Here is a 95,953-nt window from a genome sequence, read left to right on the forward strand (position 1 = left end):
GGGCCGCAGCACGGCCTCGGCCACAGCTTCAGCATCGTTGTAATCGTTCTTCTGGCCTTTGACGAAAGGCTTGGTGTATTTGGCGGCGATGATACGGGGATCGAACCCCAGTTTGCGCAATGTTCGGCTAACAAAATGCGCACTCATGCACGCTTCCATGCCCACAATACAGCGCGGCAACTTCTCGAACGTCGCCACGAGGGACAAACGCCTGATCTTTTTCCGAAAAGCGTAGCTACCATCGTCATTGAACCCAACGATGTGCAATGTATCTTTGCCAATGTCGATGCCGACGGAAAGAAGTTCTGTGATCATGGGACTGCTCCGGTTTCATGAGAACAGGATCACTATAGAGCCTGCCCCTTAAGGGAGCAGGCGGTCCATCCCATTACCGGACCTTCGGACGTTTCCATCACGGGTTGAACAAGTTCATCCTAGCGGCTTTGGCAATCACTCTTATGAACGCGCAATTGTCACTTGATTGGTCTATACCCACCATGATTGATGGAGATATGAAGCACAGAACTGCAATTCAGCCTACGACTTATATTAGTCGCTATTCCTGCGTGAGGTCAGGCACAAAGATTTGCTTAAGAGGAACTAAAGCTCTGTATCGTGGAGCAAGATTCGCGTAGTTCTCAAACAAGATCGCTACGAGCTGTTCACCATTGATCAGCCGCAGCTTTGCTCGATTGCGCTCGAGCTCGACCGCACCACGAGCAAAAGAGCCTAGGTTTATGAATAGGCCATATTCTCCATCCCCAAGCGTCCCTAACAGTTGATCAACATCCGGCCTTGGGGTCTGGTTGGTTGTGCGCTTACATTGTACCTTTACAATAGGTGGCTGAAAGCCCAACGGGTCCATGTGGGCAATAACATCGACCCCGCCGTCACCTGATTTTGGCGTTACGCGGGCAGTATAACCCATGCATTCTAAAAGATGCGCAATGAACTCTTCGAACTGATGACCACTAAGCTCATTCATTAGCCGCTTTATTACAAAATCACTCGTGCTGGTCTCGGCCTGTATTGTAGCGGAAACAGTAGCGGTGTCGTCATCAGCAATATCATCTTGTGCATCCGCCTGAGCCGCTGCCGCGTCTGGCGTGGTTCCATCGCCCATGAGGTTTACTTTGCGTAGGAACTCGTTGGCGTGGCGACGCACCCTAAACATAGTCAGGAATGAACCGATTTCGTTTAGGGCAGTCTGGCTGAACTCGTCACGTGGAAAATGGCCTAACCATTCCACCTTTTGGTGTGTCGGGTATTCGTCATGATCATCGGATACGTAAACTGCCTTACCTCTAAAACGCCCGATGTTCACCATACGATCAAATTTGGACGGGTATACTACAATGTCGTCCGCTTTGATTTCATGCAAAAATTTATACATTGAACCTGCATCGACTGGAATAGCCCCGGTTTTCTTGTCTGGATAAGCTGCGACCAACGCCGTTTTGAAGGCTTCACGGCTAGCCCCTATTTTTGTTAAATCGCCCATAGCAGCCCAACCGATACCGACATAACCACCCTCAATAGGCCGGTCAGAGACATGTACACCCATGTGAACGCCCCAGACTGTGAGGTCACTTACCATTCTTCTTGCCCTTTGATTTCGCTTTGGCTTTTGCCACCTTGGTTTTAACGACTTTTGCAGCTTTAGCCTCCGCCTTGGCACGTGTTTGGTTCAGATCAAACAGTCGAGCCAGAATTTCATCCTCGGTCAACAAACCAGCACGCCAATCAGCGCCCCAACCATAAGCCTCTGCCACCGCCTCATCCAGTGCCTCATGCGCATGTTCTAACCATCTAGGACGTGCGTTGTAGAGATTGGTTAGGATGCGTTTCTTCAGCTCCTTGGCAGCAGCTTCATCTTTGGGCAGAATGCGGTCTGGATAACCGGGCACCACTTCCGGTATGCGATCCACCAGATCGTCCGGGTTAAGCCAGTTTTCACGGAGTTTATTCAAACTGGCAGCGGCAACGGCGATTTTAACTGCGCGCTGATCACCGGTATAATCTGCTGCGGGGATGTTTGGGGTCAAACCTTCTGGGAAAGGGAAGGTTTCGAACGTGGTGGAAGGGGTATAGCGAGGGTCGTTTCCCACACCAAGAAAAGTTCCCATACGCAACGACCATATCTCATGGAAACTAGAATGCAAAATGCCAAAGGAGGTATCGTCATCGCGGGCGATAGCTACGGTTGCGGAATCAGGATTTATTGAAGCGTCTACCCAGACAAATAAACGATGTTTTGATACTCTTGGCGAAATAATGTACTTGCTTAAACCAGATAGCCCAGCGCGTAAATCAATTCCTGTGCGACCCGGCCTCCACCAGTACGTACGACGCTTAGGGTCACGATTCTTGGCCCTTATTGGCTTGAGAACTTTACGGGCATATTCAAAAGGCGCTTCGAATAAGGAGGCTTCCCTCTCCTCAAAATCCATGAAATCAATAAGCCATCGGTCGGAAGGCCGTCTAGTCAAGTCCATACCGTTTCGCCAAGGTCGAATAATTTCAGCGTTAGATCTTCCATGTGGATTTCCTGACGCTGAAACCATTTCACGCGCGAGATCTCCTTGAACGTCAAGAGGGCCATCTTTCTGTCGACCAATAAAGCTTCTATTTCTGTTCTCTTCAAGTTCCAACGATTGGGTGATGTCAGTTTGCCCGCTGTGCGCCGTCAAGTCTGAATGAATTTTCTTTACGACAACCCCATCAAGTTTTGGCCTCGAACCGGCTGCGCAATCAAAACTAACAAGGGAAACTCTAACAGAAGCTCCATCAACGGTCCAAGTTTCATCGCTCCAAGCTTCGAAAATACGTCCGAGATCTACGATAGGCTTTAAAACGTCCCGGTTTACTCCTCCGCGAATAGAGTTTGTACATACGAAACCTGCTTTTTCTAGCTTCTGGGAGGACATCTGTTCCCACGCTTTTACAAACCAGTATGCGACAAGGTCTACTCCTCCTGGCGTACCCGCGTAAGCCTTTCGTAGAGTGAAGATGTATTCCTCACCAAGCTCAGAAATCATCTTCTTGTTGCCTAAAAACGGCGGATTCCCGATCACCACATCCGCCGTGGGCCATTCAGCCTTTGTGCCATCTGTGTTCAAAACTGCATCGCGGTTCTCTATCGTGTTGAGCGTCCTCAAAATTGGATTCTTAGCCGCTTCAAACCCGTTGCGGCGCATCCATTGGATTTCGCTAATCCAGACCGAAATACGCGCGAGCTCCGCTGCGTAACTGGATAGTTCAATCCCTAGCACACACTCTGGTCCTAACTGGGGAAAACTGCGTGGTAGGCCTAGAGCCTCCGCCTCCAGATTCACTCGTGTTCAATATTCTTCAGTTCCAGCAGGGAGATGTAGAGAAAGTTTCCCGACCCGCAGGCCGGATCGAGGGCACGAAATGCCTTGAGTCTTTCTAAAAAGCCTAGGTGCAGTTTCTCAGCCTTGCCCAGCGCACGAGTACGGGCTGCGAGTTCCTTACCACGTAGAAGCTTTTCCTTCGTTGCTTTTGGTGCCTTATCTATCAAATTCTAAATTTGAGCCTTTACTTCGGCCCATTCAGACAAAAGCGGTTCCACAATCACCGGCATGACGATCTGCATAATCTTGTCGCGATCAGTGTAGTGTGCGCCAAGTTGGCTGCGTTTGGCTGGATCTAACCCGCGTTCAAACAGTGTGCCCAGAATAGAAGGGTCAATATCAGACCAATCCAGTTTCGCTGCCGAAACTAGATCATCTAAATCATCGCGTTCCAGCGGCAAGACGTCATCACTGTCAAATAGCCCGCCGTTAAACCAGTCAACTTTTTCAAAGCCAACCAGTCCACCGGTCTTCATTGCCCCAAACAAGGATTTTGCATGAATGGCAAATGTATCAGGTTCGGGTAGAGCGGCTTTGATCATACGCTCAAACATCTTATTCGGCAGAAGGTCCACATCTTCTGCAAACATGCAAAACACAAGCGGTTGATGAAATGTGCGACCTCTTGGGGCGCATGGCCACGGCTACGCAGGCGTTGGGCCATGTCGGCAAACCTTTGGGCCGCCTCTTCAGTAACCAACTGCCGTGTCTTGGTTGGTTTCAGTTTCTCTGGATCAAGGAAAGCGTCACGTAATAGATCGCGATTTGCTGCGTCAGTTAGATCTTTTAGCTGGATCGTGTGGACAGTCTGGACAGTGTTAGTCCAGTTTGTGTGCAGCCGGATCACATTCATATCAGATACGATCAACAGCGGAGGGTTTTCCAGTGCGATAGCGTATTGCAATAACTGGTCAAATGCCTTGTCGAGGTTAGCACGCTTGCCTTTGTATTCCCAAGCAAAGCAATCCCTGCGCCAAACGTCAGCCCAGCCTTCGCCACCACTCGTCTTTGATGCACCTTTTTCGAAGGTAAACCAATCACCTTTAGGGTCTTCGGTAATTGGATCGTCAATTCCTAGGAGTTTACATAGGTCAATGAAATGTGATTGGGACGCTGTTCGCTCTTTAAGCTCAACATTGTTCCACTTTTTGATGAAATCAGCAGGCGTCATAGTTGTCCAATAGGCATTATACAATCAACTTTATAGGAACCTAGCTGGGATCGATCGATTTTTCTAGGCGAATGTACTGGGATGAGTTTGAAAAATATAAAGTAATGTCACAACAGTGCATCTGGAATAACTGAAAGCGCGATTCCACTAACCTTATAATTTTGCGACCAGTCATTTACTGAGATCAGCAAACCTGACAGATCTCCGCCTGATGTGGTGACTACAATTGATTTGTCAGAAGTTATAAGCTCACGCTTGGTAGACGTGCTCGAGTTCTGGATTAATGCCCGATACAGTCACTCAGCAACAAGCTAACCAAAATCGACTTATGGTTGAAGTTACGTACTAGCTAGACGTGGCTAGATATAAGTTGAATGGCAGCTCATGGTCAACTGGGAACTTCCCGATCATTGAGCCAATGTGGAATGCCCGTTTAAACCCTCCTAGAAGTGCTCCAATGTCCGGTTATTGTGCCAATTGTCTACACATGCCAGGATCTAAAGTCAGTTTTTCGCTGCCTACCAACCACATAATACCCTCACGACCAACTCACACAAACGCAAACCGGCTGATAGCCTCACGCTTTAGTTCCAGGCTGCCGCCCTCTCCGTATTTCGGCCTGTTATAGGCATGCCCCATCAGTTCCACCCGAAGCCTGTGATCAACGCCCGCTTCCAGCATGCTCTCCTCGAAAGAGTGGCGCAGTGAGTACGGAGTATGGCGTTCTGTTTCTTTCAGTTTGCGCTCAACCATTACCTTGTTGATCAAGGCACCCCAGCGATCCGCCTTCAGGTAGTAAGCCTGCACCCCGCCCATTGCCACAATCCGCTTTGCCGCATCAAGCGAGACGCCGACAAGCGGGACTTCTCGCTCTGACCATTTGGTCTTCAGCTTGCGCTTGATAGCCCCATCACTGTACTCCTCAACGCGGATGTGAGGAACTTCATGCTCAACAACAAAGTGCTCTAACTTCGCACCCAGCAACTCTGAAGGCCGAAGACCTGTGTTGATCAGGATCTTGAACACCAGCACGGCCTCCTCATTGGTCGCACCAAAGGCATCTGGAGCCAGCAGAACGGTCTTGATCCAATCGCGTGAGAATGACGGCCTGTGATCCTGCAAATCATTTTGTGCAAGTCTGAGCTGAAGAAACGGGTTGGCCAACTGCTCCCGCTTCAGATCTCGCCAGGTCGAAAAGATTTTGGAGAGATGCGTGAAATCCTTGTTCGCCGTGCTGGGCTTTTTACCCTCATCGACAACACGGTCCATCCACCACTCACGAAGCTTCAATCCGTCATCACGACTTAGCTCATGGACGTTTTTGTCACCTACAACGGTGATCAGGTTATTGATGGCCTTTTGTCTGGGGTTCTTCCATTTGCGGATTTGGTCGTCACTCTTTCCCAGGAGCAGATCTGGAGTGAGTTCCAGATACTCCTCATAGAGCCTGGACACCTTCAGGATCGGCTTATCCGCACCGCCTAACAATCCATCAGCAACAACAGAAACTGTTTTAGATTGCTCACCCTCAGGGATCACCTCAATACGATTGAGCAGGCCACCTAAAGGCTCTGCAACAACCTCCTCCAATGACAGGTAGGTATACCCCTGCACTTCTGCAAAATTGACTGCAGCTTCATAATGAACTTTTGCTCCCTCATGATCTTCTGCAAGCAAAGCCTCCCAGTACGCGACAAGCCTCTCCTCAATAATGAGAGACTTCTTTTGTGCTACATCAGCGCTTTCGGTTTTAAGGGAGAGCTGGATGCGTGAACGCGGATCGACAGACGCATATCTTTTAGGAACACGCTTCACAAAATAGTACATTCCACGACTGATCGTATGAGCCATATTCTACCCATCCTACATGCAGTGTTATGTAATTTGTTATGTAGAATGTTATGTAGCTCAGTCCGCCAGTGTCAAATCACTTTGCGCAACACGCTTTAACCTATTGATTAAGCGTATCTATTCGTATTTTCAAGAAAGGGAAGATGGCGGACACGGAGGGATTCGAACCCTCGAGACCCTTCCGGGCCTACTCCCTTAGCAGGGGAGCGCCTTCGACCACTCGGCCACGTGTCCATGAGCGGGTAGATACCACGAACCACCTGAAATTCAAGAGCAAGTAGCAACTGTAGCTGTGGAAATAGAAAATACCCTGTGTAGAAACTACAAAAGTCCCAATCTCACCCCCAATTTCCCATCAATACGAATTTCTGGATGCGCACTTTACAAAATTCTGAAACAGGCGTAGGTTTTCAATCAAACGATTGATTGAAAATAGGTGCCATCATGACAAACTCCCCCACCCCAAATGAACTGCGTGAAATTCTGGCATCTGACACCCCATCGGCCAAAACAAAACGCGACCTTATTGAATCTGCGCTCTACCACTTCGGTCATGAGGGATATGCCGGCACGTCCACGCGCTCTATCGCGCAAACAGCGAAGGCCAACATTGCTTCCATTGCCTATCACTTCGATGGCAAGGCCGGGTTGAAGCGGGCATGCATCAACTTCATTGCCATGTCGATTGGCGATGTGATGTCCGTTGTGCTGAACCGAAAGCTCTCTGACATGGAGCATCTGTCGCCTGAAGACGCACGCACTAAGATTCTGGAGATGATCGACCGCATGATCACCTTCACCCAAACAAACAAGCGCGCTGAACTGGTGATTGGTTTTATGCTCAAGGAGGTGTTGCACTCACCAGAGGAAGTGGACACACTGTACCACTTGATCTTTGAGCCGCTGATGGACCGTGTCACCGTGCTCTTCAGCCGCGCAACTGGCCAGCCTGTCGCCTCTGATGAACTGAAGCTCGCAATCTTCGCCATGATCGGCCAGTTGCTTTACATCCGTCTGGCCCGTCCGCTGGTGCTCAAGCGCATGGGCTGGCAAGACGTCGGCCCGGATGAGCTGGCACAGATCAAATCTATCCTCCATCGCTCAATCAACGCCCTGTTGGATGATCTGTCGAAAGGCTCGAGTCATGCTTAATGTCTGCGCCCTTCCTGTTGTGGCAAGCTGGCTTGCCTTTTGCGCACCAGAACAGAACCTGACGGCTGGCTATGTTGAAGGCGAGTACCTCAAGCTGGCGCCAGTGGAGCTCTCCGAAATTACTGATGTACAGGTAGAAGAAGGAGAACGGGTCAAGAAAGGCCAGCTCATTGCCATATTGGAATCCTCCGATGCCAATATGAAGCTGGCTGAAGCCAAGGCTCAACTGCAACAGACACTCGCCTCACTCAATGACCTCAAGCTTGGCAAGCGCCCTGAGGAGATCGATGTTCTGAAGGCTACCCTACGCTCAGCTCAGGCACAGGCCAAACATTCGCAAAACGTCTACGACAGATATCAGGGCCTTCTCGGGCGTAAAGTCATCTCTCAGGCACAGTTTGATGAAGCAGAGACCGCCCTGCTCGTTGCGCAAGCCCGCATAACAGAGCTGCAAGCCCAGCTCTCCGTTGCCAAACTGCCAGCACGTGAAGATCAGATCGCTGCCGCCGAGAGCCAATATGAGATGGCAAAGGCGAAAGTTGATCTGGCCGAGTGGTTGCTGGAGAAGCGAAAGATCTATGCACCTGAAGATGCCAAGGTCACAGACGTGTTCCTACACTCTGGTGAAATGGCAGGCCCAACAGCGCCAGTTGCCAGCCTGTTGCCCGTCAATTCCATCAAGCTTCATTTCTTCGTGCCCGAAGAGCAATACACCCAGCTGGAAGTTGGTACCCGGTTCAACGCCAGATGCTCCGGCTGCGCCACCCTGCAAGCCCTGCAGATCACCCACATTGCAGAAGGCCCGGAATTCACCCCACCAGTCATCTACTCTTTAGAAACACGCGAGAAGCTGGTTTATGAGGTGCAGGCAAAGCCAATCACGAAGCATTCTCCGCTGAGACCCGGTCAGATTTTTGACGTTGATCTGGACAGCTTGCAATGAACGCAATTGAAGTCAAAGGCCTGACCAAACGCTTTGGCGACAAGCTGGTCGTCAGCAATGTCTCGCTTAAAGTCAAACCGGGTGAGATTGTCGGCTTCCTTGGTCCCAATGGCTCGGGCAAAACCACCAGCATCCGGATGATGTGTGGGCTCCTGAAGCCAGACGAAGGCAACGGACAGGTGCTTGGGTACGATCTGATCAAGGACCGTCTGCTGATCAAAAGCCAGGTCGGCTACATGACGCAGAAATTCTCGTTCTACGAAGATCTGACCATCGAGGAAAACCTGAGCTTTGTCGCGCGGCTTTACAACCTCAAACCAGTGAAGCAGCACACAACCGCAACACTGGAAAAGCTCGGCCTGCTCTCCCGCCGCAACCAGTTGGCAGGCGAACTCTCTGGCGGATGGAAACAGCGCCTCGCTCTGGCGGCCTGTACAATGCACAAACCGAAGCTCCTGCTGTTGGATGAACCCACCGCAGGTGTAGACCCAAAGGCCCGTCGCGATTTTTGGGAGGAGATCCACCGCCTTGCAGCTGATGGCATGACTGTTCTTGTCTCCACCCACTACATGGACGAGGCCGAGCGCTGCCATCGCATCACCTACATCTCATATGGCGAACTTTTAGCCGACGGCTCCCTGCATGATGTCATCGCAGATGCAGGACTGTACACATACATACTCACCGGCCCCAACCTTGAACGTTTCATTCCTCGGCTTCAGAAAAACAAAGGCGTGCAGCAGGTCGCACCGTTCGGCAACTCATTGCACGTGACAGGAACAGACCTCCAGGCATTGAAACGCGCGCTCAAACCACTGGAGCAACACGAAGACATCCAGATAGAACAATCAGAAACCAATCTGGAGGATGTCTTCATCAAATTCATGAGTGACAGCACGGACAATATGCAATGAGCAGAGTATTCTCCCTTCAGCGGCTCTTTGCCATGCTCATCAAAGAGTTCATCCAGATGCGCCGCGACCGCATCACCTTCGCCATGATGCTCGGCATTCCCCTGCTTCAGCTCGTTCTGTTTGGCTACGCCATCAACAATGACCCGCGCGGCCTCCCCACGGCTCTGGTCTCAATGGCAAATGACCCATATTCCCGTGCCGCCGTCACAGCCCTTGAAAACTCTCAGTACTTCAAGTTCACTGATGTGAATGTCTCACCGTCAGAAGCCCGCAGCCTGCTCCGGCGTGGTAAAGTCACGTTTGTGGTGACGTTCCCAAGCAACTTCGCCAAGCAGGCAGAAGCGGGAACACCCAACGCGCTGATTGAAGCAGACGCCACAGACCCGGCAGCATCCGGCGCTGCGGTCGCCTCTGCCCCGGCAATCATCGAAAAAGCCGTTGCATCCATCAAACAAAAGAACCCAAGCCTGAAGCAGGATCTTTTGAAGTCCAGCACCATCATTCATCGCAAATACAATCCGGAAGGCATCACTCAGTACAACATCGTCCCCGGCCTGCTGGGCGTCATTCTTCAACTGACACTGGTGATGATGACAAGCATCGCACTGACGCGAGAAACAGAACGTGGCACCATGGAAAACCTTCTGGCCATGCCCGCATCTCCTTTTGAGATCATGTGCGGCAAAGTCCTGCCCTATCTGGGCGTGGGGGCGGTTCAGGTCGCCGTAGTGTTGAGTGCAGGCCGCCTGCTCTTCAACATCCCGTTTGAAGGCGGGCTGCTGCTACTCATCGGTGCCATACTGGTTTTTGTGCTGACATTGGTTCTGCTGGGTTACTTCATCTCAACAGTCGCCCGCACGCAAATGCAGGCCATGCAGATGACGTTCTTCTTCTTCCTGCCATCTCTACTGCTCTCCGGCTTCATGTTCCCCTTCGCGGGCATGCCGGAATGGGCGCAAATGCTGGGCGAGATCTTCCCGCTCACTCATTTCCTGCGCGTTGTTCGCGCGATCTTGCTGAAGGGCGCGGAATGGAGCGAGGTATCTGCAAGCGTTTACACCCTCTTCCTGTTCGTCGGCCTGCTCCTGATGCTGGCCTTGAAGAGGTTCAAGCGGACACTGGACTAGTAACTGCCCGCAAGAAAAGAGGCGCCGTTTTCGCGGCGCCTCTTTCAACTCTTTTAGCTGGCCTCAAAGGCCTCAGCGCTTTGAGAGACACTCGCCTCTTTAGCTCCACTCGAGACGAGATTGGCCATCAGACGGAAAGCCCCCTGCACCAACTTCTCCATTTGGTGATGCAGGATAAGCGAGGTGTGAATGTGTTGCCCCTGCCCAAAGTCACCTGCAAGCAAAATGCCTTGGTGAGGTGCTTCATCAGGGTCCGCCATCTCCAGCAGCGGTTCATAGGCAACATCCCAGCTCTTCGCAAAATAGAGCCCGCGCTCCTTGTGCCAGTTCGCCCAATCGCTCTTGCCAATCTCGTTAGGCTGGTTGAGCAAAACATGCTGCGAGTTCAGATAACGCACCTCGGCGTTCTCATCCGTCACCCGCCAACGCAGGCTCGGTGATCCAATCTCAACTGGCTGAAGCGGAAGCTTTTCTGCATCCCAGCGATCCCATGGACGGTGATAGAGTGTAATCAGGCGCCCGCCTGCTTTCACCCACGCATGAATATCCTCAATCACATCATGCAGGTCCTGTCGGCTACGGAAAGCAAAGATGCCGACGACAAGGCAATCCAGCCCTTGCAGCCGCTTGGCACTCAACTCACCAACAGGCAAATCGATCAGTTCAACGCCAATGTCACCAAGCCATTTGGCAACACGGTCATTACCGCTCCCAACATAACCAACACGCTTTGCGTCAAGACGCGCCTCAACCACACAGATCCGAACCGTCGCCGGAGTAACCCGAACACGCTGGCTCACATGCGGATAAGACACAACATGAACGGTGTAAGCCTGCTCGCCCCCCTGCAGGATCGGTAACTCATAAAGCCCATTGGCAACATCATCCGGCAGAGCAATCTGGAAAACACCATCATCAAACTGTGCCGTCCATCCTTCTGGCACATCAAGGCTCAAGCCCTCGGCATTCCCACCCACCGGAATGCTCAAGGACCGGTTTTCCAGCGTGTTGTTGAGCACGAAGCCCGTGTCATCCAATGTAACCACATGAGAAGGAAGCACAATTGGCTCCACCTCAAACGGCAGCCGCGTTTCAACCGCCACACCATGAGAAGTAAACTGAAGCTTTGCACAGGGCGCCTGAACCGCATCAGGACGGTAAACAGCAGGGTACGGATCACTGGTGTCAGCCTCACCCCCAACTTGGACACAGGCGTCTTGCTGCACCCAGCCCTTCGGCAAATCCAGCTCAAAACTCACGGCCTCACGATTGCATTCAAACGCAACCTCAGCGCTCTCACCACGCTTCAGCTGGTCTTGAGACAACCGCACAGAGGCAACAATGCCCTCTGCCAGCTCAAGCACCTTTGCAAGCTGCAACTCCTTGCGCTCCAAACGGTGCAGAACTTCATCACGGGCTGCCTCAGGGCAGTCATCCATCGCCTTCCGCAACAACTTCAGTGCCAGCGCCGAAGCCGCGCCAATCATCGCACGGTTCGGGAAGGCCTCAATCGCATCCAGACAATGATCATGCGCCTTGTCCAGCAACGCTGAAAGCACCGGAGCTCCTGCAAACGCAGCAAGCTCGGAAAGGTCTTTCGGAAGATTATCGGATAAAGACAGCTCGTCTGTTCCAACCGTGCTTTCCGCCAGATGCAGCGGCCAGACATTGCTTTTGTCGTAAGCCTGCCAGCGCCCCATACCTTGTGTTTTATGGAATGCACGGGACTGCTCCCCAATCTGCGCCCAGCTCCAGCCGGTGACTTCCTCTTCACCGTTGCCATCAAACTCCAGCGTCGCAGGTGGTGGTGGAACCTCATCATCATACGCCCCGCCCGCACCAGACCATGCTGGCAGGTAGAGCTTCTTGACGGTCCAGCACGGCAGATCAACATCAGGAAACTCAGGATTAGCCGCCGCTTTCATCACCTCAAATGCAGCCTGTGTCATGGCGCGGTGGTGACCATGCTGGCCGGGAATATTCAGGAAAGTCGGGCTGATGATGTCTGGCCGCTCTTGCCGGATGATTTCAACAAACCGCTTCAGCGTGCGTTGATGCCCCCACTTGCTAAGTGTCTCAACACCGCTCTTTGAAAACCCGAAGTCAAAAACACTGTCCTCAGCATTTTCCGAGAGCCAGTACATGCGCATGTTCAGCACATCACAGGCTTTTTCCATTTCAGCGGTGCGCAATACACCAAGGTTCTCGGTCGCCTCGGTGCCAATATCATTTTGCCCGCCCTCACCGCGATTGGCGCAGGCATAAGACAAGGCAATGCCATCGCGAAGACCAATAGCTGCCAGCATCTCAGAAATCTCATCATCCGGATGAGCTCCCGTATTCATAAAGGAAACCGTTGACTTGAGTGGCTGCAGCGCCCGCCAAAGGTTCACCATCCGCACACTTTGTTTGTGCTCAGTAATACGTTCTTGTTCTGAAAGTGGCATCGTGTCCCCTCAGGCTACCTTCGAAATACTTGGAATATAGGTGTCGTGTATAATCAGCGCTGCCGCTCCAAGAGCCGCAGTCATCCAACCAGACGCGCCACGCACCACACGCGGCAAAGTCCGGTCAGCGCGAACTGAAACCGTCGCATCAATCAGGTTCAGTTGAGCAATCAACCGCTCAAGCAGCTCCGGCGGCATGGCGCCACCCAGAATAACGGCCTCCGGATCAAACAGGTTCTCAAGCGTTCCAATGGCCTGCGCCAATGGGTCAGCCGCTTCACAGATCCACTCATCCAGATCAGGATCATTCACGGCCAGCAGATCAGAAAGGTCCTTCTGGCTCTCGGCCGACTTGCCGCGCTTTTGCAAAAACTCACTGGCCGCCATACGGCTGGTGTAGGTTTCAAGGCACCCACGATTGCCGCAGGAGCAAAGCCGCCCGCCCCGCTCCACAACAACGTGCCCCAGCTCACCCGCGTTGCCAAACGCACCGCGCAGGATCTCGCCATTGGAGATCACCCCAAGCCCCAGACCTGTACCAAAATAAACAAAACAGAAGGATTGCAGATCCGTAGCAGAGCCAGTTGTCTGCTCTGCAATCGCCGCCGCCGTCGCATCATTTTCCACGCGCACAGGCACCTGAAGCACATCTTCAAACAGCACCCGCGGATCTTTATCGTCCCAGCCAACCAGCTCGGCCTTCCCCGCTCCGGTCAATCCCACACGGCCAAACGGACCTGGCATAACGATTCCCGCACCCAAAACAGGTGGTGCGTTCTTGCCAATGGATGAAAGAGCCTCATCGCAGGCCGCCTTAACGGTTGGCAAAACCACAGCAGGCTCACTGCTCTCGATATGTATGCGCTTGGTGTAAAGCGTATCGCCAAGAAAATTCACCAGTGCGCATAAGATCGCGTTGGGGCGAACCTCCACCCCCAGCGCAACAGCGCCCGCCGGATTTAAAGTGTATTGCACCGCGGGCAAACCACGCCCTTTTGTTTGCCGCTCACCCGCAAGAATCAGAGCCTCGCTCTCCAATTCAGCTATGATGTTACTCATTGCCTGTGTGGACAAACCGGTCAGGCGCGCAAGTTCTGCTCGCCCCAGTTTGCCATGAGAACGTAAGTGCCCGAGAACGACTTTCCTATTGTGAAGTCGAGTTCTTTCGGCGTTGGAGCCAATGATTTTAAGTGGTGTTTTTCGATGCATATCTATCCATTAAATCAAAACACTTGAATACTCAACTCAATTGAATTAAATCTGTTCAGCATTGTGAAATATTAAGAGAAGAACATTTCTTTTCGCAATTTATCAAAAGAAGCCGGGGCGAGGAATAGAGGGCAGCTCCGACTTTAGGACTTAGGAGAGGGTCTTATGAAGCAGTTGAAAAAGTGGATGCTGGGGGCAACCACCGCGGCTTGCGCAATGTATGCAGCAGGCAGCGCACAAGCAGTTGAAATTGAGTACTGGCAATATTTCTTTGAGCCACGTGTGAAAGCAATGGAAACCCTGATCGAAAACTTCGAGAAGGCAAACCCGGACATCACCGTGAAAATGACCCACTTCCCGTATGCGGATTACCGCACGAAAGTGGCAGCAGCGATCCCTGCAGGTCAGGGCCCGGATGTGGTACAGCTGTTTTACGGCTGGTTGAACGACTACGTAAACGCAAAACTCATTCAGCCACTTCCAAACGACGTTTTCCCGCCAGCTGAAATTGAGGCTGAGTTCTTCCCAATGGTTCAGGCCATGAAGCGCGGCGATCAGTACATGGCCCTGCCAACCGCAGTGCGCTCACTGGCTCTGTTCTACAACAAGCGTCTGTTCGACAAAGCTGGCATCGACGGCCCGCCAAAGACACTGGACGAACTGGTTGAAACCGCAAAGAAACTCACCCAGAAAGACGGCGCAGGCAACCTGTCCACCGTGGGCATCACCACAGGCATGAACGCACAGGATCACCACTGGTTCCGCGAAGTGCTCATCCGCCAGTTCGGTGGTGATCCTTACATGGATAACTATAAAAAAGTGAACTACGACACAGACGCCGGTAAAGCCGCTCTGAAGTATTACTCCGATCTTGAGTTCACCCACAAAGTGACCGCAGCAGGCTTCATGGATGAGCCGCAGGCCGCCTTTAAAGCAGGCCGCGCAGGCATGCACATCGACGGCTCCTTCCGCATCGGCGCACTCAACAAAGTGCGCGGTCTCAAATGGGGCGTTGCAGAACTGCCAGCCGCTGTTGATGGCACTCAGTCCAACTACTCGTCTTACTGGGTGAACGGCATCACGTCCAAAGCCACCGATGAGAAGTACGACGCAGCCGTCAAGTTCATGAAATACGTCACCTCCGATGAGGCCATGCAAGTCTGGCTCGACACCGTTGGCGAACTTCCTGCAAAACCATCTGCAGCGATGACAGAAGCCAATGCCAACCACGAAGTTTACGGCCCATTCATCAAAGGCCTTGGCTATGCGAAGACAACAATCTTCGCCAACGAAAGTGGTCAACGTCAGGCTCTGATGGACATGGTTGGACGTATGCGTCTTCAAGATCAGTCTGTAGACGATTCCCTTGCTCAGGCAGCAGACGAAGAGCAGAAAATACTCGACGACTACTATAACTAAGCATCAATCGACAGCGTATCTCCGGAAAGCGGAAGCCGGTTTTCGAAGATACGCAAAACATGGTGTGGGGGCTCCACCTTGCCCCCACACCATCAAGACAGCATGTAGGGCAAAGGCTCCTTTAGCAGAGCCATAAAACACCTTAAAACAAATAGTTAAAGCAGTCTCATGACTCATATTCTGAGCGAACTGCTGCAATTCCGGCTATAACCAGGGGGCGGTTTTGGGGATTTATAAGAGGCTCTCGATCTCGCAAAAGCAGATCGTCTGGGCGTGGGGGCTACTTGCCATCCCAATCGTTTTTTATGTAGTCGTGCGCTTCTATCCAACAGCGAACGCTATTCTGCTCTCTTTTCAGGAATGGAACCTGCTCGGCTCCCGCAATTGGACCGGGTTCGACAATTATGTAAAGCTGTTCAGTGATCCTACATTCTGGAAAGTGTTCGGCAACACCTTCCTCTATTTGATTTTGGGAACACCAAGCTCTCTGCTCCTTGCCTTCGTGATCGCGTTCCATCTCGACAAACTGCGCTTCATGCATGGCACGATCCGGGCATTGTACTTCCTGCCATTCATGACCAGCGCGGTCGCAATGGCGTGGGTCTGGCGCTGGTTCTACCAGCCGGTTCCAATCGGCGTCTTCAACAACACGCTGGCCACTTTCGGTATCCCGCAAATCCCGTTCCTGAACTCAACCACCTTTGCACTGCCATCCATTCTGGCACCGGCCATCTGGGCAGGGCTGGGCTTTCAGGTCATCATCTTCATGGCTGGTCTGCGCGCTATTCCGCAAACCTATTATGAGGCAGCCCGCATTGATGGCATCTCTGCGTGGGAAACGCTGACCGAGATCACCATTCCGCTTCTCAAGCCAACCATCGTCTTTCTGGTTGTCTTTTCCTCCATTGGCTTCCTGCGCATCTTCGATCAGGTCTTCAACATGACCACGAATGATCCCGGCGGCCCGCTCAACTCCACCAAGCCGTTGGTTCTGATGATCTATGACACGGCCTTCAACTCTTTTGACATGGGGTACGCGGCAGCACAAACAGTTGTTCTGTTCACCGTTTTGCTTGTCGTCAGCCTGCTGCAATTGCGCGTCATGAGGGATAAGTAATATGGCTTTCTCAGATACTCTGGACACAAGCAAAAAGGCCACGGCCCTGCGCAATTCTGCCCGCAGAAAACGCAGTCAGGCGCAGTTCATCCGTTGGCTCCTGCTGTTTGCAGGTGGCATCGCCATGATCATGCCAATCGTCTTCATGCTGTCCACCTCCTTCAAATACCCGTTTGAGGTCTACAACCTGAACCTCATCCCGGAAGAACCAACAATCGAGAACTACACCTACGTTCTTGAAGACGGGCGCTTCTTCGGCTGGTTCACCAACTCTTTGTTCATCGCAACCATCACAACCATCTGTAACGTGCTGTTTGACAGCCTCGTCGGTTACGTCCTGTGCAAGTACACCTTCCCGGGCCGTTACATCATCTTCATCGCCATCCTGTCGACCCTGATGATCCCGACTGAAATGCTGGTTATTCCGTGGTACCTGATGAGCTCTGCGTTCGGTTGGCTCGATACCTACTGGGGCATCATGTTCCCCGGTCTCATGACAGCCTTTGGCACCTTCCTCATGAAGCAGTTCTTTGAAACTGTACCAGACGACTTCCTGGAAGCCGCGCGCATTGATGGCCTCAACGAACTGCAGATCTGGTGGACCGTGGCCATGCCGCTGGTGCGCCCTGCTCTGGCAGCGCTGGCAATCTTCGTCTTCCTTGGCAACTGGACAGCCTTCATCTGGCCGCTCATCGTCACCAACAGTCAGGAAATGTACACCCTGCCCGTTGGCCTCACCACCTTCTCCGTAGAAGCGCAGGTGGAGTGGGAACTGATCATGACGGGCGCAGCAATTTCAACCATCCCGACCCTGATCGTATTCCTGGTGTTCCAGCGCTACATCATTCGCGGCGTAGTAATGGCAGGGCTTAAAGGATGATCGACAGCTCCAAGTTCCCCCATCCTGTCTACAAAGACACAGTGCTTGCACCGCTTTTTGAAGGCGTAAAAGCACACCATGTCGCCTCAATCACCCAGATCAATCAGGCCCATCTGGTGATGCTGTGCGAGACTGGCATTGTCTCAGTTGAAACCGGCAAGCAAATCGCCAAGGCACTCCTTGAGATCGAGAAGGATCTGGCAGACGCTGATCCGGAATACACGGGCGAATACGAGGACTACTTCTTCCTCGTTGAAGCTGAGCTAAAAAAACGGCTCGGCCCTGACATCGCTGGCATGCTGCACACAGCGCGCTCGCGCAATGACATGGACCACACCGTCTTCAAGCTGGCCCTGGCAAAACGCTGTGATGCCCTCACCCAGCAGGCTCTGCATCTGTGTGATGTGCTCATCAAGAAAGCTGAGATCGAGAAAGAAACGCTGATTGTTGCCTACACCCACGGGCAACCGGCACAACCATCCACCTTTGGCCATTACCTGTCCGCCGCACTGGAAGTGCTACTGCGTGATCTGGAACGGCTGAATCTGGCACGAGCCGGCATTGACCACTGCCCAATGGGCGCAGCAGCCATCACCACCTCCGGCTTCCCGATCAACAGGGAGCGTATGGCGCAGCTGCTTGGCTTCAGCGAACCGCTGCTCAACTCCTATGGCTGTATCGCCTCAGTAGATTACGTGACTGGCCTGTACTCGGCCATGAAGCTCATGTTCCTACATCTGGGCCGCGTCATTCAGGACATGCAATTCTGGAGCGCGTTCGAAGTTGGACAGCTCTACGTGCCAAACAGCCTGGTGCAGATCTCTTCTATCATGCCACAAAAGCGCAATCCGGTGCCAATTGAGCACCTGCGCCATCTGGCATCAATCACCGTTGGCCGCTGCGATGCAATCGTCGGCACCATGCACAACACCCCGTTCACCGATATGAACGACAGTGAGGGTGAAGTGCAGCAGGCAGGGTATGCGGCCTTTGAAAGCGGCAGCCGCGTGCTGGATCTTTTTGCAGCACTCATCGCAGCAAGCTCAATCAACGAAGCGCGCGTTGCAAAGAACACGGACGCCTCCTGCATCACCATCACAGAGCTGGCAGATACGCTGGTGCGTGAAGAAGGTCTTTCCTTCCGTCAGGCCCATGAGATTGCAGCAGACACAGCCAAAGCAGTGATAGCAGAGCAAAGACCACTCCGTGACGGCTTTGACCCATTTGGCAAGGCCTTTGAGGCACACGCCCAAAAGATATCCAGCATGAGCGAAGACCAGTTCATGCATGCTGTCAGTGCCGAAAACTTCGTTGCAATTCGCACCCGCCCCGGCGGGCCTGCTCCAAGTGCATTGGATGCTGCTTTGGAAACTTACAAGCAGTCCGCCAAAGCCTTGAGAGCCAAAAACAAATCATTTGCAGATCAAAGCGTGCAGGCCACTTTAGTGCGCAGCGCTGCTTTTGCAAAACTAGTGCAGGAGTGATCGATTGACCACCGTATCCCTAAACAATCTCGTTAAGTCCTACGGGGACACTCAGGTCCTGCATGGCATCAATCTGGACATCCAGTCCGGTGAGTTCGTTGTTCTGGTTGGCCCGTCCGGCTGCGGCAAGTCCACCACCCTGCGCATGATCGCAGGGTTGGAGGAAATTTCCGCAGGCGACATCCGCATCGGCGGCGATGTGGTCAACGACATGGAGCCCAAAGAGCGCAACATCGCCATGGTCTTCCAGAACTATGCGATCTACCCTCATATGACGGTGCGCAAAAACATCGGCTTTGGACTGCGCACTTCCAAGCTCTCCAAGGACGAGAAAGACGCGCGCATCGATGAAGTCTCCGGTATTCTGGAACTGACAGACCTGCTCGACAGAAAGCCGAACCAGCTTTCCGGCGGTCAGCGCCAGCGCGTCGCCATTGGGCGCGCCATGGTGCGTGATCCAGCTGCCTTCCTGTTTGACGAACCTCTGTCTAATCTGGACGCGCAGCTGCGCACTCAGATGCGACTGGAGATCAAAAAGCTCCACCAGCGCGTTGGCAACACCATCATCTTCGTGACCCACGATCAGGTCGAGGCCATGACAATGGCAGACCGTATCGTGATCATGAAAGACGGTCACATCCAGCAGGTCGGCACACCGTTCGAAGTGTTCTACGAGCCAGCAAACATCTTTGTGGCTCAGTTCATCGGCGCCCCTTCCATGAACATGCTGATTGGCATTGTGAAGGGAGAAGCGATCGCTCTGGACAATGGCACCTCAGTTCAGGTGCCAACCACCAAGCTCAGTGAAAATCAGCAGGTCGCCGTTGGTCTGCGCCCGGATGCCCTGCTGGTTCAGGAAGGCGAAGGCCTCTTTTCCGGCGAAGTGTCCGTGATCGAACCACTCGGCACAGACACCCTCGCCTACGTTAAAGTGGGCGAAAAGGAAGTCATCGCCAAAGCCTCTGGCAGAACACCGCCTGCCGTTGGCGACACAGTCAACCTGCATGCAGCACCTGAAGCCATTCACTTGTTTGATGCGCACACCGGGGAGGCCATCCGGTGATCTCAAAACAAACCGATGGGGCAATCGTCTGTGCGGGACGGGTTTATTGCGACCTCATCTTTACTGGGCTCACCGAACTGCCAAGACTAGGCGAAGAAACCTACGCCGAAGAACTGGCAGTTGAACCCGGAGGCGGCGGCTTCATCACCGCTGCCAACCTTTCCGCATTGGGCCACAAAACGACCCTTCTGGCATCCATGCCCGGCGGCCCGTTTGGCTCTGCGATTTTAGACAAGATGCAGCGCAGCGGCGTTGACCTGAGCCTGTCGCCATTCAACACCGCAAACGGTGCTCAGGTAACAGCCGTCATCGGTTGTCAGGAAGACCGCGCCTTCCTGACAAAGCGCAACGGTACCGCAGTCCCAAGAGACATGCTGGACGCGTTCAGCACATCAAAAGCCAGACACCTGCACATCGGTGAACTGGCAACACTGCAGGAACTTCCGGAACTGCTGGAGATCGCCAAGGCCGCAGGCATGACGGTTTCTCTGGATTGCTCATGGGATCAGAACTGCCTCCTCAATGGAGAGGTTCAGGACCTCATCGCACAGGTGGACCTGTTCCTGCCGAACGAGATGGAAGCAGAGCATCTTGGCTACTTGAAAGAGCCAGCCAACTGCCCGACGCTCACAGTTGTAAAAAAAGGCAAGGCAGGTGCAACCGCCATCACTAAGGACGGCGAGATCACTGTTGCCGCAGACCCCGTCCCTGTTGTCGACACAACTGGTGCCGGAGATGCCTTCAACGCTGGTTTTCTGAGTTCATGGCTCCGCGGAGCAGACATCGAGACTTGCCTGCAAGATGGCAACAAGTGCGGCGCAGCAGCCGTCATGCGCGTCGGCGGCGCACCTTAAATCAAACAAAAAGGGTCACACACGCTGTGGCCCTTATCCCCCTTAGCTCCCCCTTTTATCCCAGCTTTCATCATCCCTCAGCGTCACTTGCAGTCGCAGCACATATGCGCGCCTCAATGAAATACCGATGAACGCATCCTCCTGCCCTTTCAGCGCAAATTTTACATAGCAACGCACATTGCAACGCAAAAATTAAAACGTATTTCCTATATATCTATATAATCGCGCACTTCTCTTAAAAGTCTATATTTTCAGTCATTCTTGACAGATCAAAATTTTGATTCCTAAAATACAAACGTTTCAATTATTGCTTTTCCGAGTCTGGAAGAGCCCAATCTGTCGGATTTCATTTCGTGGCACGCGCAACAATCAAAACCATCGCTCAAAAAGCAGAACTGTCGGTTGGTACCGTCTCAAGAGCATTGAAGGATTGCTCTTCAGTCAAGGACAAGACCAAACAGCGCGTTCGCCAGATCGCCGAGGAAATCGGCTACGTCCGCAACCTCGACGGCCTCCGCCTACGCACCGGTCGCACCTACTCTGTCGCCGTCGTCATGACCACACCAACCACTGGCAGCCATGAGTGGGAAGGCGTTGAATACACCAATATTCTCAATGGCATAATGGGCGCCCTGCGCGGCACCATGTACCGAGCGGCGATCTATCCGGTTGATGATTTTGCCAGCAGTTTTCAGGAAATCCGCAACATCGTAGAACAGCATCTGGCCGACGGCATCATCATTTCAGGCACCCGCCCCGATGACGCCCGCATCAGCTATATGCTGGAAAAGGATTTTCCCTTCGTCACATACGGCATGAGTGAGCACTTCACTCCCTACTCCTATGTGGATGCGAACTCGCAGGAAATGTCCCAAAAAGCCACCACCCGCCTCATCCAGCTCGGCCACACCAACATCGTCTCCATCAACCCGCCAGACGAGCTGATGTATTCCAAACAACGCCAACGCGGCTACATCCGCGCCCTGCAAGACGCGGGGATAGACGTCCAAACTGAATTCATCGCAACAGGTCCGCTCACACCCGAGTTCGGCAAGGCGACCGTTAAAGCCCTGTACAATCACGACAAAAACCCAACAGCCTACATTTGCGCAAACGAAGCCAGCGCACTCGGCGTGCTCTCCGCCTTTTACGAACTGGGCATAAAGTTCGGCAAGGATGCGATTGTGAACGCCACCGACGACATCAATGTCAGTGCATACTTCACCCCACCAATCACGACATATTTCCTGCCCATTGAAGAAACCAGCAAGGCTCTCGGCGAGTTCATCATTCGCCGCATAGAGGGAGAGCCGGCACAAGACCTCCAAAGAATGGTCATGCCACAACTGATCGAACGGCAGGACGACCGCCTGAAACCTTAGGCTTCAGACGCACACGGCCCAGCGCTCTGGCTGAGCCAAGCAAAATTATGAGGAGAGCATAATATGTTACGTGAAATTATTGCCGCATCTGTTCTTGGCACCATGGTGATCGTGAGCGCACAAGCCGCTGATCTGGAAGGGAAAGTTCTCAAAGTTGGCTCCGATACCACCTACCCGCCAATGGAAACCGTTGATGAGAGAACCGGTGAAATCGTTGGCTTTGACGTAGACATCATGGACGCCATCTGCGCGAAAATTAACTGCAAGGCCGAGTTCGTAACAACCGCCTGGGACGGCATCTTCGCCGCACTTGTCCAAGGTGAGTTTGATGTCGTTGTCTCAGGCGTGTCCATCACCGATGAGCGCAAGAAAACCATGGACTTTTCAGAGCCCTACCTTGTCGTCAGCCAGGCTATCCTGCTGCGTGTAGAAGACGAAGGCACATCTCTTGAGGGGTTCCAGAGCGGCGGCAAAACACTGGCCGCCCAGACCGGAACCACCAACGCTCAACTGGCCGAAAAACTCGTTACACGTGAGAACACACGCCTTTACGACACCTTCGCAGCCGCCATCCTCGCCCTTCAGAACGCTGACGTAGACGGCGTGATCATCGACGGCACCTCCGCCCATGCCTACGAGCAGGAGTTTGCTGGCGAACTGACAGCCGCGATCAAAGGACTGGAATCTGACCCGCTCGGCATCGTCTTCCAAAAAGGCTCACCAATGGTCGACGCCTTCAACGAAGGCCTTGAGCAAATCAAAGCAGACGGCACATGGGATGCCCTCACTGCCAAATACTGGGGTGTTGAGAACTAATCTCTTTTAGGCACCATGCCTAAACCTCCGGGCGGGACTGTTCAAAGTGAGCAGCCCGCTCTCCCAATATTTTGAAGCGATCCACGGAACGCATCAAGTCATTGATGTGAGTGGAGGAATCCCGTGAATGTCTTAAAAACACTGCGGCCCAGCAATGTCATCCTCATTGCTACCATGCCCTTCATAATCTACCTGTTTGTCTCAACCAACAACTACAAGCGCTCGATCTTCGCAATCGTCGGCATCGGAGAAAACGCAAGTACATTGTTTGCAGGCTTCCTGTGCCTGCTGGTCATCTTCACCGCAGGTTTTTGGCTTGCCTACTCCCTGCTGAAAGGCACCGAGCCAAGCAAAGCCAACAAACTTGGCCAAAACTCTGCATTCATTATCTATTTTGCCCTTCTGGCGCTAATCGCAACCAACACCATAGACCTGTCAGTCTTTGTTGACTCTGTCATCGCCAACAGTGTTGATCCCTACACATCTGACCTCATCCAAAAAGCAGTCAGACCACGCCAACTCACACCAGAAGCTCAAAACTTAGTGCTTGGCATTTTCTCCAAAGCCGCCTTCATTTACCTGATTGCTTCACTTGGCATCCTACTATTTCATTACCTCAGCAAATCAAAGCAAGCATTTGTTTCCATAAGCAGATACACGCTGCCCCTGCTCCTCCTGACCAACTTACTCGGTGCTTTTTACATACTCTTTGTCGCTCACGCAGGGTTCGCTGCCGGTTTGATGGTCACCCTCCGCGCAGCATTCTTTGCTTACTTTGCCTCAATGGTCTTAGGCCTCATCTGGGCAGGTCTGCAAAGCCTGGAAAAGAAGAAGCATACCAACCTCTTCTACGCCGTTGCCGCTCTCATCTTCTTCGGTCTCTGCGCTGTCTTCGCCCTGCAACCGCAGCAGTCCTACAGCCTGATCGGAACCTTGGAAGGCCGCGTCGCCATCATCAAAGGCACCCCGCAGTCAATCACCGACCAAATCCGCTTTGGCGAATATGATGGTGCAGATCACACCAGTATCGACATCCGCAGTGTGAAGGACCCAAGCCATGCGTTGGTCACCGTTGAAAAGAACGAACGTGTATCGGCAGCTTTCATTCCAACTGAAGCCGTTCCAACAAATGCAAATCTCCACTGGCAGACATCCTTCTTGCCGGATGAGAGCAAGTACCCCGCCATCACGTTTGGCGTGCTTGGCTTCTTCACCATGCTGCTGGTGAGCTGCTCCTTTTATCGCAACGAACACCCACTCGCCATTGCGGCAGAGTTCTTCATAGACACCGTCCGCGGCATCCCAATGTTGGTGATCATCCTCTATGTAGGTCTCCCTCTCAGCGGAGCCCTCAAAAGCGCATCAGACGGCATGATCAATCTGTCCAACATGACCCGCGGCATCGTCGCCATCTCCATTGGTTATTCCGCCTACATGGCCGAAATTTTCCGGGCCGGCATTTTAGCCGTCCCCAAAGGACAGATTGAAGCCGCACGGAGTTTGGGCCTAAGCCGTTGGAAAGTCGCCCGCTTTGTCGTTCTCCCACAGGCCTTATCCATTGTAATCCCGCCACTTGGCAATGAGTTCATCGCCATGTTGAAGGACACCTCTCTGCTGTCGATCCTCTCTGTTCGCGACGTTACACAGCGTATGAGAGAGTTTCAGGCGAGCAGCTTCCTGCCATTTACCCCATTCAATTCCGCCGCAATTCTTTATGTCGTCCTCACTCTGGGCGCTGCCAGCATAATCAAATCAATTGAGAGACGTTATGAGCGCAAATCACACTAGTAAACTGCAGCATCTCCAACAGCTGGCAAACTCAATCAAGTTCCCAAGAGACATGGTTCTGGGAGCCGCCACCGCGTCTTACCAAATTGAAGGTGCAGTCAACGAAGGCGGTCGCGGCCCTACTGTATGGGATCACTTCACCCACATTCCCGGCAATATTGCAGATGGTACTAACGGCGACATAGCCTGTGACCATTATCACCAGCTGGAAGAAGACGTTGCCTTGATGAAAGAGCTGGGTCTCACGGCCTACCGCTTTTCCATCTGCTGGTCGCGCATCCTTCCCAATGGTCGTGGCCCGATCAATGAAGAGGGCCTGGCCTTCTATGAGCGCCTGACCGACTTACTGCTGAAAGCAGGCATCACACCCTACGCGACGCTGTACCATTGGGACTTACCGCTTGCCCTGCAAGAAGAAGGCAACGGCTGGTTGCGTAGAGGGCTGGTGGACGACTATATCAATTACGTCGATATCACCACGAAGCGACTTGGCTCTAAAATCAAGCACTGGGCCACATTCAACGAGCTCTTCACCTTCACGTGGTGGGGCTATGGATTGAAGGAGGACGCACCTGGCCTCGGCGGCGGCGCAAAAGCAGCACTGACAGCAAGTCACCACGCCCTCCTGGCTCATGGCAGAGCTGTTCCAATCATCCGCAAGAACGTACCTGACGCTCAAATCGGCATTGTTCTGGATTTGAATCCAGTCACCCCAGCCAGCGACGCCATTACAGATATTGATGCAGCTCGACGCTTTGATGGCTGTCAGAACCGCTGGTATCTGGATGCCATCTTTAACGGTCGATATCCACCTGACATGCTTGAGACATACAAGACTGTTCTTCCTCATATTGAGGCGATAGACCTTCAGGAGATTGCCCAGCCTCTGGATTACCTTGGCATCAACATCTACCGCAGATCTATCATCAAGGATGGCACCGAGTTCGCACCAGTCAACTTCAAGCGCCACCTACCAGAAGGCCAATATACCCAGATGGGCTGGGAAGTTCATCCTGAGTGCCTCTATGACATTCTACAGTATGTAAACACCAATTATGCACCCAAACAGCTCTTCATAACCGAAAACGGAGCCGCCTTCTCCGATACTCTGGAAACAAACGGAAGCATTCAGGATTGGGACCGCAGCACCTACGTTCTGTCTCATCTGAAGCAGGCAGCCAGATCGATTGAAGATGGAATACCGTTAAAAGGGTATTTCTGCTGGACACTCATGGACAACTTCGAATGGGCAGAAGGGTATCTCCCGCGCTTTGGCCTGATCCACGTTGATTTTGAAACCCAGAAACGCACCATCAAGCAAAGCGGCAGGCTTTACTCCATGGTCGCTAGCCAACTGCAGAGTGAGATGCAGGAAACCTCAGAGTAATCTGTCCTTCAACTCAAACCAAGTGTAGCTGAGAGCAAGCAGGTGGCGGCGCATAGTCCTGAAAGGAAACTCTGTCGGCGCCTGCTTCATAAAACTTGGGTAAGACATTTTTGTTGCCGCACCAAGCATCTCAGCTGCCACCAGCTGCCCGGAATAAGTGGCCATAGCAATGCCGTTCCCATGATAACCAAAAGCAGCGTAAAGCCCCTGCGTATTGGGAACCGCACCTGCAAATGGCACAAGTTTATGAGTCAAACAGGCAAGACCAGACCAGAAATCTGGCGTTTCAACTTTCGCCCATTCAGGAAACATCCGCTCAAAGTCACGCCGTGTAGCTATGCGCATACGCTTTCGCGCATGTGGCGTAGCACTTACGCTTCCCCGCATACCAAAGAGCATTCGCCTGTCCGGGAGCAGACGGAAGTAATGCAGCAAAGTCCGGGTGTCATAGGCCATCTGATTAGAGAACCACCCCTGACGCTTCAACTCCTCATCAGAAAGAACGCGCGACATCAAAATGTTAGATTGTATCGGAAGATATTTTCCAGCCATCCACTCCGGCATATTTTCAGAGGAATAGCCATTGGTCGCCAAAAGTACTTTTTGCGCACGCAACTGGCCAGTTCTTGCTTTCAGGACATACTGCCCATCTGCAGCAGGAGTAATGCCGAGCACAGAGGTCTGTTCATAAAACCGGCCTCCTTGCGCCTTCACAGCCTCAGCAAGACCACGCGCATATTTGTAAGGATGCAGCGCAAACCCGATTGGAATCGTCAGCCCAGAAGAAAGCCCTGAAGCCGTCATCCCAAGCTCTGCAAGTTCATCTTTGTCATGAAAGGTGCAGCTGATCCCATAGCGCTTTTGTACGTCCGCAGCTGTATCTTTCAGTTGATCAACGCGCCGAGCTTTGTGAGCAAGAACCGTTTCTCCTTTGGAAACAACATCAGCATCAATCGAGTTCTGTTCCAACAGCTCTGCAACCAGATCAATGGCTGCACGCTCTGCATAAAAATACCGCCGTGCATCCGCTTCCCCATAGCGATCAATCAAGTCAGCATCATCTGCAATCGTCCCACCCAGACAGCAGAAACCACCATTGCGACCAGAAGCCCCCCATCCAATATGTTGAGCATCCAGCACCGCAACATCGACACCCTGCTGCGCAAGTTTCAACGTTGCAGACAGCCCTGTGTATCCACCTCCAACAACAGCAACTTCACAGGACTGTTCATCGGAAAGCGGCGCACCAAGCGCCTGAGGAGAGAGCGAACGATGCCAGAAATTCTCGGCAACCGGTTGCTCTCCATATGCATCCTCTTGAAATATGCGATGCAAACTCAATCGAGCCTGAGCCTCCTCAAAACCTATTTGATGCCTTGGGCAGTAACATCAGCAGCCGTCAGATCCAACGCACGATGCGCTTTCTCAATCAACTCATCCACCTCACTGCGCGAAATCACAAGTGGCGGCGAGATGATCATACTGTCGCCAACATGGCGCATCACCAAGCCACTCTCAAAGCAATGATCTCGGCAGATCGTCCCAACAGTGCCTTTTTCAGCTTCAAACCGAGCACGACGCGCCTTATCCGGTGAAAGTTCCAAAGCACCAACCAGGCCACAAATACGCGCCTCGCCGACCAGCGGATGCTCGCCGAGAGCTTTCCACTTTTCAGCTAGATACGGCCCTGTATCATTTGCCACTTTTTCCGGCAGTCGCTCATTCTCGATAATATCAAGATTCGCAAGTGCTGCAGCACAAGCTGCCGGATGTGCCGAGTAAGTGAAACCATGATAAAATTCACCGCCGTGCTCAATAAAGCCCTTGGCAACCTTCTCACTCACCACAACCGCACCAATCGGCAGATAACCTGAGGAAAGCCCCTTGGCAATCGGCATCAGATCCGGTTTGAAGTTGAAAGTCTGTGAGCCAAACCAGTTCCCCGTACGCCCAAACCCGCAAATCACCTCATCAGCAATCAGCAGGATGTTGCGTTCACGGCAGATACGCTGAATCTCTGGCCAATAGGTCTCCGGCGGAATAACAACACCGCCTGCCCCCTGAATCGGCTCCCCGATGAAGGCCGCCACATTGCCTTTGCCAAGACGATCAATCTCAGCCTCAAGCTCACGCGCACGCATCAGGCCAAACTCGGCAGGGTCCATATCCCCGCCTTCACCATACCAGTAAGGCTGGTTGATGTGAGTGATGTCAGGAATAGGCAGTCCACCTTGCGCGTGCATCGCACTCATACCGCCCAAGCTCGCACCGGCCATGGTAGAGCCGTGATAAGCATTATGACGGGAGATGATCGTCTTCTTGGTCGGTTTGCCTTCACTGGCCCAGTAATGGCGCACCATTCGAACGACGGTGTCATTGGCTTCAGAACCCGAACCTGCAAAAAATACGTGGTCCAGATGATCCGGCGCCAGATTAGAGATCCTTTCGGCAAGGGCAATCGCAGGCGGATGAGAACTCTGGAAAAACGTATTGTAATAAGGCAGTTGTTGCATCTGCCGGTGAACCGCCTCGATAATCTCTTTACGGCCATACCCCACATTCACACACCAAAGCCCCGCCATTCCATCCAGGATCTTATTGCCCTCAGAATCCCAAAGATAAACACCATCAGCCCGCGTAATCACACGCGTCCCCTTGGCGTTGAGGGACTTGGTATCTGTAAACGGATGCAGATGGTGGGCAGCATCCTTTTCTTGCAGAACATGAGTGGGCGGAAGATTAGCAATATAGTCCATGGGGTCAGTCCTTCCGAAAAGAGGCACGCCCTGCAAACCGGGCAATAGAAGTAAACTCCCCATTATTTTGTGATCACAAATGTAAGAGAGTCAATCTTTACTTCAATAAAGACACTACCTGCCTATGCCTCCAGTCTAACCCATCAAAGCCTGCGGCTCTATGAACTCAGCCAGAGAAAACAGCAGATCATCAAACCTTCTCAGCAAGACTGAGAGACTCTCTGATAAACCCCATGCCCTGTGCAATATCCTCTTCCAAGGCAACCTTTAAAGCAGTCTGATCATGCATTTTCAGTGCTTCCAATGCCTGTTTATGCTGATCTTCCAGATTCGCGGTACCAGATCGCCCATAGACCAGGCGCATAAATGGACCAAACTGAACCCATAGATTTTTGACAAGCTTGATAAGAATTTCAGATCGGCTTTTTGAGTAAAGATAAAAGTGAAACTCGTAGTTTCCGCGCATGTACCCTTCCACATCGCCAGTTTCCAGAGCGACATCAATCTGATCATCAATGCCTTGGAGAACCTGAATATCTTCTTCTTTCAAATTCACCAGAGCTTTTGATGCCAGTTCAACTTCCAACAACCGCCGAGCTGACCAGATTTCATCGATTATATCTTCGCAAACATCTGGGATAGAAACACGCCTATTGCCGTGTAATTCCAACGCGTTTTCTGCAATGAGACGTCGCACAGCCTCACGAACAGGCATCGCACTCACACCCAGTTCCTCAGCCAGCCCGCGCAGGGTCACAGCCTTGCCCGGCAGAAAGCCACCAAACAGGATCCGCTCTCTCAATTGCCGGTAAACCTGCTCATGAACAGGGATCCCCACATCAGGAACAACAGCGCTTTGTAAAGTCATCTTACTCATGAATGAACTATAGAAGCACCCGAACCAGCTGCAAAGATAATTTGATCACAAACTATTGCCTAGCTGAGAATTCTGTGGTCATCTTTCAAAACAGGCACACAATTAAGAACAACGGAGACGGCCGGATCCAGACACGCCAGCACCAACGCTGTGCAAAAATTTGAGGGGGGGAAGATGAAATGAGTTCAAACTTCAAGTCCAGACTGACGGGCACAATGGCGACCGCAATAATGGTTGCATGTGCAGCCAGCGCAGCGCACGCAGAAGGCACCATCAACGTTTACAATTGGTCTGATTACATCGACGAAAGCGTTCTGAAAGATTTCGAAGCTGAAACCGGTATCAAGGTCAATTACGACGTTTTCGATTCAAACGAGGTTTTGGAAACCAAACTGCTCGCAGGCACCACTGGTTACGATATAGTCGTTCCAACCGGCAGCTTCCTCTCCCGTCAAATTCAAGCCGGCGTCTTCCAAAAGCTGGATAAAAACGCCCTCCCAAACCTGAAGAACATGTGGTCGCTCGTCTCTGACAGAACCTCCATCTATGATCCGGGCAATACGTATTCCATCAACTACATGTGGGGCACCACTGGCATCGGCTACAATGTAGAAGCCGCTGCAAAGCGTCTGGACGGCAAACCGGTCGACAGTTGGGAAATCATCTTCAATCCGGAAATACTCGCCAAGTTTCAGGATTGCGGCATTCATATGCTGGACGCCCCAACAGAGCTCATCCCCGCAGCGCTCAACCATCTCGGGCTAAACCCTGACAGTCACAACAAGGCTGATATTGAAAAAGCTGCTGCACTCCTCAAAACCATCCGTCCATACGTCCAAAAGTTTCACAGTTCCGAATACATCAACGCCCTCGCAAACGGCGATATCTGCTTAGCTATCGGCTGGTCTGGTGATGTCTTTCAAGCCCGCGACAGAGCAGCAGAAGCCGACAACGGTGTCACCATCAACTACATCATTCCAAAGGAAGGTGCGCTGATGTGGTTTGATCAAATGGCAATCCCGACAGATGCAACCAACTCCAAAGAAGCACATATGTTCCTCGATTACATCATGCGTCCGGATGTCATCGCAAAGGCTTCCAACTACGTGGTCTACGCCAACGGCAACAAAGCCTCACATGAGCATCTAGATCAGGAAGTTCTGGAAGACTCTGCCGTGTATCCAGATGAAGCAACCATGGAAAAACTTTACGTCACAACGCCTTACGCACCTAAAATTCAGCGTATTGTGACCCGTGCCTGGACCGCAGTGAAGTCGGGCCAGTAATCATCGGCAGCAGCGGGCAACTCAAGTTGTCCGCGCGCCTTCCATGTTTCTTTGGAAGCAGGACAACAACAGAGGGTGGAGCGGGCCACGATGGAAACTCTGGTAAACACTCAGCCAGTCTGCAAATTCGCACCTTGGGAGGATCCAGCTCAGGAACCTTTGGTGCGCTTTGAAAACGTCACGAAGAAATTTGGCGACTTCACTGCCATTGAGGACTTAACGCTCAACATCTATGAGCGCGAGTTCTTCGCCCTTCTCGGCCCGTCCGGCTGCGGTAAGACAACTATGATGCGCATGCTGGCAGGGTTTGAATATCCCACCGCTGGCAACATCATGCTCGGTCAGAACAATCTGCAAAAGGCACCGCCACACAAACGGCCCGTCAACATGATGTTCCAGTCCTACGCCCTCTTCCCGCATATGACAGTAGAACAGAACATCGGTTTCGGCCTCAAACAGGAAAAGACCGCAAAGGTTGAGATCAAGCGACGTGTTGAAGAAATGCTGTCGCTGGTTCAGTTGGAACCTTTTGCCAAACGCAAACCACACCAGCTTTCGGGTGGTCAAAAGCAGCGCGTTGCTCTTGCTCGTTCCCTCGCCAAGAAGCCCAAGCTCCTGCTCCTTGACGAACCGCTCGGTGCGTTAGACAGGAAGTTGCGCGAGCAAACCCAGTTTGAGCTGATGAATATTCAGGAGCAGCTTGGCCTCACCTTCGTCATCGTCACACACGATCAGGAAGAGGCCATGACAGTCGCGAGCCGCATCGCCGTGATGGACCACGGCAAAATCGTTCAGGTCGCGACACCCGCTGAAATCTACGAGTATCCAAACTCCCGCTATTCTGCTGACTTCCTCGGCGACGTAAACATCATTGAAGGCCAGATAGATGTCACCACCGGCGAAACAGCAAGCCTGGCGTGGGCTGAAGGTGAAACACCTTTGGCGATCTCAACCAAGCTCCGTCCTCAAGCAGGAACGACCGTCTGGCTCGCAGTTCGCCCTGAAAAACTCCGCATCTCTAAAGACAAACCAGCAAACGCTGACAACTGCATTAAGGGCGAAGTCTGGGACATCGGCTACACTGGCAACATCTTAACTTATCACGTCAAAGCCTCAAATGGCTCCATTTTGAAAGCACAGGTCTCCAACAGAGAACATCTCGCCGACCGCCCAATCACATGGGAGGACACCGTCTATGTCTATTGGGAGAAAGGCGCTGGCGTCTTTCTGGACGCGTGAGGCGAGCGATGGCAGTTGCAGATATCACCTCCCCCTCAGAAGAAATACAGGAGACATCCAGTCCCAGTTCAGGCTGGGGGCGCAGATTGCTCATAGCGATCCCGTATATCTGGTTGTTGATCTTCTTCCTCGCGCCCTTCGTCATTGTACTGAAGATTTCCTTGTCCGATGTCATACTGGCCCGCCCGCCATACTTTCCGAATTTCGACATTTCAGAGGGTTGGCGGGGTTTTCTCGCTATGCTTCAGGCGTTTGACCTGGAAAACTATGTCTGGCTAACGGAAGATACACTCTACCTGAACTCATACCTGAGCAGTCTCAGGATCGCATCCATCTCAACGCTGCTCACTTTGGCAATCGGCTATCCTATCGCCTATGCCATGGCCAAAGCCCCGAAAGAGTGGCGTGCAACTCTCCTGATGCTGGTGATCCTGCCCTTCTGGACCAGCTTTCTCATCCGCGTTTATGCATGGATCGGCATTCTCAAAAAAGAAGGCTTCCTCAACTACTTCCTGCTCTGGACAGGCATCATTGACGAACCCTTGATGATCCTCAACACCGACACTGCCATCTACATTGGCATCGTTTATTCCTACCTGCCATTCATGGTCTTGCCACTCTACGCAGTTCTGGAAAAACTCGATATCTCACTGCTGGAAGCTGCAACAGATCTGGGGTGTTCGCCTCTCAAAGCCTTTTGGGTCATTACCCTGCCGCTGTCACTACCAGGAGTCTGGGCAGGCTGCTTCCTCGTCTTTATCCCTGCTGTCGGTGAGTTTGTCATTCCAGACATTCTGGGTGGATCCAGCACTATCATGATCGGCAAAACGCTCTGGGTGGAGTTCTTCTCCAACAGAGACTGGCCAGTCGCATCCGCCGTTGCAATTCTGCTGCTGCTTATGTTGATCCTACCCATCATCCTGTTCCAGAAACAGCAGGAAAAACAAGCGGAGGCCAGCCAATGACCCGCTTCAACTGGTTCAACACAACAACGCTCACACTCGGCTTTGCATTCCTCTACCTACCGATCATCCTGCTGATGATCTACTCTTTCAACGAATCCAGATTGGTCACCGTTTGGGCTGGCTTCTCCACCAAGTGGTATCAATCAGTCTTCTTCAATGAGAGTTTCATCAATGCCGCATGGGTCACACTCCGTGTTGGCTTCATCTCTGCATCTGTCGCGACTGTGCTCGGCACCATGGCCGCACTTGTTCTCAATCGCGCCGGACCATTCCACGGCAAAACGCTTTTCACCGGCATGATCTACGCGCCAATGGTCATGCCAGAGGTCATCACGGGCCTGTCATTGCTCCTGCTGTTCGTCTCACTGGATTTCACCCGAGGCTTCTGGACAGTTACACTGGCACATATAACCTTCTCCATGTGCTACGCCGCCGTTGTCGTCTCTGCCCGCTTGGTGACCTTCGAGCGCAGTCTGGAAGAAGCTGCCCTTGATCTGGGATGCACCCGTTTTTCCGCCTTCATGCAGGTAACACTGCCCATCATTTTTCCGGCTATTCTGGCGGCATGGCTGCTGGCCTTCACACTCTCGCTGGATGATCTGGTCATCGCCTCCTTTGCTTCAGGCCCGGGCGCGACTACCCTTCCGATGAAGATCTATTCTCAGGTCCGCGTTGGCGTTTCACCAGAAATCAATGCCCTGTCATCCATTCTCATCGCTGTTGTTGCCGTTGGCGTGGTCACCGCTTCGCTGGTCACAAAACAGGCACAGGTCAAGCGCATGAAAGAAGAACGACTGGCGATATGCTCAATCTGATCGAGGAAGTACACGTGTCTGATACAAAACACCCATCCTCGCTGGATGAATACTCGCAAGGTGATCTGGCCTACACTCGCTCCACCCCTTACGGGACCATAGCTGAATCCAGTTATGCCGGAACACTCAGCTTTATGCGCCGCAAATTCACCAAGGACCTTAAAGGGATAGATGTCGCCGTCTGTGGCATCCCCTTTGACACCTCAGTCAGCAACAGGCCGGGTTGCCGCTTCGGCCCAAGAGCCATCAGGCAAGCCTCCTCCATTCTGGCTTGGGACCACGCATGGGGTTGGTCATTTGACCCGTTCGACCGTTTGGCAGTCGCAGATTATGGTGACTTCATCTTCGATCCCGGTTACCCCATGAGCGTCCCAGACGAGCTGGAGCAGCAGGCCTCTGCCATTCTGGACGCGGGTACAGCAACACTCATGCTCGGTGGAGATCATTTCTGCACTTACCCTATGCTCAAAGCGCACGCCCAAAAACACGGGCCACTCTCCCTCATCCAGTTTGATGCACACAGCGACACATGGACAGACAACTCCAACCGTATTGACCATGGCACCATGTTCTATAGAGCGGTAAAAGATGGTCTCATCAACCCGCAGACATCGATACAAGTTGGTATCAGAACCAACAACGAGAACACACAGGGCCTCACCACAATTACAGCGGACTGGGTCCGTAATAACGGGGCAGAGGCAACGATTGAACGCATTCACAACGTGGTTGGAAAAAGTGCCAGCTACATCAGCTTCGACATCGATTGCCTCGACCCTGCTTTTGCACCGGGAACAGGAACACCTGTAGTTGGCGGCCTGAATACCGGAGAGACACGTGAGATCCTGCGTGGGCTTGCTGGAATAAACCTAAAAGGCATGGACCTTGTAGAAGTCGCACCAGCCTACGACCATGCAGAGATCACAGCACTGGCCGGTGCCACATTAGCCTTGGATTTACTTTGCATCTATGCCAGCCAGTTCAATCAGAACACCCGATAAAACAACACATCAGATCACGACCAGAAGAGTTCGCATGCCAACCCTGACAGCAGTACAGCCGCAATTGGAACAGTTTCGAATTGAAGCCGACGCCTTCCTGAAACAACATCCCGACCTCGAAAAGATCGAGGTCCTTTATGCTGGCTTTTGTGGCCCGCTCAGAGGCAAATGGTTGCCAGCAGAAATGCTGCACAAGCTGGCAGAAGGTGGTGTTCGGTTGCCCTTGTCCACCGTCGCACTGGACGTTTGGGGCGTTGATGTGCCGGCAACAGGCCTTGCCATTGAGCGTGGAGACCCGGATGGCATATGCATCCCAGTTCCGGGAACACTGAAGCGCGTGCCATGGGCCAAAGTGCCGACCGCGCAAGTGCTCGTCACTCTTTTCGAGATTGAAGATCAGAAACCAAACCCGCTGGACCCAAGGTATGTTCTTGAAACCGTTGAAAAGAAGTTTCAGAGTAAGGGCCTGACACCTGTTGTCGCCACGGAGCTGGAATTCTACTTTATCGACATTGGGTCCGGCCCAACCGGTTTGCCGCTCCCACCATACATTCCCGGCACCAACCAGCGTCTTGAGGCCTCACAGATCTATGATCTGGACATCATGGCTCAGTTCGAACCGATCCTCATGGAGATCAACCAAGCCTGCAAAATTCAGGATATTCCTGCAGACACCACCACCTCCGAGTTTGGTCACGGACAGTTTGAGATCAACTTGCTTCACGTGCCAAGCGCAGTGGAAGCTGCGGATCACTGCCTGCTGTTCAAGCGCGTTGTCCGCCATATTGCCCGCAAACACGGCATGGATGTCACGTTCATGTCTAAACCCTACGCAGAAGAGACCGGCAGCGGCTTCCATGTCCACACCAGCCTGCTGGATACTGAAGGCAACAACATCTTCAGCGGCAGCGCAGAGGAAGCAAACCCGGCCTTGAGCAACGCCGTAGGAGGCCTGCTGGACACTATGCTGGACATGCAAATTCTGTTTGCTCCACACGCCAATTCCTACCGCCGCCTCCAGCCGGGCTCTTATGCCCCAATCACCTCTTGCTGGGGGTATGATCACCGCGCCGCAGCTATCCGCGTGCCAGCTACACATGGCAAAGGCGCAAGGCTGGAGCACCGCGTCTCCGGCGCTGATGCCAACCCATATCTGGTTGTCTCAGCGATCCTTGAAGGCATTCATCACGGTCTTGAAAACCGAAGCGATCCCGGCACTCCAATCACCTTGGAGGCGGACCTCACCCAATATGATCACCTGACAGGAAACTGGGAGACAGCGATCCAAACGTGGGCGCAAAGCAAAACGGCTGAGCAGATGAGCACAGCAGAGTTTCATCGCCTCTACGGCATCAGCCGGAAAGCTGAGTACGACGTGTTTGCAACCACCATTACCGGTTTTGAATGCCAGACCTACGCCAGGAAGGTCTGACATTTCATCAAACCTAGGAAGGTTCCTTGATGTTGCGCTCCATCAGCAGCTGATAGGCTTTGGGTGATAACCGGTTGAGCCACCACGCCAAACTGGCAACGCGGCCAACCGGCTTCATCTCCGTCTTGCGCACATACGCTTTGTAGATGATATCCGCCGCCCGTTCCGCGCTCATATAATCAACGCCATCTGTTGACGAGCCCGGACGGGCCAAACCGTTCTCTTGCGTCTCCGACCGTCCAACATTGGTTGCCACAAACGAAGGCGCTGCAATCAACGTATGAACGCCATAAGACTTCTCTTCAGACCGCAACGAGCCGAAAAAACCCTCCAGTGCATGCTTGCTGGCCGCATAAGCTGTCCGTTTAATTAGTGGCGAGAATCCTGCAACTGACGAGATCGCCAGATGGCATCCACTGGAGGCCCGCACCGCTTTCAAAAATGCCCGCGCCGTATGCACCGCTCCGAAGTAATTCACATCCAGCACTTTGCGATGCGCTGTCAGGTCCATGTCCGCAAACAATCCGATATGCGTAATGCCTGCATTGTAAACCACCAGATCAATGCTGTTGTGCCGAGCCAAAACCTGCTGAGCAACCTGCTCAACCGCACCCCCATCCGTTAAGTCGCAGGCATAAATGCTCTGTCGCTCATTTTGTGGCAGCCCCTCCAGTGCCGGACCGGGTAAATCAAGCAGAACCGTATGCCAGCTCTCGCGCTGCAACCGGGTTGCAAGTGCCTGCCCTAAGCCACCAGCACCGCCTGTAATAACCGCTGTTTTCATCAAAGCCCCACAGATGCTCGCCAGTGTTCAAACACTTCTGCACTTGTCTTTTCCGGAGTATAGCCAAACACTGATTTCAACCGCTCATTGGCCAGCACAGGACGGTATTGCAAAAACCGAACCTGCTCCGGTCCATACCGGGAAAGCCGCAGTGGTTTCGCCACACCTAAAACAAATTTCAACAACCAGGACGGCAACTTAAGGACAGGCTTATTGAGCATTTGCCCCAACCGCTGCATTGACAACGCTCCATCACCCGCCACGTTGTAAATCCCCTCAGGAGCTTCTGTCGTAGCCAAAAATAGAATGCGCGCAAGATCCTCCGTCCAGATAAACACAAACGCACTGTCTGATCCTGCCACACCAAGCAGCTTCGGTTTATGAAACAACGCAGTAATCTGATTGTTCATGCCGGTTCCAAGAACCGTCCCAACCCGCAACACAACCTGCTCCAGTTGCGGTGCCTCCGCACGTGCACGAGCCAAAGCAGCTTCAACCAAACGCTTATGGTAGGAGTACGCGAATTCTTTATTGCCGCGAATATGATCATCCTCATGCAATGGCACAGGATTGTCTGCATGATACCCATAGGCTGCCCCGGATGATGTGACGACAAGACGCTTCACACCTGCTTTGATCGCAGCATCAATCACCGACTGAGTGCCAACAACATCAACCAGATACTCAATATCCCGTGTAGAACCCACAGAGGGTGTGACGATGGAAGCCAGATGCACAATCACATCAGGCCGCTCCTCCTCAATCAATGCTGACACCCTGTCTGTAGTCACATCCAGCGTTCTGAACCGGGCATTTGCTGGGAGGCCACTCGGCTCACGAATATCAGTCGCAACAACCTCCTGCTCCGTGCCCGCCAATTGCCGTAAGAATGCTTGTCCGACACCTCCGGCAGCCCCGGTAATAAGAAGCTTGGTCATAACGTCGCCTCCGCGGGAAGCTTGACTGCTTTGCGCGCCATAAAACTGGCAAGCACCAGCCCGCTGATCGCATGCCAAATCCCCCAGGCAGCCGCCACAACAGACATACCGCCAAGCCCACCGAAAAAGCCGAAGATCAACACAAGCCCCAGGCCAGAATTCTGGATGCCAGTTTCAATCGTAATGGCCCGCCGGTCATAAGCAGACACACCAGCAACGCTCGCCAGAGTATACCCTGCCGCCAAAGCCAGCCCATTATGGACAATCACGAGAGATGCCACAGCACCCACATAGGCAAGAAAAAACGACCAGTTGGCAAACAGCGCGATGAAGATGAAACCGATAAAAATTCCCATGGACGCCATGCGCAGTGGCTGCCGGATTTTAGCAGCCAGCTGTGGTTTGATACGGTTGAGCATGATGCCAAGAAACAATGGCAACACCAACATGAAGCAAACAGTAATTGCAACTGACAGCCTATCGATATGCGTCTCTTGCAATATCGCGCGCGTCGGGCCGTAAAGACTACCCCAAAATGCGATATTAAAGGGTGTCGCAACAATTGCTCCCACCGTAGCAAAAGCCGTCATGGAAACCGACAGCGCTGCATTGCCGCCAGCACGATGAGTGATGAAGTTTGAGATATTACCACCCGGACACGCCGCCACCAGAATAAGCCCCAAAGCAATCGAAGGCCGGGGCTGAACGATCAGAACAAGCAGAAATGTGAGGCTCGGCAAAAGCAGAAATTGAGAGCACAGCCCAATCACCACAGGCTTTGGCGACAGTGTCAATCGCTTAAAATCCGCAGGACACAGGTCCAGCGCGATTGAGAACATCACAACACCCAAAATACCGTTGAGCAAGGTCAGCGAACCCGAACTGAAGTTGAGAACAACAAGGTCAATGTCACTCATGCCATTTCCCTCTTCAACGCCTGTGTGCGCTTGTTCAGTGCAGAGCGATAACTCTGTTTGTCCACGTAGTAAGCCATCCGCGCCAGCTGGAGGTAGTTCATCCCCCCAGTCTCACGCTCAAATCCCTTGGCTTTCTCAGCTTTGATTGCCTCAGCTGTCGCACTTCCGTCCCTGAGGCCCCTCAGATAACGCGCAACCAGTTCCGCCTGATCATGACGCCCCTGCCAACCCAGACCGGTTGCCTCAATCATGCCCATTACAAACAGATCATTCCGTTCTGGATGCATGCAATTCAAAAACAGATGCGGCGCTTCGCCCTGCCAGTTCAAAAGCTCTTTGTCGATAAAGGGGTAATGCAACTTATAGCCAGTCGCGGTGACGATGAGATCATACTCAGCCTCTTCACCATCACGAAACCGAACCGTATGCCCATCCAGTTCCTTGATGTCTGCCCGAATACCAATATCCCCGTGACCGGCATGATAGAGAATAAGCGAGTTCACCACCGGATGACTCTCATAAAGCTTATAGTCTGGTTTGGGAAACCCATAGGCCTGCGGATCACCAACAAACCATTTCAGCAATGCCTGATCCACTCGTCGCTTCAGCCAGAGCGGCAACTTCACCACCCCACCCATCGTGTCTGCCGGTTTCCCGAAAACATACTTGGGAACAAAGTAATAGCCACGGCGCATGGATATATCGCACTGAACCCCATGATGGATCGCATCCACCGCTATGTCGCAGCCTGAATTGCCCGCCCCGACAATTAGCACCCGCTTGCCAGCAAACTGCTGCGCACTCTTGTAGTGACACGAATGAATGAGGTCGCCAGAAAACTCTCCCGCAAACTCTGGCATGTTGGGCTCAGAAAGCGTGCCATTTGCAATCAACACCCCGGCAAACTCAGCTGAATGATCTCCGTCCTGATCTCTCCAGCTGACCGTCCATCCCTCACCGTCACCTCCCAACGGCGCGATGCAGGTCACTTCTGCTCCAAAACGATAGTGCCGCTTCAAATCGAACTTTTCGGCAAACTCCTGAAAGTAGGTCTTTAGTTCGCGGTGACCGGGATACTCAGCAATGTGATCATCCATCGGAAAATCTGTAAACTCGGTCATTTTCTTGGATGAAATCAGATGCGCGGATTCGTACATGGTCGACTTCGGCCCATCAATATCCCAAAGCCCACCCACATCGCTGTGCAGCTCAAAACCCTGAAAATCTATTCCCTGCTCAATAAGTGTCTTGGCCGTGGCGAGCCCCATCGGCCCTGCCCCAATTAAGGCATAGCTCTCCTTTGAAATATTCACTGTTCGCCCCCCCCTCAGAACTACAATTAGATTGAACAGTCGTACAAAATAAGGCAAGCTCTTTTTATGATTAAGAAGATTTCGCAGGAAAAACAAAGACAAAGAGCCCCTTCAAAAAGCTCTTTGGAGACGCGGCAGAAGATTCTCGACGCCGCAGAACACCTGTTTGCATTTCGCAGTTATGACGCTGCGTCCATAAGAGATATCGCACAAAAAGCAGGGGTAAAACTGGGCCTCGTAAACCACCACTTCGGCACAAAGGAAGACCTGTTTTTCAAAACAGTCGAACGCCGTGCCGACGAACTCGCCCGTCTCCGCCTTGATGCACTGGAACAGCTAAAGGCTTCAGAAGAAGTCATGACACTGAAAGGCATTCTGGAGAGTTTCTTCTACCCTTATCTGGACAAAGCTGAAAACAGCGGCCCCGGCTGGCTCGCCTACGCACGTCTGGTCGCAATGGTCTCTGCTGAAGAACGCTGGAGCGCTATCTCTCAGGCTTGTTTTGACCCAACAGCAAAAGTATTTCTTTCGGAAATCGCCAAGCTCTATCCCACTGCCGATCTTAGGAAAGTCTCTGCAACCTTCGTATTTTCCATCTCTTCACAAATCGCTCTGTGCACCTCAGCCTGGCGTGTTGATGCAATGGCAGAAGAAGATCACACCTCCGGCATTGCTGAAATGAAAACATTGCTCGTAGCCTATGCCACCGCCGGCATCCATAGCGCCCTGTCTGGACCTTGATGAAGTCCGTTCAAGGCTCCTTCAAAGCAGATCAATCAGCCAGCTCTGCCTTTGCCTTCAGTTCTTTCTTGTCTTCAGCTGAAAGATCCCGCCAGTCACAATCTCTCAGGCATGCCTCCATGGCATAAAGCGCGAGGATGGAGCCCCGCCGACCAAACCGAAATTTCAGCCGTTGATAAGCTTGCACAGCTCCAAGCTCACGCAGATCATCTTCACTGCAAACATCAACCTCAAACAGCATATATTCGGTCTTCGGGCCCAGGTTTCTCAATTGACTGATCGACTTGCTCAAAATGCACCATTCCAGACGTTTCACGTGGGCTTCACCTGCTCAAAGCACTGCATCTAAGCGTAATTTGGAGATCGCCGTTCCAGAAACGCATTAATCCCTCCCTGCGCTTCATCATGTCCCAGAGCCTCTGCCATTGTATCCCGCTCCAGATCCATTTGATCGTCATAGCTGTTGTGATCAGCAGCTGATACCAATCGCTTAATCTCCCCCTGTGCCCTTGTTGGACCTTGCGCTACACGATCCGCTATCAGGTGCGCTTCTGCCAAAGCAGGCTTATCGCTAAGCACATTGACCACCCCCAGCTGGTAGAGCCGTTCAGCCGAAACAGGTTGTCCCAGCAAACACATCTCTAAGACCAGTTGACGGGGAATAAGCCGGGACAATGAAGCTGTAGCCCCTCCATCCGGCACCAGTCCAACCTTCACATAAGCCAGCATAAACTGAGACGGCCGCTCTGCCACCAGGAAGTCACAAGCCAGAGCCAAAGACACACCCGCTCCGGCAGCACCTCCATCAACCGACGCAATCACCGGTTTTGCGCAGTCCCTTATTTTTCGAACCAGATTATGGAGTTTTTCAATATTATTTTTTCGCTCAAGAACCGTCATCTCGCGGCGCTTAACCAACGTGTTCAGATCGCCACCCGCACAGAAATAACCGCCTTCTCCCATCAGGATAACGCTACGGATCTCAGTGTCCTGATTGGCAAGATCCAACGCCTGCGAAAGCCCGTCGTAGTATTCTGGCGAAAGCGCATTGCGACGAGAAGAGTTACAGTTCATGACGATCAGACGATCCGCCTTGCGCTCAACGCTGACAAGAGAAGCACGCTTCATGACATTGCCTCGCGCGCAGGTTCTCTCTGCATAGCTCCAACAAAGCGCTCCAGATGGTAGTCGACATCGCCAAGTTGGTGATCGATCATCATCAAACGCTTGGCATAATGTCCCAGAGGATACTCCTCGGTCATCCCGATACCGCCATGCAACTGAATGGTTTCTTCGCAAACCAGTTGCGCCACACGGCCAATCAAATTCTTAGCTGCACTCACATGCTTATCTCGCTGGAAAGGTTCAGCAGAAAGGTGCCCCGCCACATTGATCAGCGCAGAGCGAGCCTGTTCGATCTCAATCAAGACCGTCGACATCCGATGCTGAAGCGCCTGAAACTTGCCCAACACACGGCCAAACTGCGTCCGCACGCGCAGATACTCAACCGTCAGATCCTTCGCCGCTTCCATCGCCCCAACGGCCTCGGCACACAGCGCAGTCACACCTGCAGCGCGTGCAGATTCCAATGCAGGCAAAACCGCCTCTGGCGCACCCAAACACGCAGAAGCAGGCACAACTACATTCACCAGAGCAACATCGCTGGCGTGGTAGCCGTCCAGATTGGGATAGGAGTACCGCTCCACGCCTGAGGCATCGGCATCTATCATGAACAGTTGCAGCCCATCGGCACCACGAGCGCTCACAATCAGCTTGTCCGCACTTGGTCCGCCAATCACCACCGACTTTGTACCGTTGAGCCGATAGCCATCCTCAACCCGCTCTGCAGTTGTCTCTACAACATCCAGATCATAACGCGACTGAGGTTCTTCCAATGCGGGAACGATCTTGAGCTTCCCGTCAATCACATCCCCGATCAGCGCCTTCTGCTCCTCAGTACCAAGCTCGCCTAACAACCGTCCAGCCATAACACCAGAGGCCATCAAAGGCTCCACGCAAGCAAACCGACCCAACTCCTCAAACACAACCGCAATATCAAAGCCGCTGCCTCCAAAGCCCCCATACTCTTCTGCAAACAGCGCCCCAATCACACCCAGCTCAGCAAAATCATTCCAGATTTTCTCCGAAAAACCCTGCACGTGCCCAACAGAGTTAGCTCGTTGCGAGGCATCGTAGTTATCTGAAAGGTAGCGATGCAGAGTGTCCTGAAGCATCCGTCGTTCGTCACTATGATTGAAATCCATGGAACGCTCCTAAAGGCCGAGAATAGTTTTACTGATGATGTTGCGCTGGATCTCATTGGACCCACCGAAGATAGAAAGCTTACGGTTGTTGAAGTAACCCGGGCTCACTGCAGCGGCATACTCCGGCCCAACACCTTGCACGTTCGCACCACTATCCAGCGCCTCCGACACAAACGGCATAGCGTAACGCCCAACCGCTCGCCGTGTCAGATCATTGATCGCCTGTCGGATTTCAGTTCCCTTGATCTTCAGCATGGAACTCTCTGCTCCCGGCGCCTGCCCTGCCGCCGCTTTGGCGATCATGCGCAGGTTCGTTGTCGCCATCGCCATCAGATCAATCTCAATCTGCGCAACCCTTCCGGCAAAATACGGGTTCTCCAGCAGTGGCTTGCCACCAGACATCTGCTTGGCACAAATCTCCTTCAAATGAACAAGAGCCGCCGTCGAAAAGCCAACGCCTGCAATATTGGTACGCTCATGGGTCAGCAGATACTTGGCATAGGTCCAGCCCTTGTTCTCCTCTCCAACAAGGTTGGCAACCGGCACCTTCACATCCTCAAAGAACACCTCATTCACTTCCTGCCCACCGTCAATTAGTGTAATGGGCCGAACAGTGACACCCGGTGTCTTCATATCAATCAAGAGAAACGAAATACCTTCCTGAGCCTTCACGTCCTGGTCCGTACGCACAAGACAGAAGATCCAGTCCGCATGTTGACCCAGTGTAGTCCAGGTTTTCTGACCGTTGACAACATAATGGTCCCCATCCCGCACAGCACGGGTCTTCAGGGAGGCGAGATCAGAACCCGCCTGCGGTTCAGAATAGCCCTGACACCACCAGTCCGTACCATCCAGAATCCGCGGCAAAAAGTGATCTTTCTGCGCCTGACTGCCAAACTTAAAAAGCACGGGCGCCAGCATGGAAAGCCCGAAAGGGATCGTCCGCGGCGCATGGGCAAGGCAAAGCTCTTCCTCAAAGATGTGCCGGTAGACTGCATTCCAACCAGTCCCACCATGCTCCACCGGCCAGTTGTTCGCCAGCCATCCCTGCTTGTTCAGCGTGGCATGCCACTCTTCATGATCCATCTTGGAAAGGCGCTTTCCCAATCTGACCTTTTCCGAGAGAGTCTTCGAAAGGTTCTTGTTTAAAAACGACCGCACCTCATCACGAAATGCCAGTTCATCAGCTGAATAGTTCAAGTCCATATGCCGCCCTCCCTGCTTCATTGGACATAACTGTCGGGAGGTTCCAGGACGCATCGCCCACCTCATCCCCATCATGAGATCAGAGTATCGCGCATTCAGATTATTTCAATATGTAATTCATAATTCCAATATGCAGAATTTAAAGTAAGCAGCGATCACGATAATAAGATCTTTCCGCTCGCTACAAGCTTAGCCGCGATTGACCAAAACAGAGGGCAAGCCCAGCGCCCGTTCCAGCTCTTTCACGCGGTCCCGCAATTTAGGTCCAACCTCATTTTGCATGCGCTCATAGCTCAGCATGTCTGGAGTCGCCCCGCAGCTGATCGCAACCGGCTCGCCAAAATCATGAGACCGGAATCCGGTTGAGACCGCATTGATGTTCTCAGCATAACGCTTATCTTCATCAACAATTACAAAGCCTTGGGCCAACAGCTGAGAGTACCCTGCAGCCCGTGCAATCTCCAGTGTCTCGACGGAAATGCTCTCATCCCGCCCCTGTACACGTTCGCAAACCTGAGCAAACTCATGGTCCGTTACGCTGGCCAGATAAGCAAGCCCGGAGGATGATCCAGTGACCGGAATGCGGTGCCCCACTTCCAGCCAGATGGCAGGCGCGCTTTGCGGGCGCCACGTCTTGGTCAGCAGCATCTTGTTTTCATCAAGCACTGCCAGCAAAGCAAGCGTACCCGTCTCATCAGCAAGCTGTTGCATCATCGGGTTCGCTGCTTCAATGAAAGATACAGAAGCGCTGGCAATGTTGCCCAAAGCGAGGGCAGCAGGGCCAAACCGATACCGATCATGACGACGCGCATGGCTGAGATAACCAAGCTGCTGAAGGGTGAAGGTCAAACGGGAAACAGTGGATTTGGGAATGCCAGTACGCTGAGAGATTTCCTGATTGCCAAGCCCATCATCAGAAGCCCGGAATGCCCGTAACACCTGCAGCCCTCGCGCCAGCGTTGTCGCAAACCGCCGGTCTTTTTCTTCATGTCCGCTCAACGCTAAAACCCCACCCCGATCATTTACATCCCTTGCCTAACACACATCATCCAACTCTAAGAACACCAGCAAGGCATCCTGCAGCACTTCTCCAAGAAAAACACCGCTCACACTTCCAGCCATTCCCGCCGGATATCATCCCGCGCTCGAAACTCCTCTGGTGTCCCGTGATAAACAATCTCCCCATGCCCCATCACATAAACCTGTTGGGCAATCTTCAGCGCGATGGAAAGCTTCTGCTCTACCAGCAAGATGGAAACACCGGCTCGCGCAATCTCCGCAATCAATTCCCCAACCTGCGTCACAATTTTGGGCGCAAGCCCTTCGGTCGGTTCATCAATGATGATCAGATCAGGGTCTCCCATCAGCGTCCGGCAGATCGTCAGCATCTGCTTTTCGCCGCCAGAAAGTACGCCAGCTGCCGTATCAGCGCGTGATTTGAGGTTTGGGAACATATCGAGCATCTGCTCAATGCTCCATCTGCCCGGCTTACGCATGTCCTTGATGCCAAGAAGAAGATTGTCCCGCACACTCATCAAAGGGAAGACATCCCGGTTCTCTGGCACATACCCAAGCCCCTTACACGCAATGCTATGGCTCGGCAGGCCGGAAATCGTCTCACCTTTGAACCAGATATCTCCTTTTGGTGCTACCTCGCCCATAATCGCCTTAGCTGTGGTGGAACGCCCGACACCATTGCGCCCCAACAGCGCCGTCACACTGCCTTTGGGCACATCCATATTCACGCCGCGCAGCACATGGCTCTTGCCATAAAAAGCATGCAGATCGCGAACTTTCAGCATTTCACTTGCAGCAACCCTGCTCATGCACTCATCTCCGCAAAATCTGCCTCATCCCCCAGATACGCCTCTCGCACCCGCGCATTACCGCGAATTTCCTCTGGCGTTCCGGTCGCGATGATCTCACCATAAACAAGCACTGAAATTCGGTCAGAAAGCCCGAACACAACGCCCATGTCATGCTCCACGATCAGGAGCGTCTTCCCTTCCGTCGCCATCTCAATGAGCTTGATCGCCCTGTCGGTTTCAGAATGGCTCATGCCTGCCGTCGGCTCATCCAGCAAGATTACATCTGCCCCGCCTGCAATGGTGATGGCAATCTCCAGTGTGCGTTGGTCCGCATAGGCCAGCAGCACAGCAGGCACATCCGCCTTGTCCGTCAGCCCCACCTTCTCCAGCACCTCAGCAGTCTTCCGCTGAACCTCCTTCAGGTTACCAATGTTCCGCCAAAAGCTGTGCCCATATCCAAGCGACCACAACACCCCGCAGCGCACATTCTCACGAACCGACATATTGGTAAAAATGTTGGAGACCTGAAAACTCCGCGACAATCCAAGCCGATTGATCTGATGAGGCTTAAGACCAGCGATCTGCTGTCCACCCAGACTGATCTTCCCTGAACTTGGTGGAAACAGACCGGAGATAAGGTTAAACAAGGTGGACTTCCCAGCCCCGTTGGGGCCGATGATCGCGTGCCGCTCACCCCGGGCAATCTCCAGCGAAACCCCTTCGATGATCTTCGCCGGACCAAAATTTTTGCGAAGGTCCGTCAGCTGTAAGGCTGGAGCGCTCATGAGCCGACACCTCCCTGTCTGGAAAGCACTTTGAGCGAGCTCATGCCAACACCGGCAAGTATCAAACCAACTGCCCACGGCATCATCTGGTCAGGAGCCAGATGGAAACCAAACGGTTCGAAAGCCTCTCCAAACCCATTGGAATGCCGCACTGCCAACTCAACCAGCACAATAACACCAGCTGCAACCATCAGGGCCGAAGTCACAAACGCTCCTACCCGTAACACCCCCTTACCACTCAAAGAATGTTTTACGGCTGCAGTCCCGCTCAGCAACAACCCTGCAAGCCCGCCCGGTGCAAACAAGATCATCCCGATAAACAAAAGGCCCAGATAAAGCAGCCACGCCTCTGAATAATCTGAGAGGTTGGACTGCATATAAGTCAGCACCACAGCTCCAAGAATAGGCCCTGCAAAGTACCGCGCCCCGCCAATGAACGCCATCAGCAGCACCAGACCTGACGGCACCACACTCAGGCTTTCCGGCGTAAATATCTCATAGTTCACCGCAGACATGCCGCCCGCCAGCCCAGCAAAACCGCCAGCGGCGATGAACACCAAATAACGCACACGGTTGGGGTTATAACCCACAAACTGCACCCGCTCTGGATTATCCCGCACCGCCTGCGCCATCTTGCCAAGCGGTGTTCTGGTGAAGGCATACATCAGCGCGGTGCCTAAAAAGGTCCAGAACGCGATAAACCAGTACACTTCGCCCAACGGCCCAAGAGACAACTTGAACAGCTCAACACCATTCATACGATCGCCAGTGATACCTTCCTCGCCACCGAAGACGCTGATAAACATGAACCCGGCAGCTGCAACAAGCTCGGCAATGCCAAGCGAGATCATGGCAAACGGCACACCGGCCCGCCGGCAGGACGGCCAGCCAATCACTGCGCCCGCCAGCGCTCCTCCCGCAAACCCCACCAGTGGCAGGGCAAACATGGGAAAGGCCGCCCAGACGCCGCCATCATAACTGGCGTTCTCAATCGCATTCATCCCATGCATAGCCGCATAACCACCAAGCCCAAAGTAGACGGCGTGACCGAAGGAAAGCATGCCCGCCTGCCCAAGCAACATGTTGTAGGACAGAGCAAAAACCATATTGATGCCAATCGCATTGAACAGCGACAGCCACGTTCTGGACGGCTCAAACAGCGGAATGCTCAACAGGATCAGAGCAAGCAGCAACAGCGGCAGAACCCGTGTCGCAAATTTGTAGCGTGCACTCGGTGCCAGATCAGGCACCCGGTCAAGACTGTAGTCGGTCAAAACTCACGCTCCCCCATCAAACCACGCGGACGCAGCATCAACATCAGCACCAAAAGAAGGAACGGCAGCATGGGAGCCAAAGACGCAATTGTAATACGTCCGATATCACCATCCGCGCTCAACCCGGCAAACGAAAAGATCTCCGCAAAACTGCTGTCGATTGAGATGGCAAAGGTCTGAAGAAAGCCAATCAGCAAACTGGCGATAAACGCCCCTTCCAGGCTGCCCATACCGCCAACCACAACAACCACAAAAACAATCGGTCCGAATGAAAACGCCATGGACGGCTCGGTCACCAGATAGTTGCCGCCAATCACCCCGGCCAGACCCGCCAGAGCGCACCCCGCCGCAAACACCAGCATAAAGATCCGCGGCACGTTATGTCCCAGATGAGACACCATATGCGGATGTGTCAGCGACGCCTGAATGATCAGTCCGATCCGTGTCCGCTTCAACAGGTACCAAAGTCCCGCCAGCATCGCGATGGACACAGCCAACATGAAAATGCGATACGCCGGATACTGAGAACCGAACAGTTCAAAGAGCGAATAATTGAGCTCCGGCGGAATCTCATAGGCAACTGCAAACTTGCCCCAGACAATCTTCACCAGCTCCTCAATCACATAAGCCAGCCCGAACGTGAAAAGCAGCTCAGCCACATGCCCCCTGGCATGCACTTTGCGCAGGCCCCACTTTTCAACGCAGGCTCCAGCTGCTCCAACGCAAATCGGCGCCAGAAATAACGCAAACCAGAAGCCGGTGTGCTGGCCAAGGGTAAATGCAAAATAGGCACCCAGCATGTAAAAGCTGGCATGAGCCATATTGAGAACGCCCATCATACTGAAAATCAACGTCAATCCGCTGGACAGCATGAACAGCAACAAGCCATAGATCAGCCCGTTGAGCAGAGCAAAAACAACCGTCTCCATAACATCCCTCAAGAGAAAAGAGCACGCTCAAGCCCAATTGCCCGAGCATGCCATTGTTCAAGTAAGATCGTTAGGAAGGACGACGCATCCTGCACGTCGTCGGAGTTTCAGTCGCTGCTGCCGGAATGGTGATATCTGTCTTGAACCCATAACCGGTATTCTCAACATCACGAGCCACACCCTCAGAAAACGTTGAGATATAAAGCGGTTGCATCAGCTGGTGGTCATCCGCCCGCATGGTCACCTCTCCATACGGCGTCTCATAAGTCATCCCTTCCAGCTCAGCTGCAACCTTGGGCACATCCACTGACCCAACCGCATCAACGGCCTTATCAAGCATGTTCATCAAGGTGAAAACCCGCTCGTAATAGTAATCAAGACTATTGGTTTTCTCAAAATCATCCACCCGAGCCATCTGCTTTTCAGAGGCCTCGATGTTCTCATGGAACTCAGTGATCTGCTTCACCAGCCCAACAGCGCTCTGCCCCATCGCAGTTGGTGCTCCAAGACCACCGCCATAGAACGTCAGATACGGTACCGTATGACCGGACGCATTAGCCGCTTTCACCAGCAGCGTCATGTCTGTTCCCCAGTTTCCCGTAAACACAACATCCGCTTTCGCGCTCATCATTTTCTGCACGTAGGGTGTGAAATCCTTAACCTTGCCAATAGGATGAAGCTCTGCACCAACAATCTTGATGTCCGGACGTTTCTCCTCAATCATGGACTTTGCAGCTGCTGTAAACGCTCGCCCGTAAGAATAATCCTGCGCCAGAATATAAGCAGACTTGATGTCTTTCTGATCCCGCAGCCAATCAGTCAGACCCGCCATTTTCATGTCCACATGCGCATCAAACCGGAAATGCCAGTAATTGCATTTCTTGTTGGTCAGCGCCGGATCAACCGCTGCATAGTTGAGGAAAAGAACCTCTTCTCCCGGATTTCGCTTGTTGTGCTTAGCAATCGCATCAGTCAAAGCATTCGCAACGCTCGACCCGTTCCCCTGCGCAATAAAGCGGACGCCCTGATCAATCGCCTTCTGCAGTTGAACAAGGCTCTCTTTCGGATTGATTTTATTATCAAAAGCAACCACTTCCACCTGCATGCCGCCCATACCACCAGCAGCATTAATTTCTTCAGCCGCATAGCGGAAGTGCTTCACCCCAGCATCACCCGTACTCCCAAACGGACCTGATAGCGGATCAATGTATCCGATCTTGATAACTTCAGCTTCCGCAGAGAGAACACCGCCGAAAAGCAGAAGTGCAACCAGACTAGATTTCAATAAATTACCTTTAGACAAAACAACCCCTCCCCCAAAAAGATTTTTCATTATAATTTTATTAAGGTAATGAGATATTCATCAGACTATATTGTCAAGCAATAAGTAAAACCCAATTCCGCATAGTGACTTAAGCAATTTCACAGTTCAAAGCAGAGCCGAGTCATCTGTTCGAAAACTTCATCATAAGTCGTCGCCAATAAACATTGCATGCAGCCTGCAATTTTCTTCTTCAGATGATTGTAGTTTGTATCAAACAGCACAACACACTCTCGAGACCGGCCCTACAGAATATCCCAGATAAATCAGTAGAGTTAGGGACAACTGAATGGGCAACTTCAAAATCATTCACGACTTGATGGTTGAAGTCGGACCGCTTCTGGAAGCCTTGGAGATATCAGAGTACGCAGAAGCCAAAACCTGGACTGTTCTACTGGAAGATTTCCTGATCATCCTGGAAAGTGATGAAGACAATAATATCCTTCATATCTCCACCATTTTAGGCAGCCCTGCGCCAGAAGCCCGAAGGGATACATATCTTAACGCCCTACGCTACTCAGGGGAACAACAGGCAGAAAATAATTACCGTGTTGGCCTTGTTGAGAAGGACGGCGATCTCGCATTGATCAAAACCGAGTACACCAACAATCTGGATAGAAACAAACTCTACACCACGCTCAAAGACTTTTTGAGCGAAGCTGGCAAACTCAATCTCATGATTGAGACCACACCCGGACCGCAGATCTCCTTGACCGAAAACACCGGCGAAATCATTTTACCCGCCTGATAAGCGTTTACGAGCAAGGATAACTCCAAATCTTCTTTTAAATTTTTACTCAAGTGTTTGCTGCGGCACACCTGTGGCTTTTTCCAATTGTTAGAAGCGAAAGGTGAATTGGCCTGAAAGCAAGAGCAGGCTGAAATCAGGAGCAGGACGTGCAAAAAATCTTTCAAATGTTGTCAGGGAGAAATGATGTTCTCCTGGCATTTCTTTTGATCGCAATCGTATTCATGATGATCCTTCCGTTACCGACGGTTCTCGTGGATACGCTCATTGCAATCAACCTGAGCCTTGCTGCGATCCTGCTGATGGCTGCGCTCTACCTGAAAGATGTTGTAGCCCTCTCGGCCTTTCCCTCTATCTTGCTTCTGACGACCCTCTTTCGCTTGTCTTTGTCCATCACGACGACCCGTCTGATCCTGCTCAAAGCCGATGCCGGTGAAATCATCGACACCTTCGGCAACTTCGTGGTCCAGGGTAATCTGGTCGTCGGTATCGTTATCTTCCTGATCCTGACCATCGTAAACTTTCTGGTGATCACCAAGGGCTCTGAACGCGTGGCAGAAGTCTCTGCCCGTTTCTCCCTTGACGCGATGCCCGGCAAGCAGATGTCGATCGACTCCGACATGCGTGCTGGCCAGATCGAACTGGATGAAGCCAAGCGCCGCCGCACCAAGCTGGAAAAAGAAAGCCAGCTTTACGGTTCCATGGACGGCGCCATGAAGTTCGTGAAGGGCGATGCGATTGCGGGCCTGATCATCACCGCGGTTAACATCATCGGCGGCGTCATCATTGGCACCTCCCAGCATGGTATGAGCGCTGTTGATGCTCTGGATCGTTACACCATTTTGACCATCGGTGATGGTCTGGTTGCTCAGATCCCGGCTCTGTTCATCTCCATCACAGCTGGGTTCATGGTCACCCGTGTAAGCACCGAAGATTCCAGCGACCTTGGATCTGATATTGCCAAACAGTTGAACAGTGAACCAAGGGCCCTCATGATTGCAGCGACAATCATGGTTGGCTTCGCGCTTATTCCTGGCTTCCCAACTTTCATCTTCTTGCTCCTTGCAGCAATCTTCGGCTCTGTTTCTTTCTTCTCCATGCGAAAGACCAAGTCTCAGTCCGCTAGAAAGGATTCACAGCAGCTCTCAGCCTTTGCACCCGCCATAGCGCCTGAAGGCGAAGCTATGATGATGCCTGATGAGGACATGGCGACCGAAGTGGAAGCCGCTCAGGATCTTGCCATTACAATCACCGTTCCGCTCATTGTCGATATCTCGTCTTCAGTCAGGTCCACACTCAACCCGAAGAAGCTCGACAGAGAAGTCGCAAAGGTGCGCAAAGCGCTTTACTTCGATCTCGGCGTCCCCTTCCCGGGCATTAAACTGCGCCTCAACGAGAGCCTGCCGGAAGGAGAGTACCGCATCCTCGTCAACGAAGTCCCTGTTGCCCGTGGCGCAGCACGGTCCGGCTATTTCATTGCCCGCGAAACACCGCCAAACCTCGCTATGTTCAACATTCCTTACGAGGAAGGCGACAGTTTCCTGCCAAACACCCCTTCCTTCTGGGTAAACAACCGACACTTTGAACAAGCAACCCGCGCTGGTATTCAGACCCTGACACTGACCGGCATGCTCAGCCTGCATCTGGCTCATGTGCTTAAACAACACGCCGCAGAGTTCCTCGGCATTCAGGAATGCATGTTCCTGCTCAAGCACATGGAAGGCGACTTTGACGAGCTGGTGCGCGAAGTAAACCGCGCCGTCCCTCTCATCTCGTTGGCCGATGTTCTCAAGCGTCTGGTGCGTGAGGACATCTCCATCCGTGATATGCGCACGATCCTGCAGGCCATCGTGGAATGGGGCCAGAAGGAAAAAGATCCGCTCATGTTGACGGAGCATATCCGCATGGCATTGAGCCGCTACATCACGCACAAATACTCTGCAGGTCAGCACATCATTCCGGCATATCTCATCGATAAAGACATCGAGGATGAAGTGCGCGGTGCCATCAGACAAACCAGCGGCGCCTCCTATCTGGCGCTTTCCCCGGATACACACCGCCAGCTCATCACCGTCATGCGCAGCGCCATTGGCGATAATCTGGCACACAACGGCATCGCTCCGGTCATTCTGGTCCCAATGGATATCCGCCGTTTCTTCAGAAAAGTAATCGAGCGCGACTATGCCGATCTGGCTGTGCTGTCCTTCCAGGAACTGGCGCCAAACGCCAACATCCAGCCATTAGAGAAAATCAGTTTACGCGGCAAGGTTGGCACCCTACCAGCCTGATCCCCGAATACCGCGTAAAATCTGCCCTTTGCCCGGGCAGTAAGGTGGAACCCGAATAACCATAATCAGAAGCCCCAACTTCGGGTCATCGGGTTCCACCTTGTTCTTAAAATGTTGGGAAGAAATCATCATCCTCGGTGATCTCTGCACCGTACTCCCCGTCATCAAACTGGAAATCCTTATAACCATCCTCTTTGGTCGCTCCAGCTTTTAGTCCCTCCTCCAGAACCTTAAAGGCGTCGTCAACCTTATTATCAGGATTTTTCCAGAATACGATCTGGCCAAAAATCATTGCTTCTGAGTAGGTCCCTAAAGACGTAAGCACTTTTGCTGCATCATCTTTGTTGAATGGTTTGCCATCTTCTTTAATCAAGGCAAGGTGCACGCCTTTTACCTTGGTGCCGTCTCGCACGGTAACACCGATGCAAGAACTGAAGCCGGTGAATTTGATTTCCCCTTCCCCGCATCCAACTTCTCGCTCAGCTATCGCCATGATATCCGCAGCCTCTTTCAAACTTCCATCTTCCGGCAGGATCAGATCTGGCTTGGAGGCATCACCATCAACGGCAGGAACATCTTCAGGCTTAGACGGCTCCTGAACTTCTGCTTCCACTTTTTCTTGAGCAGCTGTTTTTTCAGGCTCCGTAACGTTATCTTTAACCTGCCCGTGGACGTCATCGAGCTCTTTTTCCTCAGCCTTTTCCATGCTCTTAACGTGGTCCTGACCAACAGCTTCCACCTGGTCCTGAGAACCGGCTTTCAGCTCCGGCTGTTCATTGCCGTCTGGTTGATCACCAATCCCATCCGGCTCCTCATCAATAACCTGAGCTGGGATTTCCGGGTTAACACCAATGTGTTTCAAAACATCAGTCGCCCATTTTTCGTGCTCAACACTCATTCTCGTTCTCCGAAAAGTTACCCAGCAATTCTCGCGGGGACACTTTAAATTCACATGAAGGTGGAGCATCCATTTTTGTACTAATCCAACCCAAGTCTCAGCAACCCGCCATACAAACACCAATGGCACCGCATGGCCTTCCATGCAGTGGTGGAATTTAGGGTCCCGAGAAACGGGAGGGGCAAGGCGAGCAGGCAGTGCCTGCGCTAGGTATTAAATTAGTTTCTTCGGCATTGGCTGTCGCCTTGCCCGGGCGTTTTTGTATGAAACAAGGTCTCCACCGAAAGGCATTGGGAGCAGGTGCCTACCCATCAACGTGAGGCCTCACAAAACACAAGGTTTTGCTTCGAAACTCACAGTCAGGGCAGTTGCTGTAAAGGACAGTTTGACTTGTCCCTGACAGCTGCAGCTGCCAGTGTAGACGCCCATCGGGTGACCAGCTTCCGCTTGGTCCCTGCACTAAAGACTTTCAAGGGGTGTTTCAACGGACCCGCCGGAGGATGCGTTATGTCTCCCGGTAGCCCCGCCCAGCCCACGCCACACTGACGGTCGCTCCGCCAGCTGCCCGTGTACGTGGACACGAGATAATCTTAGGGCTGGCGGAACCTGGGGGAATAAGTTTTTGATGCAAACGCGACGAACGACAGCGTATCTCCGAAAAGTGGAAACCGGTTTTCGGATAAAGATATGCAAAAACAAAGACTAGAGCGCGTTCCGTTTGATTGAATTCAATCAAACGACAAGAATTCGCTGAAAGTAAAGAAATTAGAGCGTGAGGCGTGAATGCAAATGAACGCAACACGCTCTAAAGCAGTTCAGGTATTTCAATTTAAATGCGAACTGCTTTAAGGCCTCAACCGCTCAAGAAACGGAGCAACAACCGGGCCCCAGACTTTAGGGCCCTCATCCCTCAGAAAGAGATCATGACCGTTCTCACCCTCAAGCGGCAAAATGGCAAGCTCTTGCTTTGCATCACTTTCTGATGTGTAGGCCTCAAAAAATGACCTGGCCAACATCGGGCTATAGTACTCCTCGTTCTCCGCATAAACCCAGAGTGTTGGTAGCGTTGTCCCAGCCCCAAACATCCTGAAACCTTGTTCTGCCTGTTCTAAATCCCGCGCACTATAATCATCTATTGTCACGGCTCCCGGTGCGAAAGAAATGACACCGCGAACACCATTTGGAGCCTTCCGAGACGCGGCTAATACGCTGTTCCCACCTGCTGAAAATCCGAGAAGGACAATATGATCAGCAACCACAAACTGCTGATCCTGAAAGTAACGCACTGAACTATTGATATCATGAACGCGCTCCTCAAGGACCTTTATGAAACCTTCTGAATCCCCATCCTCAACAACAGAACGCTGCCCCTCTGAACGTCCGTAGCCTCTGCGAATAACAACAGCAACAGCGTATCCTCGCGCAAGAAACCACCTGATTGCAGCGTCAGGACGGAAATCATAGGGACCATCACGTGGAGCACTCCGAGCCGCCCCATGAGTAAAGACCGCCAGCGGAAAAGGCCCTTCTCCATCCGGCTTGAAGGTGGTCGCATCCAAAGTGATCGTCCTACTGCCGTCTTCCAACTCAACCGGAACCCGCCAAATCTGCATATTCAGTTCACCAAGCGGCTCACTGATGGGGCCACCCTTTTGATGCGGCGATTGCGCCAAAGAGGCTTGCGCAAAAAACAAGAAAACCAAAACGAACAAACTGGTGATGAAACCCGAGACTACGTCCCGCTTATTGAGCCTATAAAACATCTTGCCCTCACTTGAATTACAATTGCATTACAATACAATTACAAATGAAGCACGATTCTCACACAACTGCAAGCTGGATTATTCAAGACAGAAAGACGAGAAAATATAGGACTTGGGGCGCTTCTCGGAACATTGATGAAACGACAGTGTATCTCCGAAAAGTGGAGACCGGTTTTCGGATAAAGATACGCAAAAACAAAGGCTAAAGCAGTTCAGGTGTTTCAGCTTAAATGCGAACTGCTTTAGTTCAGCGGCTCATCACCGCTCTTCTTCTCATGCTCAAGATCGATCACACCGCGTTCAAGCGGGCCGTTGTAAAGGATGTCTTTGTTCTTATCGATCCAGACGAGAATTTCGGCAACAGCTGCAAACATGTCTTGCGGAATGAGCTCTTCAATCTCCACTTCCGCATGCAACATACGGGCAAGCTTCACATTGGCAAAAATCGGCACACCTGCCGCCTCAGCTTCTGTACGCATCTTAAGCGCAGTCAGATCAAGCCCCTTGGCAACCACCAACGGCACAGCAACCTCATCCGGGCGATAGGAAATGGCAACCGCGTAGTGCGTCGGGTTTACTACAACAGCACTGGCTTTGCGGGTATTCTCAAGGTTGTCGCTCATGAGAATTTCCTGAGAAATCCGCTTACGCTGCCCTTTAATCTCAGGACTGCCCTCGGACTCCTTATGTTCCCGCTTCACCTCTTCCTTCGTCATCTTCAGGCTCTTGATGTGGGTGTGCTTCTGAAACATGAAATCAAGGATCGCCACGCCAACAAAGGCCAGAAACGAGATCCCGAGGATCAGTTTCATAATCGCACCGCTGATATTAGCAATGCAGGGAATGCCGCAGGAGAGCGAGTTGATGTAAGCGCCAATCGCGTACTTCACTGTGAAGTAGAGCATGGTGCTGAGCAAGGCGATCTTCAGGATGGATTTGAGAACCTGCACCACCTGCTTCATGGAAAAGATGCGCTTAAACCCTTCAGCCAGACTGATCTTGCTCAGCTTGGGCATGATGCTGTCAACGGCCCAGAGAAAGCCAAACTGCACAAAGTTGCCAAAGATACCCGCCGCAATGGCAACACCAATCAGCGGCAGCACAATGTCCATAAAGGTCGAAAAAACACCAAACACCCCTTCTCCGGCGGAGGAAGAAAAGTCTCGCCGTGTCGCCAGACTGGCCATGTCATCCATCAGGCCAACCAGCTTGGAGAAATTGCGGTCCCACGCAAACCAGAGATAAGCAATCACCGCAAACAGCGAGATGGTGGTCGTGACCTCGGTACTCTTGGCCACCTGCCCTTTCTCACGAGATTCACGTTCTCGTTTGGGGGTGGGAAGTTCGGTTTTTTCGCCAGCACTCTGCCCACTCATGGACGGACCTCAAGCTTTTGATCCTGATAGATATCCTTGCCTTTTTCAAAGATCCCGAAGATCTCGTCCGTAAACAGCTTCAGCTCAATCTGGTGCTCAGCCGCTTCAGGCAGCAGGAACGACAGATAGAACGTCAGCAGAATGACGGCCACGCCACTCTTGATCGGCATGGCAAGAATGAACACCTGAATTTGCGGATCAAACCGGCTGATAATCGCCAGTGCAAACTCTGCAAGGAACATCAGGATCACCAATGGTGCAGCCATAACAAACATCAGGCGCATCGCATTGTCGAAGATCGACAGGATCAACTCCGGGAAATCCTCTGGCAGAACAGGAATAAACTCTGTCACCGGAAAGATCATGTAGGAGTTATAAACCAGTGTCAGGATGAAGAAGAACCCTGGCGTCAGGAAGAGATAGAGAATGAACGCACGGGAGAACAAATCCCCGACGGGCGAGCTCTCGTTCCCCAACATCGGATCAATACTGGAGGCAACCGCAGCACCGCGCTGGTTGTCAATCAATGTCCCGGCGGACTGCACAGCCCAAAGCAGACAAGAGATCGTATAGCCAATCAGAAACCCGATGGCATACTCCTTGAAGAAGTAGACAACAAACATCGATCCAGTTGGCGAAAACCCGTCCACATACTGCAGGTTATAGGGGTACAGCGGGATCGCAATCACCATCACAACCACATTACGCGCCATGCGCGACATCAACGTGGCATTGAAGATCTGAGATGTGGCAAACACCGCAAAAATGCGCGGAAACGTCAGCAACAAAACAAGAAATGCATCACGATGGACTGTGGTGATCTCCGCAAGCAGGTTCATTGGCGTTACCTGACCAAGGTCGGGAAATCATCAAACAAGGCCTGCGTAAAGCCAATGGTCTCCGAGCCAAGGAAGCTGGACATCATGAACAGCGTCAGCGCCACGGCGATCAGCTTGACCCCAAACTGGATTGTCTGCTCCTGCATCTGCGTCAAAGCCTGCAACAGCGACACAGCAAGGCCGACAAGCGAGGCAACAATGATTGGCGGCAAAGACAGCATCATCACAAGGATCATCGCCTCGGAAATGCGGTAGACGGCGTCTTCAGGGGACATAAGCTACTCCTCTCACATTTCCGGCTAAACGTAGGTCTTGATGAGACCGAGGATCAAACGCGACCACCCATCCACGGCCACAAACAGGAACAGTTTAAACGGCAGGGAAATCGTCAGCGGCGACACCATCATCATACCCATGGCAAGCAGGATGTTGGAAACAACAAGGTCAATCGCCAGGAACGGCAGATACAGCAGGAACCCGATCTCAAACGCCTCACGTAACTGCGAAACGGTATAGGCCGGCAGCAGAATTGCGATGCTGTCCTCTGTCATGCTTGCGGAAATATCAGCAGGCCACAACTGGCGGGACGCCTCAAGGAAGAACGCCTTTTCCTTGCTGTCCGCGTGCTTGGCGAGAAAATCTTCAAGCGGCCCCTTGGCAGCAACAAAGGTAGTCTTCATCTCCTCCACCGTGGTGATGGAGAGGTTTCCTTGCTCTACGATCTCAAATGTCTGCAAAAAGACCGGCAGCATGATGTAGCCGGACAAAATGATAGCCAGCGCATTCAACGCCATATTAGGCGGAATCTGCTGCACGCCAAGCGCGTTACGCACCAGCAGCAGCACCACCGAAAGCTTGATAAAGGATGTGGCGACAATGGCCAGAAACGGAACAAGGGCCACAACCACAAGCACTAATATGAGCGAGAATGGATCAGACGTCATCAGCAAATCTCAGATTGGGCACCTTTGGGCACCTCTGGTTATGTTAGGCTTTGGCGTGACCGAAAGCAGTTTTAAAGGCCGGTGCCCCGGTCAGTTTTGGAAATGCGCAGCGCAACCCGCTCATCAATCTGCACCAGATGCCCCTTGGCAATGCGCTTGCCCGCAGCTCGCACATAAACCGATGTCTCTTCATTGAGCGCAGGCACATCAATGTTCACCAACGATCCCGCCGCCCAGCTTTCCAGCTCGGCAATAGAGATCTCGCGCTCATCAACTTCAAACCGCACCGGCACTGTCATCTGCGACAGATCAATGGAGCCAATTTCCTCAGCACCGCTCACTTGTTCCGCATTCGCTTCTTCGGTTAGCTCACTCATACCGTTCACACTCTCAATTCGTTCGCAGCCCCATCCTTGCTCAACCAGCACCAGATGATGTCGGCTCAGCGGCCCGTCCACGGTGATCCGTTGCCCCAGCGCGGGCGCATCCAGCACCACTAGATCCCCAATGCGCAGACTGGAAACCTCAGTGGTTGGCAACGGCGCTTCACACAGCGTCAGGCAGATGGAGGTGTTCAACTGTTCACGCACCGCGCGCCACGCAGGCTGCGCGGTCAGCGGCAAATCTCCAAGAAAACCGGAGAGCGCGTCAGGCCGCACACCAACTTTGGCCAGCACAGGAGCACCGCCAATTTCACCATACCGGACAGCAAACCAGCTCAGTTGCTCCAGGTCACGCGCTGGCAATAAGGCAGATACAGCCTGCAACGGCAGCTCGCTCTGGATCTTCGTAAAATCAGCAGGCAATTCATTGCGCAAGTTAGAAACAATGCCTTCAACCAGAGCATTGCGAAGTCCGTCTTCCAGCTCAAGAACATCCGCATAAGCGAGCGGTACATTCAGTTGTGCAGCAAACGGAAAGTCCTCAAGCACCAGCAGAGCTGTTGCACCAGATGCACTGCGCAGCACACTCCCTTGCGCAAAAGCGGAAGGCGCTTCACTCACCTGAAAATTCAGCGTGTGCGTGCTCTCAACCGTAATGTCCTGCTCCGCGTAGCTCAAAGCTGCGTTCCAGTAGGCCAACGGGTCTGTTTTGGATTGATAATTCAAGGATGTCATGAGCTCGTGCTGTTCCCCGCAAAGATGGAGGACAGCCCTCCCATTGAAGACGAACCAACATCAACACTTTCAATCTCCTGCTGTTCCAGTCGATCAAGAATGCGGATTTTCCGATCAGGAAACCGCTGCTGCAAAGTGCTCATGAGCCCCTGCGCTGCGGCCTGAACTTCACCAGCAACCCGGTCACCACTCACACGCTCCAGCACAACAGCCAGACCGCCTTGTGTTGTCATAACTTTCAGTCCGGCAAGGCCAAATCGATTGGCATCAAGGGTCAGGCTCAAGACGCGCCCATCACTTTTGTCTGCCATGGCCTCTGTGCGCATGGCCTGTTCAATCTGGTTTGCAATCGCGCTCATCGCCTTATCGACACGTGCTTCAGTACTCGCCTGACGCACGGAGCTGAACAGCTCGGACGGATTGGAAACAGAAATACTGCGGGCTTCAGCGGGATCAGACGCGGCCAGCAACCGGGCGTAGCTCAAGTCAAGCGGGTCAGTCTGGCCCTGCTCGGAACCTTCGCCCTCCTCCTGAAAAGCACCCTTTCCATGAACCGGAACAGACTTGCCTTCAGCGCTGCGCAACTGTTCCTGAAACAAGCTGACATCCTGCTGGTTCAACCCCTCGGAAAATTTGTTGCCCTGCTGCTTGCCAGACGTTTTGCCATGCTCACGAGGTTGCTTACCGCGTATATTTTCAAGATTTTGCTGCTGCTCAAGTGGCTGCGAACCCTGAGAAACTTTCATAATTCCACTTGCCTTCGCCCGGAAAACTGCTCCTCGATCTCCTGCTCCTCCGCAGCCTCCATTAAGGCATTGGTCTCTACCCGAAGATCATCCGCAACCTTTCCATACTTATCTTTGATGCGAAGTGCTTTTTGATACTCAAGGCGGGCAGCATCCGCATTTTTAAGCGCACGATCATAAACATAGGCCGCGCGTTCCGCTGCGTCCTCCAGCTTTTTGACCGCACTTTCAAGGATCTGTGCCTGCTCTTTCACTTTATCGAGATCATCCGTTGAAATGACCTTCTTAATGATCTCCAGATAAAGCGCATCCTGTTTGGCTGGCAGCGCGGCACGTTCATCTGCCGCAACTTGCCGCTTGTGCTCCAGCTGCTCTTTGGCACGTCGAACTTTCTCCAGCTCAGCGTTGAGCGTCCGTTGAGCTTTCTGCTCCTTAAGTATTTTGACGAGATGAAGTTTTTTGATTTGGTTGATCACGCAACAGTGCTCTTCAATTTGCTCAAGGCCTCATCAAAGCCATTGAACTCATCAGTACGCTGCTGCAGAAATTCTTTGATCGGCTTGTTCTTAGCAATTGCCAGATCAGCCTCAGCATCAGCCCCCTTCTGGTACTCACCAATCTGCACCAGAAGCTCAACCTCTTCATATTTCGCCAGCAACGAGTTCACCTTGCCAGACATCTCTCGATGTTCAGGCGTGGTAACCGCCGTCATCACGCGGCTCTTGGAATTCAGAATATCAATGGCAGGATAATGGTTGCCCGCCGCCAGCTTGCGCGACAGCACAATATGCCCATCCAGAATGGAGCGGGTCTCATCCGAAACCGGCTCGTTCATATCATCGCCTTCCATCAGCACCGTATAGAACGCAGTGATCGAGCCCTTATCATTCATTCCTGCGCGCTCCATCAGGCGCGGCAGCGTGGCAAAAACAGAAGGCGGGAAACCACGGCGGGTCGGCGGCTCACCAACAGCGAGGCCAATCTCACGCTGTGCACGAGCAAAGCGGGTCACGGAATCCATCAGCAACAGCACGCGCTTCCCCTGATCGCGGAAGTACTCTGCAATCGAGGTTGCAACAAACGCCGCTTTCGAACGTTCCAGGGAACTCTTGTCAGAAGTGGCAACAACCACAACTGATTTCTTCATCCCCTCAGGACCAAGATCATGCTCGATGAACTCGCGTACCTCTCGGCCACGTTCACCAATCAGCGCCAGCACAGTCACATCAACAGCAGCGCCCTTCACCAGCATCGCCATCAAGGTGGACTTACCGCCACCAGCAGAAGCGAAAATGCCCATACGCTGGCCTTCGCCGGTGGTCAGCATGCCATCAATGGCACGCACACCCATTGGCAGTGGTTTGTCAATAATCCGGCGCTGCATAGGATCCGGCGGTTCCTGATTGACCGGATAATGCGTTGCAGGCGTAAACTCCCGGTCCAGCCCATCAATAAAGTTGCCCATGCCATCCAGAACCCGGCCAAGCAACCCATCACCAACAGGAACAGATTGCACATGCCCCGTCGGACGAACTTCGGTGTCCGGCCCTACGCCATAAAGCTCGCCAATGGGAGACAGCAGCGCTTCATCATCATGAAACCCAACCACTTCTGCCATAAGTTTGCGACCTGTTGAGCGCGTGTAAAGCTCAGCAATTTCGCCAATTTCCACCTTTGGCACCACCGCATGAATGAGTGTGCCAACCACTTTGCGGACACGGCCCGTCAGCGGATAAGGATCAACATCCGTGGCAGCTTTGACAAGCGCACGACCAAGCCGCGGCACTCCGGATCCAATCTGGTTGCGCCGGTCTTCAACATGCTCAGCAGGTTCAATGAGAGATGCCATTACACCTCCGAAGATCGCTTGGAGGGTGCTTGAGCAGATGAGGTACGACGCAGGATCTCTTCAATTTCCTCCAGCCGAACCTGCAAGTTGCCATCAACGCGGCCAACAGGTGCGTCCAGTACAATGTGAGCCCCCTGCAAGTCGCCATCCTCGACGATTTCAAGAAACTCGACCTGCTTGAAACCATCAGTGATCGCACCACTCATGGCCATCGCTTGGGAGTACATTTCCGGTGCAACATGCAATCGCACACGCTTTTCAGCGCGCAGTGATTTCAGCATACTGCGAGCCATCAGGCGAACGCGCTCAGCATCATCAAACTCATCCAGCAAACGACGCAGCAGCGTGATGGTCACCGTAACAACATCATGCTCCACTTCACGCAAGCGCGTGTCGAGCAGTTCTTGCTCACCAAGGATGCGTTCACAGGCTTCAGATTGCGCTTTACGCACACCATCTTCATAGCCCTGCTTTTGCTGTTCTTCATAAACGCGCGTCGCATCCTGCAGAATTTCCTCTGCCTTGCGCTGCGCATTTGCAATGATCTGGTCAGCTGTTTCAACGGAAGCAAATTCAGCTTCCTTAATGATGTGCGTGCCTGGCGTCAGGTTTGCGCCCAGCTCTTTCAGTCTATAAATGCTCGCCATTGTGGCAATCTCCGACGCAAATACTGGACAAAATGCTCTTGCTGCTCTGCTCGCATCACCAGCAAACGAGCGCTAAGTTTTTCGTTGAGTTCATTGGAAAAGCGAAGACGAACAAGCGGCTCAAGTTTCGCATCAACAGCATTGACGAAAGCCAGAATGCCCTCGGCACCAACAAGGGTCAGCGCCTGCAAAGCCTCTTCATCACTTCCACTGCATAGATGATGGAATGCTTCATCATTCTCGCTTTCGTAGCCAAGCGAGCTGAAGAAGAACGCCACATCGCGAATGGCAATATCAAAGACCTCTTCACCAAACAGAGCTTCCATACGCTGGCAATCATTCTTCAGCACAAGGCGCCCGATCATTTCATGAAGTCTGGCAATCGCAATGATGCGCATAACGCCGCCAAAGTCTTCAGCACCCAAACTGCACAACATCAGTGCAAGCCGGGCCTGCTCTGAGACTGCCAGAGTTGGCGTGACCGCCACATCAGCAGCAAGCGCAGTAAGCCCAAGCTTTTGCGAGACATGCGTGTTCAAAGGCCTCTGAAAATCCTCCTGCCCAGCCAGACCACGCAGCACGTTCAACTCAAGGCCGGCAGCTGTCAGGTGGTCATCATGCGCAAAGGAAAGAGGGTTCAGCAAAGACGCAGCAAGTCTGGCCTGAAGCGGCCAGACTGCGGAGTGATGTGGAGTGCCTGTCATCATGCCAGTCCCCTGCTACTAAGCAAGTTCTTCAGGCAGAAGCTCGTCGTCGTCTCCACCCTTGGCTTTTTTGCTGCCGGAGCTGATCTGCTTGAACAGCAAATAGCCAACGCCACCAATCAACAGCAGCAGCACGACACCCACGGCGCCAAGGATCTGCCAGAACATACCGGCATCATCGCGTGCAATGCGTAAGCCCGGGAACACGGCCTCATACTCTTGCGCTGAGCGCTGTGAGATTGGCTTCAGCTCACGTGCTGGAACAAGCGCAACAGAAACGCTGGCATATTCAACACCCTCAATCGCATTACTGACCAAGCGCTTGATCTGAGGGATCAGAAATTCAATATCAAACTCTGGGCGATGCTTGATGAAGATCGCAGCAGAAGAAGGCTTCACCTCTTCGCCAAGATCCGCCTTTTCCGGCAAAACGATGTGAACGCGAGCAGAAACAATACCATCGATCTCGGTAATGGTCTCAGCCACTTCCTCACTTAACGCGTAGATAAAGCGAATACGCTCTTCAAATGGCGAGGAGATAATGCCAGATTTCTGGAAGACCTGACCGAGCGTGTCACGCGTACGTTTCGGCAAGCCATTCGCATTCAAAATTGTGACGGCACGCTGAATATCGTCGTCATCCACCTGCAAGGTGACAAGACCATCTCCCAGACCAACCTTCTGAGCAGACACACCATTTTCCAGCAGCAGGCTGAGCATGGTGTTTGCCTCCTGCTCAGAGAGGTTGGTGTAAAGATCTGTGTTGCAGGCGGCCAAACCAATCACCATGCCCACAATTGTAATAAAACGCCGAATATTCATTTAGACTTTCACTATACCTACTGAATGCGCAGTCTTAATCAACGCATCAAAGCGTCCAAACCTTGCGTGGTTTTGCCTGCAATTTTCGAGCTCACATCAACCAGCAAAGAGTAGTTCGCCACTTCGATCTGCATGTTGATCAGCTTGTCAAAGTGACTGAGTTTGCCACCTTCAGAAATTGCATTGATGTTGGAACTGGTCTCGGCAAAAACACCCCTGACCTTGGCCAACCCGTCAATAACGAAGTTACTGTCCGTCGGATTGACGGAAGCGATTTGTGTTGGTGCTGAAACAGCTGCCACGTTCTGGGCAGCATTAACTTGCTCCACTCCGCCAATGACCACATTGCCATTTACGATTTGCCCGGCCACAGGCGGTTGCACGCCCCCGGCAGCATTGAGTGCTGTCTGGAACTGGTCCTCAAGACCGGTAACATCGCCTGTTGAACCAACGGTTGACGGGGCTCCGCCCTGCAACGCCTGCTGCAGTTGAGAGGTGAGTGCGCTGTCCAATACTGTTGCCATGAATGCTCCTCACGTATTACTGAAACTAAGGTAAACTGAGCCGGACGCCCCTTAACGGGACATCATCGCGCTTACTGGACTGGCGAGTTCGTCTCTGGAGGACAGAGCCTGCGCAGCAATTTCCGCGCACGGCGTACCAGCTGCCATCTCACAAACTTCGCTCAGGATTTCGCAGGCCGTATCAATCTCGCCCTTACGCAGCAGCGCCAGTCCGCGATACGTCTGGATGGTATCTGTCGGCGGTGCGTTTTCCAGACAGAGCAAGGCTTCATCCACATTGCCACGCGTCATTGCAGCAAGGCTTCGGCCCAGAGGTCCTGCCTCCTGATCCGGTCGCATCACCTGGAATGCTTTGAAGATGGAGTCAGCATGTTCTGCAAGACCATAGGAGACAGCAATAAAACCAAGCTCCGCGAGCACCTTTACGGTTTCACTATCAAAATCTTCTGCGTTCATTCCACCCTCACTCCAAAGCTTGCATGCGACCTGCTACATTCAAAGAGCAAGCCGCATACGAATTCTTGTTGTCAGTTGATCGAATAGATTTCGCTATTCCAACCTAACGATTATTGAAGAGAGGCATCCCGCTTTGGCGGAACTGGTGGAATGTCACCAGCTGCTGGCTTGGGCAATGGAGCCGGTCTTCCGTCCCTCGTTAGATTTCCGTAGATCGCCTGATCATCACCAAGAAGCACATCAGAATACTCACTGCTGTTCTCTACAGCACTCTCCACCCCTGAATTTACGTAGAGCGGTTCATTGTTCACAGTGCTCACTTTCTCTCCCCAGCGAGAATCTGCCTGAGACTGATCTATAGTCGCGTAAGTCTCATCAAGCAGGAAACTGCCCGGCTCCGCCAACGGTCCGGTGTTGAAGTTTAGCCTGTTGTATGGATTTTCATTCTCGATGACCTGACGATCGATATCAGCCAGAACGCCAGCAGCTTCCCTACGCTCATTTGCTGCGGCTTCTTGCAACTGATTTGGCGTGTAATGCCTAAGGATCGGCGCACCTTCTTTGTCACCACCACGCTTGTTAACCGCGGCATACTGCTGATCCCCAAGCTCTGGCTTATTCAGCTCGCCTTCAAAGCGAACAGTTGCATACTCTTCTTCGTCAGGCACACCTTCCCCGCCAAGCAAGCTATATCCGTCACCCGACACATCAGAGTAAGCTGAGCCGTAAAGTGAGTTAGGCAGAACAACAGCGCCATCCCGATCAATGAAGCGACCACCGCCAGGATTGACTGAGATTTCATCGTACACACTGGCATCCGACAAAGCCTCGCTAACCAACGTATTGATCGTCGTGCTCAATTCTTGCAACGCCCCAAAACGCACGTCATTGCTGTGATATGTTGGGTTGTTTTTAACCTTCTCGAAGGCCTCCGTCAGAATATCATCCGTCTTCGCTTGATGGTTTTGAAGCCCACCTTTATCCAAACCTGCAGAGATCTCATTCTTTGCCAACTGTGAAAAGACATGCCAGTTGCTCAGCTTTTTGTCGTGGGTTTGCAAAGCATTCCCAAACAGTTTGCCACCAGTCAGCTTGGCCAAACTTGCTTTGGAAACCTTACTACTTCCGTCTTTTGTCTCTGCGCTGTAGATGGTTTCACCATCTCTGACGTCACCACCAGTAACACGAACCTGCGCATTGTCTTTGACAAAGTCCTTGTTTGCTTGATGGTCTATCTGCGCCAAAACATCAGATAATTGACTACTACTGGAAAAGCTAACTCCGGTCATTATTGCCTCCGCATTCCATAAGCCTCGAACGGCTCGTTACCTGTAAATTCTTGAGCTTAGAATACACGTTTGAGACATACAGCTGAGTGCCGTTGGTCACAGCCAACGATGTTTCCTGCAGAAAAAACATCAAAAGACGATTTGGTTATTCCTCGTCATCTCAATAACTTAGCCTTAAGTGTCAAACAGCACAAAGGCCGATCCATTCAGAACCGGCCTCTCAGAAATAGATGACGTATGAAGGGTAGGAGCTAAGCAACCGCCATCTGACGGGCAATTGCTCTCATCTCAAGCTCTTCCCAGACCCGCATTTGTTCATTAAAGCTGCGCATCTGATCGTTAGAGGCCGAGATACTCTCCCTATCTGCTGAGCCGAACGCTTTGATCATAATCTCTGCCAGAACCTCGTCAGAGGTCTCCTCCTGAACGCAGCCGCTTGTCCGCACGAGGTACGCCAGCCCAAGCTCAATCTTCTCCTCCGCTTCATCAAATATCTTCGCTGTGATGGAAAAGACCGGAGCTGATGGAAGTACGTCCATGACGATGGCATTAATGCGTGTGAGTTCACCAAAACTCAAAGCAGCTTCTGAAGGCCCTCTATCACCAAACGCCTGCTGAATGATCGCCATCATGTACTCAAACACATCGCAATCATGCGCTTTGATCTGGTTTTCAATCAGGACTTCAAAATCATACCAGGTCCCGGCATCTTCAACATCATGCACTTGCTGCTCAAATGCCTCTGCTTTTGCAGTCAAAAACCTGCCTCTGACACCAAGCTTTCCTACCATTTTCCAGAAAGGCTGAGAGAGACTGAACGCACGCGGCTTCACCAGCTTGGTTTGAAAGACAAGCTCATCTTCAGTTCGCCCCCGTGCTTTTTTCAGCGGAGGAATAACAAGATCAGACTTTCGGATTTTCAGATCATGTTCACTACTGAGAAGCGCACTCAGCAGATCGTTAAGTGTTGGCCTTGAAGGAAGAACAAGGTCAATCATAAAGCATCATTCCACTTTTGTTGTTATTGTGTTGGTGCAGTTGAAGCACTGCGAACCGTGCGAATTGCATGTGAGTTTTTCGTCTGGTAATCCCGATCAAACGACAGCACTTTAATCCGGCGTTCTGCGACTTTGGCTTCCTGCACTTCGCGTTCAACGGCATCATCTTCAGCGCCAGCAAACGCATCCTCAACACGAATTTCGTGTCCGCCTTCATCGGCAACGTCACTCTCTTCACCAACCGGGGTAATCTTGGCAGCCTTCGTCTTCAGCTTGTCGCGGCTATAGGCTTTCTCGCGCACAGCTTCATCCTCATCAGGTCCACCCGTCTCCACTTCCCCCTTCTCATCAAGCAACTCACGCGATTGCTGGAGGGATAGTTCAGTGGCTGAAGCCTCATTCATGCTGTTGAAGCTGGACTCAAACGCAGGCTGATCATCATGCGGCACCTCTGCAGGCGGCTGAACAGTATCCGTTGGACAAACACCTTCTTCGTGATGAGGGATGTCACCATGCGGGCCGTCGTTACTATTCGTCGGCGATGAAGGCTGTTGCTCCAGATAATCGTCCAGATTACGCCGCCCTAACCCGGCATACGAAAACCGGAAGTCATCATCACTGACATATCGCATCTGATTACCTGCCAGTTGAAAGCCCAGAGACGACATCAGCAACGCACTGGAAACACCAACGGTTGCCTTTGGCTCTTCCTTGAAGTTCTCGGGCAGAACAGTCACAGCACCCTGGTTCTTCAAATAGGAACTCAGTGTCTTGAGGGAGGAGAACTTCAGCCCCTTTGGGTTGTTCTTTTCTTCCTCATAAACAAACTGGGAGATATAGCTGATGGCCTCATCAAACAGGTCCTGACGTTGATCCACGGAATCTTCATAGAGGCTCTGCGCAGCCTCATTCCTCAACAACTGATAAAACACATTCCAGTTGGAGACCTTCTGCTCTGGTCGATCTGCTTTATGCTGAAGGAAGCGGGTGTGGCGTGTCACAGCGCGGCAAAGTCCAAGCACTTTTTCACTAAGCCCGTCCCCGTTTTCACGAGAGACTGTGGCCTTGTAAAGCACCTCACCATTTTTGCTCGCACTTCGGGTCAGGCTCACACGGGCATCCTGAACCGACTTGCCCGAAATAGCAGCCTCAAGGCGTGCGACCACATTGGTGTAACGATCATTTTGAGAAAAGAGGATTTCAGTCATTGTGGCCCGCCAGATACCGACAGCCGCCAAACCACCCTCCTCAGGATCAGTCACAGGATACTGTCTTAAATTTTTGGAGAAAGAAACGCTTCAGCCCCATGGAAGGAGCTAGGATTTTTAGAGGCTTATCAGAGAAGCCGGTTCAAACAGGTCATGCTCATCATCGTCAGCTGCGCTTTCAGCCAACCCGCCCATTTCACGAACAATCTTCAGCCAGCCAGCCGAAACATCAGCAAATGCCAACACAAACTTGGCAAGTTTTTGAGCATCCCAGGCAACAGCACGAAGGTCATTATGCATGACCAGCGCATCGTTTTCGATCAGCACCAGACGCATACCGCCTGACTGGAAGCTTTGCGTGTTGTAAACGAGAACCAGCTCCAGGATCCGGTCTCTCTGCACCGCTGTCAGCTCACACAAACGCGCAGAAACACAGATACGATCACTGTCTGTAACCAGCTTAAATTTCAATGAGAATGCATCCAGGTCAACAACACGAATAGATGGATCCTGTTCATCTTCTTGTGGTTTCACGCCTAATATCTGGCATGCATCATTGAGCAATTTATCGAGCATTGGGGTACTCCGCTTCCTTACTTTCTTGCAGATAACACTGCCAGAAAACGAAGAAACACAAAGTGCTAAACGATACAGTTTGAATAAGATGTAATCTCAATCCGCATTATTTTTCATTTATTATTCAAAAGCCTAGCAGATACAGAAAGAATGAATTTCTCTCACTATCCTACAACTTAAAAAAGAAATCCCCCAGAACACCAAAGCATTCCAGGGGACACATCTGTCAGTTCAAAGCAGCTTAGAAAGAAGACAGCTCACGGCGCAGTTTTTGCGTAATGTTCTGCAGTTCAGACTGCTTGCGAACAACACGCGGTGTAATCATCACCAACAGCTCAGTCCGCTTTGTGTCATTCGTTGTATTGTCCTTAAAGAGCTCACCAAACACTGGGATCTTGCGCAGGATCGGCACACCAGACTCACCCTTTTCTTTGCGCTCCTGAATAAGACCACCCAGCAAAATGGTCCGTCCGGATTCAACAACGATATCCGAGTTAATGGTTCTCGTTGCAATGGTCGGTGTCAGCGATGATTCAGTCTTGTTTTGCACCACATTACTCACCTCCTGCTGAATCTGCAGCAGAACGGAGTTGTTGGAACGAATATTCGGCTCAACCTGCAAAACAATACCGGTGTCTTTTACATCCACCTCATTGGTCACAGTCACGTTGCCATCATTGCTGGAAGATTGACTGCGAGACGCAAACGGCACCTGATCACCAATCACAAGACGCGCTTTACGGCCATCCAGAACAGTCAGATAAGGAGACGAGATCACCTTCACCTTGGTGATGTTCTGAAGTGCCTTCAACACCACATCAACCCCAACAGTATTGAGGGAAAGAGCACCACCAGCGCTAGCTGGACGAGAGGCCCCTTCTGCGACTGTACCAACACCACCCGCAAAATTACCTTTACTCAGGTACCACTGAACACCATAGGAAAGGTTGTCATTAATGTTCACCTCAGCAATTGTCGCCTCAATCACCACCTGAGAAAGCGGCAGATCAAGTGCTTGCACAACGTCGCGGATATGTTTGAATTCTTTATAGGTTGAGTTCACCAGCAACGCATTGTTCCGGCTATCAGCAACAATGCCTACTTTCTTGGCAACGGCGACTTTGGCACCGCGCGTCTCAGCAATATCGTCAAACAACTTGTTCGCGTTGTTAAAGCGGTTGTTGATTGAATCTCCACCTGGATTTACGGAAACACCAGTAGCAGAGACTGGGAACTTGCGGGCGGAAGAGCCATTATTCTGAGCTTTTTGTTTCTGCTCATTAGCCGGCGGAGCAACAGAACCACTGCCCCCTTCACCCGCAAGGATCTGCGTGAGCTGCGTTGCAATTTCATTTGCAGGCAAATATTTCAGCGAGATGATCCGCACCTTAGGCGTATCCAGAAGATTATAATCAACTTCCTTCGTAATCCGGCGCACACGCTGCAACATCTCGCGGCTCTGCACAGCCACAAGCAAAGACTGCTGCGCCTCAAGCGGAATAACGGTCAGCGGCGAATTGACCTGGTTTGGATAAAGCTGCTGAAACAGTGTGGTGATCTGCTTGGCAACCTGACTTGCTGAACTTTGCTGCAGGCGCAACACAGACACAATCGTTTTGTCATTGTCACGATTGTAAAGGCTGTTCACCAACTCTTCAGCCGCACCAATATCTTCTGGTCGCGCCCGAACCGCAATCTTGTTCGATCCCTCAACTGCAACAGCAGAAGCACCAGCTGGCAGGATAGCCTGTAAAACCTTCGCCGCATCACCTGGGGAAGCTGAGCGAACAGGCAAGATCCGAAGCTTCAGATCGCCCGCAGACCCAACACCAGAAAACTGTTCAATCGCCTGAATGGTTTCAGGACGGCCAATGTGGAAGATCTGGTCAATGAGCTTCAGAATATAGCCATTGCGGCCCAGAAGCACACGAACCAATGATAGCATCTGGTCTTTGGCAATTGGTTTTTCCGTCTGGAACGTGACAGCACCTTCCAGCGGTTCATCAATCACGTAGTTGACCTGCAAAATCCCACCCAGCGTTTGCTGAATGAAATATTCCAGAGTTTCACCACGGAAGTTCAGGCGCACCACATCAGAGGTCGCCTTGGCATCACTGGATTGCGCAACGCGGATTTCCTGCCGGTTGGCGCTATTCAGCCGCGAATCTGCCAGCAAAACCTTAGCTTCTTCATCATTGAAGTAGAAAGCCGCGCCGGGTCTGCCTTTTTCCGCATTTTCACTGTTCACCCAACGGGTGTTGATCGCACGGCCCAACACGCCACGCGTATTGGATGCCAATCTTGGTTGGCCTGAAAGGGCAAGATGGTTTTCGCGCTGGTTCTCTTCTGAAAAGAACCGCTGAAGCTGGTCAGACAACCCCGCTGGCGGGGCTGTGTTATCCCATTCCTGATCAGCTGGCTGGGTTGTGGTACACCCCAACAGGATCAAAGAAATAGAAAGTACCCCTGCTGTCTTACGCAGCATTGAACTTAGTTTAGCACCAATCATTTCAAACCTATGCGTTCAGCACAAGCGCCCAACACGATCCCCGGGGCTAAACGAACCCGGGGCTATCGCACTTGTGCTGCCCGAACTTTATTCGATTACGTTAAACGCGGCCGTTATCTAAAAGCAGCTGAAGTCTGCCGGTCGTATCCGAAGTGTCCTGACCAGTAACGGACTGCTCCGCCACAGAAAGTGATTTGGAGATTGAGCTGGACACAAAGCCGACCAGACGCAGGGCATACTCAGCTTCGAGAAGCGTCATCAAAGCCTTCTCATCCTTCACACGATCCTCAGCAAACACACGCACTTCCTCGCGCAGTTCTTCAATAATGGTGTGACGCTCATCAAACTCAGGCTTAGTCCCGTTCAGCTTGCTGGCAGCATCCGACAAAGCACCTTCCAGGGTAGACTGGCCGTGTTCGTCCATCTCACCAGTCTTCGGCGCACCAGCCATTTCCTCAAGCGCAGTACGCAGCAAAGATTGCACCGCATCACTTTCACTCAGGTCTTCAAGTTTGACGTCCAGCTGCTGGACGGTATCAGCAAGCGCAGTCTCTACTTCACTGATCGAGGTATTGATCTGGGCAATCTCACCATTCAAACGGGCAACTTCTTTAGGATCCTGAACGAGTTCGCTATCTGGATCATCTGGATCGCTTGGCACAGTTGCCGGAAGATTTGCCAGTTCATCTTGCTTAGAGGCAAGACTGGTCTGCAAATCAGACAACTGGCCTTCCTGTTCCTGCTGCTGCAAGTCCAAAGCCTCAATGTCAGCTGCAATATCTTCCTGCAAAGCAAGCGCCTGTAGCAGCTCAGAGCGTGCAGAACGCACTTTTTCAGACTGTCCGATAAGATTTTGCTCTTTCAAAGAAGTCTGGATTTCCTCAAACCGGGCAACAACCTGCCCGACCATCACTTCCAGATTTCCGCTGTCTGGCGGTGGCTGCAAACCGAACGCTGCCGACACCCCGACTGAGAGGAGCTGACTGGCAGACGGAATAGACTCAACACTCTTGTTCGCGGCCGGGCGAACAATCTGTGCACTGTTATCAATGGCATTGGATACAGATGAAGAACCAATTGGCGTAACTGCAGTCATCTCAGACTCCTTGAATTATCTCTTCCTATATCTCGCAGATAACCCAGAGGTCGTGTTGTGCCTTAAAACACAGAACCCGCCCTCTTATGGACATTATTGGGACAATTACGGAGTGAAAAAATCGTTACTTCCATGTGTGTGCTGAACGTACAACACCTGCGACATCCTTCTGATCAAAAACGAAGAATGAGATCAGTGCCCAAACAAACTGTAGGATTGACACCTAAAGACCGCCTTAAGAAGAACTGTCGTCCCCAGAACCAGCAGTCCGCTTCGCAAGGGCCGCTTTAAGAGCAGATAGGACACCGTCTGTGAGAAGCATAAAAGCATAAGCATAACCAGGCCGCCGCTTATGCTCATTCAACCGAGGAAGCTGCGTATAAAGGCGTTGCAGCAAATGATACCGATTCTCGATTTTCGCAATCAACTCATGCAAATCGACAGGCGAGTAAGAGGCCACCTCAAAGGTTGTTAGTCCGATGCGGTTCTCGTCAGAAAACGTCAGGCTCGGTTTCTCGTAGGCAAACCAGCGAGACAGATCAAACTGCGCACTGTATCTAAGATACAGATGATCAGCTTCCTTCAGGCGATTGACCGTCCGGGTCGCCCGCTGTTCATACTCAAAGCAATGGTCTTGAGAGAGTACTCTGGTCCGCGCCAGTTCGGTCCCGTACTGCAACGCAATCTGGCGATCCACTGACATCCTGCCAGCACCAAGTGGTTTGACACTCTCGACCTTCCGCGCAGATGTCAGCAAGCCAGCCGTAAACGACAACTCGCGATACAAAATCCCTATATCACCGAAAATCCTGGAGAATTTCTCCGCCTGTATCGGACCAGCAAGTTCAACAATTCCGTTCTCATCCTCACCCAGATCATAGGATAGATGTGGATAGCCGGAAGTCGCAATCATGACACATCACTGTCTCGTGCTGCAGATTTTTTCTGCGCCTCCAATGCAAACGCAAGCCGCTTGGAATACTCGATAAGCTCAGGAACAGGCCGCACCTTCATGAGCTGATAAAAGCGCACCAGTTCCACAGTCGCCTCATCCAGCTCCCGTGACCACAAACAATGCTCAGCAAGCCTGAGGGCGACGGCTGGATGTGCCTCATCAAGCAGCTTTGCTTTGCGAAGCGATCTCTTGACGTCCTCCCCGCCAAGTGGCCAGTCTGCATGGCTCAACGCCAACCCAAGCCAATACTCAACATTGTTTGGATTAAGCAGACAGAGAACTTCAAATTGCTCCTTTGCAGATGCTTTTTGCTGCAGGTGCAGAGCCTGATAGGCAAACTGATAAAGAACCTTCTCCAGCTTGCCATCAGTCCTCAAGACACCAGAGAGTCCCTGCCGGGACTTGATAGCCTCAAGAACAGCCTGCGCACTTACATCCCCACCACCAAGCGCGCGAAAAACAGCATCAAGATTGACATCTGCTTCTCCCGATTGACCTTCGGAAGCGGCAGAAGCCGGAGTATTGTCTGTAACAGGTGCGAGTGGCATCGTTTATCCCCGGCCTCAAAGTTCAGAAAGTGCAGTAAGTTGAACTCAGGCGTTGTTCAGCCCGGTCAACAGCTTTTGAGCCGCCTGATGAATCTCAGCATCCTTGCGGTCCTTGGCATATGTCAAAGTGTCTTCAAGGTCTTCCTTAGCCTCTGTAATGTGGCCCAAAGCAAGACAAGCAACACCAGAGAAGTAGTATGGACGCGGGTTGGTCGGGTCGAGCACCATTGCAGCGGAAGCTGCCTGCACAGCAAGTGTGTACTGCTGCAACTGCACTGCACAATTCGCTAGCCCAAGCTGCACATCCACATTGATCGGTTCAAGCAGAACAAGCCCAGTGTAGATCTCCAGCGCCTTCTCAGTCCGCCCTGTATCCATCAAGCCCTTGGCCATCACCAGACCCGGATTGATGTCATCTTTCGTAAGCCCCAGACTACGGCCAATTGCACCTTTTGCGATTGCCTTGATGTCTTGTTCTGGAGAGTTGCCCAGTTCTGAAACGAGCTCAGTCATATCGTGCCTCTTTACGGCTTAAGAATATAAGAATGTTTGAGAGCGGCAGCGCAGCATTAAAGGTGAAACACCATGGCACCATCCAGCTCATCAGAAAGAGAGGTTTGCGCAGCACCCAGCAACGGATTGCTCTGATAACCACTTGGGTCCGCTGAAACCAACGGCTGATAAAGGCTCACAACAGACAAGAGCTCCTCAACCAGTCCGGTCAGTTTCTCCAGTTCTGTGTACCCGCGAAAGCTCACCGAAAGCACAAGCTCTTCTGTGCCATCATCAGTCTTGCGTAAAACCGCCAGTGTTCTGAACTGCGACAGGCAGGCCAGATTCAAATGCAGGATATCTTCAATCTGTCGGCCTCGGGTTCCCACCGTTTCACTCAGTGAGCCAATAACCGTCGTGACTTCAATACCACCACCATCAAGAGCATCGGAAAACACGAGTTGAACACCATCAACATTCATCGAAGCGGTGTTCTGATCGGAGAAAATCGGAGCACCTAATCCCAGCTTTCGCCAGAGCTTATCCAAGCACCCTGAAAAGTTTAAGGAGAACACGAGAAATCCTCTCTGACATGCGCAAGATCAGCAATCAGTCGCCAAACGCGAAAAAGCAGGTGTGCGTTGAGGGTAATAAACGCACACCTGCTTTTGTGGCTTAACCGCGAGTAATCGCAGCTGCCCGTTCGTTTTCGATTTCGCGAGATTCTTTCAGGAACTGAATGATCGCACGGATGATGTCGTCCAGAGCTTTCTGGATGGATTCAGCCTGATCATTCTCCTTACGAACTTCTTCAGCAGCTGCTGCCAGCTCCTGAGAAATCGCTTCATCTTCTTTTGCGTTTGCCTGAGTGAAGGCACTCGCCCCCTGAGAGGTCGTGTTACCCAAAGTGTTGGCAACACCACCAATCGTCGCGATAGACTGTGCACGAGATCCGGATGCACTTGCGACAGCATCAAAACCTTTCGCTTGCGCGCGGTAATCACCAGCACGCTGCGAATAGAAGTCATTCAGCTTGCCACCCTTGCCCGGCCCGACATCAGCAGCTTTCGCATCCATCTTGCCAGCTTGTGAGTTGGCATTTGCAGAGTTCTTCGCTGCACCCAGGCCTTTTGCAGCACTACCAATCGCAACTGCTGACATCACAATGGAGACAGCAGAAGAAACAACAGTCACAACAAGACTGATAATCGCACCCGTACGGGTCTCTTCAGCAGCATCGCGGCTCTTCCCGGCCTGAGCGTGCATCTGCGTCTTCACAGTCTCACGTGCAATCAAACGGGACTCGAGCTCGTTATTGCGCTGATTGACAGCAGACTTATAAAGAGCCTGTGCAATCAGACGAGACAGGTTGCCTGTGCTGTCGACCTTGTCGAGAGAACCGATCGCAACAGTCGCCGCTTCCAGACGACCCAACGCCTCGTCCGTTGTCGCCTTGTCAAAATTCGCGCTTGCAGCAAACTGCGGCAAAGACACGAGTGACAGGAATGTTCCGTGATGCTCTGGTGGCAAAGTTGCCAGACGCGCTTCTACGCTCTGCTGGAACTCCGTTGCCCGCTCTTCAGAAACGGCAAGTTTGCCGTCCTGAAAGAAACTGGGTGGCAGATAATCACGATTGTAACTGGCACCTACGGTTGCTGACATAAATACCTCCTTTTAACCTGCAAACTTTGTTCTACCCAGCGTATCAGCACGCTCATTCATGGAACTCACAGTTCCATCCAACGCATCAGCGAACTGTTCGCCTGCTTTGGTCAGGATGGAGAGCAGCTGATCGATGATCTGACTGAGCAACTGGATAAACGCATCAAGGTCAGCGGCATCTGCCTGCAGTTCCTTGGACTGCGCAACATCCTGGCTAGCTGTGTAAGAAACAGCACCCGCTGCAATCGCACCGGCACTACTACCGATCTGAATGATCGCGGAAGTAATGGAAGAGATCGCCTGGATCATCGCGCCAACACTGCCTGCCTGAGCACCTGGAATAAAGAAGGACGCAGCAGCCAGAGTGATACCAACAACGGCTGCAACCACTTTCATGGCAATATCAACCTTCATGACGGTTTCTTCATCCGCACCAGCGGCCACAGCAATGTGTCCGGCGATACTTTGGCCAGTCGCGGCCTGCACCGTGGCGTCAATGGCCATGGCAAGCTGCACCACCCCGGCAGCAATCATAAACGCCCCGACAACCTGAAGCCCTGGAATAACCGCCAGAATTGTACCGGCCACAATGGAAATCGCCGCAGCAACCCACTGAAATGCCAGAGAGATCTTCTGCCAGATGCTGAGACCTTTTTGCTTCTTCTCAGCTTCTTCCTGCTTGCGGATAGACTCTTCAAGCTTGATCGCCTTATCCTGCAAAGCACCCTTCTGCTTCGCTTGGGTAAGACCCACTTTGTTCTTCTCAACGGCTTCCTGAGTACCCTGCATTTTGTCCAGCACGGACGCAACAAGCACTTCAATATCCTGGAAGCTGGAAGTGGTCAGCGGAGTTTCAGGACCAACCTGAGTAAGGCTGTTTGAAAGGCGTGTAATGTGCTGTGCAAACGCAATGGTCGCAATCATCGGCGTACCACCAACAGATGCAAGTGCTCCCGGCCCAATCTTACCTGCACCTTTTACATCACCAGCCTTGCCAGCCATTTCAGAGGTCGTATCAAAAATATCGCCCAGACTGTTGCTATTCAGACCAAGGCCCAGACCTTTAGGAAGCTCCATATCTATTCTCCATGCTTAAATAATTGAGATCAAAACTATTGTCAGACCAGTTTTTGGCGTGCGCTTTTCATCATGGTTTGCGCATACTTCTTGTCGTCATAATTTTTGACGGGATCATCAAACATGCGCAGTGCGGCTTCAAACGCGTCACCAGCTTCCTGGTATTCCTTTGCAGCCAGCAGACATTCACCAAGACGCAGATACCCCTGCGGGTTGGTCGCATCCATACTGATGAAATGCAGATAGAGCTTCACGGCCATGCGAACATCGCCCTGAATCTGATAGGTCATCGCGAGGCCATAGGTGTACTGCTCTTCCATCGGGGCAATCTGCACCAACATAATAAAGAGCGACTTCGCCTTCTCGACCTGACCGACGGAGATATTCCGGCGAGCCATCTCATAGACAGCTGCGAGCTCCTCCTCTGACAAACCCAGCATCTCGGATATGGAGACACCCTGCTTCATCAACTGGTAGAATTTTTCATCCTTGAAACCCAGTGAATCAAGATGCTCAACGAGCGGCTCAGCGATCTCTTTAATCGTCTCAGCAAAGAGCTCTGGTGACTGTTTGGGCATATCGAGAAGTGACATGGCGCCCTTTCTTTATCTCTGACTAATTCAGCATTTAAGAAAACAATAGAGCGCAATCAGAAGGTGTTCTGTGCCAAACAGAACACAAGAATAGGCAATACGCATTGTGCAGTGATTTTTTATGCATCACGAACATGTGAGCACAGCCAACAGACTGATCTGCCACCAACAAAAGGCAGTTCAGTCTGCATAAGAGGAGGAAGCAAACCCTCCCCTTCGATCACAATCTGGAGTTATTGGGAGAGTTTCTGCCGGCGGTTGCCAAGATAGATATCAATCGCATCCTTAGCCTTATCAGCATCATGGAGCGTATAAAGGCAACGCGCGCGAATGTAATGACGCATGGACTGCTCATCACTACGCGTATACTTACCAAACTGCTCAAGTGGATCCAGCAGGTCCAACTCCCGCAGACTTTCAAGTGCCAGGTCAAAACGGTTGAGAAGGAAAAGCAGAACCGTGCGGGCCAGAAGCACGTCTTTAGAATGATCCTCCATCACCATCATACCCTGCACCATGGTGAGCGCCTCTGCATATTTGCAGTTTTGCGTCATGATGTAGATACTGAGAAGAAGGAAGTCTCGCTGCCGACTGTTGAGCGCTGTCATCAAACTTACCCCTGCAACAACATGGCAAGGGCTGCCTGCAGGTCTTCATCAAGCAACACATCACCCATCAACAGGTCTGCAACACCTTTTAGAACACGCTGCCGCTCACCCTGCTCACGCAAAGCTGCCGCAGCAAACAAACGCTGAAGCTCCTTGCGCATTTCGCTCAACTCAGTCGGCAAAAGAATGTCTGTTTCAGATAAATCCGGCAATAAAAGAGAAGGTAAGCGCTCATCCAGTGTCGGACGGTACAAGACCTCATTTAAGGGCCGCACTTCTGGCAAAAATACAGGAGCAAGCTTTTTGCCCTCTGGCAATTGAACCTGGTCTTCAACCTTCCAGTTGGAAACCTCATTCACGCCAATTGTAATCGATGCAACCCGCATTCCGAATCCCGTACCCAGTCAAAATAAAACGCAGCCCTGACTTACCTGCCAGAGCTGCCATCACAAAAAAAAGCTTTTAAGAGAAGCCACGCGCAATCTGAATATTCAGATCAAAACTACGGCGCACAGTACCAGTCGCCTGCTCGTACGAACGGTTCTGTTCACGGTTATCCTGATTGATGTCATTGGTCAGCAACTGAGGGTTCAGAAGCGTAACCGCATCACTCAACTGCGTTGAGAAGCGCTCCCACTGCGTCCGCTTAAAGGAGTTCTTGCTTCCACTACTATTGTTAATCATGTCATGCGTTGGCCGGGTAATATTGAATTCCTTCTCAACAGGGTGCGGCTTACCCGAAGCGAAGTCTTCAAACATATACGCAACAGCAGTACTGAACTGGCTAGGATTATCAAAAGACACAGAAAGAGAGTGCTTTTCTTTATCCGCGTCCTTTCCGGTATCATTGAACTTCTTCAGTGCTTCGTTCACAATACGCTGCATTTCCGCATAGGCCTGAGACAGCTGGTTGAGCTGGGTCAGCTGCTCTGTTCTCATTGTAATGATCGCCTGCTGTTTCAAACTGGCCTGATTCTGAATGAGCGCCACCAGCGTCGGCAAATCCAACCGGGAAATTGTACCATCTGAGTTTGTGATACCACCAGCAGATAACATCTGCTGCTCAGCTTGCTTGATTGCCAGAATACGCTGCTCTTGCTCGATAAAAACAGCATAACCACGGTTGATCGAGGCATTATTATCTGGTGTTAGAACATCTCTCGAGTTCCGCGCTGGATTAGCCAGATTTGGTGTCTTCACATCAAAATAAGCATGCGCCCGCTCAAAACGCTTCACAATTTCCTGCATTTCGGTAGCCAGATCTGAACGAGCATAAATTCCGGTATTAGGAACATTATCTCTCAGCATTTCCAACTGCTTGACGTAGGCCTGCTTGTCCTCATTGAACTTATCACGGTCAGAGCTTGAGGTTTTGTTAGTCAACGTCTTGTTCTTAACGTCATTAATCTCTTTGTCGATCTGGGCCGTAATCACAGCGCGGCTGGCAGCAAGGTCTGTATCTGCATTTGGCAGCAGATCCAACAGCGGCGCAATTCTGGTCTTAAAGATGGAGTTGTTTGCGAGTCGCTCCTGCTCCGTCTTCGAGAGCTGGAAAATACGAGATTTTGTCAACTCGTTCACGATGGTTACGCTTCGCTTATCATCGGAGCGAATTACACCAACTTGATTGGCCCCTGTACCAATGACTGTGTTTCCTGACTGAATCTGTGCCTCAGTGAAGTTATCGCGCAAATAACGCAGCTGAACTGCCGGATGCCAGGAGACAAATTCATGCGGTGACGGATTGCTATAGTTCGCAGGCAAGTCTTCATCAGCAACAGTATCAGCCGGATCTACCAAAACACTGGCCACATAAGCATTATACTTACTCGGGTCGGTCGCGTAGTTCGTCGTCCCTGGAATCGACAACAAGGGATTCTCAAAATCAGGATCGGCTTCCGGCAGGTTGGATAAGAAACTATCCCAAACACTGGTCTGCGTTTCTGCAGCCTGCAGCGCGGGACCTTGCTGCGCCGCTCTTTCCTGCGCACCATCACCAGCACCACCGGAGGCAGCTTTAGCCGTATCGTCATCTTTTGGAGGAGCAAGAGTATCTGGGTCTACAGTAGTAGATGAGCCTGAGCCAACACCATTAATCATTTTCATCTCCTCACATCACAAAATAAGGCGAGTACGACCCGCATTCTTTTGGGGCTTCGCAAACTGAGACCGCGCAGCACCGCTATTATTTTCGTTGTCTTTCAATCGCTTCGTGAAATGCTCAGCAATCGCGTCATACCCCTGCAAAAAGCCATCAAAGCTCTTCGAAGCAAGCAGCCCGTTAATCAAGCTCAGCGCGACCGGATCTTTCTGAACGGCAGGAAGATCAAGCAACTCCTGCAAGCTCGCAACCATCCGGTAAGACACATCTTGCCATTCATTTTCTGAAGGCCAGTTCTTATCAGCGTTACAAAGGCTTAATGCATCATCCAAATAGGCACTCAACGCGCCTGCATCACCACTTACAGTGAACTGGGGAAGCAACTCTTCCTTGCTGGATCCGGTCTTCGCCATACAACATTCCCATCAAAACACTATACGCCCTCTATAAACGGGCAGACCGGGGCACCGCTGTTCCGAACGACACACCTTCAAAATCGAAATTTAGCAATGACAGAATTAGCAAAATGGGTGAGCCCACTTGTGTCGCCCGACACAAAGCAATTTCGCTAAAAGAAGTATGAAAATGACATATTCTTATTCGTAGTATCAGCGGAGGACTTTTCAATGAGCTTAGAGGTCTTAAGATCAACGATTGCCACTCACAACGCTGAGTCGCCAGTTGGCGCTCCACTGGTTGCGGAAGCCACAGGGCAGCGCCGCGCTGAGCGCGTCATGCAGCTCAACAATCCATCCAAACTGACAGATGCTGCTGAAGAGCTTGGCCAGGCCGTATCCTCACGCCTCGACAAAAGATCACTGGAAAGCCGTTCAATCAGACAAGGGCAAGGCGCTAACATAGAAGCAATCACACGGATTGCCGACTATTACGACAAGCTGCCTGACATGCCCTCTCAGGATAAGCTGCAAGGTTTGGTTCAGCGGCTACAGGATTATCAGCACAACCAAAGCACCAACGGTGAAGGCTCAGGGCAACTCAGCCCTCAGGACGTGTTCGCATTCCTGCAGCAGTTTGATGGTGACGTAACGCACCAGTATGCCGCCCTGCAGATCGCCATCGAGCACTTTGAGACCACAGGAGCAAATGAAGCTCTTTTGAGCACTCTGCTCAATGCCCGCGAATATATGGAAAGCGGTGAGACTGGTCGTGACGTGCGCGCAGGCTTTGCAGTCGCGGAACTTGCCCACGACAAAGCCGAGGATTTGGGAACAGATCCTGCGGTCATCCGTGAGCACTACCGCGACATGCTGCGCAGTGAAGCCAACTTCGGAATCATCTTCGATAAGTTCAATGACCTGATCGCACGCACACATTCAATGCATCACGATGTAAACGGCAATGAAAGCTCACCCCTCACCTCTTTTGATGATGTTGTGGACCTGTTTACAACCGCCGCAAGTCAGGGCCTGGAAATTGCAGACACACAAGATGAGCCTGCTCATCTGGAAGCGGTCCTGACCGAGCTGGGCAAACTAAAGAGCCTGCGAACCGTCTATGAGGGCGTGCATGTCGCGACCAAACTGACAAGTCGCAGCTTCTCAGAGTTCACACGTATTGTGGAAGAGCTGGGCACGGAGAAGCTGGCAAGCTCACTGTTCCATTATCTGGGCAAAGCAGTCACATCACCTGCTGACGCACAAAGTCTTGTTGCACCACTCGCTCCTGCTGGGGCCAGCGCATCGTTGAACTACACAAACAACCTGCTTGCATTGCACCGTGAGGTTCCTGACACCATCCTCACAAACGAAAACATCCGCAATCAGCAACTCGAAACATTACTGGTGCTGTCAGAGCAGCTGACGATCCTGGAAGAAGAGCAATATCAAACAGCAACTGACGCTACGCCGGTTAAAAACTTCGCTCAGGTCAGCGCTGCGTCAGCTACTGTTCACTGACCCGTCATCGCTAATGAAATAGCTGCTGCAACATGAAACCAAGGAAGAACAAAGGAGAGGATTGAATGCAGTTTTCAAGTGCCATCCAGTCAAGCCTGGAAGCGTTCGCAAACAATATGAAGATCCCCTTTTCTCCGCAGATGGATGGAAGTCTGTCTTACCTCCTTTCACAATCCGGTGAACTGACGTTTACCCCTGTCGAAGGTGGCAACAGCGTTGTTGTCAGCCTTGGTCGAACCACAACGGGTGACCAGAATTCAGCAAATGAAGCTCTTTTGAGCCGAGCTGGCTTCAAACCTGAAATTGGAACCAATCTGCATACAGGGAAATCTAAAGATGGAACGTTACATCTGGCGGTTTTATACGAAGCAGGACAACTTAGCCCTGCAAAACTCGAGCAAACGGTCGATTATCTGATAGGTGAATTGAGTTCACTATAAAAACTACAATCAGTGCATGCAGGTATACACCAGTTTCAATCTTATAATGACTCACACTTGTTCACATTACGGAGGGAAATCGTGACTTTTTCGCACTTAAAATCACAATCCCGAGGGATACAGTCAATATCCATTAAAATATAAGTTAGATGATGACAGCCAGACTTGACTCGCTTATTAGCTGTCTTAATTATAGTTTTGTCCGTGTTCTGAAGCACAATTCTTCGCAATTGTGTACGAGTGAGATTGGGGTGGAATATTGGTAGAGTATAATAAGAAAAAGACGAAGTATATTTGCTCTGCGGAGACCAGTATATCTTCATCCTCTAAAATAGCTGCACTTATTTAAGTAAGAGGACACGGTACATTTCTATGGAAAAGGCAGTATATGATGCAAGCCTGGGTAGAGGCGCATCAAGAGCTCATAATACTGGCACCTCATCCTCAGGTGAAAGCAGCTGGAAAGAAAACGCAGCATTGTTTCAAGAGCTGAATGATGAATTATGTGCATCTTTAGAGCAATCAGCAATTCGCCAAACCTACTCAAACGGCGAGAACATCTATCTTCAGGAAGATGATGCTGAATTTCTTTACATCATTGAGAGTGGACATGTTCGCTTAAGTCACTTGCGCGAAGATGGATCTACCTTCCTTTATGCCATCATCACAGCAGGCCAAAGCTTCGGCGAGTTAGGTGTCTTTCAGCGATCTGTTCACGCAGATACAGCTTGCGCGTTAGGAAACGTAGTCGTTCACAAAATCAGACGCTCTGCATTTCATGTCATCAACGAGCAGAGTGCCGAGATTTGTCGCGCGCTGGCTGTAGTTGTAGCGAAACATTATCGCTCCTACATCGAATCGACACGCTGCTTGTCACTGCCAAGCCTCTCGGCTCGCCTGGCACATGCGTTGTTAAGCTTGCTTGAGTCGATCGGCACCCCTGCGGGCGACAACCCAAAGGACAAGTCTGTGATCTCTGGCGCAATCGTTACACAGAGTGACCTGGGTGCAATGGCACGCGGAACACGCAGCAATATCAATCGCCGCCTGAAAGAGTGGGAGCGCGCTGGCATCATAAAAATTAAGGATCGTTCTATCACTGTGCTGAATAGGACAATGCTGGAGCGGAACTTGCTCAATAATGAATCAAACTTTTAAGAAGCTGGTAAGCGTTGCAACAAAGGACTAACGCGTGCAAGACGAGAACACCAATAACGAGATGTATGTCACCGATCTGGAAGAGACTTTAAAAAGTCAGCAAGGTTCAGAACATGCTCGAAAACTCGAAAAGAAATTGGACGCTCTTTCCTCTTGGGTACGTGAAAAATCCGAGGAGCCTCAAACTGAGGCTGACTACCAACGTATTCAAACAGTGATAAACGGCATCACTGCTGCTCAGGACGTCCTGCGCAAGTTTCCAGTCCAGTGTTAGAGCCGCGCAAACATTAGGAGAGTCAACATGACGTCTTTTACTCAAGGCATTACAGCGTCCTACACGTCAGCAGCTCCCGAAGCACTGGCGAACAAAGCGGGCATGAATGCGCTCGACATCAGCGTCCGCTTCCAGACCGAGATGGACAAGATCAATGACAAGATCATTGAAGCGCAAAACTCCAACTTGGCTGAAACTGAAAAAATGTTCACTCTGCAGCTGCTCGTGAACACTTATACCACCATGGGTCAGACACGAACCAGCATGGTGAAGGCGCACGCCGATATGGTTAAAGCCTGCGCACGTAACATTGCCTAAACCTTTTTAAAAGGCTCTCTTCCGGTTGCCAAAGCGAGTGTGGAAGAGAGCCTTTGTATATTCAGGTCCATGAGACAGGTTCGGTCTTCCCGAACGCTGACATTCCATGGCATTTTCCAGTTCGCTTTTGGCAAATAGTCAATCTGGCGAACTCCAGCGCTTGTTTAGGTGGGACGGCGAATGGGTAAACTCATCCTCAAGATTCTTGTAGGCCAACAGGCTGGCGCGGAAGTCATGCTCGAGCCGGGTGAGTATACACTTGGTTCGGACAGAAACGACGATTTGCAACTGGCAGATCTGAGCGTTGCCGCAAACCATATGCAGCTACGCCTGCAAGACAACAAAATCGAAATCTCTGCAAAGGCAGGAGATGTCCGGACAGAAAACGGTGTCTCTCTAAGTAGTGGCAATGACGAATGGGTCGAGATTGAGCCTCTTGATGTCATCAGCATTGGTGTCATCAAAATTGCACTTGGTGCCAAAAACGCTCAATGGGCAACGCTAAGCAAAGCATTGAATGCTCCCCATGAAGTTGATGAGCAAACAGCAGAGAACTCTGCAGCAAACTCAATCCTTGGCGAAAACGCAAAGCACGTTGACGCGATATTCGCTCCAATCGCAAAACACCGCAAACGCATAGCTTTAGCAACAGTTGCAAGCGCCGTCGTTCTCGGTGGTTTTTACCTCGTTGGCTCAGGTAAAATATCTCCTCGCACAGCAAGTGCCCTCCCGAATGGAGGCATTGATGCAGTGCGTCTCGCTCTGGCAGACCTCCCCTTTGCAGAAAGGTTGAGCCTGCGTCAGGACGTGGATAATCAGATCTATCTGACAGGTTATGTCAGCGAACCTGTTCAGCGCCGGGCAATCACAGAGGCAGTAGAACGCACTGAAGTACCTGTCCGCTTGCGCGTGCGCGTCATCGAAACACTGAAAAAAGATATTGCTGGTTATCTGCAATCTCGCGGATCCAACGTAAGCTTCGCACTTGCGGATGACGGAGAGTTAACCCTGAGCGGTTCTGTTCTCGATAAAACAAGTGCTGACCAACTAATCGCGGACCTACGCGGGTTGAATGGCATCTCCGGCGTAACATCAAACATCAAAACTGCAGATGATTATCTTCTGGATGTGCGCAAGCTGGCCAAGCGTGCCTTGATTGATGACACCATCATCTTCCGTCTCGACGATGAAACTCTTGAAGTCAGCGGTATCATAGCAAGCCAGGACATTGATCGCTGGTCTGGCTTCTTACGCTCATACTCCAGGCAGTACGCTACGTTTATTCCACTGCGTTCTCTCGTCAAGTTGGTTCAGGAAAACGGGCAAGTCGTAGATCTCAAAGCCAACTTTGATGGCGGTATTGAACCCCTGCTTGCTGCTGTTGATCCACTCACGAATGAACCGGTCGAAGAACGCCAAACCAAAGTATTGGAACTGGCGCGGGCAATCAAACAGCAAGACGGTTTTGCACCTAGCCAGCCAAATCAAAAATCTTCCAGCCGCCTCGCCAAGAGCAATGCGGCAGGACAACGCAAAACTGGCCCTGAAGCACCTGCAACGCCGCTTCAAAAAGCAACTGAACGTTTGCTAAGTAGCATCGGCATTGCATCCGCTCAAGCATCAACGTCACCAACCAGTCAGCCGACAGTGTTAGAAGAAACAGATGCAGGCCAACAGACGACAAACGGAAAGCTGGAAGCAAAAAGCGAAAAGCAACAGAGCGTAATCTCTCAAAGTAAAGCAGATGTCCGGTTCCAAAACGTCGCTCTGGACGATCCTGAGCTTAACGAAGCAGCTGAAGTCGTGTTCCTTGCTTGGATGGAATCCGCTAAGGCCAAAGGCGTGATACCTGAAGAGCTAAAAAAGAACTTCCTGCCCTTGCTTGTAACGCCGCCCTCTGAGGGAGCTCTCTGCTCTGAAAATCTTTCAGTACCAGTCTCACAGATCCCTGTGACTGTACTGTGGCTCGATATCCTAAGCAGCAGCGAAAGCCTCGCTCTCACAACGTTTCCAGAGGAACGCCAGCGCTACATTTTGGAAGCTGCAGTCAATCCAGCTGCAACACGCGACTGCCTGATCAAATCAGAAAAAAGCAACAACATTGATTTGATCCCCTACTCCAACTTCATCAGAGAGAGTTTGCGAAACCCTGGTTTCATCAGCTTCCTGACGCGGGACCTCTCATATCCGTCTCTGACTGTCACCGGAGCGAGCCTGATCGGCGAGCGTTATGTTTTGAACAGCGAAAACAAACGCTACAAAATCGGCCAGTCCATCGACCAAAGCAGCCGCCTCCTTGCTGTCGGCGAGCTGGGTGCTTTGATCCGTGAGTATGAAGGATACTCTGTCGCGATATATGGCGATCAGACAGCCTGGGTCGTCCGCGAAGCAAACGCGAGGCAGTAAGCCATCGCTCAACAAACAGTAGAGCACTTACTGTACAAACATACGAAAAGCCGGGTCTCATATGAGACCCGGCTTTTTCTTAGGCCACAACGTCTACTTGACTATAAGAGCCATCATCATCCAGCACCACTTTAATGGTGTCTGTATTGCTGATGTTATCAAGGTGAGCGATCTTCGACCAGTTCTCGCCATTGGCAGCCCCATCCACATCAACAAGCACATCACTTCCAGAACCATTTTCCTGGACCTTCACGTACTGTCCAGCTTCTGCAGCATCAACTTCATCGTCTCCGAAAGCCTTGTTCAGGAGATCCGAAATATCGAGGCGATCAACATTTTGATCTGTTTCCCCCTGGGCCGTACCATCAAAGTCGGTGATTGTATCAAAGCTTCCATCCAGAACGTCGAAGATGAATGCATCAAGATCATCTTCACTACCGCTGGTCATCCGGTCATAACCCGCACCACCATTGAACGTATCAGAATAGTTGCGGCTACTTGACGGATGCCAATCATCCCCAATCAAAAGATCATTGCCATCACCACCAGACAGATCATTATGCCAGTTACCCTGCCCTTCAATTCTGTCGTTCTGATCGGTACCATTTAAGCGATAATGCCACCCTGAGTTCTTGTCTGGATCATTCTCGTAATACTTGTTCTGAGAATAAGCAGGCTCATTATAATCGACAACGATGGTATTTAGATTATCCGCATTCTCAATCACATTGACCGTTGTGGTTGCAACACCACTTTCTTCAGCGCCATTGCTGACAACCATTTCAATAGTTCTCGTGTCAATGTCTGAAGAGGTGTTGAATTCAATGGATTTGATTGCCGCAACATATGCTGCGTAACTTGCATCTCCAGAGAGGGTCAGAACCAGATTGCCACCTACGACGGCTGCCCTGGCAGAGATACCAGAGAACGCTCCCTGTGGGAGATAACTCAGAGCATCCCCCTGCTGATAATTCTTTAGCGTTATGACTGCACTGGAAAGTTGATGTTTGGAAGTGTCATTATCGACATCATTAACGCCAAGCATATCAGCAATCGCAACACCTTCCCCACCAAGAGTAAAGTCAATGTCATGCTCGGTCGTAGGATCAATAACATTGTCTCCAGTGATCTTCACATCGAGAACTCGGGCATAATCGTCCGTTCCTTCCATACCAGACACTTCAAAAGTGATCGTAGTTTCAGAAGGGTTCCAACCAGGCAGATTGCTTATGTCAATCGTAATGACTTCGCTTCTGCTCTGCGTCGATTGATCAAACATTGGGATACGGGCGCTTCCGCCATCCCATTCAATCAAGAGATCGAACTGATCATCACCGAATTCCAGACGGTTCCCAACTGAAACCTCCAGCTTTAGATTTTCTCCATTCGTCAGATCAACCGATCTGGAAACGGATCCCTCACCATTTGGTGTCCAGGACGGGAAGTAAAGATGACCGGAGATCGCTCCGCCCTGCTGCGGAACATAAACATCTCCATAATCGGAATCCCCATCAAGGTTTCCGTTCTCAGTCCACGCTCCAGTCCAAGTAACAACACCGTTGCTATGTCCATGACCATAATCGTAGGAACCGTTGTGCTCCTCAAAATCATCTCTAACTTTGAGCTTGTCCGAACTACCTGGCTTGAAGAACAGATTAAGTTCAGCAGCCTGATTTGTCACAGACACTTCAACGTCTTCGCTCGCGTCTTCAGTTCCATCACTCGCAACGATATTGAAGTTGTAGTCTTGATCAACGTCCACATCCAACGGGTTCTCGAAATCAGGTGCAGCTTTGAAGTAAACTTCACTGCCTCTGATTTCGAACAAATGAGCATCTTCACCCGTCAAGGAGTATGTCAGCGCATCGCCATCAACATCAAAGGCACTAAATTCAGCAACCGGTCCGACCCCGTTTTCTGCAAAATTGGACTGAACATTTGTAACAGTCAGGACTGGACGATCATTCACTGGAGTGACATCAACTGTCACAGTGATCACATCAGAAACATCACCATCAGCATCTTCAATACGGTAGCTAAAGCTATCCTGCCCGTTGAAGTCGGCAACAGGTGAGTACCTCACAGTGCCATCAGAGTTTACAACAACACTGCCACCCTCAACAGTAACCCCAGCGTTTTCAAGCAGAACTGTTGCGTCTTTATCAGCCCCAACAGCATCATTGCTCAGAACATTGATATCGAATGCAACATCTTCAGAGCCAATCACATTATCAGCGGCACCAGCTGGCACATCGTCAAGGATGTTGACGGTAAAGTCACCAGCAACGCTATCACCATCGCTGTCCTTCGCCTCAAAATCGAAGGACAAAGAAAGATCTTCTCCTTCATCACCTTCATGATCCAGCTGTTCAAGCAGTTCAAATGTATACGTGCCTGAACCATCATCAGACAATGTCACTTTGAAGACTGCATTGCTCAGATCATTGGCACCCGCAGGAGCCAAACCGGTGTAGCCAATCAGAACTGCACCAAACGCTTGGAGCAAGACAGGAGCACCAGCTGATTCAAGTGCTATGTTGCCACCAGTCTTCGCCTGCTCCCCATCTGTAACATTGATAAAGGAAACGCTGCGATCTGAACCATGCACAGGAGAAGAAACATCACTGTCGGCATCATCAGTCCCCCAATTGATGTGCAGGCTGCCAGAGACTTCTGCATTCCCGCTAGCAAGGTCTGCCTCATCAACTACAAGCCCAACTTTGTGAAGCTGAATGTCATCCAGATAGGTGCCAAGACCGTTGTTTTGGTCGGGTGCCGTCAGCTCAATAAACTCAAGACGATCACCACCAGATTGACCAGTACCGACTACATTGAGAGTAATAGTTGTCCAATTAGTGCTGTTGGTTGAGTACTCACCAACCTCAACACCATTCCAAAGCACCCTCACATCACTGGTTGGACCATTACCAGCCCGATCAGCAAGGTCAAACGTCAACTCATACTGTGTATTCGCTTCCGTCTGGATATTCTGGTAGATACCATCAACTTCACCAGAATCGTCTCCATCCTTATCCAGTTCCAGATACTGAACCCCATCAGATGATGGACTGAAGCTGTCGGAATGCAGTTCAAATTTGGTTCCATTGGTTGACATCCAGCCAAACATTGTATCGATGGCTTTATGTCCGGAAGACCCAATATCCGGCTCTTCAAAGGAACCGTTGACAACAAGGTTTGTCTCATAAGAGCTGCTATCGATGATAGGCATGTCATCAACAATCTTGATAGAGAATTTTCCAGCAAGATTAACGCTGTCACCATCGCCATCAACCGCATCAATCACAGATCCAAAGTCGATCACTAGAGGTTGCTGAACATTATTCTCACCATTGCCAGCAACATGATCCAGTTGATCAAACAGCTTGAAGACCACATCACCACTGTCAGATGTCAGGTCCAGCGAGAACACTGGGCGATCATTCTGGAAACTGTACTCTGTGTTGCCATCAGTTTCGACGTAACCGACAATCTTGTCACCAATCACCACATAGGACAGCGGTTCACCACCTGAAGTGAGAGCCATCTGTGTTAAACTCGCAACCGCATCAGCTGAGATATCAAACGCACCGCCATCATTGCCAAAATCGACAAGAGCACTGACATTATCAGTCAAGTAAGCCGGTCCGTTGTTGTCATTTTCACCTGTCGTCGAACCATCCTGTTCCCCATCGCGAGGAGCATTCCCCTGCACGCCAGAGTTCAAGTTGACGATATCATCTTCATCCGCTGTTGCTGTTTGAGACGCGCCTGTAAGGACAACTTCATCATCTTCGACAGTGATCACGGCTGTCGCAGTTGATGTATCGCCATCCCCATCTGTGACAGTGAAACGCAATCGCAGATCAATACGATCGTCACTACCAGCCTCACCAACATCTGGGTGATCAAAACCAAGGTGCTGAGTAAATTCATAGGCCCCATCAGGCTGGACAATCACAGTAAGTGCGGTAGCACCGCCAGTTTCAGTGGCCCCTTCAATGGTGATCACACCATCTGGTGCTGTCGTGCTGGAAAGAACGACCTTCTCTCCGCCAACAGTCAGGAAGTCACTCCGTTGACCTTTAGGTTCTTCCAGATCAATACGGCGTGCATATCCTTGATCATCAACGATCCGTGCAGCAGTTACGGTAGCTCCATCTGAGCCATCTTCAAACTGAAGCATACCGGAAGTCACCACGCCAAAATCATCTGCCTCGCTTACTGTGATCTTCGAACCAGCTCCCGGGGCAGTGGGCTCATCATCATGGAAGATGATCTTGTCACCAATATCGACAAATGCGGTGTCTGTATCCCCATCTCCATCAGTTAAGGTCAAAACAGCAGAGATTTTGCCTGCCAAGTCCAGCGTATGGTCGTTCTCACTCTGAACATGATTCAAAGATGCGTATTGAACAACACTCAAGCTACCGTACTCATCAATCGAGACAGCAAAGACAACAGCAGCATTGGCATCACCCGCACGACCAACAATCAAACCTCCCTCAGTATAAAGGTTGATTTGAGAGCCATCTGTCGTTTGCAAACCAGAATCTGTGCCTTGAGCCGCAATTTCCAGAGTGACTTCCGGAGCATCAACTCCATCCGCCCCAATATAAATATTGGCTTCAACCAAATTCACATTGTGAGCGTAAATTGTCTCCATGTCCGGATCATTTGCAGCCTGACTATCCAGTGAGGCAAACAAAGCACTGATATCAGAATCTGGAACAGCAACAACTTCATGAAGTTGCTGTCCTGCAGTCTCATCCAGCTCTACAGTTTCACCAGTTACGGTGAAGTCGTGAATGTACGGGCCGTCATCATCAAACGTCAGATGCTCACCAATCTGCACTTGCGTGGAAACCACATCGCCATCTTCATCCGTAACAGTCAAAACTGCTGTTACCTTGCCATCAAGTGACACATGCTCATCGGAAGATGTCGTATCTGGATGCTTGATAGACATGTACTGAACCATAGACACATCACCATTTTGATGCACATGGATAGCAAAAACGGCTAGTCCCTCAGGGCGGCCATCCCCCCCGGCAAGACGACCAACAATCAGCCCATTCTCTTCAGAGAGAAAGATTTCATCACCTTCAGTCGTAAACAGACCAGATGAAACACCATCACTGGCAATTTCGAGAGTGACTTCGTAGCTGCCGGCTTCATCAGCTCCTACATTCAAGGACCCGTCCAGGACGTCATTTCGAGCATAGATGGGGCCATTCAAATCAAAATCGCCACCTGTATTTGTAACATCTTTGAATGTATCAGAACCGATCCAAGGTGGAATGTTGTCACTATGCGGCCCTTGGGTCTCGTCAATACGAATATGATCATCAATCCAGAGTTCTGGCGCTGGGATGTCATCAACAACCGTCACATCCAACTTGCCATCCAGAGCAACAGTGTCCCCATCCCCATCTGTCGCAATGATCACAGCACCAAAGTCGATGGCAGCAAGCTCATCACCATTGAGAAGCTGAAGGGCAGTGTTCTCACCATTACCAGTCACATGGTCCAGCTGATCGGCCTGCAACACCGCAAACTCACCAGTCTCGGTATTCAGAAGCAGCCCAATAACCGGACGGCCACCAGCAACACCAACCATCAATGTAATAGTCGCACTTAGCTGCGCATGCTGGAACTGAACCGCATCGCCGTCAGAAGACAAGCCAAGATCAGTCAGTTGCTGCGCCGCATCTCCAACAAAGGTGAACGAGCCAGCGCCAGCATACCCATCAGCACCAAAGTCAACAGTGTTCTGAAGATCTCCCGCTGCATTCGCAGAACCACTCAAGAATTCAGTCCAGTTGCCATCAGCTTCAAGGCCCCAGTAATCTGGGCTCGTACCCGTTGACAGGATCGTGTCGATGTCGTCCTCATCAACAGTCACATCCTGCTGCTGATTAGTCACACGTGGTCCATCATCATCAAACGTCAGAAGATTGCCGACAGAGATCTCAGTTGAAACCGCATCGCCATCTTCATCGGTGACAGTCAGGATTGCACTCACCTTGCCATCAAGCGAGACATGTTCATCAGAAGATCCGGTGTCCGGATGCTCAATGGACATGTACTGAACCATTGAGACCTTGCCGTTTTGATGCAAGTGGATTGCAAACGCAGCATCTCCGTTTGGTACACGGCCAACAATCTGACCATCTTCCAGATGAAGCGTAATCGCCAAACCTTCAGTCGTGGTTAGACCAGAATTTGCATTATCAATGCGGAAGACCAGCTCATGACTGCCGCGCTCATCAGCACCAACATTCTTATGGAAATCAAGAACATCATTCCGCGCGTAGATTGGACCACTCAGATCAGGATCACTGCCCTTCTCGTCAACATCTTTAAACAGCTTGCGAATGCGCCACTTCGGCGGAACATTATCACTGTGATCACCCTCGGTCTCGTCAATGCGAATATGATCATCAACCCAAAGTTCTGGCGCTGGGATGTCATCAACAACCGTCACATCCAGCTTGCCATCCAGAGCAACGGTGTCCCCGTCCCCATCTGTCGCAATAATCACAGAACCAAAGTCGATGGCAGCAAGCTCATCACCATTGAGAAGCTGAAGGGCAGTGTTCTCACCATTACCGGTCACATGGTCCAGCTGATCAGCTTGCAACACTTCAAATGCACCGGTCTCATTGTTCAGAAGCAAGCCGATGACCGGGCGGCCACCTGCAACACCAATCATCAATGTCAGATTTGTGCCTACTTGTGCATGCTGGAACTGAACCGCATCCCCATCAGAAGACAAGCCAAGATCTGTCAGTTGCTGCGCCGCGTCTCCAACAAAAGTGAACGAGTCGGCGCCAGCATCCCCATCAGCACCAAAATCTACAGTGCCCTGAAGACTTCCTGTCTTGATCGCAGTGCCACTCAAGAACTGAATCCAGTTGCTATTACCTGTACCACCTAAGTCATCAGGGCTCGTACCCGTTGACAGGATCGTGTCGATGT

Annotated in this window: 87 protein-coding genes, 1 tRNA gene and 1 pseudogene; 29 read left to right on the top strand and 60 right to left on the bottom strand. The window is 51.6% G+C overall.

Annotated features, from left to right (window positions below):
• The 8 genes and pseudogenes from PsAD46_RS20510 to PsAD46_RS20530 all read right to left on the bottom strand — a co-directional run.
• A pseudogene (locus tag PsAD46_RS20510) lies at window positions 1-315 on the bottom strand (IS110 family transposase); the annotation flags it as partial.
• A gap of 241 nt (window positions 316-556) precedes the next feature.
• A complete protein-coding gene (locus PsAD46_RS20515; RefSeq protein ID WP_193776980.1) occupies window positions 557-1,564 on the bottom strand; it encodes a restriction endonuclease in 1,008 nt (335 codons plus the stop codon).
• A gap of 22 nt (window positions 1,565-1,586) precedes the next feature.
• Window positions 1,587-3,272 (bottom strand): DNA methyltransferase, encoded by a 1,686-nt coding sequence (locus PsAD46_RS28670; RefSeq protein ID WP_206599636.1) that lies wholly within the window; start codon window positions 3,270-3,272, stop codon window positions 1,587-1,589.
• Between the two features lie 59 nt (window positions 3,273-3,331).
• Complete coding sequence (locus tag PsAD46_RS28835; protein ID WP_343229279.1) at window positions 3,332-3,541, bottom strand: DNA methyltransferase; 210 nt, start codon at window positions 3,539-3,541, stop codon at window positions 3,332-3,334.
• A gap of 3 nt (window positions 3,542-3,544) precedes the next feature.
• A complete protein-coding gene (locus tag PsAD46_RS28675) occupies window positions 3,545-3,964 on the bottom strand; it encodes a type IIL restriction-modification enzyme MmeI (protein ID WP_206599637.1) in 420 nt (139 codons plus the stop codon).
• Entirely contained in the window at window positions 3,913-4,545 is a 633-nt protein-coding gene (locus tag PsAD46_RS28680) for a type IIL restriction-modification enzyme MmeI (RefSeq protein WP_206599638.1), read from the bottom strand. Before PsAD46_RS28680 ends, PsAD46_RS28675 begins: the two co-directional genes overlap by 52 nt.
• Window positions 4,546-5,094: 549 nt before the next feature.
• Window positions 5,095-6,396 (bottom strand): tyrosine-type recombinase/integrase, encoded by a 1,302-nt coding sequence (locus tag PsAD46_RS20525; protein WP_084404502.1) that lies wholly within the window; start codon window positions 6,394-6,396, stop codon window positions 5,095-5,097.
• 144 nt (window positions 6,397-6,540) lie between these two features.
• Window positions 6,541-6,630 (bottom strand) — tRNA-Ser (locus tag PsAD46_RS20530).
• A gap of 210 nt (window positions 6,631-6,840) precedes the next feature.
• Between PsAD46_RS20530 and PsAD46_RS20535 the strand changes: the two genes are divergently transcribed.
• Genes PsAD46_RS20535 through PsAD46_RS20550 form a run of 4 tightly spaced genes read left to right on the top strand, consistent with a single transcriptional unit; the run spans window position 6,841 to window position 10,532 of the window.
• The gene (locus PsAD46_RS20535) at window positions 6,841-7,548 is read left to right on the top strand and encodes a CerR family C-terminal domain-containing protein (protein ID WP_063307749.1); all 708 of its coding nucleotides are present in this window, start codon (window positions 6,841-6,843) and stop codon (window positions 7,546-7,548) included.
• Window positions 7,541-8,491, top strand: a complete 951-nt coding sequence (locus tag PsAD46_RS20540) for an HlyD family efflux transporter periplasmic adaptor subunit (protein WP_063307750.1) — start codon at window positions 7,541-7,543, stop codon at window positions 8,489-8,491. The genes PsAD46_RS20535 and PsAD46_RS20540 overlap by 8 nt, the downstream gene beginning before the upstream one ends.
• Window positions 8,488-9,405 (top strand): ABC transporter ATP-binding protein, encoded by a 918-nt coding sequence (locus PsAD46_RS20545; RefSeq protein ID WP_063307751.1) that lies wholly within the window; start codon window positions 8,488-8,490, stop codon window positions 9,403-9,405. Before PsAD46_RS20540 ends, PsAD46_RS20545 begins: the two co-directional genes overlap by 4 nt.
• Window positions 9,402-10,532: an ABC transporter permease gene (locus tag PsAD46_RS20550; protein ID WP_063307752.1), complete on the top strand. Its 1,131-nt coding sequence runs from the start codon at window positions 9,402-9,404 to the stop codon at window positions 10,530-10,532. The genes PsAD46_RS20545 and PsAD46_RS20550 overlap by 4 nt, the downstream gene beginning before the upstream one ends.
• A 53-nt stretch (window positions 10,533-10,585) precedes the next feature.
• Here PsAD46_RS20550 and PsAD46_RS20555 read toward each other — a convergent pair whose 3' ends face one another.
• Both PsAD46_RS20555 and PsAD46_RS20560 read right to left on the bottom strand, forming a co-directional pair.
• Entirely contained in the window at window positions 10,586-12,979 is a 2,394-nt protein-coding gene (locus tag PsAD46_RS20555) for a PIG-L family deacetylase (protein ID WP_063307753.1), read from the bottom strand.
• 9 nt (window positions 12,980-12,988) lie between these two features.
• A complete protein-coding gene (locus PsAD46_RS20560; RefSeq protein WP_208981952.1) occupies window positions 12,989-14,188 on the bottom strand; it encodes an ROK family transcriptional regulator in 1,200 nt (399 codons plus the stop codon).
• Between the two features lie 165 nt (window positions 14,189-14,353).
• Here PsAD46_RS20560 and PsAD46_RS20565 point away from each other — a divergent pair, with 165 nt between their 5' ends.
• The 10 genes from PsAD46_RS20565 to PsAD46_RS20610 all read left to right on the top strand — a co-directional run bounded on the left by PsAD46_RS20565 (window position 14,354) and on the right by PsAD46_RS20610 (window position 26,378).
• Complete coding sequence (locus tag PsAD46_RS20565; protein ID WP_063307755.1) at window positions 14,354-15,607, top strand: extracellular solute-binding protein; 1,254 nt, start codon at window positions 14,354-14,356, stop codon at window positions 15,605-15,607.
• 223 nt (window positions 15,608-15,830) lie between these two features.
• Complete coding sequence (locus PsAD46_RS20570; protein ID WP_063289273.1) at window positions 15,831-16,724, top strand: sugar ABC transporter permease; 894 nt, start codon at window positions 15,831-15,833, stop codon at window positions 16,722-16,724.
• 1 nt (window position 16,725) lies between these two features.
• The gene (locus PsAD46_RS20575; protein ID WP_063297634.1) at window positions 16,726-17,604 is read left to right on the top strand and encodes a carbohydrate ABC transporter permease; all 879 of its coding nucleotides are present in this window, start codon (window positions 16,726-16,728) and stop codon (window positions 17,602-17,604) included.
• A complete protein-coding gene (gene argH, locus PsAD46_RS20580) occupies window positions 17,601-19,088 on the top strand; it encodes an argininosuccinate lyase (protein ID WP_063305214.1) in 1,488 nt (495 codons plus the stop codon). The genes PsAD46_RS20575 and argH overlap by 4 nt, the downstream gene beginning before the upstream one ends.
• Before the next feature lie 4 nt (window positions 19,089-19,092).
• Window positions 19,093-20,151 carry a sn-glycerol-3-phosphate ABC transporter ATP-binding protein UgpC gene (ugpC, locus tag PsAD46_RS20585; RefSeq protein WP_063305215.1) on the top strand — a complete coding sequence of 353 codons (1,059 nt, stop codon included), beginning with the start codon at window positions 19,093-19,095 and terminating at the stop codon, window positions 20,149-20,151.
• A complete protein-coding gene (locus tag PsAD46_RS20590; protein WP_063307756.1) occupies window positions 20,148-21,005 on the top strand; it encodes a sugar kinase in 858 nt (285 codons plus the stop codon). The genes ugpC and PsAD46_RS20590 overlap by 4 nt, the downstream gene beginning before the upstream one ends.
• A 353-nt stretch (window positions 21,006-21,358) precedes the next feature.
• Window positions 21,359-22,387, top strand: a complete 1,029-nt coding sequence (locus PsAD46_RS20595) for a LacI family transcriptional regulator (protein WP_063307757.1) — start codon at window positions 21,359-21,361, stop codon at window positions 22,385-22,387.
• Between the two features lie 63 nt (window positions 22,388-22,450).
• The gene (locus PsAD46_RS20600) at window positions 22,451-23,203 is read left to right on the top strand and encodes a basic amino acid ABC transporter substrate-binding protein (RefSeq protein ID WP_063305217.1); all 753 of its coding nucleotides are present in this window, start codon (window positions 22,451-22,453) and stop codon (window positions 23,201-23,203) included.
• A gap of 123 nt (window positions 23,204-23,326) precedes the next feature.
• On the top strand, window positions 23,327-24,991 hold the full coding sequence (locus tag PsAD46_RS20605; protein WP_063307758.1) for an amino acid ABC transporter permease: 1,665 nt from the start codon (window positions 23,327-23,329) through the stop codon (window positions 24,989-24,991).
• Window positions 24,972-26,378, top strand: coding sequence for a GH1 family beta-glucosidase (locus tag PsAD46_RS20610; RefSeq protein ID WP_063307759.1), 1,407 nt, complete (start codon window positions 24,972-24,974; stop codon window positions 26,376-26,378). The genes PsAD46_RS20605 and PsAD46_RS20610 overlap by 20 nt, the downstream gene beginning before the upstream one ends.
• Here PsAD46_RS20610 and PsAD46_RS20615 read toward each other — a convergent pair.
• From PsAD46_RS20615 to PsAD46_RS20625, 3 genes are all read right to left on the bottom strand, one after another.
• Window positions 26,370-27,719 carry an FAD-binding oxidoreductase gene (locus PsAD46_RS20615; protein WP_063307760.1) on the bottom strand — a complete coding sequence of 450 codons (1,350 nt, stop codon included), beginning with the start codon at window positions 27,717-27,719 and terminating at the stop codon, window positions 26,370-26,372. The two genes, PsAD46_RS20610 and PsAD46_RS20615, sit on opposite strands and share 9 nt — an antisense overlap.
• Window positions 27,720-27,742: 23 nt before the next feature.
• Entirely contained in the window at window positions 27,743-29,134 is a 1,392-nt protein-coding gene (locus PsAD46_RS20620) for an aspartate aminotransferase family protein (RefSeq protein WP_063307761.1), read from the bottom strand.
• Between the two features lie 190 nt (window positions 29,135-29,324).
• Window positions 29,325-30,002 (bottom strand): GntR family transcriptional regulator, encoded by a 678-nt coding sequence (locus tag PsAD46_RS20625; protein WP_063307762.1) that lies wholly within the window; start codon window positions 30,000-30,002, stop codon window positions 29,325-29,327.
• A 224-nt stretch (window positions 30,003-30,226) separates the two neighbouring features.
• Between PsAD46_RS20625 and PsAD46_RS20630 the strand changes: the two genes are divergently transcribed.
• The 6 genes from PsAD46_RS20630 to PsAD46_RS20655 all read left to right on the top strand — a co-directional run bounded on the left by PsAD46_RS20630 (window position 30,227) and on the right by PsAD46_RS20655 (window position 36,749).
• Entirely contained in the window at window positions 30,227-31,297 is a 1,071-nt protein-coding gene (locus tag PsAD46_RS20630) for a polyamine ABC transporter substrate-binding protein (RefSeq protein ID WP_208981960.1), read from the top strand.
• Window positions 31,298-31,387: 90 nt separating this feature from the next.
• Window positions 31,388-32,536: an ABC transporter ATP-binding protein gene (locus PsAD46_RS20635; RefSeq protein WP_063307764.1), complete on the top strand. Its 1,149-nt coding sequence runs from the start codon at window positions 31,388-31,390 to the stop codon at window positions 32,534-32,536.
• An 8-nt stretch (window positions 32,537-32,544) separates the two neighbouring features.
• Window positions 32,545-33,501, top strand: a complete 957-nt coding sequence (locus PsAD46_RS20640; protein ID WP_208981953.1) for an ABC transporter permease subunit — start codon at window positions 32,545-32,547, stop codon at window positions 33,499-33,501.
• Complete coding sequence (locus PsAD46_RS20645; protein WP_063307765.1) at window positions 33,498-34,316, top strand: ABC transporter permease; 819 nt, start codon at window positions 33,498-33,500, stop codon at window positions 34,314-34,316. Before PsAD46_RS20640 ends, PsAD46_RS20645 begins: the two co-directional genes overlap by 4 nt.
• Window positions 34,317-34,330: 14 nt before the next feature.
• On the top strand, window positions 34,331-35,317 hold the full coding sequence (gene speB, locus PsAD46_RS20650; protein WP_063305226.1) for an agmatinase: 987 nt from the start codon (window positions 34,331-34,333) through the stop codon (window positions 35,315-35,317).
• 34 nt (window positions 35,318-35,351) lie between these two features.
• Entirely contained in the window at window positions 35,352-36,749 is a 1,398-nt protein-coding gene (locus tag PsAD46_RS20655; protein ID WP_063305227.1) for a glutamine synthetase family protein, read from the top strand.
• 13 nt (window positions 36,750-36,762) lie between these two features.
• On the opposite strand, the gene PsAD46_RS20660 is transcribed toward PsAD46_RS20655, so the two are convergent.
• The 4 genes from PsAD46_RS20660 to PsAD46_RS20675 are packed head-to-tail and all read right to left on the bottom strand — an operon-like array spanning window position 36,763 to window position 40,701.
• Window positions 36,763-37,533: an SDR family NAD(P)-dependent oxidoreductase gene (locus tag PsAD46_RS20660; protein WP_063307766.1), complete on the bottom strand. Its 771-nt coding sequence runs from the start codon at window positions 37,531-37,533 to the stop codon at window positions 36,763-36,765.
• Window positions 37,533-38,471: an SDR family oxidoreductase gene (locus tag PsAD46_RS20665; protein ID WP_063307767.1), complete on the bottom strand. Its 939-nt coding sequence runs from the start codon at window positions 38,469-38,471 to the stop codon at window positions 37,533-37,535. Before PsAD46_RS20665 ends, PsAD46_RS20660 begins: the two co-directional genes overlap by 1 nt.
• Entirely contained in the window at window positions 38,468-39,388 is a 921-nt protein-coding gene (locus PsAD46_RS20670) for a bile acid:sodium symporter family protein (protein ID WP_063290647.1), read from the bottom strand. Before PsAD46_RS20670 ends, PsAD46_RS20665 begins: the two co-directional genes overlap by 4 nt.
• Window positions 39,385-40,701, bottom strand: coding sequence for an NAD(P)-binding domain-containing protein (locus tag PsAD46_RS20675; RefSeq protein WP_063307768.1), 1,317 nt, complete (start codon window positions 40,699-40,701; stop codon window positions 39,385-39,387). The genes PsAD46_RS20670 and PsAD46_RS20675 overlap by 4 nt, the downstream gene beginning before the upstream one ends.
• 66 nt (window positions 40,702-40,767) lie before the next feature.
• Here PsAD46_RS20675 and PsAD46_RS20680 point away from each other — a divergent pair, with 66 nt between their 5' ends.
• Window positions 40,768-41,442: a TetR/AcrR family transcriptional regulator gene (locus PsAD46_RS20680; protein WP_063307769.1), complete on the top strand. Its 675-nt coding sequence runs from the start codon at window positions 40,768-40,770 to the stop codon at window positions 41,440-41,442.
• 31 nt (window positions 41,443-41,473) lie between these two features.
• On the opposite strand, the gene PsAD46_RS20685 is transcribed toward PsAD46_RS20680, so the two are convergent.
• From PsAD46_RS20685 to PsAD46_RS20730, 10 genes are all read right to left on the bottom strand, one after another.
• Entirely contained in the window at window positions 41,474-41,758 is a 285-nt protein-coding gene (locus tag PsAD46_RS20685; RefSeq protein WP_153040799.1) for a TfoX/Sxy family DNA transformation protein, read from the bottom strand.
• 29 nt (window positions 41,759-41,787) lie between these two features.
• A complete protein-coding gene (locus tag PsAD46_RS20690; RefSeq protein ID WP_063290643.1) occupies window positions 41,788-42,570 on the bottom strand; it encodes an enoyl-CoA hydratase in 783 nt (260 codons plus the stop codon).
• Complete coding sequence (locus PsAD46_RS20695; protein ID WP_063307771.1) at window positions 42,567-43,706, bottom strand: acyl-CoA dehydrogenase family protein; 1,140 nt, start codon at window positions 43,704-43,706, stop codon at window positions 42,567-42,569. Before PsAD46_RS20695 ends, PsAD46_RS20690 begins: the two co-directional genes overlap by 4 nt.
• A 9-nt stretch (window positions 43,707-43,715) precedes the next feature.
• Complete coding sequence (locus tag PsAD46_RS20700) at window positions 43,716-44,912, bottom strand: acyl-CoA dehydrogenase family protein (protein ID WP_063307772.1); 1,197 nt, start codon at window positions 44,910-44,912, stop codon at window positions 43,716-43,718.
• 189 nt (window positions 44,913-45,101) lie between these two features.
• Window positions 45,102-45,911, bottom strand: coding sequence for an IclR family transcriptional regulator (locus PsAD46_RS20705; RefSeq protein ID WP_063307773.1), 810 nt, complete (start codon window positions 45,909-45,911; stop codon window positions 45,102-45,104).
• 107 nt (window positions 45,912-46,018) lie between these two features.
• Window positions 46,019-46,714, bottom strand: a complete 696-nt coding sequence (locus PsAD46_RS20710) for an ABC transporter ATP-binding protein (protein ID WP_063290706.1) — start codon at window positions 46,712-46,714, stop codon at window positions 46,019-46,021.
• 20 nt (window positions 46,715-46,734) lie between these two features.
• A complete protein-coding gene (locus tag PsAD46_RS20715) occupies window positions 46,735-47,505 on the bottom strand; it encodes an ABC transporter ATP-binding protein (protein ID WP_063307774.1) in 771 nt (256 codons plus the stop codon).
• Complete coding sequence (locus PsAD46_RS20720; protein ID WP_063307775.1) at window positions 47,502-48,779, bottom strand: branched-chain amino acid ABC transporter permease; 1,278 nt, start codon at window positions 48,777-48,779, stop codon at window positions 47,502-47,504. The genes PsAD46_RS20715 and PsAD46_RS20720 overlap by 4 nt, the downstream gene beginning before the upstream one ends.
• Window positions 48,776-49,708: a branched-chain amino acid ABC transporter permease gene (locus tag PsAD46_RS20725; protein ID WP_063307776.1), complete on the bottom strand. Its 933-nt coding sequence runs from the start codon at window positions 49,706-49,708 to the stop codon at window positions 48,776-48,778. Before PsAD46_RS20725 ends, PsAD46_RS20720 begins: the two co-directional genes overlap by 4 nt.
• Window positions 49,709-49,778: 70 nt before the next feature.
• The gene (locus PsAD46_RS20730) at window positions 49,779-51,011 is read right to left on the bottom strand and encodes a branched-chain amino acid ABC transporter substrate-binding protein (protein WP_063307777.1); all 1,233 of its coding nucleotides are present in this window, start codon (window positions 51,009-51,011) and stop codon (window positions 49,779-49,781) included.
• Window positions 51,012-51,318: 307 nt separating this feature from the next.
• Between PsAD46_RS20730 and PsAD46_RS20735 the strand changes: the two genes are divergently transcribed.
• Both PsAD46_RS20735 and sctV read left to right on the top strand, forming a co-directional pair.
• Entirely contained in the window at window positions 51,319-51,777 is a 459-nt protein-coding gene (locus PsAD46_RS20735; RefSeq protein WP_063307778.1) for a type III secretion system chaperone, read from the top strand.
• A 149-nt stretch (window positions 51,778-51,926) separates the two neighbouring features.
• Window positions 51,927-54,065 carry a type III secretion system export apparatus subunit SctV gene (sctV, locus tag PsAD46_RS20740; RefSeq protein ID WP_057464013.1) on the top strand — a complete coding sequence of 713 codons (2,139 nt, stop codon included), beginning with the start codon at window positions 51,927-51,929 and terminating at the stop codon, window positions 54,063-54,065.
• Between the two features lie 106 nt (window positions 54,066-54,171).
• Here sctV and PsAD46_RS20745 read toward each other — a convergent pair whose 3' ends face one another.
• The 32 genes from PsAD46_RS20745 to PsAD46_RS20900 all read right to left on the bottom strand — a co-directional run bounded on the left by PsAD46_RS20745 (window position 54,172) and on the right by PsAD46_RS20900 (window position 82,876).
• Window positions 54,172-54,963, bottom strand: a complete 792-nt coding sequence (locus PsAD46_RS20745; RefSeq protein ID WP_063307779.1) for a hypothetical protein — start codon at window positions 54,961-54,963, stop codon at window positions 54,172-54,174.
• 845 nt (window positions 54,964-55,808) lie between these two features.
• Window positions 55,809-56,726, bottom strand: a complete 918-nt coding sequence (locus PsAD46_RS20750; protein WP_063307780.1) for an alpha/beta fold hydrolase — start codon at window positions 56,724-56,726, stop codon at window positions 55,809-55,811.
• A gap of 242 nt (window positions 56,727-56,968) precedes the next feature.
• Entirely contained in the window at window positions 56,969-58,102 is a 1,134-nt protein-coding gene (gene sctU / locus PsAD46_RS20755) for a type III secretion system export apparatus subunit SctU (RefSeq protein ID WP_057463729.1), read from the bottom strand.
• Window positions 58,099-58,941: a type III secretion system export apparatus subunit SctT gene (gene sctT, locus PsAD46_RS20760; RefSeq protein ID WP_057463728.1), complete on the bottom strand. Its 843-nt coding sequence runs from the start codon at window positions 58,939-58,941 to the stop codon at window positions 58,099-58,101. Before sctT ends, sctU begins: the two co-directional genes overlap by 4 nt.
• 5 nt (window positions 58,942-58,946) lie before the next feature.
• Window positions 58,947-59,216 (bottom strand): type III secretion system export apparatus subunit SctS, encoded by a 270-nt coding sequence (gene sctS / locus PsAD46_RS20765; protein WP_008546860.1) that lies wholly within the window; start codon window positions 59,214-59,216, stop codon window positions 58,947-58,949.
• Window positions 59,217-59,240: 24 nt separating this feature from the next.
• On the bottom strand, window positions 59,241-59,885 hold the full coding sequence (gene sctR, locus PsAD46_RS20770) for a type III secretion system export apparatus subunit SctR (RefSeq protein ID WP_057463727.1): 645 nt from the start codon (window positions 59,883-59,885) through the stop codon (window positions 59,241-59,243).
• 71 nt (window positions 59,886-59,956) lie between these two features.
• Entirely contained in the window at window positions 59,957-61,003 is a 1,047-nt protein-coding gene (locus tag PsAD46_RS20775; protein WP_063307781.1) for a FliM/FliN family flagellar motor switch protein, read from the bottom strand.
• Window positions 61,000-61,749 carry a hypothetical protein gene (locus tag PsAD46_RS20780; protein WP_063307782.1) on the bottom strand — a complete coding sequence of 250 codons (750 nt, stop codon included), beginning with the start codon at window positions 61,747-61,749 and terminating at the stop codon, window positions 61,000-61,002. Before PsAD46_RS20780 ends, PsAD46_RS20775 begins: the two co-directional genes overlap by 4 nt.
• Entirely contained in the window at window positions 61,746-62,225 is a 480-nt protein-coding gene (locus PsAD46_RS20785) for a YscO family type III secretion system apparatus protein (RefSeq protein WP_063307783.1), read from the bottom strand. The genes PsAD46_RS20780 and PsAD46_RS20785 overlap by 4 nt, the downstream gene beginning before the upstream one ends.
• Window positions 62,222-63,598, bottom strand: coding sequence for a type III secretion system ATPase SctN (gene sctN / locus PsAD46_RS20790; protein ID WP_063307784.1), 1,377 nt, complete (start codon window positions 63,596-63,598; stop codon window positions 62,222-62,224). Before sctN ends, PsAD46_RS20785 begins: the two co-directional genes overlap by 4 nt.
• Window positions 63,598-64,245, bottom strand: a complete 648-nt coding sequence (sctL, locus tag PsAD46_RS20795) for a type III secretion system stator protein SctL (RefSeq protein ID WP_063307785.1) — start codon at window positions 64,243-64,245, stop codon at window positions 63,598-63,600. Before sctL ends, sctN begins: the two co-directional genes overlap by 1 nt.
• Complete coding sequence (locus PsAD46_RS20800) at window positions 64,224-64,952, bottom strand: hypothetical protein (RefSeq protein WP_063307786.1); 729 nt, start codon at window positions 64,950-64,952, stop codon at window positions 64,224-64,226. Before PsAD46_RS20800 ends, sctL begins: the two co-directional genes overlap by 22 nt.
• Before the next feature lie 15 nt (window positions 64,953-64,967).
• On the bottom strand, window positions 64,968-65,771 hold the full coding sequence (gene sctJ, locus PsAD46_RS20805; RefSeq protein ID WP_063290627.1) for a type III secretion inner membrane ring lipoprotein SctJ: 804 nt from the start codon (window positions 65,769-65,771) through the stop codon (window positions 64,968-64,970).
• 38 nt (window positions 65,772-65,809) lie between these two features.
• A complete protein-coding gene (locus PsAD46_RS20810) occupies window positions 65,810-66,295 on the bottom strand; it encodes a hypothetical protein (protein ID WP_063290626.1) in 486 nt (161 codons plus the stop codon).
• A gap of 51 nt (window positions 66,296-66,346) precedes the next feature.
• Window positions 66,347-66,751: a hypothetical protein gene (locus PsAD46_RS20815; RefSeq protein ID WP_057463718.1), complete on the bottom strand. Its 405-nt coding sequence runs from the start codon at window positions 66,749-66,751 to the stop codon at window positions 66,347-66,349.
• Window positions 66,752-66,861: 110 nt separating this feature from the next.
• On the bottom strand, window positions 66,862-68,040 hold the full coding sequence (locus PsAD46_RS20820; RefSeq protein WP_063307787.1) for a hypothetical protein: 1,179 nt from the start codon (window positions 68,038-68,040) through the stop codon (window positions 66,862-66,864).
• 251 nt (window positions 68,041-68,291) lie between these two features.
• Window positions 68,292-69,038, bottom strand: coding sequence for a hypothetical protein (locus PsAD46_RS20825; protein WP_063307788.1), 747 nt, complete (start codon window positions 69,036-69,038; stop codon window positions 68,292-68,294).
• Between the two features lie 23 nt (window positions 69,039-69,061).
• Entirely contained in the window at window positions 69,062-70,300 is a 1,239-nt protein-coding gene (locus PsAD46_RS20830; RefSeq protein WP_208981956.1) for a hypothetical protein, read from the bottom strand.
• A 63-nt stretch (window positions 70,301-70,363) separates the two neighbouring features.
• Window positions 70,364-70,822 (bottom strand): type III secretion system chaperone, encoded by a 459-nt coding sequence (locus PsAD46_RS20835; protein WP_057463715.1) that lies wholly within the window; start codon window positions 70,820-70,822, stop codon window positions 70,364-70,366.
• A gap of 241 nt (window positions 70,823-71,063) precedes the next feature.
• Window positions 71,064-73,331: a type II secretion system secretin GspD gene (gene gspD / locus PsAD46_RS20840; RefSeq protein WP_208981957.1), complete on the bottom strand. Its 2,268-nt coding sequence runs from the start codon at window positions 73,329-73,331 to the stop codon at window positions 71,064-71,066.
• Window positions 73,332-73,431: 100 nt separating this feature from the next.
• Window positions 73,432-74,427: a hypothetical protein gene (locus tag PsAD46_RS20845; protein WP_063305252.1), complete on the bottom strand. Its 996-nt coding sequence runs from the start codon at window positions 74,425-74,427 to the stop codon at window positions 73,432-73,434.
• A gap of 235 nt (window positions 74,428-74,662) precedes the next feature.
• Window positions 74,663-75,340, bottom strand: coding sequence for a hypothetical protein (locus PsAD46_RS20850; RefSeq protein WP_063307790.1), 678 nt, complete (start codon window positions 75,338-75,340; stop codon window positions 74,663-74,665).
• On the bottom strand, window positions 75,337-75,930 hold the full coding sequence (locus tag PsAD46_RS20855; protein ID WP_063307791.1) for a hypothetical protein: 594 nt from the start codon (window positions 75,928-75,930) through the stop codon (window positions 75,337-75,339). Before PsAD46_RS20855 ends, PsAD46_RS20850 begins: the two co-directional genes overlap by 4 nt.
• A 45-nt stretch (window positions 75,931-75,975) precedes the next feature.
• The gene (locus PsAD46_RS20860) at window positions 75,976-76,443 is read right to left on the bottom strand and encodes a tetratricopeptide repeat protein (protein ID WP_057463711.1); all 468 of its coding nucleotides are present in this window, start codon (window positions 76,441-76,443) and stop codon (window positions 75,976-75,978) included.
• 56 nt (window positions 76,444-76,499) lie between these two features.
• Window positions 76,500-76,970 (bottom strand): type III secretion system chaperone, encoded by a 471-nt coding sequence (locus tag PsAD46_RS20865; protein WP_063307792.1) that lies wholly within the window; start codon window positions 76,968-76,970, stop codon window positions 76,500-76,502.
• 127 nt (window positions 76,971-77,097) lie between these two features.
• A complete protein-coding gene (locus PsAD46_RS20870) occupies window positions 77,098-78,084 on the bottom strand; it encodes a hypothetical protein (RefSeq protein WP_063290618.1) in 987 nt (328 codons plus the stop codon).
• A gap of 12 nt (window positions 78,085-78,096) precedes the next feature.
• A complete protein-coding gene (locus tag PsAD46_RS20875) occupies window positions 78,097-79,161 on the bottom strand; it encodes a hypothetical protein (RefSeq protein ID WP_063290617.1) in 1,065 nt (354 codons plus the stop codon).
• Window positions 79,162-79,202: 41 nt separating this feature from the next.
• On the bottom strand, window positions 79,203-79,754 hold the full coding sequence (locus tag PsAD46_RS20880; RefSeq protein ID WP_063289322.1) for a hypothetical protein: 552 nt from the start codon (window positions 79,752-79,754) through the stop codon (window positions 79,203-79,205).
• A 233-nt stretch (window positions 79,755-79,987) separates the two neighbouring features.
• Window positions 79,988-80,362: a hypothetical protein gene (locus PsAD46_RS20885; protein ID WP_057463707.1), complete on the bottom strand. Its 375-nt coding sequence runs from the start codon at window positions 80,360-80,362 to the stop codon at window positions 79,988-79,990.
• Window positions 80,363-80,367: 5 nt separating this feature from the next.
• Complete coding sequence (locus PsAD46_RS20890) at window positions 80,368-80,748, bottom strand: hypothetical protein (RefSeq protein WP_063290616.1); 381 nt, start codon at window positions 80,746-80,748, stop codon at window positions 80,368-80,370.
• Between the two features lie 76 nt (window positions 80,749-80,824).
• On the bottom strand, window positions 80,825-82,462 hold the full coding sequence (locus PsAD46_RS20895; RefSeq protein ID WP_208981958.1) for a hypothetical protein: 1,638 nt from the start codon (window positions 82,460-82,462) through the stop codon (window positions 80,825-80,827).
• A gap of 15 nt (window positions 82,463-82,477) precedes the next feature.
• Window positions 82,478-82,876 carry a hypothetical protein gene (locus tag PsAD46_RS20900; RefSeq protein ID WP_063307794.1) on the bottom strand — a complete coding sequence of 133 codons (399 nt, stop codon included), beginning with the start codon at window positions 82,874-82,876 and terminating at the stop codon, window positions 82,478-82,480.
• A 213-nt stretch (window positions 82,877-83,089) separates the two neighbouring features.
• On the opposite strand from PsAD46_RS20900, the gene PsAD46_RS20905 reads away from it, so the two are divergent.
• The 6 genes from PsAD46_RS20905 to PsAD46_RS20930 all read left to right on the top strand — a co-directional run bounded on the left by PsAD46_RS20905 (window position 83,090) and on the right by PsAD46_RS20930 (window position 88,975).
• Entirely contained in the window at window positions 83,090-84,379 is a 1,290-nt protein-coding gene (locus PsAD46_RS20905; RefSeq protein WP_063307795.1) for an HrpJ domain-containing protein, read from the top strand.
• Between the two features lie 65 nt (window positions 84,380-84,444).
• Window positions 84,445-84,819, top strand: a complete 375-nt coding sequence (locus PsAD46_RS20910) for a hypothetical protein (RefSeq protein ID WP_063289327.1) — start codon at window positions 84,445-84,447, stop codon at window positions 84,817-84,819.
• 477 nt (window positions 84,820-85,296) lie between these two features.
• Complete coding sequence (locus PsAD46_RS20915) at window positions 85,297-85,977, top strand: Crp/Fnr family transcriptional regulator (protein WP_244273233.1); 681 nt, start codon at window positions 85,297-85,299, stop codon at window positions 85,975-85,977.
• A 34-nt stretch (window positions 85,978-86,011) separates the two neighbouring features.
• A complete protein-coding gene (locus PsAD46_RS20920) occupies window positions 86,012-86,251 on the top strand; it encodes an EscE/YscE/SsaE family type III secretion system needle protein co-chaperone (protein ID WP_063307796.1) in 240 nt (79 codons plus the stop codon).
• Between the two features lie 27 nt (window positions 86,252-86,278).
• Complete coding sequence (locus tag PsAD46_RS20925; protein ID WP_063290611.1) at window positions 86,279-86,569, top strand: hypothetical protein; 291 nt, start codon at window positions 86,279-86,281, stop codon at window positions 86,567-86,569.
• Between the two features lie 180 nt (window positions 86,570-86,749).
• Window positions 86,750-88,975, top strand: coding sequence for an FHA domain-containing protein (locus tag PsAD46_RS20930; RefSeq protein ID WP_063307797.1), 2,226 nt, complete (start codon window positions 86,750-86,752; stop codon window positions 88,973-88,975).
• Between the two features lie 79 nt (window positions 88,976-89,054).
• Here PsAD46_RS20930 and PsAD46_RS20935 read toward each other — a convergent pair whose 3' ends face one another.
• Complete coding sequence (locus tag PsAD46_RS20935; protein ID WP_208981959.1) at window positions 89,055-95,876, bottom strand: DUF5801 repeats-in-toxin domain-containing protein; 6,822 nt, start codon at window positions 95,874-95,876, stop codon at window positions 89,055-89,057.
• Window positions 95,877-95,953: the final 77 nt, after the last annotated feature.

Source organism: Pseudovibrio sp. Ad46, assembly GCF_001623065.1.
In the GTDB taxonomy this organism is placed as follows: domain Bacteria; phylum Pseudomonadota; class Alphaproteobacteria; order Rhizobiales; family Stappiaceae; genus Pseudovibrio.

Coding starts and splice junctions, on each gene's coding strand:
- PsAD46_RS20515 (WP_193776980.1), bottom strand. CDS start 1,564: ATGGGTGTACATGTCTCTGACCGGCCTATTGAGGGTGGTTATGTCGGT.
- PsAD46_RS28675 (WP_206599637.1), bottom strand. CDS start 3,964: ATGTTTGCAGAAGATGTGGACCTTCTGCCGAATAAGATGTTTGAGCGT.
- PsAD46_RS28680 (WP_206599638.1), bottom strand. CDS start 4,545: ATGACGCCTGCTGATTTCATCAAAAAGTGGAACAATGTTGAGCTTAAA.
- PsAD46_RS20525 (WP_084404502.1), bottom strand. CDS start 6,396: ATGGCTCATACGATCAGTCGTGGAATGTACTATTTTGTGAAGCGTGTT.
- PsAD46_RS20535 (WP_063307749.1), top strand. CDS start 6,841: ATGACAAACTCCCCCACCCCAAATGAACTGCGTGAAATTCTGGCATCT.
- PsAD46_RS20540 (WP_063307750.1), top strand. CDS start 7,541: ATGCTTAATGTCTGCGCCCTTCCTGTTGTGGCAAGCTGGCTTGCCTTT.
- PsAD46_RS20545 (WP_063307751.1), top strand. CDS start 8,488: ATGAACGCAATTGAAGTCAAAGGCCTGACCAAACGCTTTGGCGACAAG.
- PsAD46_RS20550 (WP_063307752.1), top strand. CDS start 9,402: ATGAGCAGAGTATTCTCCCTTCAGCGGCTCTTTGCCATGCTCATCAAA.
- PsAD46_RS20555 (WP_063307753.1), bottom strand. CDS start 12,979: ATGCCACTTTCAGAACAAGAACGTATTACTGAGCACAAACAAAGTGTG.
- PsAD46_RS20560 (WP_208981952.1), bottom strand. CDS start 14,188: ATGCATCGAAAAACACCACTTAAAATCATTGGCTCCAACGCCGAAAGA.
- PsAD46_RS20565 (WP_063307755.1), top strand. CDS start 14,354: ATGAAGCAGTTGAAAAAGTGGATGCTGGGGGCAACCACCGCGGCTTGC.
- PsAD46_RS20575 (WP_063297634.1), top strand. CDS start 16,726: ATGGCTTTCTCAGATACTCTGGACACAAGCAAAAAGGCCACGGCCCTG.
- argH (WP_063305214.1), top strand. CDS start 17,601: ATGATCGACAGCTCCAAGTTCCCCCATCCTGTCTACAAAGACACAGTG.
- PsAD46_RS20600 (WP_063305217.1), top strand. CDS start 22,451: ATGTTACGTGAAATTATTGCCGCATCTGTTCTTGGCACCATGGTGATC.
- PsAD46_RS20610 (WP_063307759.1), top strand. CDS start 24,972: ATGAGCGCAAATCACACTAGTAAACTGCAGCATCTCCAACAGCTGGCA.
- PsAD46_RS20620 (WP_063307761.1), bottom strand. CDS start 29,134: ATGGACTATATTGCTAATCTTCCGCCCACTCATGTTCTGCAAGAAAAG.
- PsAD46_RS20625 (WP_063307762.1), bottom strand. CDS start 30,002: ATGACTTTACAAAGCGCTGTTGTTCCTGATGTGGGGATCCCTGTTCAT.
- PsAD46_RS20630 (WP_208981960.1), top strand. CDS start 30,227: ATGGCGACCGCAATAATGGTTGCATGTGCAGCCAGCGCAGCGCACGCA.
- PsAD46_RS20635 (WP_063307764.1), top strand. CDS start 31,388: ATGGAAACTCTGGTAAACACTCAGCCAGTCTGCAAATTCGCACCTTGG.
- PsAD46_RS20640 (WP_208981953.1), top strand. CDS start 32,545: ATGGCAGTTGCAGATATCACCTCCCCCTCAGAAGAAATACAGGAGACA.
- PsAD46_RS20645 (WP_063307765.1), top strand. CDS start 33,498: ATGACCCGCTTCAACTGGTTCAACACAACAACGCTCACACTCGGCTTT.
- PsAD46_RS20655 (WP_063305227.1), top strand. CDS start 35,352: ATGCCAACCCTGACAGCAGTACAGCCGCAATTGGAACAGTTTCGAATT.
- PsAD46_RS20660 (WP_063307766.1), bottom strand. CDS start 37,533: ATGAAAACAGCGGTTATTACAGGCGGTGCTGGTGGCTTAGGGCAGGCA.
- PsAD46_RS20665 (WP_063307767.1), bottom strand. CDS start 38,471: ATGACCAAGCTTCTTATTACCGGGGCTGCCGGAGGTGTCGGACAAGCA.
- PsAD46_RS20670 (WP_063290647.1), bottom strand. CDS start 39,388: ATGAGTGACATTGACCTTGTTGTTCTCAACTTCAGTTCGGGTTCGCTG.
- PsAD46_RS20680 (WP_063307769.1), top strand. CDS start 40,768: ATGATTAAGAAGATTTCGCAGGAAAAACAAAGACAAAGAGCCCCTTCA.
- PsAD46_RS20690 (WP_063290643.1), bottom strand. CDS start 42,570: ATGAAGCGTGCTTCTCTTGTCAGCGTTGAGCGCAAGGCGGATCGTCTG.
- PsAD46_RS20695 (WP_063307771.1), bottom strand. CDS start 43,706: ATGGATTTCAATCATAGTGACGAACGACGGATGCTTCAGGACACTCTG.
- PsAD46_RS20700 (WP_063307772.1), bottom strand. CDS start 44,912: ATGGACTTGAACTATTCAGCTGATGAACTGGCATTTCGTGATGAGGTG.
- PsAD46_RS20710 (WP_063290706.1), bottom strand. CDS start 46,714: ATGCTGAAAGTTCGCGATCTGCATGCTTTTTATGGCAAGAGCCATGTG.
- PsAD46_RS20715 (WP_063307774.1), bottom strand. CDS start 47,505: ATGAGCGCTCCAGCCTTACAGCTGACGGACCTTCGCAAAAATTTTGGT.
- PsAD46_RS20725 (WP_063307776.1), bottom strand. CDS start 49,708: ATGGAGACGGTTGTTTTTGCTCTGCTCAACGGGCTGATCTATGGCTTG.
- PsAD46_RS20735 (WP_063307778.1), top strand. CDS start 51,319: ATGGGCAACTTCAAAATCATTCACGACTTGATGGTTGAAGTCGGACCG.
- PsAD46_RS20745 (WP_063307779.1), bottom strand. CDS start 54,963: ATGAGTGTTGAGCACGAAAAATGGGCGACTGATGTTTTGAAACACATT.
- PsAD46_RS20750 (WP_063307780.1), bottom strand. CDS start 56,726: ATGTTTTATAGGCTCAATAAGCGGGACGTAGTCTCGGGTTTCATCACC.
- sctU (WP_057463729.1), bottom strand. CDS start 58,102: ATGAGTGGGCAGAGTGCTGGCGAAAAAACCGAACTTCCCACCCCCAAA.
- sctT (WP_057463728.1), bottom strand. CDS start 58,941: ATGAACCTGCTTGCGGAGATCACCACAGTCCATCGTGATGCATTTCTT.
- sctS (WP_008546860.1), bottom strand. CDS start 59,216: ATGTCCCCTGAAGACGCCGTCTACCGCATTTCCGAGGCGATGATCCTT.
- sctR (WP_057463727.1), bottom strand. CDS start 59,885: ATGACGTCTGATCCATTCTCGCTCATATTAGTGCTTGTGGTTGTGGCC.
- PsAD46_RS20775 (WP_063307781.1), bottom strand. CDS start 61,003: ATGACATCCTTGAATTATCAATCCAAAACAGACCCGTTGGCCTACTGG.
- PsAD46_RS20780 (WP_063307782.1), bottom strand. CDS start 61,749: ATGAAAGTTTCTCAGGGTTCGCAGCCACTTGAGCAGCAGCAAAATCTT.
- sctN (WP_063307784.1), bottom strand. CDS start 63,598: ATGGCATCTCTCATTGAACCTGCTGAGCATGTTGAAGACCGGCGCAAC.
- sctL (WP_063307785.1), bottom strand. CDS start 64,245: ATGGCGAGCATTTATAGACTGAAAGAGCTGGGCGCAAACCTGACGCCA.
- PsAD46_RS20800 (WP_063307786.1), bottom strand. CDS start 64,952: ATGATGACAGGCACTCCACATCACTCCGCAGTCTGGCCGCTTCAGGCC.
- sctJ (WP_063290627.1), bottom strand. CDS start 65,771: ATGAATATTCGGCGTTTTATTACAATTGTGGGCATGGTGATTGGTTTG.
- PsAD46_RS20810 (WP_063290626.1), bottom strand. CDS start 66,295: ATGGCAACAGTATTGGACAGCGCACTCACCTCTCAACTGCAGCAGGCG.
- PsAD46_RS20815 (WP_057463718.1), bottom strand. CDS start 66,751: ATGAACGCAGAAGATTTTGATAGTGAAACCGTAAAGGTGCTCGCGGAG.
- PsAD46_RS20820 (WP_063307787.1), bottom strand. CDS start 68,040: ATGACCGGAGTTAGCTTTTCCAGTAGTAGTCAATTATCTGATGTTTTG.
- PsAD46_RS20825 (WP_063307788.1), bottom strand. CDS start 69,038: ATGATTGACCTTGTTCTTCCTTCAAGGCCAACACTTAACGATCTGCTG.
- PsAD46_RS20835 (WP_057463715.1), bottom strand. CDS start 70,822: ATGCTCGATAAATTGCTCAATGATGCATGCCAGATATTAGGCGTGAAA.
- gspD (WP_208981957.1), bottom strand. CDS start 73,331: ATGATTGGTGCTAAACTAAGTTCAATGCTGCGTAAGACAGCAGGGGTA.
- PsAD46_RS20845 (WP_063305252.1), bottom strand. CDS start 74,427: ATGACTGCAGTTACGCCAATTGGTTCTTCATCTGTATCCAATGCCATT.
- PsAD46_RS20850 (WP_063307790.1), bottom strand. CDS start 75,340: ATGATTGCGACTTCCGGCTATCCACATCTATCCTATGATCTGGGTGAG.
- PsAD46_RS20855 (WP_063307791.1), bottom strand. CDS start 75,930: ATGCCACTCGCACCTGTTACAGACAATACTCCGGCTTCTGCCGCTTCC.
- PsAD46_RS20860 (WP_057463711.1), bottom strand. CDS start 76,443: ATGACTGAGCTCGTTTCAGAACTGGGCAACTCTCCAGAACAAGACATC.
- PsAD46_RS20870 (WP_063290618.1), bottom strand. CDS start 78,084: ATGTCAGCAACCGTAGGTGCCAGTTACAATCGTGATTATCTGCCACCC.
- PsAD46_RS20875 (WP_063290617.1), bottom strand. CDS start 79,161: ATGGAGCTTCCTAAAGGTCTGGGCCTTGGTCTGAATAGCAACAGTCTG.
- PsAD46_RS20880 (WP_063289322.1), bottom strand. CDS start 79,754: ATGTCACTTCTCGATATGCCCAAACAGTCACCAGAGCTCTTTGCTGAG.
- PsAD46_RS20885 (WP_057463707.1), bottom strand. CDS start 80,362: ATGACAGCGCTCAACAGTCGGCAGCGAGACTTCCTTCTTCTCAGTATC.
- PsAD46_RS20890 (WP_063290616.1), bottom strand. CDS start 80,748: ATGCGGGTTGCATCGATTACAATTGGCGTGAATGAGGTTTCCAACTGG.
- PsAD46_RS20895 (WP_208981958.1), bottom strand. CDS start 82,462: ATGATTAATGGTGTTGGCTCAGGCTCATCTACTACTGTAGACCCAGAT.
- PsAD46_RS20900 (WP_063307794.1), bottom strand. CDS start 82,876: ATGGCGAAGACCGGATCCAGCAAGGAAGAGTTGCTTCCCCAGTTCACT.
- PsAD46_RS20905 (WP_063307795.1), top strand. CDS start 83,090: ATGAGCTTAGAGGTCTTAAGATCAACGATTGCCACTCACAACGCTGAG.
- PsAD46_RS20910 (WP_063289327.1), top strand. CDS start 84,445: ATGCAGTTTTCAAGTGCCATCCAGTCAAGCCTGGAAGCGTTCGCAAAC.
- PsAD46_RS20925 (WP_063290611.1), top strand. CDS start 86,279: ATGACGTCTTTTACTCAAGGCATTACAGCGTCCTACACGTCAGCAGCT.
- PsAD46_RS20930 (WP_063307797.1), top strand. CDS start 86,750: ATGGGTAAACTCATCCTCAAGATTCTTGTAGGCCAACAGGCTGGCGCG.